This is a genomic window from Enterobacter sp. BIDMC 29 (assembly GCF_019378755.1).
GTDB classification, from domain to species: Bacteria; Pseudomonadota; Gammaproteobacteria; order Enterobacterales; family Enterobacteriaceae; genus Enterobacter; species Enterobacter ludwigii.
The window spans coordinates 3,276,889-3,389,854 of record NZ_CP080000.1 but is presented as its reverse complement, the minus strand read 5'-3'; the positions used below and the strand labels follow the sequence as shown (position 1 = coordinate 3,389,854).

The window sequence follows — 112,966 nt, the reverse complement described above, 5'->3', positions numbered from 1 at the left end:
ACGTAGGATCTCCCCCGAAACGGGCGATAAGATCGCCTTTCAGTTCGCCACCCTCGATGTTGCCTTTAGTCTCGAGCGTGGTGGTAAAACGGAAGTCAGGTCCAAGCTGAAGCAGGGCGGCGAGTGCGGTGATCACCTTCTGGGTACTGGCAGGCAGCGCCATCTGTTGACTGTGATAGTCAATCTCTGGCGACTGCGCCCCGACCTTCTGCACCATCAAGGCAAGGTTGGCACCTGCGGGTAGCTGATTAATGTACTCATCAACATTCGCGGCCTGAACGCTGAACGCTAAACTGGTAGTCAATCCGATGATAAATCTGGAAAATCGCATAATCTCGCGCTAACAACCCGAAAACAAACCGTCATACTACGGTGCATAGCACTGCAAAGTAAACGATGACCCATAGTGAACTTCGCGGTAAAATGCGTATCAAATTGAAAATTGTTGCTGACCTGGGGCTTCGCTCCCGGGTCGGTTTTCTTTTTGCTTCTGGCCCGCTCATGGGGGCCGGGGCAGGGAACACTGCTCCCAACAGGAATGTTTAAGAGGTATAACAAATGCAAGCTATTCCGATGACCTTACGTGGTGCCGAAAAACTGCGCGAAGAGCTGGATTTTCTGAAATCCGTTCGTCGCCCTGAAATCATCGCCGCTATCGCGGATGCGCGTGAGCATGGCGACCTGAAAGAGAATGCTGAATACCACGCGGCGCGTGAGCAGCAGGGCTTCTGTGAAGGGCGTATTAAAGATATCGAAGCAAAACTGTCCAATGCGCAGGTTATCGATATCACCAAAATGCCTAACAATGGCCGCGTCATTTTTGGTTCAACGGTTACCGTGCTGAACCTGGACAATGACGAAGAGCAGACTTATCGCATTGTGGGTGATGATGAAGCGGACTTTAAACAGAATCTGATTTCGGTGAACTCCCCGATTGCTCGCGGCCTGATTGGCAAAGAGCAGGATGATGTTGTCACTATCCGCACCCCGGGTGGCGAAGTGGAATACGAAATTATTAAGGTTGAATACCTGTAATTCGCATCTCGACTAAGATGTTGATACATTGTAAAGAAAAGAAAAAGGCCGCATAGCGGCCTTTTATCAACTCAAGGAGCGTGGCATTTTGCTCACCTGCTGACAGAAATCCCTCGTTTTACACAGAAAATGTGTTCGATTCAGGATATCCTTAGCGTGGCAGCGAGATTTTACGCTCTTTAGATGGGCGATAGAGCACCAGCGTTTTACCGATGACCTGTACATTACAGGCACCCGTTTCACGCACGATGGCTTCCACGATCAGGTTTTTAGTGTCTCGGTCTTCAGAGGCGATTTTCACCTTGATCAGCTCGTGGTGTTCCAGCGCTTGTTCAATCTCGGCAAGCACCCCTTCGGTCAAACCATTGTTGCCAAGCATGACTACAGGCTTGAGCGGATGTGCCAGACCTTTAAGGTGCTGTTTTTGTTTAGTACTCAGATTCATCGTATATTTTTGCTTACGTTGGGATTGAAAACGGTTCATTCTACCGCCATCTCCCTTATATCGCCAAATAGCTGCGTAGAAATTTACGTCACAGGCAAGTAACGATGAACCAGGACGGAAATGTTAAATGACAGGTAAAAAGCGTTCTGCCAGCTCCAGCCGCTGGCTTCAGGAACACTTTAGCGATAAATATGTTCAACAGGCACAGAAAAAGGGGTTGCGTTCCCGTGCCTGGTTTAAACTTGATGAAATACAGCAAAGTGACAAACTTTTTAAGCCGGGAATGACGGTTGTCGATCTCGGTGCAGCACCTGGCGGATGGTCCCAGTATGCGGTTACGCAGATCGGCGGAACGGGCCGAATCATCGCATGCGACCTTTTACCAATGGATCCCATCGTCGGTGTCGACTTCCTTCAGGGCGACTTTCGTGATGAATTAGTGCTGAAAGCGCTACTTGAGCGTGTAGGTGATAGTAAGGTCCAGGTTGTCATGTCAGATATGGCACCAAATATGTGTGGAACACCGGCGGTGGATATCCCCCGCGCCATGTATTTGGTGGAGCTAGCGTTAGAAATGTGTCGTGATGTACTAGCGCCTGGTGGTAGTTTTGTTGTGAAGGTGTTTCAGGGCGAAGGTTTCGAGGAGTATCTTAAGGAAATTCGCTCCCTGTTTGCGAAGGTTAAAGTTCGTAAGCCGGACTCTTCCCGGGCCCGTTCCCGAGAAGTGTATATTGTAGCGACCGGGCGAAAATGATAACCCGCGTCTTTCAGACGAAAGTTTGAATGACACGGGATATAGAGTATCCTGACGCTGTTTTTAACACAGTTGTAATATGAGGTTAATCCCTTGAGTGACATGGCGAAAAACCTAATACTCTGGCTGGTCATTGCCGTTGTGCTGATGTCAGTATTCCAGAGCTTTGGGCCCAGCGAGTCGAATGGCCGCAAGGTGGATTATTCTACCTTCCTGCAGGAGGTCAATCAGGACCAGGTTCGCGAAGCGCGTATCAACGGACGTGAGATCAACGTTACCAAGAAAGATAGTAACCGTTACACGACTTACATCCCGGTGAACGATCCTAAGCTGCTTGATAACCTTCTGACCAAAAACGTCAAGGTGGTAGGCGAGCCGCCAGAAGAACCAAGCCTGCTGGCTTCTATCTTCATCTCCTGGTTCCCGATGCTGCTTCTTATTGGCGTCTGGATCTTCTTTATGCGCCAGATGCAGGGCGGCGGTGGCAAAGGTGCCATGTCGTTCGGTAAGAGCAAGGCGCGTATGCTAACGGAAGATCAGATCAAGACCACATTTGCCGACGTTGCAGGTTGCGACGAAGCAAAAGAAGAAGTGGGCGAACTGGTTGAATACCTGCGCGAGCCGAGCCGTTTCCAGAAACTGGGCGGTAAGATCCCGAAAGGCGTTCTGATGGTGGGGCCTCCGGGTACCGGTAAAACCCTGCTGGCGAAAGCCATCGCGGGTGAAGCGAAGGTGCCGTTCTTTACTATTTCAGGTTCTGACTTCGTTGAAATGTTCGTGGGTGTTGGTGCATCTCGTGTGCGTGACATGTTCGAGCAGGCCAAGAAGGCAGCACCGTGCATTATCTTCATCGATGAAATCGACGCCGTAGGCCGCCAGCGTGGCGCAGGCCTGGGCGGTGGTCACGATGAACGTGAACAGACGCTGAACCAGATGCTGGTTGAGATGGATGGCTTCGAAGGTAACGAAGGTATTATTGTTATCGCGGCGACTAACCGTCCGGACGTTCTTGACCCTGCGCTGCTGCGTCCAGGCCGTTTCGACCGTCAGGTTGTGGTTGGTCTTCCGGATGTACGTGGTCGTGAACAGATTCTGAAAGTTCACATGCGTCGCGTACCGCTGGCACCTGATGTCGACGCGGCAATCATCGCGCGTGGTACGCCGGGCTTCTCCGGTGCTGACCTGGCAAACCTGGTCAACGAAGCTGCACTGTTCGCTGCTCGCGGTAACAAACGCGTTGTGTCGATGGTGGAGTTCGAAAAAGCGAAAGACAAAATCATGATGGGTGCGGAACGTCGCTCCATGGTGATGACGGAAGCGCAAAAAGAGTCCACGGCTTACCACGAAGCCGGTCACGCGATTATCGGTCGCCTGGTGCCGGAACACGATCCGGTGCATAAAGTGACGATTATTCCGCGCGGTCGTGCGCTGGGTGTGACGTTCTTCCTGCCGGAAGGCGATGCCATCAGCGCCAGTCGTCAGAAGCTGGAAAGTCAGATTTCAACCCTTTACGGCGGTCGTCTGGCAGAAGAGATTATTTACGGCGCGGAACATGTTTCGACCGGTGCGTCCAACGACATTAAAGTCGCGACCAACCTGGCACGTAACATGGTGACCCAATGGGGCTTCTCCGAGAAGCTGGGTCCCCTGCTGTATGCGGAAGAAGAAGGTGAAGTGTTCCTGGGCCGCTCCGTGGCGAAAGCGAAACACATGTCCGATGAAACCGCACGTATCATTGACCAGGAAGTGAAGCTGCTGATCGAGCGTAACTACAATCGCGCCCGTCAGATCCTGAACGATAACCTGGACATTCTGCATTCGATGAAAGATGCGCTCATGAAATATGAGACCATCGATGCTCCGCAGATTGACGACTTGATGGCTCGCCGCGAAGTGCGTCCGCCAGCGGGTTGGGAAGACCCAGGCGCTTCCAACAATTCTGACAACAATGGCACACCGCGTGCGCCGCGTCCGGTCGATGAACCGCGTACGCCGAACCCGGGCAACACCATGTCAGAACAGTTGGGCGACAAGTAAGTCACTGCTGTTGAAGTCTATGTTTGCACCTCAAACCCTGGAGCTTGCTCCGGGGTTTTTCTTTTCTGTAAAACCATATTGATACCAGGGATTTGACCATGAAACTATTCGCCCAGGACTCGCATCTCGATCTCTCACATCCGCATGTGATGGGTATCCTGAATGTCACGCCTGACTCCTTCTCTGACGGCGGCACGCATAACACGCTTATCGAGGCTGTGAAGCACGCAAATTTGATGATTAACGCGGGCGCCACCATCATTGACGTAGGCGGGGAATCGACGCGCCCTGGGGCGGCAGACGTTTCGGTGGAAGAAGAACTGGCGCGCGTGGTGCCTGTGGTTGAAGCTATCGCACAGCGGTTCGAGGTGTGGATCTCCGTCGATACGTCTAAACCTGAAGTGATCCGTGAAGTCGCGAGAGTGGGTGCTCACATCATCAATGATATTCGCTCGCTGACGGAGCCTGGCGCACTGGAGGCGGCCGCGGAGACCGGGCTACCGGTTTGCCTGATGCACATGCAAGGACAGCCGAAAACCATGCAGGAAGCGCCAAAGTATGACGATGTTTATGCCGACGTAAATCGATTCTTTATTGAGCATATTGCACGTTGTGAACGTGCGGGTATCGCAAAAGAGAAATTGCTGCTCGACCCGGGGTTCGGTTTCGGTAAAAATCTCTCTCACAATTATGAGCTGCTTGCGCGCTTATCGGAATTCCATCATTTCGACCTGCCATTGCTGGTTGGTATGTCGAGAAAGTCGATGATTGGTCAGTTACTGAATGTAGGGCCGAGCGAACGTCTGAGCGGAAGCCTGGCCTGCGCTGTAATTGCGGCGATGCAGGGCGCGCACATTATTCGTGTCCATGACGTTAAAGAAACAGTAGAAGCCATGCGTGTAGTGGAAGCTACACTGGCAGCGAAGGAAAACAAACGCTATGAGTAATCGTAAATATTTTGGTACCGATGGTATTCGTGGGCGCGTGGGTGATGCGCCAATCACCCCTGATTTTGTACTGAAACTGGGCTGGGCAGCGGGTAAAGTCCTTGCGCGTCATGGCTCCCGTAAAATCATCATTGGTAAAGATACCCGTATCTCCGGGTATATGCTGGAGTCAGCGCTGGAGGCCGGTCTGGCTGCCGCGGGGCTTTCCGCTTCCTTCACTGGCCCAATGCCAACGCCTGCTGTGGCATATCTGACGCGTACTTTCCGTGCTGAAGCAGGGATTGTGATTTCGGCGTCGCATAACCCGTTTTACGACAACGGCATTAAATTCTTCTCCATCGACGGCACTAAGCTGCCGGATGAAGTGGAAGAGGCGATCGAAGCGGAGATGGAAAAAGAGATCACCTGTGTCGACTCCGCCGAGCTGGGTAAAGCGAATCGCATTGTCGATGCTGCGGGTCGTTACATCGAATTCTGCAAAGGTACTTTCCCGAACGAACTGAGCCTGGCCCATCTTAAAATTGTGGTGGACTGCGCCAACGGTGCGACCTATCACATTGCGCCGAATGTTTTCCGCGAACTGGGTGCGAACGTGATTACCATCGGCTGTGAGCCTGATGGCCTGAATATTAACGAACAGGTGGGTGCGACTGACGTTCGTGCTCTGCAGGCGCGCGTTCTGGCAGAAAAAGCCGATCTGGGCATCGCACTGGATGGCGACGGCGATCGCGTGATCATGGTCGATCACGAAGGTAATAAGGTCGACGGCGACCAGATCCTCTATATCATTGCGCGTGAAGGTCTGCGTCAGGGCCAGTTGCGCGGTGGTGCAGTAGGCACGCTGATGAGCAACATGGGTCTGGAGCTGGCGCTGAAACAGCTGGGTATTCCGTTTGTCCGTGCAAAAGTGGGCGACCGCTATGTGCTGGAAAAACTGCAGGAAAAAGGCTGGCGCATCGGGGCTGAAAACTCAGGCCACGTGATCCTGCTGGATAAAACCACCACCGGAGACGGTATCGTCGCTGCGCTGCAGGTTGTTGCCGCCATGGCGCGCAACCATATGAGCCTGCACGATCTCTGCAGCGGCATGAAAATGTTCCCGCAGATCCTGGTGAATGTGCGTTTCACCGCCGGTAAAGGCGATCCGCTGGAAAATGAAAATGTGAAAGCGGTGATGGCTGACGTTGAAGCCGCCCTGGGCAACCGTGGGCGTGTTCTGCTGCGTAAATCTGGAACCGAACCGCTGATCCGCGTAATGGTGGAAGGCGAAGACGAGGCGCAGGTGAATGAATTTGCACACCGTATTGCGGATGCCGTAAAAGCTGCATAGTTTTTCACGTTAAGTGATTAAAAAGGCGGCGCTTGCCGCCTTTGTTTTGAGCAATTGATGGCTTTTTGCTGTTTTTTTCCGCAGTTGATACAATGCGTCAAAATTGCCCTTGCGAAGCACATTCGCTTTGGTTAGTATTCACACCCGCTTCAGTGGGAAACAAAAATCCTGCTAATTGGTCGAAGCATTGGTATGCGGCAAATCCGCAAGGAACAGGTTGATTATGTACGAAGCTCTTTTAGTTATTTTCCTTATTGTAGCCATCGCTCTCGTAGCGCTGATCATGCTGCAGCAAGGTAAAGGCGCTGATATGGGAGCCTCCTTCGGAGCAGGCGCTTCCGGTACGCTGTTTGGTTCAAGTGGTTCTGCGAACTTCATGACCCGCACAACGGCGATTCTGGCTACGCTGTTCTTCATCATCAGTCTGGCGCTTGGCAATATCAACAGCAACAAGACCAGCAAAGGAAGCGAGTGGGAAAATCTGAGCGCGCCAGCGAAAACTGAGCAGACTCAGCCAGCTGCACCGGCTAAGCCGACCAGCGATATCCCGCACTAAGTATTCAGTACCGAGGTGGTGGAATTGGTAGACACGCTACCTTGAGGTGGTAGTGCCCTAACGGGCTTGTGGGTTCGAGTCCCATCCTCGGTACCAATATTCCAAAAGAAAGACGTCGAAAGACGTCTTTTTTTTCGTCTGTAGATTTCGTCTGTAGAAGGGGCGTTTTCGTCGGCGGGTACGTTCGTGCCAGCGGGACCGGTTCTGTAGCGGTCGTAAAAAAGGCGCCCAGTGGGCGCCTTTTGCATTTCTGCGTAAGCCTTACTTCTTAACGCTGTGCTCCAGGTTTTCAACCTGCGGCAGGCCATTACCGGCGCTTGCGGAGAGCAGGCCATTCTCAACGTAGTTGAACAGCTTCTCACGGGTATCGGTGATGTCCAGGTTACGCATGGTCAGCTGGCCAATACGATCGTCCGGAGAGAACACGGATTCACCTTTCTCCATGGTCAGACGCTCTGCTTTATAAGTCAGGTTGTCGGACACGGTGTTCAGAATCGAGTAGTCATTCCCGCGACGCAGCTCCAGCGTCACTTCGCCGGTGATCGCGCTTGCCACCCAACGTTGCAGTGCATCACGCAGCATCAGGGCCTGTGGGTCGAACCAACGGCCCTGGTACAGCAGTTTACCGAGCTGACGACCATGAGAGTGATACTGCTCGATGGTGTCTTCGTTGTGAATACCGGTCAGGAGACGTTCATAAGCGATGTGCAGCAGCGCCATCCCAGGGGCTTCATAGATGCCACGGCTTTTTGCTTCAATAATACGGTTTTCAATTTGGTCGCTCATGCCCAGACCGTGACGGCCACCGATACGGTTAGCTTCCAGCATCAGTTCCACATCGTCAGAGAAGGTCTTGCCGTTCAGGGCAACCGGATGGCCGCGCTCGAAACGCACGGTAACTTCTTCCGCCTGGATTTTGACGTTTTCGTCCCAGAACTTCACACCCATGATCGGGTTAACGATCTTCACGCTGGAGTTCAGGAATTCCAGGTCCTTCGCTTCGTGCGTCGCACCCAGCATATTGGAATCGGTAGAGTAGGCTTTCTCAACGGACATCTTATAGTCGAAGCCACAGGCGATCATAAACTCGGACATTTCATGACGGCCGCCCAGCTCGTCGATAAAGTCGGTATCGAGCCACGGTTTATAAATCTGCAGCTCGGCGTTGGTCAGCAGGCCATAACGATAGAAACGTTCGATATCGTTTCCTTTATACGTACTGCCATCACCCCAGATGTTTACGCCATCTTCTTTCATGGCGGCAACCAGCATGGTACCGGTCACTGCACGGCCCAGCGGGGTGGTATTGAAATAGGTCAGGCCGCCGGTGGTATTATGGAAAGCACCACACTGAATAGCAGCAATACCTTCAGCGACCAGTTGCTTACGGCAGTCAATCAGGCGCGCGTTCTCTGCGCCATACTCTTTAGCGCGACGAGGGATTGCATCATAATCGTCCTCATCCGGCTGACCCAGGTTCGCAGTATATGCATACGGAACCGCTCCCTTCTGGCGCATCCACAGCAGTGCAGCGCTGGTATCCAGGCCGCCTGAAAAAGCGATGCCAATACGTTGTCCTACCGGAAGATGCTTGAGAATCGTCGTCATAAAATAAAACCCTGCTTGATTGACTGATTAAGAGACCGCTTTCGCTCTCGATGCATGTTTATGCAAAATAAGTGAGTATTCATTTAATCATCTTTTGTCGATGACCGGAAGAGACTCGTGCGTTTTTTGTAAAATTTTCCCTTTGTTTGACCTGGCGGAAACTGGCTTGACAGGTGGGGTTCACTATCAATATACTAAACGCCGATTTTACGTCCCGTCTTCGGTACCAAATCCCAGCATTATTTGCAAATTCTCTCCAAAACGCGTAGAATTTGCCACGTTTCAGGCGCGGGGTGGAGCAGCCTGGTAGCTCGTCGGGCTCATAACCCGAAGGTCGTCGGTTCAAATCCGGCCCCCGCAACCACTTTCCCATAAAGTTCTTTTTCAAATATACTGTGAAGACTTAGAGCCTTCGTAGCTGGATTTGAAAAAATTCTTTCGGAGAGTGCTCCAGGCCGCAGTTGCGGCTATAGGGTTCAGTTATCTAAAGCCCCGATTTATCGGGGTTTTTTGTTATCTGACTACAGAATAACTGGGCTTTACGCCCTTTTTTTATGTCTTGGGGGTGGGCTTGTCCACATTAGAGCAAAAATTAACAGAGATGATTACTGCACCGGTCGAAGCACTGGGCTACGAACTGGTCGGCATCGAATTCGTTCGCGGCCGTACATCGACGCTGCGCATCTATATTGATAGTGAAGATGGCATCAATGTTGATGATTGTGCTGATGTTAGCCACCAGGTGAGTGCGGTTCTTGATGTTGAAGACCCGATTACCGTTGCGTACAACCTGGAAGTTTCCTCACCCGGCCTCGATCGCCCGATGTTCACGGCCGAGCACTATGTGCGCTTTACCGGTGAAGAAGTGGCTCTCGTTCTGCGTATGGCCGTACAGAACCGCCGTAAATGGCAGGGAATTATCAAAGCCGTTGATGGTGAAATGATCACGGTTACAGTCGAAGGCAAAGATGAAGTGTTCGCGCTGAGTAATATCCAGAAGGCGAACCTGGTTCCCCACTTTTAACAGTCTGGATTGAGGTGAAAAGCCCGCGATGAACAAAGAAATTTTGGCTGTTGTTGAAGCCGTCTCCAACGAGAAATCACTGCCGCGTGAGAAGATTTTCGAAGCGCTGGAAAGTGCACTGGCTACAGCAACCAAGAAAAAATACGAACAAGAGATCGATGTTCGCGTAGAAATCGATCGTAAAAGCGGTGACTTCGATACATTCCGTCGTTGGGTAATCGTTGAAGAGGTGACCCAGCCGACGAAAGAGATCACCCTGGAAGCGGCGCGTTTTGAAGACGAAAGCCTGAACGTGGGTGACTATGTTGAAGATCAGATTGAATCTGTCACCTTCGACCGTATCACCACGCAAACCGCAAAACAGGTTATCGTCCAGAAAGTCCGTGAAGCTGAGCGTGCGCTGGTTGTCGATCAGTTCCGCGATCAGGAAGGTGAGATCATTACCGGCGTGGTGAAGAAAGTAAACCGCGACAACATCTCTCTGGAAATCAAATCTGAAGGGCTGCCAGGTAACGCTGAAGCCGTTATCCTGCGTGAAGACATGCTGCCGCGTGAAAACTTCCGCCCGGGTGACCGTATTCGTGGCGTTCTGTATGCCGTACGCCCTGAAGCGCGTGGTGCACAGCTGTTTGTGACCCGTTCCAAGCCAGAGATGCTGATTGAACTGTTCCGTATCGAAGTACCGGAAATCGGCGAAGAAGTTATCGAGATTAAAGCGGCTGCCCGCGATCCGGGTTCACGCGCGAAAATCGCAGTGAAAACCAACGACAAACGTATCGACCCGGTCGGTGCTTGCGTAGGTATGCGCGGTGCGCGTGTTCAGGCGGTTTCTACCGAACTGGGCGGCGAGCGTATCGATATCGTCCTGTGGGACGACAACCCGGCGCAATTCGTGATTAACGCAATGGCTCCGGCGGATGTGGCGTCTATCGTTGTTGACGAAGACAAACACACCATGGATATCGCTGTTGAAGCGGGCAACTTGGCGCAGGCAATCGGCCGTAACGGTCAGAACGTACGCCTGGCGTCACAGCTGAGCGGCTGGGAACTCAACGTAATGACCGTTGATGACCTGCAGGCTAAGCATCAGGCTGAAGCCCATGCGGCGATCGATACCTTCACGAAATACCTGGATATTGACGAAGATTTCGCCACTGTTCTGGTTGAAGAAGGTTTCTCTACCCTTGAAGAACTGGCCTATGTGCCAATGAAAGAGCTGCTGGAAATCGACGGTCTTGATGAAGCCACCGTTGAAGCCCTGCGTGAACGCGCTAAAAACGCACTGACCACCCTGGCACTGGCTCAGGAAGAAAGCCTTGGCGATAAGAAGCCGGCTGATGACCTGCTGAATCTGGAAGGTCTTGATCGTGCGATTGCGTTCAAGCTGGCTGCCCGTGGTGTTTGTACGCTGGAAGATCTCGCTGAGCAAGGCGTTGATGACCTGGCCGATATCGAAGGTTTAACCGACGAGAAAGCCGGCGAACTCATCATGGCCGCACGTAATATTTGCTGGTTCGGCGACGAAGCGTAATAAACTGTAGCAGGAAGGAACAGCATGACTGATGTAACTGTAAAATCGCTGGCTGCCGAGATTCAGACCTCCGTGGACCGCCTGGTACAGCAATTTGCTGATGCAGGGATCCCGAAGTCCGCTGATGACTCGGTGAACGCGCAAGAAAAACAAACCTTGTTAGCGCACCTGAACCGTGAACACGGTTCGACGCCTGACAAGCTGACGCTGCAGCGCAAAACGCGTAGCACGTTGAATATCCCTGGTACCGGTGGTAAAAGCAAATCGGTACAAATTGAAGTCCGCAAGACACGCACCTTTGTAAAACGTGATCCGCAAGAGGCAGAACGCCTTGCTGCGGAAGAGCAGGCACAGCGTGAAGCGGAAGAACAAGCTCAGCGTGAGGCAGAAGCGACTGCCAAACGTGAAGCAGAATTAAAAGCTGAACGTGAGGCCGCAGAAAAAGCGAAACGCGACGCAAGTGATAAAGTGAAGCGTGAAGCTGCGGAAAAAGACAAAGTGAGCAATCAACAGACCGACGAAATGACAAAAACCGCCCAGGCTGAAAAAGCCCGCCGTGAAAATGAAGCTGCCGAGCTGAAGCGTAAAGCGGAAGAAGAAGCCCGCCGCAAGCTTGAAGAAGAAGCTCGCCGTGTAGCTGAAGAAGCGCGCCGTATGGCTGAAGAAAACGAGAAGAACGGTGTGAACCCTGCTGAAGCGTCTGAAGACACCAGCGATTATCACGTCACCACTTCTCAGCATGCGCGCCAGGCAGAAGACGATAACGACCGTGAAGTTGAAGGTGGTCGTGGCCGTACTCGCAGCACCAAAGCTGCTCGCCCAGCCAAAAAAGGCAACAAGCACGCTGAATCTAAAGCTGACCGTGAAGAAGCACGTGCAGCGATCCGCGGTGGTAAAGGCGGCAAGCGTAAAGGTTCCGCACTGCAGCAGGGCTTCCAGAAGCCAGCTCAGGCTGTTAACCGTGACGTAGTGATTGGTGAAACCATCACCGTTGGCGATCTGGCCAACAAAATGGCGGTTAAAGGCTCTCAGGTCATCAAAGCGATGATGAAACTGGGCGCAATGGCCACCATCAACCAGGTTATCGACCAGGAAACTGCGCAACTGGTAGCCGAAGAGATGGGCCACAAAGTTATCCTGCGTCGTGAAAACGAGCTGGAAGAAGCAGTAATGAGCGACCGTGACACCGGCGCAGCGGCAGAACCGCGCGCGCCTGTAGTGACCATCATGGGTCACGTTGACCACGGTAAAACCTCTCTGCTCGACTACATTCGTTCGACGAAAGTGGCCTCCGGTGAAGCGGGTGGTATTACCCAGCACATCGGTGCGTACCACGTAGAAACCGACAACGGCATGATCACCTTCCTGGATACCCCGGGCCACGCAGCGTTTACCTCTATGCGTGCTCGTGGTGCTCAGGCAACGGATATCGTTGTACTGGTTGTTGCTGCAGATGACGGCGTGATGCCACAGACCATTGAAGCTATCCAGCACGCGAAAGCGGCGCAGGTGCCTCTGGTGGTTGCAGTGAACAAGATCGATAAGCCAGAAGCTGACATGGATCGCGTTAAAAACGAACTCTCCCAGTACGGTGTTATGCCGGAAGAGTGGGGCGGTGAAGCGCAGTTCATCCCTGTATCTGCGAAAGCCGGTACCGGTATCGACGACCTGCTGAACGCTATCCTGCTGCAGGCTGAAGTTCTGGAGCTGAAAGCGGTTCGTAAAGGTATGGCGAGCGGCGCGGTTATCGAATCCTTCCTGGATAAAGGTCGTGGTCCGGTTGCAACCGTTCTGGTTCGTGAAGGTACGCTGCATAAAGGCGATATCGTTCTGTGTGGTTTCGAATACGGTCGTGTTCGTGCGATGCGTAACGAACTGGGTCAGGAAGTTCTGGAAGCAGGTCCGTCCATTCCAGTGGAAATCCTGGGCCTGTCCGGTGTGCCGGCTGCGGGCGATGAAGTGACCGTCGTACGTGACGAGAAGAAAGCGCGTGAAGTTGCACTGTATCGTCAGGGCAAATTCCGTGAAGTTAAACTGGCTCGTCAGCAGAAATCTAAACTCGAGAACATGTTTGCGAACATGACCGAAGGCGAAGTTCACGAAGTGAACATCGTTCTGAAAGCCGACGTTCAGGGTTCTGTGGAAGCGATCTCCGACTCCTTGCTGAAACTGTCTACTGACGAAGTGAAAGTGAAGATCATCGGTTCTGGCGTAGGGGGTATCACCGAAACCGACGCCACCCTGGCTGCTGCATCCAATGCAATCCTGGTCGGCTTCAACGTACGTGCTGACGCGTCTGCACGTAAAGTGATTGATGCTGAAAGTCTGGATCTGCGTTACTACTCCGTCATCTATAACCTGATCGACGAAGTGAAAGCTGCGATGAGCGGCATGCTGTCTCCAGAGCTGAAACAGCAGATCATCGGTCTGGCTGAAGTGCGTGACGTGTTCAAATCACCGAAATTTGGTGCCATCGCGGGCTGTATGGTTACCGAAGGTATCATCAAACGTCACAACCCGATCCGCGTACTGCGTGACAACGTGGTTATCTACGAAGGCGAGCTGGAATCCCTGCGCCGCTTCAAAGATGACGTTAACGAAGTCCGTAACGGCATGGAATGTGGTATCGGCGTGAAGAACTACAACGACGTTCGCGTTGGCGACATGATCGAAGTGTTCGAGATCATCGAAATTCAGCGTACGATTGCTTAATCATTGATGCAGGCCGGGTAAGCAAAGCGCCACCCGGTAATAATTTTAAAAGGGGCTTTTTGCCCCTTTTTTGTCTGGAGAATTTATTATGGCGAAAGAATTTGGTCGCCCGCAGCGCGTAGCGCAAGAAATGCAGAAAGAGATCGCCCTCATCCTGCAACGTGAAATTAAAGATCCACGCGTGGGTGTGATGACCACCGTGTCCGGCGTGGAAATGTCCCGCGACCTGGCGTATGCCAAAGTGTTCGTGACCTTCCTGAACGATCAGGACGAAGCCGCGGTTAAAAACGGCATTAAAGCGCTGCAGGAAGCCTCTGGCTACATCCGCTCTCTGCTCGGCAAAGCGATGCGTCTGCGTATCGTGCCTGAGCTGACCTTCTTCTACGACAACTCTCTGGTTGAAGGTATGCGCATGTCTAACCTGGTGACCAGCGTGGTGAAACATGACGACGAACGTCGTGTTAACCCAACGGACGACAGCAAGGAGGACTAATGAGTCGTCCTCGTCGTCGCGGTCGCGACGTGCATGGTGTGCTGCTGCTGGATAAACCCCAGGGCGCTTCCAGCAACGACGTGCTGCAAAAAGTTAAGCGTATATTTAACGCCAACCGTGCGGGCCACACGGGCGCGCTCGATCCGCTGGCGACCGGCATGCTGCCGATCTGCCTGGGGGAAGCGACAAAGTTTTCCCAGTACCTGCTGGACTCCGATAAGCGCTATCGGGTCATCGCCCGATTAGGCCAGCGCACAGACACCTCCGATGCCGATGGTCAGGTGGTAGAAGAGCGTCCGGTGACCTTCAGCGCGGAGCAACTTGATGCTGCGCTGGAAAGTTTCCGTGGCGACACGCTGCAGGTACCGTCAATGTATTCGGCGCTGAAGTACCAGGGTAAAAAACTGTACGAATATGCACGCCAGGGCATTGACGTTCCTCGCGAACCCCGTCCGATTACCGTGTACGAACTGCTCTTTATTCGTCACGAAGGCGATGAGCTGGAGCTGGAAGTTCACTGTTCGAAAGGCACCTATATTCGTACCATCATTGACGACCTGGGTGAAAAGCTGGGTTGCGGTGCGCACGTGATTTACCTGCGTCGCCTGGCTGTCAGCACGTACCCGGTTGAGCGAATGGTGACCCTTGAACATCTGCGCGAGTTGGTTGAGCAGGCGGAAGCGCAGGAGATTGCGCCGGCCGATTTGCTCGATCCGCTGCTGATGCCAATGGACAGCCCGGCGGCCGATTTCCCGGTTGTTAATCTTCCTTTAACATCCTCCGTTTACTTTAAGAACGGAAACCCGGTTCGTACCACCAGTGCTCCTTCTGAAGGTCTGGTACGCGTGACCGAGGGGGATGAAGGTAAGTTTATCGGCATGGGTGAAATGGATGGCGAAGGGCGCGTCGCGCCGCGTCGCCTGGTCGTTGAGTATCCGGTTGAAGCCTGATAGCGATAACGGCTCGCCTTGCGATAAGCAGGGGAGACGAGTAGAATATCGCGGCTTAACGTTCGGCAAATTGTTTAACATATTGCGGGACGTATACTGGGATTGCTGAATTAGAGATCGGCATCCTTACATTCTTTATATTCTGGAGTTTGAAAATGTCTCTAAGCGTTGAAGCTAAAGCTAAAATCGTTTCTGAGTTTGGTCGTGGTACTAACGACAGCGGTTCTACCGAAGTTCAGGTTGCACTGCTGACTGCACAGATTAACCACCTGCAGGGTCACTTTGCAGAGCACAAAAAAGATCACCACAGCCGTCGTGGTCTGCTGCGTATGGTTTCTCAGCGTCGTAAACTGCTCGACTACCTGAAACGTAAAGATGTTGCACGTTACTCCGCGCTGATCGAGCGTCTGGGTCTGCGTCGCTAAGTCTTGCGAGTTTCAGAAAAGGGGGCCTGATGGCCCCTTTTTTCAACCAGACGGCAGCAATTCACTGGAAACTATTGTATTGTTGCTATAAATGATCTTCATTGCAGAGGTTCGCGCGGCTAATGAGAGGCTTCACCCATGGGGGTGTTGGTTGTCATTAGTCGCGAGGATGCGAAGAAGGTCGGGTTAAATCGTCAGCACACCGGTGGTGTGCTGTCATACATTTAAGAAAGGACAGAACTTTGCTGAATCCGATCGTTCGTAAATTCCAGTATGGTCAACACACCGTCACGCTGGAAACCGGCATGATGGCACGTCAGGCTACTGCTGCCGTTATGGTAAGCATGGATGACACTGCGGTATTCGTAACCGTAGTTGGCCAGAAAAAAGCAAAACCAGGTCAGGACTTCTTCCCACTGACCGTTAACTACCAGGAGCGTACCTACGCTGCCGGTAAAATCCCGGGTGGCTTCTTCCGTCGTGAAGGCCGTCCAAGCGAAGGCGAAACCCTGATTGCGCGTCTGATTGACCGCCCGGTTCGTCCGCTGTTCCCGGAAGGCTTCGTGAACGAAGTGCAGGTTATCGCGACCGTTGTTTCCGTTAACCCACAGGTTAACCCGGATATCGTTGCGATGATCGGTGCTTCCGCGGCCCTGTCACTGTCTGGTATTCCATTCAATGGCCCAATTGGTGCTGCACGCGTTGGTTACATCAACGACCAGTACGTGCTGAACCCAACGCAGGAAGAGCTGAAAGAAAGTAAGCTGGACCTGGTTGTTGCTGGTACTGAAGCGGCTGTGCTGATGGTTGAATCCGAAGCGGAACTGCTGAGCGAAGACCAGATGCTGGGCGCGGTGGTCTTTGGCCACGATCAGCAGCAGATCGTTATTCAGAACATCAACGATCTGGTTAAAGAAGCGGGCAAACCACGTTGGGACTGGCAGCCTGAAGCCGTCAACGACGCGCTGAATGCACGCGTTGCTGCGCTGGCTGAATCTCGTCTGAGCGATGCTTATCGCATCACCGACAAACAGGAGCGTTATGCTCAGGTTGACGTGATCAAAGACGAAACTATCGCAACGCTGATTGCTGAAGACGAAACGCTGGATGCTAACGAGCTGAGCGAAATTCTGCACGCTATCGAGAAAAACGTGGTTCGTAGCCGCGTCCTGGCGGGTGAGCCGCGTATCGATGGCCGCGAAAAAGACATGATCCGTGGTCTGGACGTGCGTACTGGCGTTCTGCCACGTACTCACGGTTCTGCACTGTTCACCCGTGGCGAAACGCAGGCGCTGGTTACCGCGACCCTGGGGACAGCACGTGACGCGCAGAACATCGACGAACTGATGGGCGAGCGTACTGACAGCTTCCTGTTCCACTACAACTTCCCTCCATACTCTGTAGGTGAAACCGGTATGGTGGGTTCGCCTAAGCGTCGTGAAATTGGTCACGGTCGTCTGGCGAAGCGTGGTGTGCTGGCAGTGATGCCGGATGCTGACAAATTCCCGTACACCGTTCGTGTGGTTTCTGAAATCACCGAATCTAACGGTTCTTCTTCCATGGCTTCCGTGTGTGGTGCATCTCTGGCGCTGATGGATGCAGGCGTGCCAATCAAAGCCGCCGTTGCGGGTATCGCAATGGGCCTGGTGAAAGAAGGCGAGAACTTTGTTGTTCTGTCTGACATTCTGGGCGACGAAGACCACCTGGGCGATATGGACTTCAAAGTTGCGGGTTCCCGCGACGGTATCTCTGCGCTGCAGATGGATATCAAAATTGAAGGTATCACCAAAGAGATCATGCAGGTTGCGCTGAACCAGGCTAAAGGTGCTCGTCTGCACATCCTGGGCGTGATGGAACAGGCGATCAACGCGCCACGTGGCGACATTTCTCAGTTCGCTCCGCGTATCCACACCATCAAGATCAATCCAGACAAGATCAAAGATGTTATCGGTAAGGGCGGTTCCGTTATCCGTGCTCTGACCGAAGAGACTGGCACCACTATCGAAATCGAAGATGACGGTACGGTGAAAATTGCAGCGACCGACGGCGAGAAAGCGAAATTCGCTATTCGTCGCATCGAAGAAATTACTGCAGAAATCGAAGTGGGCCGTATCTACAATGGTAAAGTGACCCGTATCGTTGACTTTGGCGCGTTCGTTGCCATCGGTGGCGGTAAAGAAGGTCTGGTTCACATCTCTCAAATCGCTGACAAGCGCGTTGAGAAAGTGACCGATTACCTGCAGATGGGTCAGGAAGTCCCGGTTAAAGTTCTGGAAGTTGACCGCCAGGGCCGTATCCGTCTGAGCATTAAAGAAGCAACCGAGCAGTCTCAGCCGGCTGCTGCGCCAGAAGCATCGGCAGCAGAACAGCAAGGCGAGTAAGTTGCATTTGCCCTCCGCTTCGGCGGGGGGCCTATTATCAGGCAGGACGCCTTGTTAAGCCGCCGGGGGACAGGACGTTCATCCAATAGTTGTCTTCGGGAGTGGGAAATGAAGCCTTTTTTGCGCTGGTGTTTCGTTGCGACAGCTTTAACGCTGGCAGGATGCAGCAACTCTGCCTGGCGTAAGAGCGAAGTCCTCGCAGTGCCATTGCAACCGACTTTGCAGCAGGAAGTGATTCTGGCACGCATGGAACAAATTCTTGCCAGTCGGGCTTTAACCGATGACGAACGCGCACAGCTTTTATATGAGCGCGGAGTGTTGTATGATAGTCTCGGTCTGAGGGCATTAGCGCGGAATGATTTCTCACAAGCGCTGGCAATCCGACCTGATATGCCTGAAGTATTCAATTACTTAGGCATTTATTTAACGCAGGCAGGCAATTTTGATGCTGCCTATGAAGCGTTTGATTCTGTACTTGAGCTTGATCCAACTTACAACTACGCGCACTTGAATCGCGGTATCGCCCTGTATTACGGCGGTCGTGATAAGTTAGCGCAAGATGATCTGCTGGCGTTTTATCAAGACGATCCTAATGATCCTTTCCGCAGTCTGTGGTTATACATCGTTGAGCAGAAGCTCGATGAGAAGCAGGCAAAAGAAGCACTGAAACAGCGCTTCGATAAATCGGACAAGGAACAGTGGGGATGGAACATTGTCGAGTTCTACCTGGGCAACATTAGCGAAGCAACGCTGATGGAACGCCTCAAGGCGGACGCAACGGATAACACCTCGCTCGCTGAGCATCTCAGTGAAACCAACTTCTATTTAGGTAAGTACTACCTAAGTCTGGGGGATAAGGACAGCGCTACGGCACTGTTCAAATTAGCGGTTGCTAACAACGTACACAACTTCGTTGAGCACCGTTATGCATTGTTGGAATTATCGCTCTTGGGCCAGGAGCAAGACGACCTGGCAGAATCGGACCAGCAATAGCTGACGACATAAACATCAGCCCGTAATCTTTTGATTGCCATCACCTTAACTGGTGAGGGCGTTGTTGTTCGTCAATACATCTACTTTGAGCCGGTTCACACTTTTCAATGAAAATTGCTAATCATTTTCACGATGAGCTAAGTAGACTGGCCGCCATTGACATTGAGGCACTCGTACTACATGGCTGAATTCGAAACCACTTTTGCAGATCTGGGCCTGAAGGCTCCTATCCTTGAAGCCCTTACCGATCTGGGTTACGAAAAACCATCTCCGATCCAGGCAGAATGTATCCCACATCTGTTGTCTGGTCGTGACGTGCTGGGCATGGCCCAGACTGGTAGCGGCAAAACCGCAGCGTTCTCGCTGCCGCTGCTGCACAACATCGATCCGGAACTGCGTGCACCGCAGATCCTCGTCCTGGCTCCAACCCGTGAACTGGCTGTTCAGGTTGCAGAAGCTATGACTGATTTCTCTAAACATATGCGCGGCGTAAACGTGGTGGCCCTTTACGGTGGCCAGCGTTATGACGTGCAGTTACGTGCCCTGCGCCAGGGTCCACAGATTGTTGTCGGTACGCCGGGCCGTCTGTTGGATCACCTGAAGCGCGGTACTCTTGACCTCTCTAAACTGAGCGGTCTGGTACTGGATGAAGCAGATGAAATGCTGCGTATGGGCTTCATCGAAGACGTAGAAACGATTATGGCGCAGATCCCGGAAGGTCATCAGACCGCTCTGTTCTCTGCAACCATGCCAGAAGCGATTCGTCGCATTACCCGCCGCTTCATGAAAGAGCCGCAGGAAGTGCGCATTCAGTCCAGCGTGACCACTCGCCCGGACATCAGCCAGAGCTACTGGTCTGTATACGGTATGCGTAAAAACGAAGCGCTGGTTCGTTTCCTGGAAGCGGAAGATTTTGATGCGGCGATTATCTTCGTTCGTACCAAAAACGCGACCCTGGAAGTGGCTGAAGCGCTGGAGCGTAGCGGCTACAACAGCGCAGCGCTGAACGGTGACATGAACCAGGCTCTGCGTGAGCAGACGCTGGAGCGCCTGAAAGACGGTCGTCTGGATATCCTGATTGCAACCGACGTGGCAGCACGTGGTCTGGACGTTGAGCGTATCAGCCTGGTTGTTAACTACGATATTCCAATGGACTCCGAGTCCTACGTTCACCGTATCGGTCGTACCGGTCGTGCGGGTCGTGCAGGTCGTGCGCTGCTGTTCGTTGAGAACCGCGAGCGTCGTCTGCTGCGTAACATTGAACGCACCATGAAGCTGACCATTCCAGAAGCGGAACTGCCAAATGCAGAACTGCTGGGCAAACGCCGTCTGGAAAAATTCGCCGCGAAAGTACAGCAGCAGCTGGAAAGCAGCGACCTGGACCAGTATCGTGCACTGCTGGCACAGATTCAGCCTACCGCTGAAGGCGAAGAGCTGGATATGGAAACGCTGGCCGCAGCACTGCTGAAAATGGCACAGGGCGAACGTACCCTGATCGTGCCACCAGATGCACCGATGCGTCCTAAGCGTGAGTTCCGTGACCGTGACGAGCGTTTCGAACGTCGTGGCGACCGTAACGATCGTGGTCCACGTGCTGACCGTCCAGAGCGCAGTGGCGAAGAGCGTCCACGTCGTGAGCGTCGTGACGCTGGCGAAATGGAACTGTACCGCATTGAAGTGGGCCGTGATGATGGTGTTGAAGTTCGTCATATCGTTGGCGCGATCGCTAACGAAGGCGACATCAGCAGCCGTTACATCGGTAACATCAAGCTGTTCGCATCTCACTCTACCATCGAGCTGCCAAAAGGCATGCCGGGCGAAGTACTGCAGCACTTTACTCGCACCCGCATCCTGAACAAGCCGATGAACATGCAGCTGATGGGCGATGCCCAGCCACGTACTGACCGTGGTGGCGAACGTCGTGGCGGTGGTCGTGGTTTCGGTGGCGAACGTCGTGAAGGCGGTCGTAGCGAAGGCAACCGCGCTGGCGCAGGCGAAGGTCGTCGTTTCTCTGGCGAGCGTCGCGAAAGCCGTGGCCCACGTCGTGAAGAAGGTACCGCTCGTCGTCGTTTCGGTGACGCGTAAGCCTTTCGTTTCTGACGTAAAGTAATCTATACAGCCCCGATAAACACTGTCGGGGCTTTTTTTATTCCTTTTGTACTCTTGTACTGGTACAGTGCTGCACATTAACATGCATAACCGCATTATTGACTGGAGAAAAGGCTGTATGGCGACACTTACCACCACCCAAACGTCACCTTCGCTGCTTGGCGGCGTGGTGATCATCGGCGGAACCATCATTGGTGCCGGGATGTTCTCCCTGCCTGTGGTTATGTCCGGTGCGTGGTTCTTCTGGTCGCTGGCGGCACTGGTGTTTACCTGGTTCTGTATGCTTCATTCCGGGCTGATGATCCTCGAAGCCAACCTGAACTACCGCATTGGCTCCAGCTTCGACACCATCACTAAAGACCTGTTAGGCAAAGGCTGGAACCTGATAAACGGCCTCTCCATTGCCTTTGTGCTCTACATCCTGACTTACGCGTACATCTCAGCGAGCGGCTCCATTCTGCATCACACATTCTCGGAGTTGTCGCTGAACGTGCCGGCAAGAGTGGCGGGCTTGTGCTTCGCGCTGGGCGTCGCGTTTATCGTCTGGATGAGCACCAAAGCGGTGAGCCGCATGACGGCGATTGTGCTGGGCGCGAAGGTGATCACCTTCTTTCTGACCTTCGGCAGCCTGCTTGGGCACGTTACGCCGGCCACGCTGTTCAACGTGGCGGAGGCGAATACCACTTACACGCCGTACCTGCTGATGACCCTGCCGTTCTGTCTGGCATCGTTTGGTTACCACGGTAATGTGCCGAGCCTGATGAAGTATTACGGTAAAGATCCCCGCACGATTGTGAAGTGCCTGATCTACGGCACGCTGCTGGCGCTGGCGCTGTACGTGATTTGGCTGCTGGGGACGATGGGCAATATCCCGCGTCCTGAATTTATCGGCATTGCGCAGAAGGGCGGTAACATTGATGTGCTGGTACAGGCGCTGAGCGGCGTACTGAACAGCCGCAGTCTGGATCTGCTGCTGGTGGTGTTCTCTAACTTTGCCGTCGCGAGCTCTTTCCTCGGCGTGACGCTGGGCCTGTTTGACTACCTGGCCGATCTGTTTGGTTTTGATGATTCTGCTATGGGGCGCTTTAAAACCGCGCTGCTGACTTTCCTGCCACCGATTGTTGGCGGTCTGCTGTGGCCGAATGGTTTCCTCTATGCCATCGGCTATGCCGGGCTGGCGGCGACCATCTGGGCGGCGATTGTGCCTGCGCTGCTGGCACGCAAATCACGTAAACGCTTCGGCAGCCCGAAATTCCGCGTCTGGGGCGGAAAGCCGATGATTGCGCTGATTCTGGTGTTCGGTATTGGCAACGCGCTGGTGCATGTTCTGTCGAGTTTTAACCTGCTGCCGGTGTATCAGTAACACCACCTGTCACCCTCTCCCGACGGGAGAGGGTGACAAACCGCGCTAACCTGACACTTCCTCTTTCACCTGCATCGCCAGGTCAAACGAATGCAAGCGTGCCTGATGATCGAAAATCTGGCCGTTAACCATAATTTCATCCGCCTGCGTCTCACGCAGCACCGCCTCCAGCCCGTGACGCACTTTTGCCTTATCCCCCACCAGCGACATGCTCAGCGCCTGTTGAACGCCATACTGTTCGGATGCCGACCACAGCTGATGCATATTCTCCACCGGCGGCGGCAGCTGGCCGGTCTCACCGCGACGCAGCTTCACAAAAGCCTGTTGCATGGAGGTGAACAGGAATTCCGCATCGCGATTGCTGTCGGCGGCAACGATGTTAATGCACACCATCGCATACGGTTTTTCCAGTCGCTCGGAAGGTTTGAAGTTTGTGCGATAGAGATGAAGCGCCTGGTGGAGCATATCTGGCGCGAAGTGTGAGGCAAAGGCGAACGGCAGCCCCAGCTGCGCGGCAAGCTGCGCGCTGTACAGGCTTGAGCCCAGCAGCCACACCGGGATCTTCTCACCGTAGCCTGGCACCGGGCGCACGTGCGGGTTAGGGTCACGCGCGTCAAACCAGTCCACCAGTTCAGCCACATCGCGCGGGAAGTTATCGATGTCGCCGCTCATATGGCGACGCAGGGCGCGCATGGTCGGCTGGTCACTGCCCGGCGCACGGCCAAGACCCAGGTCGATACGGCCAGGATAGAGAGTGTTCAGCGTGCCAAACTGCTCGGCAATCACCAGCGGAGCGTGGTTCGGCAGCATCACGCCACCGGAGCCAAGATGCAGTGTGGTGGTGTTCGCCGCCAGGTAACCAATCAGCACGGAGGTCGCGGCACTGGCGATACCAACCATATTGTGGTGCTCAGCCAGCCAGTAACGGTGATAACCGCGTTTTTCTGCCAGGCGAGCGAGATCGAGAGAGTGGGTAAAGGCTTCTCGTGCTGAGGACCCTTGAGGGATCGGCGCCAGATCCAGCACCGAAAACGGAATGGTTTTATCAGTCATAACAGCTCACTTTGTCGACGGTGAATCTTTTAATAGTGCATTAAAATTTAATAACCGTTGTTAACAAAGTGAGCTTTTACATTTCTTCTTCAGCCCTGTAGCACCAGCCCGGGGAGGCGTTTCCAGTAGCCGTTACAGTCGCTGTTAGCGGTTAACGGCAGCGGAGCGTCACCGTTTTCATTGGCGCGGAAGGCATCCAGCATGGCGAATACGCCCGTATCCATCGGTGACAGGCGCACCATGTCGACCAGACCGTTCATCGACGCCAGTTCATTGCCGAGGTTATACACATAGCCGCTCATGGTCTGGATACCGTTCAGGACGAACACCTGCTGATTTTCCTGCGACAGCATGCTGCGCCCGTTCGGGTACTTGATGCAGCAGGTTTCACACTCGTCTTTCGGGCGGTCTTCAGAGCGTGCGGTGAAGCAGCGGGCAGAATAGGCCAGCGGGAGATGACCATAGCTCAGTACTTCCACCTCAAACTGATTGCGAATGCCCAGCGTTTCGCACTGGTTGAGCAGGTTAGCCAGCCAGTCGCGCGAGAGTTCGACCGGCATGCACCAGCGCGTCATCCCCTGTTTAAGCAGCAGGCGCAGCGTCACGGCGTTATAGCAGTTCAGCGCATGGCCTGCGACAAACGGCAGTCTGCGTTCGGCGCACATGTTCACTACGCCCAGATCGCTGGCTTCCAGCAGGAATTCACCGTTCTCTACGTAGCGTTTGAGTTCACCCAGTTCGGAGGAGGCCTGGACGAGGGCGAGCGTTGAGAGCACCACCTGTTTACCGCTTCCGGCGAGGCTTTTCGCCATATCCAGCCAGTCGCCCACTTTGGTGGCGCGGCGCTTGCTGCATACCGCTTCACCGAGGTAAATCACATCTGCGCTGCTGGTCGCGGCCTGGTGGTAAAAATCTTCCAGCGTCTCTTTTGGCCAGTAGTAGAGCACCGGCCCTAATGAATATTTCATGATTATCTCACTGCCATTTACGGTGATACGCGCCAAGCGTGGTTTGTGTACCCTCGGACATCGCACCGAGTGTCTCCATCCACGCCGGTTGCGGTGCGTAGTTCTGCGGGTCTGCCATGCAGCGATCGATAGCCTGGCGCCAGACTTTCGCCACCTGGCTTACGTACGCCGGGCTGCGCTGGCGGCCCTCAATTTTCACCGAGGCGATATTGGCGGCCAGCAGTTCTGGCAGCAGTTCCAGCGTATTAAGGCTGGTTGGCTCTTCCAGCGCGTGGTAACGCTCGCCGTCTACCAGATAGCGGCCTTTGCACAGCGTCGGGTAACCGGCATTTTCGCCGTCCTGATAGCGGTCAATCAGCACGTCGTTCAGGCGCGATTCCAGCCCCTGCGGCGTCTGTTGCCAGCGAACAAAGCGGGCGGGTGAGCAGGCCCCAACGGTATTGGGGGACTCGCCGGTTAAATAGGAGGAGAGATAGCAACGGCCTTCGGCCATGATACACAGGCTGCCAAAGGCAAAAACTTCCAGTGGTACTGGCGTGACGCGCGCGAGTTGCTTAACCTGATGAATAGAGAGCACGCGTGGCAGCACCACGCGGGCAACATCAAAGTGACGATGATAAAAACGCACCGCCTCTTCGTTAGTGGCAGATGCCTGAACGGAGACGTGACGCTCAATATGGGGATAGCGTTCTGCCGCATACTCAAGCATAGCGAGGTCGGCGAGGATCAGCGCATCGGCGCCCAGCTGTGCTGCCATATCCACCGCGCGTTGCCAGCGGGCGTAGCCATCAGGATGGGCGAAGGTATTGATGGCGATATGCAGTTTGCGGCGGTGCTGGTGGACGAAGGTAACGGCTTCCTGAAGCTTTTTCTCCGTAAAGTTGAGGCCAGCAAAATGGCGGGCGTTGGTATCATCTTTCAGCCCGATATAGACCGCATCGGCCCCATTTTCGATGGCCGCCTTAAGCGCCGGAAGATTTCCGGCTGGGCAGAGCAGCTCCATAATTTATCCTGATGTAGTCGATCGCAAATTTGTTAACGAGCTGGGATTTTAATTAACCCATACGCGACAATTTTTGATTTAAGGCAGCTAATGGCGTATTGATGGCACCAATAATGAGGTACACCTGACGACAGTTTGTTGATTTACGCCGCTATGTTGTGCTTCGGATATGGCAAAATAGCAGGACTATAGCTATCAGGGAGTAAAGCTCGTGCTGGATAAACTGCGTTCACGTCTCGTACAATTTGGTCCATCAATGCTGAGCGTGCCGGTAAAACTGGCCCCGTTCGCGCTTAAACGCCAGGTGCTGGAGCAGGTGCTGAGCTGGCAATTCCGCCAGGCACTGCAGGACGGTGAGCTGGCGTTCCTGGAAGGGCGCTGGTTAAGCATTGACGTCCACGATATCGGGCTGCGCTGGTTTACCTCTGTTGAGAATGACCAACTGATCGTCCGTGAGTCCGCCGAGGCGGATGTGAGCTTTAGCGCCAGCGCCAGCGATCTGCTGATGATCGCCGCGCGTAAGCAGGATCCGGACACACTCTTCTTCCAGCGCCGACTGGTTATCGAAGGCGATACGGAACTTGGTCTGTACGTGAAGAATTTAATGGATGCCATTGAGCTGGAGCAGATGCCGAAAGCGCTGCGTGTGATGTTGATGCAAATGGCAGATTTCGTTGAGGCGGGGCTGAAAACCCCGCCGGAAAGTAAACACACTTCAGTAGGTGAGCCATGCTGATTCGAGTCGAAATTGGGATTGATGCACCGGGAATCGATGCGTTGTTACGCCGCTCTTTTGCGCGGGATGACGAAGCGCAACTGGTCCACGATCTCCGCGAAGACGGCCTGATTACGCTGGGGCTGGTTGCCACCGATGACGAAGGTCAGGTGGTGGGCTACGTTGCCTTCAGCCCGGTTACCGTTCAGGGCGAAGAGCTACAGTGGGTAGGAATGGCACCGCTGGCGGTTGATGAACACTACCGCGGCCAGGGGCTGGCGCGCCAGCTGGTTTACGAAGGGCTGGACTCGCTCAACGAATTTGGCTATGCCGCCGTGGTGACGTTGGGGGATGCTACGTTCTATGGCCGTTTAGGCTTCGAACCGGCAGCGCATTACGATCTCCGCTGCCGCTGGCCGGGAACGGAATCCGCCTTCCAGGTGCACCGTCTGGCTGATGACGCGTTTAAAGGCGTGAACGGTCTGGTTGAGTACCACGACCATTTCAATCGCTTTTAATCAGGCTGTCGCGAAGCGCCTCAAAGGAGCCGTCTCCGGTGACGAGGCGCTCTTTCTGACGCTTCGTCAGTTGCTTAATGCGGTATTCCATTCTGAGCGCCAGCGATCTGTCGCCAACGGGCGCTGAAAAGGCGAGCTGTAATTCTCCTTTCCCCCGCAGCGCTTTGGCACCTTTCCCCGTTTGATGTTGCAGAAAACGCCGCGCCACATCGGTAGTGATCCCGGTGTACAGGGCGTTATCGGCGGTACGAACAAGATAGAGAAACCAGCACACGGTAAACAGATTCAGTATGTTAAGGTGAACGCACCTTAGCATGAGAGAGAGCGAAAATGGAAACTCTGACCACCATTAACCGCTGGCTGGCAAAACAGCATGTCGTCACCTGGTGCGTGTATGACGAAGGTGAAATGTGGTGTGCAAACGCGTTTTATTACTACGATCCCGAGCGTGTCGCCTTTTATGTCCTGAGCGAGGATAAAACCCGTCATGCGCAAATGTCGGGTCCGCAGGCGAAGGTAGCGGGCACGGTGAACGGCCAGCCTAAAACGGTTGCGCTGATTCGTGGCCTGCAGTTTAAAGGGGAGATCCGCCGCCTGGACGGAGAAGAGAGCGACGCGCAGCGAAAACGCTACACGCGCCGCTTTCCGGTTGCCATTGCGCTAAAAGCTCCGGTGTGGGAAATCCGCCTTGATGAGCTGAAATTTACCGACAACACCCTGGGCTTTGGCACAAAGCTTCACTGGCTACGCGCCGAGCAGGCGTAGCGCTTCACGGTTAAACGCGGGCAGATCGTCCGGGGTCCTGCTGGTGATCAGCTGATCTTTGTCGTTCACAACTTCCTGATCGTAAAACTCAGCCCCCGCATTTTTCAGATCGATAACGATCGGTTTCACGGCCGTGAGTTTACGCCCGCGCACGACATTTGCGCTGATGAGCAGCTGCGGACCGTGGCAGATGGCAAAGACCGGTTTGCCCGTCGAGACAAAGTCTCGTGTGAAGGTCACGAATCGTTCATCCCCACGCAGGGAATCCGGTGAATGACCGCCGGGTAACAGCAGGGCATCGAAATCTGACGGGCTGACGTTATCGATGGTTTCATCGATGGTCACGCTGGCTTCGCCCTTATGACCTTTCACCGTTTTACCCGCCTCTTTCTCAATGGTGATGACCTCATGTCCTGCCTTGCGAAATGCCTCGGCTGGCGAGGTGAATTCTGAATCTTCAAACTCGTCGGTGATCAAGACTGCGATTTTCTTGCCCATGCTTCCTCCGTTGTTTTGGCTTCAGACAGATTTTTCTCCGCTTGTGGTAAATACTTACCTGTAACAGACTTCTAAGTGTGGTCGACGACGCTGAGTTCGCAAACGGACAATTCTGTAAAGGGGAGATGAGATGAGTCAGGTACTGATTACCGGCGCGACCGGGCTGGTGGGCGGACATCTGCTGCGGCTGCTGCTTCAGGAGCACCGGGTTAACTATATTGCCGCCCCGACGCGTCGGCCTCTCGCGGATATCTCCGGCGTCTTTAACCCCCACGACCCGCAGCTTACCGATGCACTGGCGCAGGTACAGGATCCTGTTGATATCGCCTTTTGCTGCCTCGGTACAACGCTGCGTGAAGCGGGCAGTAAAGAGGCCTTTGTGCATGCGGACTACACGCTGGTGGTCGATACGGCGCTGACGGCTAAAAAGCTGGGGGCAACACATTTTGTGGTAATCAGTTCGCTCGGTGCCAATGCCGGGTCACCTTTTTTCTACAACAAGGTGAAGGGCAAAATGGAAGAGGCGCTGATTGCCCAGAAGTGGGAGCAACTGACCATTGTTCGCCCCTCCATGCTGCTCGGGCATCGGGATGAACGCCGTTTTAACGAATCGTTTTTCGCGCCTCTGTTCCGCATCCTGCCGGGTAACTGGAAATCCATTGAGGCAGCGGACGTGGCGCGTGCGATGCTAAAAGAAGGGCTCTCGCCATCGCAGGAGGGCGTGAATATCATCCCGTCGGCAAAACTGCGTGAAATCGCACAGGGCGAGGCGTAAACTCCCACGGCTAATAACCTACTACTCTCCGGGGAATGCTATGACTGGTCAGTCTTCATCTCAGGCGGCTTCACCTGTTCAATGGTGGAAGCCCGCGCTCTTCTTTCTCGTGGTCATCATCGGCCTCTGGTATGTGAAATGGCAGCCGTACTACGGTAAAGCCTTCACGGCCGCCGAAACGCACAGTATCGGAAAATCTATTCTCGCTCAGGCTGATTCCAGCCCGCTTCAGGCGGCGTGGGATTACGCCATGGTCTATTTCCTTGCCGTCTGGAAAGCCGCGGTACTGGGCGTCCTGCTGGGCTCGCTGATTCAGGTGCTTATCCCGCGTCACTGGCTGGTGAAAACCCTCGGTCAGCCCCGCTTTCAGGGTACGCTGCTGGGGACGATTTTCTCCCTGCCGGGCATGATGTGCTCGTGCTGTGCGGCGCCTGTGGCCGCCGGGATGCGTCGTCAGCGCGTCTCAATGGGCGGTGCGCTTGCTTTCTGGATGGGGAACCCGTTGTTAAACCCGGCGACGCTGGTGTTTATGGGCTTTGTGCTGGGCTGGCATTTCGCCTTTATTCGTCTGGTGGCCGGGCTGCTGACGGTGCTGGTCGTGGCGACCCTGGTGCAACATCTGGTGAAAGACAAAACCGTAGCGCCTGCGTCAGTTGACGTGGATATCAGCGAACCGCAGGGCGGCTTCTTCGCGCGCTGGGGCAGGGCGCTGTGGCAACTTTTCTGGAGCACCATCCCGGTCTATATCCTGGCGGTTCTGGTGCTGGGCGCGGCGCGCGTCTGGCTGTTCCCGCATGCGGACGGGGCTATCGACAACACGCTGCTGTGGGTCGTTGCAATGGCCGTTGCCGGTTGCCTGTTCGTGATCCCAACGGCCGCTGAAATTCCCATTGTTCAGACCATGATGCTGGCCGGGATGGGCACCGCGCCTGCACTGGCGCTGCTGATTACCCTGCCTGCAATCAGCCTGCCGTCGCTTGTCATGTTGCGTAAGTCATTCCCGGCGAAAGCGCTGTGGCTGACCGCGGGGCTGGTGGCGCTGAGCGGGGTGATGGTAGGAAGTATTGCACTGGTATAAAAAAAGCCCGGTAGCGTTACCGCTTACCGGGCTTTTTGTCAGACGTTCTGGTTACTTGATGTAGGTAAAGGCGGTGGTGACGTGTTTCACGCCGCTCACCCGGCTGGCGATATCGGCCGCCGCTTTCCCTTCACGGTCGGTGACCAGACCCAGCAGGAACACTTCGCCGTTTTCCGTTGTCACTTTCACGTTTGAGGATTTCACCTGGTCCGAGCCCAGCAGCTGGGAGCGTACTTTGGTGGTGATCCAGGTATCAGACGACGCGGTACCCAGGCTGATTGGCTGCCCCTGACGGATTTCATTGAAGACTTCCGTGGTGCCCTCAACGCCCATTGCGATCTGTTTTGCGCGGCTGGAGAGTTCGGTGTTCGGCGACTGGCCCGTCAGCAACACTTTGCCCTGATAGGCCGTGACGTTGATACGCGCTTCTTTCTTGATTTGTTCGTCTTTCGACAGCGCACTGTTGACGCGCAGCTCCAGCGTACCGTCATCGACCTGTGTCCCTACGGAACGCGGGTCGGTTGCCGCTTTAGTACCAACCGCGGCGGTACCCACGACAGCCGCAGCGATACATCCCTGAAGCAGTAATGCAGACATAAGGACTGCGAGGGTCGATAAAGCCTTCATAAGAACTCCTTAATCATCCTGGTGAGGGAAAAGCGTGTTATCGATCAAATCGCATAAGCAGTTCACCGTGAGCATATGCATCTCCTGAATGCGCGCGCTACGGTGAGAGGGAATGCGGATTTCCACATCCTGCGGCCCAAGCAAACCCGCCAGCTCACCACCGTCATAGCCTGTTAAGGCAACGATAGTCATGTCGCGGGTGACGGCGGCTTCAACGGCTTTGACAATGTCCCGGCTGTTGCCGCGCGTGGAGATTGCCAGCAGAACATCTCCGGCATGACCCAGGGCTCGCACCTGCTTTGCGTAAATCTCATCATGCAGACGATCGTTAGCAATCGCTGTTAAGACCACATTATCGGTATTAAGTGCAATGGCGGGTAAACTCGGTCGTTCTGTTTCAAAACGATTGATCATGCTGGCAGCAAAATGCTGTGCGTTGGCGGCTGAAGTGCCATTGCCACAACAGAGTATTTTGTTGCCGTTGAGCAGGGATTGCACCAGCGTCATGGCGGCACGAGAGATAGCGTCCGGAAGGGCTTCCGCCGCTGCAATCTGAGTCTGGATGCTTTCAGTGAAGCACACTTTAATTCTTTCGAGCACGTTATCCCTTTTAAATCTTAATTATGCGTCTTCGCCAAAAGCGTTTTTCAGCCATTCGATCGCATTGCCGGTGAAGGCTACCACATCGAACCGGCAATCCACAGTATCAAAACTCCCATTATGGTGGGCAAGCCACAAGTGGGCAGTCTGTAATAATTTATGTTGTTTGGCGAGCGTCACGCTGGCGGCAGCGCCGCCAAAACGGGAAGACTGTCGGTAGCGAACTTCTACAAACACGATGACCTCACCGTCTTTCATGATGAGGTCGATTTCGCCGCCACGTCCGCGAACGTTAGCGGCGATAAAGTGCAGTCCTTTGCCTTCAAGCCAGCGACGTGCTTTTAATTCCCACGCGTCACCGGTCTCTTTACGGCTTAACTGGCCGGGACGATTTGCCCCTGCTGGTATTTGAGCCATGATAACTTCCTGTTAATCACACAATCCTGAGTGGCCGTCAGATCGCCGGTATTGCCGTTAAGCTCAAAGCCCGGCACCTGACGCATCTGGGTAAAGTGGTTCGCCAGCGCCCAGGCATCGACACCCATGGCATACAGACGTGCCAGAGAGTAGTCGTTGCGGACGGTGCTCAGCGCCTGCTGCATCAGTGCCGGGTTGCTGCCTGCGAGCATGGGAATTTCGCTGTACTGCAGGCCGTCCATCTCCAGACGGAAATCCGGGCCGGCGGTACCTTGCGCGCTGCGTGAACTGGCGTACAGCGTTGCGCCGCTCTGGCTACCGTTACGCATTGCAATCATCGGTTTGATGAAGGCGATTTCCTGCGGGGTGGCAACGATATACGCTGCATCCACTTTACCGCCACCGCTGATCTGCGCGTCGGTAGGTGGCGCAGGGATCGACAGACCGCCAATGGTCACACTCTGCTGCTGCGGCAGGCTTGCGCTGACCGGGCTGCCGTTGAGGGCAATGCCCGCTCCGCCATTGACGCCCGCGCGCAGTTCAGACGCGGAGCCGAATTTCTGCTGCAGCACAATGCCGCCGCCCAACTTCTGCCACTCATCGGCAAAAGCATTAGCAACGCGATCCCCCAGCGTACTGCGTGGGATGAGCAACAGCGGAGCCTGTTTACCCTGCTCGTGAATATGACGCGCCGCATCGCGGGCTTCATCTTCCGGCGACAGCGCGAAGTAGCAAATATTGGCACGGTTCTGAACCTGCTCTGGCTGGTTGAGTGCCAGCACGTTCAGCGTGGTATTGCTCTTCATCAACTCTTCGACATTGTTTTTCAGCAGCGGGCCGACAACGATGCTCGCACCATCCTGTTGAACCTGCGCCAGTACCTGGTCAAGCGGTTTCGAACTGGTGTCGTAGATTTTCAGCTCAGCACCCGGGTTTGCGCTGGTGGTGGCCACCGGCGGTGTTTGCGCGGCAGGTTGTGCCGTTTGTTCTGCGGGCGGTGCAGGCTGAACGTTCTGCGGTTGAGGTTGTTCAGACGCGGTGTCAGTCGCCGGGGCTGCTTGAGTCTCAGCCGGCGTGGCGGGCGGTGCAGGCTGAACGTTCTGCGGTTGAGGTTGTTCAGACGCGGTGTCAGTCGCCGGAGCTGCTTGAGTTTCAGCCGGCGCTGGCGTTGCCGTCGTAGGGGCCGTTACCGGGTTCTGCATCGTCCCCTGTGCCGGCGTCTGGGCGGTGGTCAGGTCACTGGTTTCAGCGGCGGACGGGCTGACCACGTCGTTCACGTTTGCCGCCTGTGCCGCCTGGGTCGGCACTGCGCTGCCCGTCACTGGCGTCGTGCCGTTTTTCGCGGCTTCAAAACCCTGTTGAATAGTGCGACCGAATACCGCCGCCTGACCGTTTAAAGGCAGAAGGAGTGCAATCTTGCTGGTCGAGGCCGGCTTAAAGTTCTGCACGTTTACCAGCTGCGTCGGCAGCATTTTCGCGCCCGGATTCTGCGGGTAGCGGGTCTGCCAGTCAGTGATACCGGCTTTCAGCATCTTCGGATCGTTGCGGTTGTTAAACCACATCTGCTGCAGATCCAGCCAGCCCTGCAGGACGTTTTCATCTGCATTGATCACCAGTGCACGCGCCTGTTCCTGCGTCATAGAGGCCAGCGCCTGCCACGTGGCATCGATATTTTTCTGCTTATCAGCTCCGCCGAGCAGAGGCTCCTGGGCGATCAGCGCACGGAGCAGCGTCAGGGAAGGGCGGCCCTGTTCAGCGGTAATGCCCGCCTGCCAGAAGCGAGCCTGCTGATTTTTGTCCAGCGCGCTCACGTCGATATCCCCGAGGATCTTTTTCGCGGCATCGTAATCTTTCAGCGCGACTTTCAGCTCGGCAGAGAGCAGGCGCTGCTCACGACGCTGAACATCATTCAGATCTTTTGGCAACTGGTTGAACAATTCGGCAGCCTGCTGGGTTTTACCCTCTTTCAGCAGTGCACGAATGGCGAGTAATTGCCAGTTGGTCTTGGTATCATTTGAGCTCTGCGACATTTGTTGCAGATAAAAGCCAGAGTCAGCCTGAGCAGAACCCTGCAAATGGGCGGTGCTCTGGTCGGGTGCCTGGGTGCCACAGCCTGCAAAGATCAGGGCTGCCAGCAGGAGCGGCACGCTGCGCGTGGCTTTTTTTCGAAGAAACGTTAACGGTACCATACTGTATCCAGTGATTTTTTTTACGCAATGCTCAATATTAAATCGGCAATACGGACGAAACAATGAAACAACACGAAACGGCAGATAATTCTCAAGGCCAGCTCTATATTGTACCTACTCCTATCGGGAATTTATCTGATATTACCCAACGTGCGCTTACCGTATTGCAGGCTGTTGATTTAATTGCCGCTGAAGATACCCGACATACTGGCTTACTGCTCCAGCACTTCGCCATTAGCGCGCGTTTGTTCGCGTTACACGATCACAATGAGCAACAAAAAGCCGAAACGCTGGTGGCGAAGCTGAAAGAGGGGCAGAACATTGCCCTGGTCTCCGATGCGGGTACGCCGCTGATTAACGACCCCGGCTACCATCTGGTGCGTACCTGCCGTGAAGCCGGGATCCGCGTGGTGCCGCTGCCTGGCCCATGTGCGGCTATCGCGGCGCTGAGCGCTGCGGGTCTGCCTTCCGACCGCTTCTGCTATGAAGGTTTCCTGCCTGCCAAATCCAAAGGCCGACGCGACGTGTTAAAAGCGCTGGAAGCTGAACCGCGCACCCTGATTTTCTACGAATCTACGCATCGCCTGCTGGAAAGCCTGGAAGATATGGTGACCGTCTGGGGGGAAGCCCGCTACGTGGTGCTGGCACGCGAGCTGACCAAAACCTGGGAAACCATTCACGGCGCACCGGTAGGAGAACTGCTGGCGTGGGTGAAGGAAGACGAAAACCGCCGCAAGGGCGAGATGGTGCTGATTGTCGAAGGACATAAGGCGCAGGAGGACGCATTGCCTGCCGATGCGCTTCGTACACTTGCGCTGCTGCAGGCTGAACTGCCGCTCAAGAAAGCGGCTGCGCTGGCGGCAGAGATCCACGGCGTGAAGAAAAACGCACTGTATAAATATGCGCTGGAGCAGCAGGGGTAATATATCGGCCCGGCAATCACGCCGGGCCAGTTTATTTTACTTCGCGGGAATGGCCTCGTACACCAGCGTTTCCAGCGGCTGCAGCGTAATCACCACGGCCTTTTGATACTCTCCTGGTACGGTTGTGTTACTGCCGTACACGGCGTTCAGACTGAACTGCGCCATGCCCCCTGTCGGGATTTCAAAGTCTTTTGCCAAATCCAGATAATAGCTTTGCGGTTTATCCGACGGGTTTCGCAAGCCCAGAATGGCTTTGTCTTTGCTCCAGGAGGCCCAGCCGTAAACCTCAAGCGCCGTCGGGTCGCCACCGATCCAATGCGTATCCACCAGCACGCTGGCGTTATTTCGCGCCCATTTTGCTGCCTGCGCCAGGGTGTCCCATTTCGTCTTATTCAGCATTGATGGCGTGATATATAACTCCTGCAGTTGCGTCCCTGTGGCGAAGTAGCTCCAGACCTGATCGGCAAAATCGCTGTCCGTTTGCACCTTCTCCAGTCCGTAATAGGCATTTTCCGCGCTGACTATCCCGTGGTACATCAGCGAGTTCAGCGGGAACAGTGGGCCTTTACGCACAATAGAGCGGTATGTTTCAGCATCGCGGTAGGTCATCCACTGCTGTACCGGCGTGCCGGGGCCGTAAAGGTTGATGTCATCCCCCTGACGCCAGATGGAGTCGGCATAGAACAGCCAGGACGGGCTGGCGTCGGTACCGGTTGTCAGGTTGATAAACAGATTGGGGTTTGCGCTGCGCATGTTATGCAGCAGGGCGATAGACGCATCAAAATCGGACGCGAACTGGCTACCAGTAATATGTGAGTTGGCGTTGCCCATCCCGTCGAGCTTAAACGAGGTGATATGTTCGTTTTTAATCAGCTTGATGATCTGCTCATTGAAGTTTTTGAAGTAGCGCGGGCCCGAGAGAGCCAGCTTCCCGTCTACCGTTTCGAAGCCGTACTCTTTGGCGTGGGAGACGCGAATATCGCGCGGCTTATTATAACCTCCCCACGGTGAGAGCCACAGCCCGACGGAGCTGTGCAGACTGTCCGCTTTTTCCCTGACCTTACCAAAGCCGTGGCTGAAGGCCGGGCCAAACAGCCAGCGTCCGGTACGATCGTCCCAGCCATCGTCCAGCAGGAATGCATCCAGCGCCACGCCGCGTCCGGTGATAAATTCTTTATTCCACTCATCCATCCGCCCCAGCACATCCTGTTCGGTGTAGGGGTTAAAGAAGCCGATATCCATCCAGCTGTTGTAGTGCAGATAGGGTTTGTACGCCCGTGGGCGCACGGCGTCGATAAACTGGTTTACGCTACGGCGCAGCTGGCTGGTTTCCGGGAACGTGCCAAAGTAGGTGGTAAAGCTGACCGGTGCGTCAGGCTGAACCGGCGTTTTCAGCTCCACGTTCAGATTGGTCGTCGCTTCATAGGCATACGTATTAACGATTGGCTTATCCGGCAGGATAAAGAACGAATCAGCAATAATGGGCGAGCTGTTGATGGCGCCATCAACGTACGGTGCCTGAGACTGTTTTTTCGTCGGGAAGAAGGTGATTTTCGCCACCTCTCGCGGCTGGCCGACGGCCGCAATGGTGTAATCAATACTGGCATATTTTCCCTTCACCAGATTCAGCTTCACCGTCACGTTAAAATCCGGACGGGTGAAATCAATGACAATCGCGTTGTCCTGTTTTTCTACATGCTTAATTGTAAAGTCTGCAGTATGAATTTTGGTTTCATCCGGCAGGGTCAGAAAGAACAGCTCCTGCGGCGTAAGCGGATGGTTAGCCGTTTTGTCTTTCACTACCACCGTTGAACTGGCGTCATCAAACGAGAGGGCAATGGAGTCGTTATCGAGCGCGTATTGCGCTGCCGCCGCGCCATGAGAAACACACAAGGCAAGCATCGAGAGTGTGAGCACTTTTTTCATCAGGGTAAGATCCTTATTAGTAATGCTTCAGCATTCGGGTGATGGACTGCTCCAGCCAGTAGCGCTGGGTGCCGAAATTAATGCGCAGGTAGTGTTCGCCGTTTTGAACGTAGTGGCTGCCATCTTCGAGGACGACGCCAGCCTGATGGGCGAAATGTCGGGTCAATTCAGTGGCGCTACGTTCATCTGCGCTGACGTCAACCCAGGCCAGATACGATGATTCCGGGTTCATCATTTTCCAGGCCGGGAAGTGGGTCTGGATGGCCTCTGCCAGATAGCCAGCGTTACGGCGCAGATAACCATTCAACGCGTCGAGCCACGGCAAACCATGCTGGTAGGCAAGAATAATTCCCCATATCCCGAATATATTGGGTGAGGTGATGGCGTTCTTCTCAAGCTGGTGGCGAAAGCGCTGGCGCAGGGTGGCATCCGGAATGATGGCGTAGGAGGTTTTCAGCCCGCCAAGGTTGAACGCTTTATTCGGGGAGGTCAGCAGGATCAGATTGTCCTGCGCCGCGCAGCCGGATGCCAGACAGCTGACGAAATGACCGTCCAGAATATGTTCGGCGTGGACCTCATCAACCATCAGAAGGGTGCCGTAGCGTTGACAGAGGTCTGAAACCTGGCGTATCTCATCGGCGTGCCAGATCCTGCCGGAAGGGTTATGCGGCGAGCAGAAGAACCACAGTTTTGGACGGTACGTTCTGAGCTGTTCTTCCACCAGATTAAAATCAAGCTGGTAGCGATTTTCTTTCACGCACAGTGGGTTTGCCAGTATCGCTACCCCCTGACGCTGGGCGGCCATGGCAAACGGATCGTACACCGGTGTGTTCATCATCACCGTGTCGCCAGGTTTACAAAACGCCTGAACCGTATAATGCAGCGTGGAGACGGTACCGTACGTCAGCGTGATCCACGATTTATCGACGTCAACCTGATGTCGTTCGCGCTGAAAGGCGATAACCGCATCGTAAAATTCGTCAAAGCACCAGGTGTAGCCGAAGGTGCCATGCTCCACGATGCGCTGGAAACCTTCTGTCACGGCAGGTGGGGAGGTGAAATCCATATCGGCAATCCACAGCGGGATAAAACCTTCAGGCACATCACCAAAGCGCGAGCGGACAAAGGCGTGATCCCATTTTCGACACCGGTCGCTTTTACGCTCAATGATTTCGTCAAAATTAAACACCACCACCCCCTGTTAAATTAAGGCTTCAATGCCGGTTTTTACGCTTTGCACCTGCGGGCCGATGATCACCTGGACGCTGTGGGCATCCAGCACCACAACCGACAATGCACCCGCCTCTTTTAACGCCTGCTGGTCGATCAGACTCATGTCTTTCACCACCAGACGCAGCCGGGTAATGCAATTATCAAGCGACTCGATGTTCTCTTTACCGCCGAGCGCACGCAGGATAAGCCCATGATCGTATTTCGATTTTCCGCGTGCCCGGGTATTGGCCTCGACGGCCTGCTGTGCGCCCTGGGTGTCCACTTCACGGCCCGGCGTTTTAATATCGTGTTTGAGGATGTACCAGCGGAAGACGAAGAAGTAGAGGGCAAACCAGGCAATGCCTACCGGGAATACCAGATACCATTTGGTCGACATCCCTTGCATGACCCCGAAGATAAGCAGATCCAGAATGCCGCCGTCGGTGTTGCCGATGGTCACCCCCAGCAGAGCCATGACCATCAGGGCCAGGCCCGACATCACAATATGGAAGGCGTAAAGGGCAGGGGCGATAAACAAGAACAGGAATTCAATTGGCTCGGAGATCCCGGTGACGACGGAGACCAGCACGCCGGAGAGCAGCAGGCCTTTAATCACCGGGCGGTTTTCCGGGCGTGCTGTGCGATAGATGGCGTATGCCACTGCCGGTAAGCCGAAGATAAAGGTCGGCATAAAGCCCTGCGACAGGAACGCGGTAACGTGCGGGCTGAACGGCAGACCCGCTTTCAGTTCGGCGTAGAAAATGTTCAGCGCCCCGGCGACTTCATGACCATTGACCATCTCAATACCGCCCGCGGGCGTGAAGCGCACCATCGCCAGCAAAATATGGTGCAGGCCAAAGGGTTTGAGCAGTAGTACCCCCACGCCGTAGAGGAACGGGCCGAACACGCTGGTGCTCTGGATAATATGGCCAATCCCGGTAATGCCCAGCGCAACGTACTCCCACAGCAGGGGAATAAACAGCCCCACCAGTGAGAGGGTGAGGGCGGTGATAATCGGCACAAAACGAATGCCGCTAAAGAAGGCGAACGCGTCGTGTAAAACGGTGTCCTGAAAACGTTCGTGCAGGAAAAAGGTAATGACCCCAACCACGATACCGCCCAGCACACCCATCTCCAGGGTTTGAATGCCCAGCACCATCGATTGCCCGACTTGTCTCATGGAGGCGGCATCGGCAAGCTGGTGGGTCGCAATCAGGTAATAATTGATGCTCATGTTCATCAGCATATAGCCAACAAACCCGGCAAAAGCGCCCACTGCTTTGTTGCGTCTGGCCAGCCCCATTGGGATCGCCATGGCAAACATGAGGGGAAGATAGGCAAAGGCGAAGCCGCCGACCATGGCAATAAAGCCAAAGGTGAGCTGAGTTAATTCGCCGCCCAGAAAGGGGAAACTTTTGAGGGTGGAGGGGCTGGTAACAGAACTACCGATACCCAGCAATAACCCCATAAAGGCCAGAAGGGAGACCGGGAACATAAAGGTCTTTCCCAGGCTCTGAAAAAACTCCCACGCTTTCGATTTAAACGACTTTTCCTGTGTCATGTAGGGACTCCTCGGAATTATTTATCGTAATGGAAGGCGCTGTCTGGCTTAAGGACGCGCCTTCATATTTGCGAGGCTTATAGTTATTTTTGAGTTATTGATGTTCTATGCGATGAGATCAGGCTTCCGCCGGGAGCAGCAATCGGTTCGCCGAGCCGCACACGGTGATTTTGCTTCTGACCACGTCTTTCATGGCATCCATGCCAACCCGCATGTAGAAACGCGGATCGTTGCCCTGCGGGTTCTCAGCAAACCAGGCCTTAACGGCGCCAGAGAACGCAATTTTTAGCTCGGTTGCCACGTTCACTTTGCAAACGCCCAGCTCTATGGTGCGGCGAACATCGTCATCCGGCACATCACTCGCCCCGTGCAGCACCAGCGGTACGCTCACCACGTCGCGGATTTCAGCCAGCCGCCGGAAGTCGATTTTTGGCCGTTTGGTATAAAGACCGTGAGCGGTTCCGATGGCCACGGCCAGGCTGTCGACGCCGGTCAATGCAACGAAGCGTTTCGCTTCCTGCGGGTCGGTCAGAAACGCGCTTTCAGCGTCCACGCTCATGTCATCTTCCACGCCGCCCAGGCGGCCCAGTTCGGCTTCAACGCTGCAATCGTTGAGGTGGCAGAAGTCGACCACTGATTTCACCAGCTTTACGTTTTGCTCAAACGGATAGTGGCTGCCGTCGATCATCGCGCTGCGCACGCCCGCGTGAACTTTGCGACGAATGTCGTCGAGCGATTCGTGATGATCGAGGTGCAGCGCCAGCGGCATGTCGTAAGTGGTGGAGTACGCGCTACACAGGGCGTAGATCTCTTCCAGGGCAATGTGCTTAAAGGTGCCCGGCGTGCCCGCGAGGATCACCGGCGATCGCATTTCACTACACACTTCGAGGATCGCCTGGATCGTCTCCGCGTTATGGATGTTGAACGCCGGTACGGCGTAGCCTTTCGCCTGGGCGTCCAGCAGAAGATATTTTGTCGAAATAATACTCATGATCGGATCCTCTTAAGCCTGCCACGGATGAATAACGACGCCCTGCACGACACGGTTAACCGTGCCGCTGGCGGACGGCGTATCCGGGGTATTGCCCACACGAAGTGACTGAGACAGGGCAAAGACCTGGGCGTACATCAGGAAGCAGAAGGCCTGCTCCATATCGATAAACGTGCGGGCAGGGGGCAGCAGGATATGCGGGCCTGCCTCAATGACCGGATCGGTTTCGGCGGCAATGGCCACCACGCGCATGGCCTGACGATCGCGGCGCAGCTCAGCAAGCAGATCCAGATCGTACTGCCGCGTATAGGGGTGGCTGGAGACAAACACCACCACCAGCGTTTCGCGATCCACCAGCGATTTAGGGCCATGACGGAAACCGGTTGGGGAATCGTAGAACGCCGCCAGCTTGCCTGCCGTCAGCTCCAGCACCTTCAGCGCCGATTCACGAGCGGCCCCCTGCAGACCCCCGCTTCCCAGATAGACGATCCTTTTCCACGGATCGTTGCCAAAGACGCTCTGGCTGAAATCGCCCAGTGACGTGAGGATCGTCTGGCAGCGATCGGCCACATCGCGGAAGGTGTGGCTGTTGATCGTCTCCGGGGCGAAGACTGCCAGGCAGCTTGCCATCATGGTGGTAATGCTGCTGGTCATCGCGAACCCGCGATCGTGTGTTTCGGCAGGCATCAGCAGCGCATACGCGTTATCGCTGTTTACCGCGGTCTGATAAAGGCTTCCCGCCTCATTACAGGTGATCGACAGGTGGTAGCACTCCGGCACACACTGGTTTGCCAGTTCAACGGCGGCTACGCTTTCCGGACTATTGCCGGAACGGGCAAACGACACCAGCAGCAGCGGGTGTGCGGCGCTCAGGTAGTCCATCGGATTCGTGACCAGATCGGTCGTCGGTACGGCGGTAATGTTTTTCCCGGTGTGGCTGGCGAGCCAGGGCGAAATGATGTCGCCGATAAAGGCCGAGGTGCCTGCCCCCGTCAACACGATCCGCAGCTCGCGCTTGCGCAGCAGCGGCGTCAGGAAGTTATCGATCGACGCGCGCAGGTTATCGATATTGTTGAGTGAGCGGATCCAGCTGGCAGGTTGCTGGCGGATCTCTTCTTCGGTCCATGTGCCGGTGGTGGCGGTAGTGTTGGTTTCTGACATAACTCAGTCCTTAGTCGTGTGAATTCCACATCAGACGCTGGCAAACGTGTCGCTATCTTTCGTTTCGTTTCACTTGTTCACTTAAGCAGTTAAATAAAATCTATAGAAAAGAAATCGAAAGTTCAATGGGAGAAAAGAAATAAAACGAAAAGTGTGATCGGCAAAGAAAAGGCAATGATTAAGGAAAGGAAAAGAAAGACCTTGCGATCGCTTGCCGCAAGGCCCAATAACGGGACAATGAAAGGTCTAAAGGGGGAGAGCCAAACCCTGGATCCAGAGCTGCTGAAGGTGGAAACCTTCATCCAGCGCAATAATATTGGCACGCTTGCCCGGTTTTAAGGAACCGAGCTGGTGATCAATACCCAGCAAGCGGGCAGGGTGCAGCGAGGCCATATGGATCGCATCCGCTGGCGTTATTCCCGCTTGCGCCACCATATTGCGCACGGCGGCATCGAGAGACAGCGTACTGCCTGCAAGCCCACCGGAAGCGGTGCGTACCACCCCACCGTGCATGTTGACCTCGTCGCCACACAGCCTGTAACGTCCGTCGGGCATCCCTGCGGCCTGCATGGCATCGGTAATCAGAACGATCCGCTCTTTGGCGCAGCAGGCGCACAGCCGCAAAGCGCCCGGGTGAACGTGATGCCCGTCGGCAATCAGTTCCAGCCATGCCCGCGGGTCCGTCAAACCTGCACCGACCATACCGGGTTCACGATGATGGAGCCCGGTCATGCCGTTATAACAGTGCACCAGCCCATCAGCGCCCGCCTCGAAAGCGGCAAGCGTTTGATCGTACGTCGCGGCGCTGTGGCCGAGCATGACCCGTATCCCACGCTGCTTAAGGTGGCGAATGGCCTGCAACGCACCGGGTTTCTCCGGTGCCAGAGCGACAACCCGGAGGGTGTGTTGCGATACTTCAATCAGCGAGTCCAGTTCGCTGACATCCAGCTCACGAAACAGCGCCGGCGGATGTGCCCCTTTGTTCTGTGGCGTAAAGTAGGGACCTTCAAGATAGCTGCCCAGTATCTGCGCGCCGGGACCCCCGGACATACAGCGCCGGGCGATGCGTGCGAGCGCCCGGTGAACAGTCTCCAGCGGTGCGGTGACGGTCGTCGGTAAAAAGGCCCCTGCGCCTTCACGCGCTTTATGCATCGCCAGCGTGTCCAGCACCTCTGGGGCATCATCCATCACGTCCACACCCGCGCCACCGTGAACGTGGGTATCGATATACGCCGGGCAAAGCTGGTCGGCATCCCGGGCATGCACGCCAGCTGGGATCGGCTCGATGGCGGTGATAATTCCGCTCTCAATGCGTAGCTGGTGATCGTCCAGCCAGCCCTGCTCGGTCAGCAGACGACGCGCGCGCAGTACCTGGCTCATATCCCTTCCTCAGCGGGGGCTTCCTCACGACAGCGCCCCAGCTCATCCACCAGGCTGGTCAGGCCGCGATGCCCGCATTCCAGGGCCTGCAGACGAAAGGCTTCGCTGCTTAGCCCGTCGCGCTCCAGTACCATCTCAAGCAACAGCTGCAGGTTTGTACCGGTAATCACTTCGCTGCCGGGTCTTTTCATGGCGAGTGTTGATGCCACCCGGAACGGCGTCCCCCCGAGCAGATCGGTGAGAAACACAATATCGTGCTGCCCGTCCAGTTCACTGACTGCCTGTTCAAGCTGCGCGGTCAGCCGCGCGGTGGTGGAGCTTTCAGGAAAATCGATGGCGATAAACTGCGGCTGCTCGCCGAGGATTTGTTTCATCGCCTGTTCAAGCCCGCTGGCAAACCCGCCGTGACCCGTCAAAATAATGCCTAACATTGCGACCTCTTTGCTTTACAGGAAGTGACAGAACTTACCGACAACCCCCAGCACAACGGTGATACCGATCAGGCGCAGTGGGGTCCAGCCGCGACGAACCAGCCAGAACATGGTCAGGGTATAGACCAGCGGCAGGAAAGCGGGCATCAGTTTGTCGATAACGTCGGCTTGCAGCTTGACCACCGCATCCCCGGCCTTGATTTCAAGCGTGGTGTTGAGACGTACGTAGGTTGCCACCAGCGCGCCAATGACCGTCATCCCCACGATGGAAGCCGCGTGGCCGACCTTTTTGGTATTGGCTTTAATCAGCGGGATGGCTGCCACACCCATCCGGTAGGCGTAATGTGCCAGGCCAAAACGCAGGCCAAGATGCACTACGTTAAACAGCACAATAAAGACCACCGCACCCAGTATGGAGCCTTGCAGGGCAAGGCTTGCGCCGATCCCGCCGCAAATTGGCAATAGCGTAAGCCAGAACATGGCATCGCCAATGCCGCCAAGCGGTGCCCCCACAGCGATCTTGGTGCTCTGGATACTGTTGACATCCTGCTTGGAGCGCTCCATCGCCAGGATGATGCCAATGACAAATGTCACCAGAAACGGATGCGTATTGAAGAAGCCCATATGGCCTTTCATGGCGCGGGCCAGATCCCGCTTGTTGGTATGGATCTTTTTCAGCGCGGGCAGCAGGCCATACAGCCAGCCGGAAGCCTGCATACGTTCATAGTTAAACGAGGCCTGCAGCAGCATCGAACGCCAGGCGACACGGTTAATATCCTTTTTCGTCAGCTCGGCACCAATATGTTGATCTTCATAGACGTTTTCATTCATGCCCGTGAGCAGCGTCTCTTCGTGGTCAGAAACGCCAGGCAGCGTAGTTTGATTAGATGCCATCTTCGAATTCCTCTTTCTGGGCTGCAGGTGTCGCCGGTTCAGGCGATTTACGCATCAGGTCAATCAGCGCCATTGCCAGCGCAGCCGCGGCAATCGCCAGCACCGGCAGTTTCAACCAGGCTGCGGCAACAAAGCCGATGATAAAGTAAGGGATATAGACGTTTTTCATCATGATTTTCAGCAATACGGCGAAGCCAATCGCGGGCATGATGCCGCCGGCGACGCCGAGGCCGTCAATCAGACGTTCCGGCAGCACATCAATGGCGGTTTTTGCGTGTTCAGCGCCAAAGTAGATCGGCAGGAAGGCACACAGAAAATAGAAGATACCGAGCGCCAGCAGTGCCAGATAGTTGACCCTTTCGATGCCGTTCGTGTCCGCATTGGCTGCCATGCGGTCACAGCGGGACATCACTCCGGACATGACGGAGAACAGGAAAGTGATCCCCATCTGTACCGCAACCGCAAACGGGACGGCGACCCCAACGGCGACATCCGGCTTCACACCGGTGCTGATCGCAAACGTGGTGCCGACAATCGTGCCGATAATGACGTTTGGCGGTTGCGCGCCGGCCAGCGGAGCCAGCCCCATCCAGACCAGCTCCAGCGTACCGCCCGTTAAAATACCGGTGTGCAGATCGCCCAGAATGAGGCCAACCAGCGGGCCGAGCACCACCGGGCGGTGCATGTGTGTTAACCCGTTAAACATATCCAGGCCCGCGATAAAGGCGAGAATGCCCAGCGCGAATGCCTGCAAGAGACTAATTTCCATTGTGAATCCCTCAGAGCAGTTTAAAGAGATCCAAAGCAGTCTCAGTCGGAACACCCTGAACGAAGCATTCCACTCCGGCGGCTTTCAGGCCGTTAAATGCGGCGATATCGTTCGCATCGACAGAGACCGTTTTGGCAATTTGTTTTTTGCCACTGGCGTAATGCAGGTTTCCTACGTTGATACGGGTGATGGGCACGCCGCCTTCGACCAGCGTCAGAAAATCCGCGGGTGATTTGCAGACCAGCAGAATTTTCTGGCGCTCGGCAGCGCGATGAATGTTGTCGATCACTTTTTTCAGCGACCAGAAACGCACGGCGATCCCTTCTGCGAGCACCATCTCCATCAGGTTTTGTTGAACCGGATCCTCAGCGACTTCATCATTAGCGACCAGCACCAGGTTGGCCCCCGCAAACCCAACCCATTGCACACCTACCTGACCGTGGATCAGGCGTTCATCGATGCGGCATAAGACAATGTTTGGCATAGCGCTTTCCTCTTTTTAATTATGCGTTTTGAGTCGTTACGCCTTCGCAGGCGGCATGGTACTGCTGGAGTATGTCCTGAATGTGGTCGAGGATGAGGTCCCGTGGTGTCGACTTGAGAGCACCCTCGCGAACTTTGCTGTACTGCAACGGCAGGTACTGGCTGATCAGCGGCAGCGGGATCGGTTCGTCTGCCAGGTTGCGTACCAGTCGCGCAAAGGCTTCGTCGATCTGGCTGTCCGGCCAGTAATAGCGCACCCGATCGGAGTAGCTATACCCGCGTGCCAGGCGTCGCGCATTGCCATCACCGTGATAATGGCTTTGCCAGTATTCGGGGCGATCGAGCATCACGTTTTCCAGGACATGACGCAGGCCCGAACAGGCTTTTGCAGGCAGCAACTCTTCTTCAATGGCGGCCAGCGAGAACAACGCTTCACGCAGGGCAAAGGTCAGTGCCGGGCCAACTTTGAGGATGGCGAAGTGATCTTTCACCAGCTGGCGCAGCGCCTGCGGTGTCTGGTAGTCGGTAGAGTGCGCTTCAAATATCAGCGTGTCGTAAGCTTCAACCATATGACTCAGGGCGACGGCGTTTTGCGGTTGATAGTCACACACATGTGCGTGGTCAAACTCAACGCCAGGCTGAACCACCAGGCCAATAATGCGTGGCCAGATGTCGCTTAACCCTTCTTTCTCGAACGCGTGGCGGTGAGCTTCAAGGGTGGCACGCGCGGCTTCTGGGGTCGTGACGGCAAGCTCGGTGAGCGTTTCATGCGCGCCGCCCGGAACCGGCACTTCCGTACCGATGACATAGACCAGGTCAGCGACGTCAGCGTGCGCCAGGCTGGTTTTCTCCGCAATTTTCGCCAGGCGCGCCGCGCGCTCGGCAACGATGGCGTCGGTTAACGGTACTGGATCGTCTTCGCAGGACATGCTGCAGTCGAGGTGGATCTTTTTAAACCCGGCAGCGACGTAGCTTCTGATCAGATCCTCGGCATTCGCCATCGCCTGCCGGGCAGGCAGGTTTTGCCAGCGGTTTGGCCCTAAATGATCGCCGCCGAGGATCAGTTGCGATGTCGGGAAACCAAGGGATTCCGCCAGCTTACAGACGAACCCGTGAAAATCGGCGGGTGTCATACCGGTGTAACCGCCAAATTGATCCACCTGATTAGAGGTGGCTTCAATCAGCAGCGGCGTGTGATGCAGTTGGGCGTAACGAATTGCGGCTTCAAGTACCAGTGGATGTGCGGAACAAACGGCATAAATCCCGTTCGCATTCCCCCGTTTATGTTGTTCCACCATTTCTGTCAGATGTTTCACTTTCCTCTCCATTTCGGATGGTGATGGTTTTCATCTTTCGTTTTGTTTCATTTAATCCTGCATCATGGTGGTATAAAAATAAAACGAAAGATAATAGTTTTCCGATCTGTTTCACAAAAGAAACATAATGAAAGGTTTCAGCGACGAGAGAGTGCGCTGACTGGAAGCAGGCAGGGCTTGCATTCCCATAAAAGAAAGGCGTTAATAGACAAAACGAAATGAAACGAAAGACCATTTATTAAGGAGCTCGCATGAGCAGCACCGATTCATCCGCGGAGAAGCGCGTCACCGGCACCAGTGAAAGGCGAGAGCAGATCATTCAGCGGTTGCGGGCACAGGGAAGCGTGCAGGTTAACGATCTTTCTCATTTATATGGCGTTTCCACGGTGACGATCCGTAACGACCTGGCGTTTCTTGAGAAGCAGGGCATTGCCGTTCGTGCTTATGGCGGAGCGCTGATTTGTGAAGGCAATGCGCCTGGCACTGAACCCTCCGTGGAGGACAAAAGTTCGCTCAATACTGCAGTTAAGCGCAGTATCGCGCAGGCGGCCGCCGCGCTGGTGAAGCCGGGTCATCGCATCATTCTGGATTCCGGAACCACGACGTTTGAAATCGCCCGTATGCTGCGTCAGCACACGGATGTGATTGCCATGACCAACGGAATGAACGTGGCGAATGCATTACTGGAAGCGGAAGGGGTGGAACTGCTGATGACCGGTGGGCACTTGCGCCGCCAGTCGCAATCCTTTTACGGCGACCAGGCAGAGCAGTCCTTACAGAATTACCACTTTGATCTGCTTTTTCTGGGGGTCGATGCCATCGACCTCGATCGCGGCGTCAGTACCCACAATGAAGATGAAGCCCGACTGAACCGGCGGATGTGCGAGGTGGCAGAGCGTATTATCGTGGTCACTGACTCCAGCAAATTTAACCGTTCGAGCCTGCATAAAATCATCGATACCCAGAGAATCGACATGATTATCGTCGATGAAGGGATTCCGCCTGAGAGCCTGGAAGGGCTGCGTAAGAGCGGGATAGATGTGGTGTTGGTGAAGGGATAAGTTGCCCCCTCTCTTTGGGAGAGGGGGAAAACGATCACGTCACCGGTGCCGGGTTAAACACCGCCAGCTGGTTATGTAACCCCCATTGATCGGAGAATGTCTTCTTACGGCCGCTTGCCACGTCCAGAATGAAGTGGAACAGCTTCCAGCCGACATCCTCGATACTCTCTTCGCCAGTGGCAATGGTGCCCGCGTTGATGTCCATTAGGTCATACCAGCGGTTTGCCAGCTCGGTACGGGTGGCCATTTTAATCACCGGTACCGCCATCAGCCCGTACGGCGTGCCGCGCCCGGTGGTAAAGACCTGCACCGTAATGCCGGATGCCACCTGCTGTGTGCCACAGACGAAGTCGCTGGCAGGGGTCGCGGCGTAAATCAGGCCGCGTCTGGTGGGGCGCTGGCCCGGGGAGAGCACTTCAACAATGGCGCTCTGGCCGGATTTGGCAATCGAGCCGAGGGCTTTTTCCACCACGTTCGCCAGACCGCCTTTTTTATTGCCCGGAGAGGGGTTGGCGCTGCGATCGGTTTGTCCCATGTCGAGATAGTTATCGTACCAGGCCATCTCCTCAAGCAGGCGTTTGCCCACCTCTTCATTGATGGCGCGTGGGGTGAGCAGATGGATGGCATCACGCACTTCTGTCACTTCGGAGAACATCACCGTGGCGCCACAGCGGACAAACAGATCCGAAGCATAGCCCACCGCCGGGTTCGCCGTGACGCCTGAAAACGCATCGCTGCCGCCGCACTGGGTGCCTATCACCAGCTCTGACGCCGGGCAGGTCTCGCGCTGGCGCTGGTTCAGTTTTTCCAGATGGCGCTCCGCCACCTGAAGGATATCGTCAACCATTGAACGGAATCCGACGTGATGCGCATCCTGTAAACGAACAATGCTGGCCTCGTCGACCGGAATGGCATTCACATCTTCGGTGCCCTGCAACAGACGCTCTGGCTGCAGCTTTTCGCAACCCAGACCAATGACCATCACTTCGCCACCGAAATTCGGGTTCAGCGCGATGTTATGGATGGTACGAATCGGTACCACGGCCGCCGGAGCATTGATGGCCACACCGCAGCCGTACAGATGGTTCAGACCTACCACGCCGTCGACATTCGGGTATTTCGGCAGCAGGTCGCGCTCAATGATTTTCACCACGTAATCCACCACGCCTGCCACACAGTGCACGCTGGTGGTGATACCGAGCAGATTCTTGGTACCTACGCTGCCGTCCGCATTCCTGTACCCTTCGAATGTGTACCCTTCCAGCGGGGGCAGTGGCTCAGGAACCCGGGTGGCCAGGGGGAGCGTGTTCAGCGGCGGCGCTTCGGGTAGCTCAACCAGCGACTCCTCAATCCAGCTCCCCTGAGGAATAGCGCGAACCGCATACCCGATAACTTCGCCATACCGCACGATTTCACCGTGGGCCGGGATATCCACCAGAGCGACTTTATGCCCCTGCGGAATATGTTCAGTCAGCTCCAGCCCATCCGGGAAACGGGTGCCCGCTTTTAGACCGTTGTCGTTAACAATTATCGCCACATTATCCGTGTCGTGAACTTTGATATAGAACGCCGTCGGCGACGCTTGTCGAATTTCAATGTCGGCCATTGTTCAATATTCTCCAGCAAAATGTCTGATAGTAAATGCAGCCAGGGGATGTTTATTTTCTTATCGCAGAAATAAAGATGCGGCTTGAGTCAATAAAGAATGTCAGGAGACGAGATATCAAAATGTGATCCCGATCGCTCCTTAAACCCGGCGCAGATGCCACCCGGCCAGCAATGCCTGATTCTGTGCATCAGCGCCCATCGCGTTGTGCATATGCTCAAAATATTATCAAAACACGCCGCAATGCTTGAGCATTAAAACAATGTGCTGTCATGACGTGAGGATTATACTGAATGACGATTTTATAACGCCTAAATTAAGTCAGGAAATAAATATAACGCTGACGCTGCGTCTGAAAATATAAATATGAACCTGAATAAGACTGCGGAATTAAAAAGGTAAACGTGATGAATAATGATATCTTCCCGAATAAGTTTAAAGCGGCCCTCGCGGCGCACCAGATCCAGATTGGCTGCTGGTCCGCGCTGGCAAGCCCCATCAGCACCGAAGTACTGGGCCTGGCCGGTTTCGACTGGCTGGTGCTGGACGGCGAACATGCGCCGAACGATATCAGCACCTTTATTCCGCAGTTAATGGCGCTCAAAGGGAGCCATAGCGCGCTGGTGGTTCGCGTCCCGACCAACGAGCCGGTAATCATCAAACGTCTGCTGGATATTGGGTTCTACAACTTCCTGATCCCGTTTGTGGAAACGGAAGAGGAGGCGGTGCAGGCCGTGGCGTCAACACGTTATCCGCCGGAAGGGATCCGCGGGGTCTCCGTTTCCCATCGCGCTAACATGTTTGGCACCGTCCCGGACTACTTCGCACAGTCCAACAGCAACATCACCATCCTGGTACAGATTGAGAGCCAGCAGGGGGTCGATAACGTCGACGCTATCGCTGCCACCGACGGTGTGGATGGCATCTTCGTTGGCCCAAGCGATCTTGCTGCGGCATTCGGCCATCTGGGCAATGCGGGTCATCCGGAGGTGCAGCGCGCTATTCAGCACATCTTTGCCCGTGCCAACGCACACGGCAAACCGTGCGGCATTCTGGCGCCGGTTGAGGCGGATGCCCGCCGCTATCTGGAGTGGGGCGCGACCTTCGTTGCCGTCGGTAGCGACCTCGGCGTATTCCGCTCGGCCACGCAGAAGTTAGCGGACGCCTTTAAAAAATAACCATCATTGAGGAAACGAATTATGACGCTGAAAGTGGGTTTTATTGGCCTTGGGATCATGGGTAAACCCATGAGTAAAAACCTCATCAAAGCAGGTTACTCCCTGGTGGTTGCAGACCATAATCCGCAAGCCGTGGCCGAGGTGATTGCCGCAGGCGCAGAAACCGCAGCACACGCCAAAGCGATTGCTGAGCAGTGCGATGTCATTATCACCATGCTGCCAAACTCCCCGCATGTGAAAGAGGTGGCCCTGGGGGAGAACGGCATCATTGACGGTGCCAAACCCGGCCTGGTGGTGATTGACATGAGTTCTATCGCGCCGCTGGCAAGCCGTGAAATCAGTGAGGCGCTAAACGCGAAGGGCGTCGATATGCTGGATGCCCCGGTCAGCGGCGGAGAGCCCAAAGCCATCGACGGCACCCTGTCGGTGATGGTTGGCGGCGACAAAGCTGTTTTTGATAAATACTACGACCTGATGAAAGCCATGGCGGGCTCCGTGGTGCATACCGGCGATATCGGGGCGGGTAACGTCACCAAGCTGGCAAACCAGGTGATTGTGGCGCTGAACATTGCCGCAATGTCGGAAGCGCTGACGCTGGCCACCAAAGCGGGTGTTAACCCTGATCTGGTGTATCAGGCGATCCGTGGCGGCCTGGCGGGCAGCACCGTGCTGGATGCCAAAGCGCCCATGGTGATGGATCGTAACTTCAAGCCCGGCTTTAGAATCGACCTGCACATTAAAGATCTGGCGAATGCCCTGGATACCTCCCACGGCGTGGGCGCGCAGCTGCCGCTGACCGCCGCCGTCATGGAGATGATGCAGGCCCTGCGCGCGGATGGTCTGGGCACTGCCGACCACAGCGCGATTGCGTGCTACTACGAAAAACTGGCGAAGGTGGAAGTCTCTCGCTAATAAAAACGGACGCGGGAACGCGTCCGCTATTTTTGCCGAGTGCGGTAACAGGCGACAACTATGAAAATCGTAATCGCGCCAGATTCCTGGAAAGAAAGCCTTTCTGCCTCCGGGGTTGCTCAGGCGATTGAAAAAGGATTTCGGGAAATTTTCCCCGACGCACTTTATGTTTCGGTGCCGGTTGCTGACGGCGGGGAAGGTACGGTTGACGCGATGATCGCCGCCACCCAGGGCACAGAACAGTATGCTCGGGTCACGGGCCCGTTGGGTGAACAGGTAAACGCCCGCTGGGGTATGTCCGGCGATGGCCGCACGGCATTTATTGAGATGGCCGCCGCCAGCGGTCTGGCACTGGTCCCGGCCCCCCAACGTAACCCGCTCGTCACCACGTCCCGAGGTACCGGGGAGCTTATTCTCAGCGCGCTGGATAAAGGTGCCCGACATATCATTATCGGCATTGGCGGCAGTGCCACCAACGACGGCGGCGCCGGAATGATGCAGGCGCTGGGGGCCACGCTCCGCGATGCCAACGGTACTGAAATGGGTTATGGCGGCGGCAGCCTGATGGCGCTCAACAGCGTCGATCTCTCCGGCCTCGATGCCAGGCTAAAAGATTGCACAATCCACGTCGCATGCGACGTTACGAATCCGCTGGTTGGCGAGAGAGGCGCTTCCCGTATCTTTGGCCCGCAAAAAGGGGCGACAGAGGAGATGATCCTCACTCTCGACGCTAACCTCAGCCATTATGCCGATGTGATAAAAAAATCTCTGCGAATTGACGTGAAACAGGTTCCCGGTGCGGGTGCCGCGGGGGGCATGGGGGCGGCGCTGATGGCCTTCCTCGGCGCGGAACTGAAGAGCGGTATTGAGATTGTCACCCAGGCACTTAACCTCGAAGAACATATTCACGACTGCACGCTGGTACTGACGGGCGAAGGGCGCATTGACAGCCAGAGCATTCAGGGCAAAGTGCCCGTCGGTATCGCCCGTATCGCCAAAAAATACCATAAGCCGGTGATCGGCATTGCCGGCAGTCTGACCCGGGATGTGGGGGTCGTGCATCAGTATGGCATCGACGCGGTATTCAGCGTGCTGAGCCGCGTCGAGTCGCTGGAAGAGGCTTACCGTGGGGCGTTTGACAATATTTACCGCGCCTCGCGCAATATCGCCACCACTTTGCAGATAGGGATGCACGCCCAAGGGTGACAGCGGGGCACAAACCCTCTATACTGCGCGCCGAAGCTGACCAGACAGTCGCCGCTTCGTCGTCGTCCCCTTTCGGGGGGAGACGGGCGGAGGGGAGGAAAGTCCGGGCTCCATAGGGCAGGGTGCCAGGTAACGCCTGGGGGGGAAACCCACGACCAGTGCAACAGAGAGCAAACCGCCGATGGCCCGCGCAAGCGGGATCAGGTAAGGGTGAAAGGGTGCGGTAAGAGCGCACCGCGCGGCTGGCAACAGTCCGTGGCACGGTAAACTCCACCCGGAGCAAGGCCAAATAGGGGTTCACATGGTACGGCCCGTACTGAACCCGGGTAGGCTGCTTGAGCCAGTGAGCGATTGCTGGCCTAGATGAATGACTGTCCACGACAGAACSCGGCTTATCGGYCAGCTTCAACTTYTTAYAMAACCCCGCTTCGGCGGGGTTTTYTTTTATCGGCCTTAGAAATTGCAAGCAAGGGCCACCCGATGCATCGCTCACACGACATCAATTATCACATTTGCGACATTAAGCACATTTCACTGCTTTCATCCCTTCAGTGTCTTTTTCGCATCTGCTGGCGATCGTAATCACAAAATTTCGCGCTAAATAATCCTGGTTCTGCAGTATTGTTAATTTGTTATGAATGTTGCTTTTATGATCGTGAATGTTTTCTTATTTGATATATGTATATTGAATTCAAAAACATTTAGCTCATGAATGTGTGATGCATTCCACTGTTTCCCGAAAGTCAGCAAAATCACCCCTGACAAATTTGATAAATTGAAAGAATGTTTTAAACGAATTACGGTTATTTATTAATCTTTAATTGCCTGAAAGATAGTCTTTATCGATTTTTTTAACGCCGAAAAATTTACCTGTGTTATCGCCATAAAATAAATTTATTACTGCTCTTTTTGTTGATCAATATCAGCGTTATGGCGTATTTATTTTAATGTAACTCATTGATAATAAGGTGTTTTAAAGGGTTGTCGTTATGCTGATTAAGGGTGTGAAAAAGCAAATTGTGAGTAACAGCACATACCCCCGTCAGCCATATTGAGTAGAATCCACCCCGTCATAGGGAAATAAGCGCAGAATATTATGAACACTATTATTCTACCGAAAACACAGCACCTCGTGGTATTTCAGGAAGTCATTAAAAGTGGCTCCATTGGTTCTGCTGCAAGACAACTGGGCCTGACGCAACCTGCTGTCAGCAAAATTATCAGCGATATCGAATCTTACTTTGGCGTTGAAGTCATGGTGCGCAAAAACACCGGCGTTAAACTGACTGCGGCAGGCCAGGTATTACTCTCGTATTCTGAGTCGATCACCCGTGAGATGAAAAACATGGTGAGCGAGATTAACAGCCTCAGTTTCAGTACCGTCATGGATGTCTCATTTGGTTACCCGTCGCTCATTGGCTTCACCTTCCTGTCCGAAATGATCAAAAAATTCAAGGAAGTGTTCCCGAAAGCGCGCGTCTCGATGTACGAAGCTCAGCTGTCCTCTTTCCTGCCGGCCATTCGCGACGGTCGGCTGGATTTTGCCATCGGCACATTAAGTGATGAAATGCTGCTGCAGGATCTTCATGTCGAGCCGCTGTTTGAGTCTGAGTTTGTCCTGGTAGCCAACAAATCACGAACGTGCACCGGCTCGACTACCCTGGCATCACTCACGGATGAACAGTGGGTGATGCCGCAAACCGATATGGGCTACTACAAAGAACTTCTGACCACCCTGCAAGACAATCACATCAGCATTGAAAACATCGTCCAGACCGATTCCGTCGTGACCATTTATAACCTTGTCCTGAATGCCGATTACCTGACGGTTATTCCCCGCGACATGATTGCGCCATTCGGTTCCGACCAGTTTATTGTACTGCCGGTGGAAGATGAATTACCCATAGCGCGTTATGCCGCGGTGTGGTCAAAAAATTACAGAATTAAGAAATCGGCGTCAGTATTAGTCGAACTGGCAAAACAATACGCGTCACTGACCAGTGAAAGACGACGATGATTAAATAACCCTCTGATAACGCGTTAACCTTTTTAAAAACACCCAGAGCTTATTTTATCCGTGCTCTGATACCCTGACTTTGCCTGAAGAAAATGAATTATTATAACGAGGATATTATGCATATTACCTACGATCTCCCGGTGACCATTGAAGATATTCAGGACGCCAGAAAACGACTGGCAGGCAAAATATATAAAACCGGCATGCCGCGCTCAAATTATCTCAGCGAACGCTGTAAAGGTGAGATATTCCTGAAGTTTGAAAATATGCAGCGTACTGGCTCCTTCAAGATCCGCGGTGCGTTTAATAAATTAAGTTCGCTGACCGAAGCTGAAAAACGTAAAGGCGTGGTCGCCTGTTCTGCAGGCAACCACGCGCAGGGCGTGTCGCTCTCCTGCGCAATGCTCGGTATCGACGGCAAAGTGGTCATGCCGATGGGCGCGCCGAAATCTAAAGTCGCCGCCACCCGTGACTACTCGGCTGAAGTGGTGCTGCACGGCGAAAACTTCAACGACACCATCGCCAAAGTCAGCGAAATCGTGGAGCTGGAAGGGCGCATTTTTATCCCACCGTATGACGATCCGAAAGTGATTGCCGGCCAGGGCACCATTGGTCTGGAAATTCTCGAAGATTTGTATGATGTGGATAACGTGATTGTACCCATCGGCGGTGGCGGTTTAATTGCCGGAATTGCAACGGCCATTAAATCCATCAACCCGACCATTAATATTATCGGCGTGCAGTCTGAAAACGTACATGGAATGGCCGCATCGTATCAGGCAGGAGAAATCATTAACCACCGCGTTACCGGTACATTAGCCGACGGATGTGATGTGTCTCGCCCGGGTAAATTAACCTTCGAGATTGTTCGTGAATTAGTCGATGACATTGTGCTGGTCAGCGAAGACGAAATTCGTAACAGCATGATTGCCCTCATTCAGCGAAATAAAGTGGTTACAGAAGGTGCTGGCGCACTGGCCTGTGCGGCGTTATTAAGCGGCAAGCTTGATCACTATATTCAGGGTCGTAAAACCGTCTGCATTATTTCCGGCGGCAATATCGATCTCTCCCGCGTATCCCAAATTACCGGCTTCGTTGACGCATAAAGGATGACCTATGAGCAACACAGAAAGCATTATCGTTGGCCAGACAAAAACGTCCTCCTGGCGTAAGTCTGATACCACCTGGACGCTTGGCCTGTTTGGAACCGCCATTGGCGCAGGTGTGCTGTTCTTCCCGATTCGCGCAGGCTTCGGCGGCTTGATTCCTATCCTGCTGATGCTGGTTCTCGCTTTCCCGATTGCGTTTTATTGCCACCGGGCGCTGGCGCGCCTGTGTCTGTCCGGCAGTAACGTGTCTGGCAACATCACCGAAACGGTGGAAGAGCATTTTGGTAAGACCGGTGGGGTGGTGATCACGTTCCTCTACTTCTTCGCCATTTGCCCGCTGCTGTGGATTTACGGCGTCACCATTACGAACACCTTTATGACCTTCTGGGAAAACCAGCTCCAGCTGCCCGCGCTTAACCGCGGCGTGGTGGCGCTGTTCCTGCTGCTGCTGATGGCCTTTGTTATCTGGTTTGGTAAAGACCTGATGGTGAAGGTGATGAGCTTCCTGGTGTTCCCGTTTATCGCCAGCCTGGTGCTGATTTCCCTGTCGCTGATCCCTTACTGGAACTCGTCGGTGATTGACCAGGTCAATCTGAGCGATATCGCATTTACCGGGCATGACGGCATTCTGGTGACGGTCTGGCTGGGGATCTCCATCATGGTCTTCTCCTTCAACTTCTCGCCCATCGTCTCCTCGTTTGTGGTCTCTAAACGTGAAGAGTACGAACCCGAGTTCGGTAAAGCGTTTACCGAGCAGAAATGTTCCAAAATCATCGGTCGCGCCAGCTTGCTGATGGTTGCGGTGGTGATGTTCTTCGCCTTTAGCTGCCTGTTCACGCTCTCGCCGCAGAACATGGCCGATGCCAAAGCGCAGAATATTCCCGTGCTCTCTTACCTGGCGAACCACTTTGCGACCATGTCAGGCACTAAATCAACGTTTGCCACGGTGCTGGAATACGGTGCCTCCATCATTGCGCTGGTCGCTATCTTCAAATCCTTCTTCGGCCACTATCTGGGCACGCTGGAAGGGCTGAACGGCCTGATCCTGAAGTTCGGTTATAAGGGCGATAAGAAGAAAGTCTCCGTAGGCAAACTGAACACCATCAGCATGGTATTCATCATGGGGTCGACCTGGGTCGTTGCCTATGCCAACCCGAACATTCTCGACCTTATCGAAGCCATGGGGGCGCCAATCATCGCCTCTCTGCTGTGCCTGTTGCCGATGTATGCCATTCGTAAAGCGCCGGCAATGGCGAAATATAAGGGCAGACCCGAGAACATCTTCGTCACGGTTGTGGGCCTGCTGACCATCCTGAACATCGTCTACAAACTGTTCTAAACCCTGGCTCAGGAAGAGCGGAGTAACACCATGATTGAGTTTCCGGTTGTATTGGTTATTAACTGCGGATCGTCCTCTGTTAAGTTTTCAGTACTCGATGCCAGCAGTTGTGATGCCCTGATGACGGGCATTGCAGACGGGATTAACACTGAAAAAGCCTTTATTTCCGTGAACGGGGGTGAGCCAGCCAGACTGGCTCACCATGACTACGAAGGGGCGCTGGCAGCCATCGCCCTGGAGCTGGAGAAGCGTGATCTGATGAGCAGCGTGGCCCTGATTGGCCATCGTATTGCGCACGGCGGTGACCTCTTCAGCGAGTCGACCCTTATCACGGAACAGGTTATTGAGCAGATCCGTCAGGTTTCCTCGCTGGCGCCGCTGCATAATTACGCCAACTTAAGCGGCGTCGAGGCAGCCGAACGCCTGTTTCCGGGCATACAGCAGGTGGCAGTGTTTGACACCAGCTTCCACCAGACGCTGGCCCCGCAGGCCTATCTGTACGGGCTGCCGTACCGCTATTTTGAAGAGCTTGGCGTGCGGCGCTATGGCTTCCACGGGACGTCCCACCGCTACGTTGCCGGGCAGGCGCATGCCTTGCTCGGGATTTCGCCTGAGGACAGCGGGCTGGTGATTGCCCATCTCGGCAACGGGGCATCCATCTGCGCGGTACGCAATGGTGAGAGCGTGGATACCTCCATGGGCATGACGCCGCTGGAAGGGCTGATCATGGGGACCCGCTGTGGCGACGTTGATTTCGGTGCCATGGCCTGGATAGCCCAACAGACCGGACAGTCATTTGAGGATCTGGAACGCGTCGTCAATAAAGAGTCCGGCCTGCTGGGGATCTCGGGAATATCCTCCGATCTGCGAGCCCTCGAAAAGGCCTGGCATGAGGGACATCAGCGGGCACAGCTGGCGATCCAGACCTTTGTTCACCGTATCGCACGGCATATTGCCGGGCACGCGGCGTCGTTACACCGCCTGGACGGTGTGGTGTTCACAGGCGGGATTGGTGAGAACTCCAGACTGATCCGCACGCTGGTGGCGGAACACCTGGCCGTCTTTGGCATCACCCTCGATGAAGCCAAAAATGCCCTGCCGGGCAGCGCAGGTGAGCGTGTGATCACCACCGATTCGTCCCGCGTGGCCTGCGCGGTGATCCCAACCAACGAAGAAAAAATGATCGCGCTGGATGCCCTCCGTCTTGGGAAGGTCACTCCGGCTGCGGCTTATGCCTGACAGAGCGAGAAATTCATGAAAGTAGCAATCGATACGCGCGTTGCCCCTTACAGCGACGCATGGGCCGGGTTTCGCGGTGAAGAATGGAAAGACACCGTCAACGTGCGCGATTTTATTCAGCATAACTATACCCCTTATGAAGGCGACGAAACTTTCCTCGCGCAGGCGACGCCAGCAACGACGGCGCTCTGGGAGAAGGTAATGGTGGGCATTCGGCAGGAGAATGCCACCCATGCGCCGGTGGATTTTGACACCAACATTGCCACCACCATCACGGCCCACGGACCGGGCTATATTGACCAGCAGCTGGAGACGATCGTCGGCCTGCAAACCGATAAGCCGCTCAAACGCGCGCTGCATCCGTACGGCGGGATCAATATGATCCGCAGTTCATTCGAAGCCTATGGCCGCGAGATGGATCCGCAGTTCGAATATCTCTTTACCGAACTGCGCAAAACCCATAATCAGGGGGTCTTTGACGTTTACTCCCCCGAGATGATGCGCTGTCGTAAATCAGGCGTGCTGACCGGGCTACCGGACGGCTACGGACGCGGGCGCATCATCGGCGATTACCGCCGCGTGGCGCTGTACGGCATCCGCTATCTGGTGCACGAGCGTGAGCGCCAGTTCGCGGATCTGCAGGGCAAACTCGAACGGGGTGAAGATCTGGAGGCGACGATCCGCCTGCGTGAAGAGTTGGCGGAACACAAACGCGCACTGCTGCAGATCCAGCAGATGGCAGCGAACTATGGCTTCGATATTTCTCGCCCGGCGATGAATGCGCAGGAAGCGGTACAGTGGGTTTACTTTGCCTACCTGGCCGCAGTGAAATCCCAGAACGGCGGGGCGATGTCGCTGGGTCGCACGGCCTCGTTCCTGGATATTTATCTCGAACGCGATATGCAGGCGGGTCGCCTGAGTGAGATCCAGGCGCAGGAACTGATCGATCATTTCATCATGAAGATCCGCATGGTGCGCTTCCTGCGTACTCCGGAGTTCGACACGCTCTTCTCCGGCGATCCTGTCTGGGCCACCGAAGTGATTGGCGGAATGGGGCTGGATGGTCGCACGCTGGTCACCAAAAACAGCTTCCGTTACCTGCATACCCTGCACACGATGGGACCTGCACCGGAGCCAAACCTGACGATCCTGTGGTCCGAACAACTGCCCGTCGCATTCAAGAAATACGCTGCACAGATGTCGATCGACACCTCGTCGCTGCAGTATGAGAACGACGACCTGATGCGCGTGGATTTCAACAGCGACGACTACGCCATTGCCTGCTGCGTCAGCCCGATGGTGATCGGCAAGCAAATGCAGTTCTTTGGCGCCCGTGCTAACCTGGCGAAAACGCTGCTGTATGCGATCAACGGCGGGGTGGATGAGAAGCTGAAGATCCAGGTCGGGCCGAAAACCGCGCCGCTGCTGGATGAGGTGCTGGATTACGACACCGTGATGGCGAGCCTGGATCACTTTATGGACTGGCTGGCGGTGCAGTACATTAGCGCGCTGAATCTCATTCATTACATGCACGATAAGTACAGCTACGAAGCCTCGCTGATGGCGCTGCACGACCGGGACGTTTACCGCACCATGGCCTGCGGTATCGCCGGGCTGTCGGTGGCGGCGGACTCGCTGTCCGCCATCAAATACGCCACGGTAAAACCCGTACGCGACCATACCGGCCTGGCGGTCGATTTTGTGATTGAAGGGGATTACCCGCAGTACGGTAACAATGATGACCGCGTGGACAGCATTGCCTGTGACCTGGTGGAACGCTTTATGAAGAAAATTCAGACGCTGCCGACCTACCGCAACGCGGTGCCGACCCAGTCGATCCTGACCATTACGTCGAATGTGGTCTACGGCCAGAAGACCGGCAATACGCCGGATGGACGCCGCGGCGGTACGCCATTCGCACCGGGCGCGAACCCGATGCACGGACGAGACAGGAAAGGGGCGGTGGCCTCGTTAACCTCCGTCGCTAAGCTGCCGTTTACCTATGCGAAAGACGGGATCTCTTACACCTTCTCCATCGTGCCTCAGGCGCTGGGCAAGGATGAGAGGGTGCGCAAAACCAACCTTGTAGGGCTGCTGGACGGGTATTTCCACCACGAAGCGGCCATTGAGGGGGGACAGCACCTCAACGTTAACGTCATGAACCGGGAGATGCTGATGGAGGCGATTGAGCACCCGGAGAACTATCCCAACCTGACCATTCGTGTCTCAGGGTATGCGGTGCGCTTTAATGCGCTGACGCGCGAGCAGCAGCAGGACGTGATCTCAAGGACGTTTACCCAGGCACTGTGATCGTCGTCTGAAACAGGCCCCCTTTGGTTAAGGGGGCTTTTTTGTCCGCGGAACATACAAAAATGTTTATATAATTACTCACACATCTTCATCCGCTTCTGAAAAACAATGCGCCTGCTTTTCCCCTGAAACAGTATGTAAGGACAGTAAGATGATGAAAATGACCCGTATCACCCTGGTTGCTGCCTCGCTGGTGGCGTGCAGTTTTGCCGCACAGGCCGCTGACGTTGAAGCTGCCCCCTCTCCGGCGCAGGATCCGCTGGTGCAACACCTCAAGCTGAGCAACGATCAGATTAAGAAGATCGACGCGCTGCATCAGACGCTGGAACAAAATGTCAGCAAGATCCCGATGACCGGCGTGAAAGACGGTGCGCTGATCGAGATGTTCCAGACCGGAAAATGGGATGAAAGCACGGTGAAAAACCAGCTTGCCGCGTTCAGTAAAATTGAAGAGCAGACCCGCTATTACCGCGTCAAATACTACTTTGATGTCAGCCAGGTTCTGACAGCGGAGCAGCGTAAACAGGTGAAAACCGATATGGCGAACGCGCTGGCTAACTGATGACACACCCGCGCATGTCGCGGGTTTTTTATTTCTTGATCGGCGTCACTTTTAGAAAATCACCTCCATTATTCCTCATCTAAGAGTATTTTTTTCTCTCGCTTGCGAAAAGCCTTATAAATATTGTGACTTTTTTCTCCCGCTCTCCACGTATGATTTGTCCATTCCAATAACACACACCTGCAGCAGTCTGGCTCATTATCGCTGGTGGTCAGAATCCCATAAAAACAACTGGTTACCCTACAAAATAAGCGAGTGCCTTATGGATACGGCAACAAACAGCAGTGTGATTGTGAACGATTCACCCGCGGCAAAGCGGGCAGGGATGAGTGAAAGCGAGTGGCAGGAGGCCATTAAATTCGACAGCACCGATACGGGTTGGGTCATCATGAGTATCGGAATGGCCATCGGCGCGGGGATTGTTTTTCTCCCGGTACAGGTGGGGCTGATGGGACTGTGGGTGTTTCTGCTTTCGTCAGTGATTGGCTATCCGGCCATGTACCTGTTTCAGCGGCTGTTTATTAACACGCTGGCAGAATCGCCGGAGTGCAAAGATTATCCAAGCGTCATCAGCGGCTACCTCGGTAAGAACTGGGGCATTTTATTAGGTGCGCTCTATTTCGTGATGCTGGTTATCTGGATGTTCGTCTACTCCACCGCCATCACCAACGACAGCGCTTCCTATTTACACACCTTCGGCGTGACGGAGGGGCTGCTCTCTGAAAATCCGTTCTACGGTCTGTTCCTGATCTGCATCCTGGTGGCGATCTCCTCCCGTGGCGAGAAACTGCTGTTTAAAGTCTCTAGCCTGATGGTGCTGACCAAGTTATTTGTGGTGGCGGCGCTCGGGTTGTCGATGATTGGCCTCTGGCATTTAGCCAACGTGGGCATGCTGCCACCCGTGGGGCTACTCATTAAAAACGCGATTATCACGTTGCCGTTTACCTTAACGTCGATTCTGTTTATTCAGACATTAAGCCCGATGGTGATCTCCTATCGTTCACGTGAAAAATCGGTTGAAGTGGCGCGCCATAAAGCGCTGCGGGCGATGAACATCGCCTTCGCGATCCTCTTCGTGACGGTCTTTTTCTACGCGGTCTCGTTCACCCTGGCAATGGGGCATGATGAGGCGGTCAAAGCCTACGAACAGAATATTTCCGCACTGGCAATTGCCGCGCAGTTTATCAGTGGCGACGGTGCCGGCTGGGTCAAAATTGTCAGCGTTATCCTGAATATTTTTGCCGTCATGACCGCGTTCTTCGGCGTGTACCTGGGCTTTCGTGAAGCGACGCAGGGCATTGTGATGAACATTCTGCGCCGCAAAATGCCGACAGAGAAAATCAACGAAAACACCGTACAGCGCGGCATCATGCTGTTTGCCATTCTGCTGGCATGGAGCGCGATTGTGTTAAACGCGCCGGTACTGAGCTTCACCTCTATTTGCAGCCCCATCTTCGGCATGGTGGGGTGTTTGATTCCGGCGTGGCTGGTCTACAAAGTGCCGGCGCTGCACAAATATAAAGGCGTGTCGCTGGTGATCATTATCATCACCGGTCTGCTGCTGTGTGTTTCTCCTTTCCTCGCGTTTTCTTAAGGGCAAACAAGGTCGTAACGATGTCAGAGCAAACTCAATCTTTATGGAATCAATTTATTCGGGCGGTGCAGGAGGAAGTTAAACCTGCACTGGGGTGTACCGAGCCGATCTCTCTGGCGCTGGCTTGTGCGATGGCCGCGGAGCTTCTGCCGGGTGACGTCACACAGATTGAGGCGTGGGTTTCACCGAATCTGATGAAAAATGGCCTTGGCGTGACGGTACCTGGCACCGGGATGGTCGGGTTGCCGATTGCGGCGGCACTGGGGGCCATTGGCGGCAACGCGCACGCCGGGCTGGAGGTACTGAAGGATGCCACTGCCGATGCGCTGGTGCGTGCCAAAGCGCTGCTGGACGCCGGACAGGTGCAGGTCAAGCTGCAGGAGCCGTGCGATGACATCCTCTACTCCCGCGCCTGCGTTCACGCCGGACAGGCCTCGGCGATGGTGACCATCGCCGGTGGGCATACGCGGGTGGTGGAGATTGTCTGTCAGGGCGAAACCCGCTTTACGCTTGATTCTCAACCCGACGAGAAGAATGACGACCCGCTGGCGGTACTTTCAAACGCCACGCTATCGCAGATCCTTGAGTTTGTGGAGCAGGTGCCGTTTGACGCGATCCGCTTTATCCTGGCTGCCGGACAATTAAATGATGCGCTCTCCCGTGAAGGTTTAAGCGGAAAATGGGGGCTGCACATTGGCGCGACGCTCAATAAGCAGCGCGCTCGCGGATGGATAGCGCAGGACCTGGGCTCGGATATTGTCATTCGCACCAGCGCGGCCTCGGACGCCCGAATGGGCGGGGCGACGCTGCCAGCAATGAGCAATTCCGGATCGGGCAACCAGGGGATCACGGCCACCATGCCGGTTGTGGTGGTGGCGGAACATGTCCAGGCGGATGATGAACGCCTTGCCCGGGCGCTGATGCTTTCACACCTTTCGGCTATTTATATCCACGCCCAGCTTCCGCGCCTGTCGGCGCTGTGTGCGGCTACCACGGCGGCGATGGGGGCGGCGGCAGGCATGGCCTGGCTGATGGGCGGAAGCTATCAGACGCTCTCAATGGCAATCAGCAGCATGATTGGCGATGTCAGCGGGATGATCTGCGATGGCGCGTCCAACAGCTGCGCCATGAAGGTCTCAACCAGCGTCGGCAGTGCCTGGAAAGCGGTGATGATGGCGCTGGATGATTCGGCTGTAACGGGCAATGAAGGGATTGTGGCGCACGATGTGGAGCAGTCGATCGCGAACCTGTGTTCGCTGGCGTGCCGCGCCATGCAGGCGACGGACCGGCAGATTATTGAGATTATGGCACGTAAAGTGTAACGGTTTCCTCTCTCCCCGCCGGGGAGAGAGGATTATCGGGTGTTAAACCGGTAAATCAATTAACAGCGCGCGCAGCGGCGAATCAGCAACCAGCGTGATATTCGCTTCGTCGCGAATAAACGCCCCGTCACCGCAGGTGAGCGCTTCTTTCTCTTCCGTATGCGTCACCGCATGCACCGTACCGTGAATCGATTGCAGATAGGCGCGCGGACCATGAAGCTGGAAGCTCGCCTGTTCCCCTTTCTTCAGTTCGATATGGTGCAACCACACCTGCTGGCGCAACTGCAGGCTGCCTTGACTGCCGTCCGGGGAGGCTATCAGCTGCTGCCTGTCGCCCGTCAAATCTAACTTCTGTACCAGCGGGTTTTCCCGCTCAGGGCAGGCATCCAGCCACAGCTGCATACGGGTCAGCGTTTTATCTTTGCTGAGGTTATGCTCGCTGTAACTGATGCCCGGCTGCGTGGAGATTAATAATGCTTCGCCGGCCTTCGCCTGGACATGATTGCCCTCGCTGTCGCGGTATTCTGCTTCGCCTTCCAGGATCAGGTTCAGGATATCGACTTTCGGGTACGTACGCGGCTGGAAGGACGCGCCTGGGGCGAGCACTTCCTGATTCAATACGCGCAATGAAGCGTAACCGAGCAGTTTAGGGTCAAAGTAGTGTCCAAAGGAAAAGGTGTAGCGGGCCTGCAGCCAACCGAAATCGGCTTGTCCGCACTGTTTAGCTGTTCTTGTCGTAATCATAAACTTGACCTCTCTTTACACTAAACAATGGTAAAGGTATGGACGCTTCATTGTTAGCCAGATATTCTGCCCGGTATGTTCAAATTTCCTGAATGAGAACGAGATGGCTAAAGAGAGAGCATTGACGCTTGAGGCGCTTCGCGTCATGGACGCAATTGATCGGCGTGGCAGTTTTGCCGCGGCGGCAGATGAACTGGGGCGCGTTCCGTCTGCGCTCAGCTATACCATGCAGAAGCTGGAGGAAGAGCTGGACGTGGTGCTCTTTGACCGCTCCGGTCATCGAACAAAATTCACTAACGTCGGACGGATGCTGCTGGAGCGTGGTCGCGTCCTGCTGGAAGCGGCGGACAAGCTGACGACGGACGCCGAAGCGCTGGCGCGCGGCTGGGAAACCCATCTGACGCTGGTGACGGAAGCGCTGGTGCCCACCGAGGCGCTGTTCCCGCTGGTGAACCGGCTGGCCGACAAAGCAAACACCCAGTTATCGATCATCACCGAGGTGCTGGCCGGGGCCTGGGAGCGACTGGAGACGGGCAGGGCGGATATCGTCATTGCCCCGGATATGCACTTCCGTTCCTCATCTGAAATCAACTCCCGCAAGCTCTACAGCGTGATGAACGTCTATGTCGCCGCACCGGATCATCCGATTCACCAGGAGCCGGAGCCGCTCTCGGAAGTGACGCGGGTGAAATACCGCGGGGTTGCGGTCGCAGATACCGCACGCGAGCGTCCGGTGTTAACGGTGCAGTTGCTGGATAAACAACCGCGTCTGACCGTCACGTCGCTTGAAGACAAACGTCAGGCGTTGCTGGCAGGCCTGGGCGTGGCAACGATGCCGTATCCGTTTGTCGAAAAAGATATTGCAGAAGGGCGGCTACGCGTGGTCAGCCCGGAGTACACCAGCGAAGTGGACATCATTATGGCGTGGCGGCGCGACAGCATGGGTGAGGCTAAATCGTGGTGCCTGCGCGAAATACCCAAGCTCTTTGCCCATCACAACAAATAAAAAATCGAGCCCGGTACGCGAAACGCCACCGGGCTTTGTTTTATGCGTTGAGTTTTGGATCGGGCCCGAAGCGGTTTTCGCCCGGCGTGCCGGCCTGACAGTTGAAGACCAGAATGACCAGCCAGCCCACAATCGGGATCAGCAGCAGCAGTAACCACCAGGCTGAACGATCGGTATCGTGTAGCCGTCGGAACAGTACGGCCCATGAGGGAAGCAGGACCAGCAGGCCGTAAATCGTGGTGAGAACACCTTCACCGCCGGCTCGTTCCCAGCCAAGAATTTTATCGATAATGCCCAGCACCATGATGAGGATGAAGTTCACCAGAACGAACATCCAGTACTCTTTACGGCGAGCGCGGCCACCAAATCCAATGTAGTTGCGCAGTACTTTTAAATACCAGTCCATTTTCCTTGCCTCATTAGTCAGTCAATCACTTGTTTTTTAAGCGATCGAGGTAAGGATAGATGGAGATTGTGAATTAAAAAAGGGCATCAATTGATGCCCTTGATATTTATCCGAAACGCACGTCGCGACCATGCGGTTCATCCAGGTCCTGCCACGGACCCACCGAGATAATACCCGTCGGGTTGATGGTCTTATGGCTGCGGAAATAGTGGGTGCGGATATGGTTGAAATCGACCGTTTCAGCAATGCCCGGCATCTGATAAATATCGCGCAGGAAACCGTACAGGTTCAGGTAATCGCTGATGCGGTGTTTATCACACTTGAAGTGGGTGACATACACAGGATCAAAGCGAACCAGCGTTGTCCACAGACGAATGTCTGCTTCCGTCAGGCGGTCGCCCGTCAGGTAGCGATGCTGGCCGAGGATCTGCTCAAGACGCTCCAGCGATTCAAATACTTTTCCCACTGCGTCGTCATACGCTTCCTGGCTGGTGGCAAAGCCGGCCTTGTAGACACCGTTATTCACGTTGTCGTAAATCCAGCTGTTCAGCTCATCAATCTTATCGCGCAGCTCAACCGGATAGTAATCCCCGGCGCGGGCCCCGTGGGCATCAAACGCGGTGTTGAACATGCGGATGATCTCTGCGGACTCATTGCTGACAATGGTCTGGTTTTTCTTGTCCCACAGCACGGGTACGGTCACGCGTCCGGTGTAGTGCGGATCGGCGCGCAGATAGAGCTGGTAGAGAAAATCGTGGTGGTAGAGGTCATCACCGGTGGCGGCCGGGAAATCACTGTCAAACGTCCAGCCGTTTTCCAGCATCAGGGGGTTGACCACCGAAACCGGAATTAAGGATTCGAGTCCTTTCAGCTTGCGCACAATCAGCGTGCGGTGCGCCCACGGGCAGGCCAGAGAAACATAGAGATGATAACGGTCTTTCTCAGCCGCAAAGCCGCCTTCGCCGCTTGGGCCCGGTGCGCCATCGGCGGTTAGCCAGTTACGGAAGGCCGAAACAGAGCGCTTGAAGCGTCCCCCGGTGGATTTGGTGTCATACCAGACATCCTGCCAGACGCCGTCTACGAGTTGTCCCATTTTTTTCTCCTCCGTCAATAAGCAAAAGCGAGGAGATATCTCCTCGCTTTGTGTTCATTCAGTATAGCGTGCTTACCACTTCTTATTCAGAACGCGGTCGATGCTGTATGCGCCTGGGCCAGTGATGGCCAGCAGCAGGAAGCCACCCGCGATGGTCAGGTTTTTCATGAACATCAGGGAGTTCACGCCTTCCGCAAAGTTGCTGTGGAAGATGAACGCCGTCAGCAGTGTGAAGCCTGCGGTAAACAGTGCCGTGGTGCGGGTCAGGAAGCCGAACAGTACCGCCAGGCCGCCGCCGAACTCAAGGAGAATAGTCAGTGGCAGCAGGAACCCTGGAACACCCATGGCTTCCATGTATTGCTGCGTGCCCGCATAACCGGTGATTTTGCCCCAGCCTGCGGTGATAAACAGAACCGGCATCAGAATACGCGCTACCAGAACACCAACATCTTCTAATTTTTTCATTTTACTCTCCAGGAAACCACATCAGCGGCTGAACTTTATTTGTGTGCAAATTCGGGTAGATACCGCGTCTTTGCTGTCGATGGAGAGGAGTGTAAACGGGGCAGATGGGAATTGTTAGCAAGGAAAACTGTCAATCTTCTTCAAAGATATTGAGTAACGGGGGAGGGGGAAAGTGTGCCGGGTAAGCGAAACGCTACCCGGCATAAGAACTAACGCAGCTGTTGTTGACGAATCGTCGCTTTCACCAGACGCCAGGCGCTCCAGGCACCAAAGCCGCGGCGGGCCCAGCGGATCAGCATATTTGGATGACGAACTGTCCAGATAGCCATCACGCTGCTTCCGACCAGCGCCCACGAGCGCAGGCTCAGGAAGGTATTCCAGCCCCGGTCAAAACGACGCGTCGCGTCAACCCAGTCGCGACGACTGGCAGACAAATCCAGCCGTTGCTGCTGGATCTGACTGAGCAGGAATGCTTTTCGCTTCTGACGTTCGGCTTTATCGCTCACGGCTTGTCATCCTCCAGCAGGGCGCGATCGTTGGCCAGTTCCTGGCGCGTATGGCGCAGGAAAGTGGATTTGCGTGCTTTACGCATCGTCCATATGCCGCCAATCAATGCCGCAACCAGCAGAACAACGGTGGTGGCAATCATCGCGTTGAGTCGATATTGCGGGTCAATGGCCCAGATGATTAACACCATCAGGCTCATCAGACCAAACGCGGCGAAGAGCATGGTAAGCCCGAGCATCAGCAGCATCTGGAAAAGGTTCGCTTTCTCCTCTTCCAGTTCAACCACTGCCAGTCGGACGCGCGTTTCGGCAATCCCGACCAGCGTCGTCAGAATACGCTGGCCGATGCCGAGGACGTTATTAGCAGGCCCTTGTGCGTGACGAGGATCTTCCATATTAACGACGCGTCAGGAGGACACCCAGTACCACACCTACCGCGGCACCAATCCCTACACCCGTCCACGGATTATCGCGAACATATTCGTCCGCGCGAGCTGCCGCTTCGCGGGTCTGTTTCGCCAGTGCATCACCGGTTTCACCCAGGCGATAACGGCTCTCTTTCAGCGCCTGCTCAGCTTTGCTGCGCAGTTTGCTGACCTCTTCTTTTGACTTATCTGCAGAGGAGTTCAGCACCTCTTCCAGGGTATCGGCCAGGGATTTCAGTTCAGCGCGCAGATTTTCAGACGTCGTATCTTTTGACATGATTCTCTCCTGTTGAGATTTCCGTTAACTCAATAATCGCGAGCTTCCAGCGCTTTCAGGTCGTCCTGCGCTTCTTTCAACTTCTTCTCGCGCTTAGCAATTTTTTCCGCATCCCCTTTCTCTTTCGCTTCCTGCAGGTCGTGACGGCGCTCGGCTATCTCGTCCTTCTGTTCAGCGATTTTTTTCTGGTGATCGGCACGTAGCTTGCTGTCAGAACAGTTCGCTTTCACTTCGCTCAGCGCTTTTTTGAGACCCTCAACACGATGCTGATTGTTATGCTTTTCGGCATAACTGATCTCACGCTGAATATCCTGTTCTTTCTCCTGACAGAGAGAGTTGGCGAAGGACGCTGTGCTTAAAGAAAAAAGGGCCAGAGCCAGAGTAATGCGGAATTTCATTATCGAAACCTTCCATTGTGTTGCGGCGTGAGCCGCTATCCAGAGTCAAGCGGAGTACATACATGGGGTGCTCCGCGTACTTAAGCATAGTAAGTAAACGGGGGATTCACCAAAGTGAGTGAAAAGATTCGGAATCCTGGTAATTATCCAAATCTATGCGACGAATCGCGAATCAGTGACAGCCAGGCTGCAGGCTGGTTGTCATCTTCCTGCTGGGCAATGATATAACCGTGCGGCAGCGTACGGTCGAGCACCACTTTCGCGGCGGCACTCTGCGCGCGGGAATCAAACTTAATCAGTAAAACATCGTCCTGCGGGGTGATGCTCTTAAAGCGGATGCCGTTGGCATCAAGATGATGCCACACCGAAAAACCGTCAGGCACGCTGACACCCTGACTCACCGGGCGAATGGCCAGCGTCGATTCCTGATGCGAAAGCGTCGTCCAGGCCAGGAACATGAGGCTGAGCAAGCCCAGGGCAATCATGGCCACGGCAAAACGGCGCACGGCAAGCGGTGAGATAACCATCGTTAACCTCTGGCCCCGTATTTCTTCTTCCACAGCACCACCAGCGAACCGACCAGACCAAAGACCAGCAGAACCACCGGTAACAGCATCAGGCAGGACATGAGCTGATCTTCATATTTCATGAAGACCGGCGTTTTGCCCAGTGCATAGCCCAGCGTGGTCAGGATCAGAACCCACAGCAGGCCGCTCATCCAGTTGAAGAACTGGAAGCGGGTGCTGCTTAATCCGGAAAGACCCGCAATGGTAGGCAGCAGGGTGCGTACAAAGGCGATAAAGCGGCCGATCAGGAGCGCGGAAAGCCCGTGCTTATGGAAAAGATGGTGCGCCCGCTGGTGATAATGCGCAGGAAGGTGGGAGAGCCAGTTCTGCACCAGACGCGTATTGCCCAGCCATCGTCCCTGGATATAGCTCACCCAGCAGCCAAGGCTGGCGGCGATGGTCAGTAATAAAATGGTTTGCGGAAAGGCCATTGCCCCTTTGGCACATAGCACGCCGACGAGCACCAGTAAGCTGTCGCCAGGTAAAAAGGCGGCAGGCAGTAAACCGTTCTCAAGGAACAGAATCATAAATAAGACGAAGTAGAGCATGCCAATCATGGAAGGGTTGGCCAGCGTTTCAAAATCCTGCGCCCAGAGGGCATGCAGTAGTTGGGTCAAAAGTTCCATTCAGTGTTCCTGGAAATCGGTTAACGTCACGCCTGTTATCCGGGACAAACAGCACGGCGACATTGTTGTGATTTCATTATGGTCGCTCGCGGACACATTGAGGTGTGGCCAACACTGTTCCCTGTTAATTGGCTGGTTAGCAAGCACTAACTTACAAAATAACGAATTGAATCCAATTGTAACAAAGCCCAAGGTTCTGCGTCACAGAATTTGCAGGGGTGAGATGATTTTGGCGTAAGCCATGGAGGGGAGCGAGGGGATTTACAAAGGCTGACACTATATATGTTTTGCTTACCCACCTCTGCCAGAAGGCGCAGCGAAGCGCCTGCCAGCGAAAAGGTAAACTATTTTGCCGCACTGGCTGCCGTATCGAGATGAACGACAGGATTATCGGCAAAAAGATAGCGGTCAGCGTTAAATTCGAAGTCATCGCTGGTTTCATTGAACAGCATCTGCTTGGTGTTTTCCAGGTGCTGCCACATGGCCAGTTTTGCCGCATGGGGATCTTTGCGAATCAGCGCTTTAAGGATCTGATCGTGATCGTCGCACCAGTTATCCACGGTGCGGGAATCGATATGATCGTGCAGTTTTTTCCAGTACGGGTTGTGAACGCGCTGAGTCCACATTTTTTCCACGATTGCCGCCAGCGCCGTGTTTTGCGTTGCCAGCGCGACCTGAACGTGGAACTGCAGGTCCCACTCTGAATCACGGAAACATTTTTCCTTGCGCGCGTTTTCCTGGATTTCCATCAGCTTCATGATGTCCTGCTTGGTCACCTGAGTCGCTGCAAATTCCGCAATATTGCTTTCGATAAGCTGGCGCGCCTGGAGCAGTTCAAACGGACCGTAGCTGGCGAATTCGAGACTTTCGTCGGCGACCGGGGAGTGTTTCGGCTGATTAGAAATCACGTGAATGCCGGAGCCTTTGCGAACTTCAACGTAGCCTTCCACTTCCAGCATGATAATCGCTTCACGCACCACGGTGCGGCTTACGCTTTTTTCATCAGCGATAAAGCGCTCAGCGGGGAGTTTATCACCGACAAGGTAGACACCTTGCTCGATGCGATCTTTCAGCTCGGCAGCAAGTTGTTGATATAAACGACGTGGTTCGGTGATTTCCATATGCGCTCCAGGCAGGGTACGGCGGATTATTTGTTATACCACTTTTGCGTGCCAGTCTCCAGATTTTGCCATGAAAAAAGCCGCCCGGAGGCGGCTTCTGTGACATCAGGAGGGGCGCTAACTTTGCGTTGCCGGTCCCCCCAGGGACTCTTTTAGCACCTCTTCTGCCGACTTACTTTTCAGCACCGTCCAGATAACCACTGCACCCATCAGGTCGAAGATAGCCAGTACGGCAAACAGCGGGCTGAAGCCAATGGTGTCCGCCAGCGCACCCACCACCAGAGCAAACAGGGTGCTCGCCGTCCAGGCAGCCATACCGGTCAGGCCGTTAGCGGTAGCCACTTCGTTACGCCCGAAGACGTCAGAAGAGAGTGTAATCAGCGCACCGGACAGTGACTGGTGAGCAAAACCACCGACGCACAGCAGGGCGATTGCCACATACGGGCTGGTGAAGAGGCCGATCATGCCCGGGCCAATCATCAGCACTGCGCCCATCGTCACGACCATTTTACGGGAAACGATCAGGTTCACGCCAAACCAGCGCTGGAACAGCGGTGGCAGATAACCGCCCACGATACAGCCCAGATCGGCAAACAGCATTGGCATCCACGCGAACATCGCAATCTCTTTCAGGTTAAAGCCATAGACCTTAAACATGAACAGCGGGATCCAGGCGTTGAAGGTCCCCCAGGCGGGTTCGGCGAGGAAGCGCGGCAGGGCGATACCCCAGAACTGACGGGTACCCAGAATCTGCCAGACCGTCATTTTTTTGCCGTTGTTGGTCTGATGCTGAGCTTCCTGACCCCCAATGATGTATTCGCGTTCGTCTTCAGACAGTTTTTTCTGATCGCGCGGGTGTTTATAGAAAATCAGCCACGCCATGGCCCACGCAAAGCTCAGTACACCAGAGATAATGAACGCCATCTGCCAGCTGTGCATCACGATTGCCCACACCACCAGCGGTGGTGCAATCATCGCACCGATGGAAGAACCGACGTTGAAATAGCCGACGGCAATAGAACGCTCTTTCGCCGGGAACCACTCAGAGCTGGCTTTCAGCCCGGCCGGGATCATTGCCGCTTCCGCTGCACCTACCGCACCACGTGCCAGCGCCAGACCGCCCCAGCTGCCTGCCAGCGCCGTGGCGCCGCAGAAAATAGCCCAGGCGATGGCGAAGAAGGCGTAGCCGATTTTGGTCCCGAGAATGTCCAGAACATAGCCTGCGACAGGCTGCATGATGGTGTAAGCCGCGGAATAAGCAGCAATGATGTAGGAATATTGCTGAGTGGAGATATGCAGCTCTTCCATCAACGTCGGGGCTGCGGCTGCCACGGTGTTACGTGTCAGGTAGCCCAGCACGGTGCCTAACGTCACCAGTGCGATCATATACCAACGTAACCCTTTAATTTTACGCATCTAAAACCTCATCGTTATGTTAATTCCGTGCCTTGCACGGCAACCTCTCGACCGTGTCCGGGAGCGGTTGTGTAACGGGAGGGGCTTAACCGGGAGATGTCCCGGAACGGCCCGAACCTTGCCATAAGTAAGCGTGCATAAGTCGGTATCCGTACCGTTAAAACCGGTGTTTTCACACCGGGAATGCATTCCGTCGGCTTAGTGTTTGCGACGGCGAAAAGATAACTTGTCATACAACTTTAAAAGGTGAGTGACATCACAAATGCATGATTATTTGTAGGGACATTATGTGTTACGGATAAAGCCAGTTCTGGCGCGGCCTGGCGAAGGGTTTACCTCATTTGAGGTAATTAATTTGTCTGCGTTTATTGATCTAACTCACGAAAAAATGTTCTGTCTCTGGAAATTGGTGTGATAACTTTGCAGCATCTGAGCATAAGCTTTCTGACGCTCTCGTTACGAGGAAGACGATAATGACACCGTTTATGACCGAAGATTTTCTGTTAGATACCGAATTTGCTCGCCGCCTGTACCACGACTACGCCAAAGACCAGCCAATTTTCGACTACCACTGCCATTTACCGCCGCAGCAGGTTGCCGAAAATTACCGTTTCAAAAACCTGTATGACATCTGGCTGAAAGGTGACCACTACAAATGGCGTGCGATGCGCACCAACGGCGTGGCGGAGCGCCTGTGTACCGGTGATGCAAGCGACCGCGAGAAGTTTGACGCCTGGGCGGCGACCGTTCCGCACACCATCGGCAACCCGTTATATCACTGGACGCACCTTGAGCTGCGCCGTCCGTTCGGCATCACCGGAAAGCTGCTCTCCCCGGCTACCGCCGATGAAATCTGGGATCGGTGCAATGAATTACTGGCGCAGGATACCTTCTCCGCCCGCGGTATCATGAAGCAGATGAACGTGAAGATGGTGGGGACCACTGACGATCCGATTGACTCCCTGGAACATCACGCGGTGGTCGCCCGCGATACCTCGTTTGATATTAAAGTGCTGCCAAGCTGGCGTCCGGATAAAGCCTTTAATATCGAACAGGCGACGTTCAATGATTACATGGCGAAGCTGGCGGAAGTGTCTGACACCGACATTCGTCGTTTTGCAGACCTGCAGAGCGCGCTGACCAAACGTCTGGACCACTTCGCGGCACACGGCTGTAAAGTCTCTGACCACGCGCTGGATGTGGTGATGTTTGCGGAATCAAATGAAGCTGAGCTTGATAGCATTCTGGCACGTCGCCTGTCCGGTGAATCCCTGAGCGAGCACGAAGTGGCACAGTTCAAAACGGCGGTGCTGGTCTTCCTCGGTGCGGAATATGCTCGCCGCGGTTGGGTGCAGCAATACCACATTGGTGCCCTGCGCAATAACAACCAGCGTCAGTTTAAACTGCTGGGCGCGGACGTGGGCTTCGACTCCATCAACGATCGCCCGCTTGCTGAAGAACTCTCTAAGCTGCTGAGCAAACAGAACGAGCAAAATCTGCTGCCAAAAACCATCCTCTACTGCCTGAACCCGCGCGATAACGAAGTGCTGGGTACCATGATCGGTAACTTCCAGGGTGAAGGTATGCCAGGCAAGATGCAGTTCGGTTCCGGCTGGTGGTTCAATGACCAGAAAGACGGGATGGAGCGTCAAATGACGCAGCTGGCGCAGCTGGGTCTGTTAAGCCGCTTTGTGGGCATGCTGACCGACAGCCGTAGCTTCCTTTCTTACACGCGCCACGAATATTTCCGCCGCATTCTGTGCCAGATGATTGGCCGCTGGGTAACCGCGGGTGAGGCCCCTGCCGATATTCAGCTGCTGGGCGAAATGGTGAGAAACATCTGCTTTAACAATGCGCGCGACTACTTCGCCATTGAACTGAACTAAGGCCGTTTGAGGTTGATATGCAATACATCAAAATCCATTCGCTGGATAACGTTGCCGTCGCGCTGGCGGATCTGGCCGAAGGTGAAGTTGTCACCGTTGATAACCAGGCGGTAACCCTGCGTCAGGCGGTGACTCGCGGGCATAAGTTTGCCGTGAAGCCGATCGCCCAAGGAGACAACGTTGTTAAATACGGTCTCCCGATTGGTCATGCGCTGGCGGATATTGCGCCGGGTGAGCATATTCATTCCCACAACACCCGCACCAATCTGAGCGATCTGGACGAGTACAGCTATCAACCTGATTTAGCGGCAGAAGAAGCGCAGGCGGCGGATCGCGAGGTACAGATCTACCGCCGGGCGAACGGTGAGGTGGGGATCCGCAACGAGCTGTGGATCCTTCCCACCGTCGGCTGCGTGAATGGGATCGCGCGTCAAATCCAGACACGTTTCCTGAAAGAGACCCACGACGCCGAAGGTACGGACGGTGTGCACCTGTTCAGCCACACCTACGGCTGTTCTCAGCTTGGCGACGACCACATCAACACCCGCACCATGCTGCAAAACATGGTCCGCCACCCGAACGCGGGCGCGGTGCTGGTGATTGGTCTGGGCTGCGAGAACAATCAGGTGGATGCGTTTCGCGACACGCTGGGTGAGTTTGACCCCGAGCGCGTGCACTTTATGGTGTGTCAGCACCAGGATGATGAAGTGGAAGCGGGCATTGAGCACCTTCACCAGCTGTATGAGGTGATGCGTCACGACAGGCGTGAGCCGGGCAAGCTGAGTGAGCTGAAGTTCGGCCTGGAGTGCGGCGGGTCTGATGGCCTGTCCGGGATCACCGCGAACCCGATGCTGGGCCGCTTCTCAGATTATGTGATCGCCAACGGCGGTACGACGGTGCTGACAGAAGTGCCGGAAATGTTCGGCGCTGAACGTATTCTGATGAGCCACTGTCGCGACGAAGAGACGTTTGAGAAGACCGTCACGATGGTGAACGACTTCAAACAGTACTTTATCGCCCACAACCAGCCGATTTATGAAAACCCGTCTCCGGGTAACAAAGCGGGCGGGATCACCACGCTTGAAGAGAAGTCTCTCGGTTGCACGCAAAAAGCGGGTGCCAGCCCGGTGGTTGATGTCCTGCGCTACGGTGAACGTCTGAAAACGCACGGTCTGAATTTGCTCAGCGCACCGGGTAACGATGCGGTTGCGACCAGCGCGCTGGCCGGCGCCGGCTGTCACATGGTGCTGTTCAGCACCGGGCGCGGGACACCGTACGGTGGCTTTGTGCCGACGGTCAAAATCGCGACCAACAGCGAGCTGGCAGCGAAGAAAAAACACTGGATCGACTTTGATGCAGGCCAGTTAATCCACGGCAAAGGGATGCCGCAGTTACTGACGGAATTCGTGGATACCATTGTAGAGTTTGCCAACGGCAGACAGACCTGTAACGAGAAGAATGACTTCCGCGAACTGGCGATCTTCAAGAGTGGCGTGACGCTGTAAGTGTGGTGCGGGTGATGCCCTCAACCCTGTGGAGAGGGTCAAACACTAAAACGGCAACCTTCGGTTGCCGTTTTGCTTTACGTTTTGTCACCGGGCTTTTGTTTACCCGCGTAACGCGTTCTTCGCTAAACGCGCGTCTTCCGCCTGGCATGCCGCTGCGGTGAACAGCACGTCCGTTGAGGAGTTCAGCGCGGTTTCGCAGGAGTCCTGCAATACACCGATGATAAAGCCGACGGCCACTACCTGCATGGCAATCTCATTCGGGATACCGAACATATTGCACGCCAGTGGGATCAGCAGCAGCGAACCACCCGCCACACCCGATGCACCACACGCACACAGCGACGCCACCACGCTCAACAACAGCGCCGTGGGCAGATCGACCGGAATGCCCAGCGTATGCACAGCCGCCAGCGTCAGCACGGTAATGGTAATTGCCGCACCCGCCATATTCACGGTCGCACCCAGCGGGATGGAAACCGAGTAGGTGTCGCGATCCAGATTCAGCTTCTCCGCCAGCGCCATGTTAACCGGAATGTTTGCCGCAGAGCTGCGGGTGAAGAATGCATACACACCGCTCTCGCGCAGGCAGGTTAACACCAGCGGATACGGGTTACGGCGGATCTGCCAGAACACCAGCAGCGGGTTAATCACCAGCGCAACCAGCAGCATGCAACCAATCAGTACCACCAGCAACTGCGCATAGCCCAGCAGTGCGCCAAAGCCAGTGGTCGCCAGTGTGGAAGAGACCAGACCGAAGATGCCGATTGGCGCAAAGCGAATCACAATTTTGACCATAAAGGTCACGGCGTTCGACACGTCGTTGACCAGGTTTTTCGTTGTTTCGTTGCCGTGACGCAGGGCAAAACCAAGACCGATCGCCCAGACCAGGATGCCGATGTAGTTAGCGTTCATCAGTGCCGTAATCGGGTTAGAGACCATGCTCATCAGCAGGCTGCGCAGCACTTCCACAATACCGGATGGCGGGGTGATATCACCCGCAGCGCTGGTCAGGTGCAGCGAGGACGGGAACAGGAAGCTGAAAACGACGGCTGTTAAGGCTGCAGAGAAGGTACCCAGCAGATACAGGAACAAGATAGGGCGAATGTTGGTTTTTTGTCCGTGTTGATGATTGGCAATTGACGCCATGACCAGCATCAGCACCAGCACCGGTGCCACGGCTTTCAGCGCGCCAACGAAAATGGTGCCAAGCAGCCCCGTCGCTTCCGCAGCCGGTTTTGACACCATTGCCAGTAGAATCCCCAGTACCAGCCCTACCAGAATTTGTTTAACGAGACTGCCTTGCGCCAGGCGCGCAAAGAGACCAGTTGATTGTGTGCTCATAAAAATTCCTAAGTGAAATTGCGTTCCATCCTTTATGTGCTCTAAGTCACATTTATGTCCGGATGTAAGAAAATGTTTGCCTGGTTGAGTATAGGGAAACCGGATGCGGAGGGAAGCGTAAAATGCTGCATTTTACGTGTTGCGTCATAGTTTTTAACTATTCATTTACAAAAGTGTGCTGGCCCTCTCCCTGGGGGGAAGAGGGCCAACGTAAAGGCAGCAGGAAGGACCGTAATTACTCCACCTGTTGCTTCTTATCGTGCTGACGATTAACCCAGGTATTGATAAGCAACGTCACGATCAGAATGCCAAACACCACACCGAGCGAGATAGCGATAGGGATGTGGTAGAAATCGACAATCAGCATCTTGATACCGATAAACACCAGAATCACCGACAGACCATATTTCAGCATTGAGAAGCGCTCAGCCGCGCCTGCCAGCAGGAAGTACATGGCACGCAGACCGAGGATGGCGAACAGGTTAGATGTCAGCACAATGAACGGGTCAGTGGTGACCGCGAAGATAGCCGGAATGCTGTCTACCGCGAAAATCACATCGCTCAGCTCAACCAAAATCAGCACCAGCAGCAGCGGCGTGGCAAAAAGCAGGCCGTTCTTACGCACGAAGAAGTGCTCGCTCTCGATCTTGTCGGTCATGCGCAGATGACCACGGATCCACTTCACCAGCGGACGGTCGCCAATGGCGGAGCCATCTTCTTTTGCCAGCGCCATTTTGATCCCGGTGAACAGCAGGAATGCGCCGAAGACATACAGCAGCCATTCGAACTGCGTAATCAGCCAGCTTCCGGCGAAGATCATAATCGTACGCAGGATAATCGCACCCAGCACGCCGTACACCAGCACGCGACGCTGCAGGGCCGCAGGCACGGCAAAGTAGCTGAACAGCATCAGCCAGACGAAGACGTTATCGACCGCCAGGGCTTTTTCAATCAGATAGCCGGTGAGGAACGCGAGCGCCTGAGGATCGGCAACCGCGCGGCCTTCCGTTGAGGCCAGGTACCACCAGAAGGCAGCACAGAAGAGCAGGGAGAGGGTGACCCACACCAGTGACCAGGCCGCAGCCTGTTTCATGGTCATGCCATGTGCGCCGCGACGCCCCTGCAAAAAGAGGTCGATCGCCAGCATGATGAGCACGACAACCGCGAATCCGCCCCACAACATGGGAGTGCCGACAGAATGCATACTATTTTCCTTACACATAAAAAACAAAAACGGCCATGGTCAGAAGACGATAGCCGTTAGCTTTTTATGCATAGACCTCGCCTTCCGGCAAGGTCTCACTTACAACCAAAAAGACGGGCTTTTTGGTTGCCCGGCGACCGGATGCGGTTTTGCACGCATCGTAATGACGATCCACCGGCAAGGAAGTTACTCCCCTTTGCAGGTAACAAAATATGTCAGACCAGTGATTTCGTCAATGGTCTGCACCGTTTCATTACACAGCTTTACGCGATAGCTTCTGCGCCCACGCCATCTGCAGGGAAGACTACGCCGGTTTGACGGCGGATCTCGGTTTGCAGTTTCGCCGTGGTGCGGCTGACCGCCAGCCCAGGGTGATTCACTTCATTGTCTTCTACCAGACGGGCGAAGACCTCTGCCTCATAGAGCATAGTGTTAATATGCTGAGGCTGCGTCAGCTCCTGCGCTTTGCCGCCACGTGGGACAATGCTCAGCTTCTGACACTCGGAAATCTTCTCGATAACCAGTGAGCCCGCTTCGCCCTGAATTTCGCTGGGCAGAACGGAATCGCTCACCTTGGAGTGCTGCAGCGTAACGCTGAAATCACCGTAATCCAGCACCACAATACCGTGCGCATCCACACCGCTTTCCAGCAGGCTGGCCGTGGCGGTGACGCCGTGCGGCTCGCCCCACAGCGCCACGGCAGAGGCCAGACAGTAAAAACCGATGTCCATAATCGAGCCGTTAGAGAAGGCCGGGTTAAAGGTGTTCGGGTTTTCACCGTCCAGATAACGCTGATAGCGCGACGAGTACTGGCAGTAATTAATAAACGCTTTACGCACTTTGCCAATCTTCGGTAGAGACTGCTGTAACAGAAGGAAGTTTGGCAGGCTGGCGGTTTTGAACGCTTCGAACAGCACCACCTGATTGTCGCGGGCAAGCTGAATCGCGGCTTCCACTTCCTGAATGTTCGAGGCCAGCGGCTTCTCGCAAATCACATGTTTTTTATGGCTAAGAAACAGCGACGTTTGCGGAAAGTGCAGGGAGTTTGGGCTGGCGATGTAGACCGCGTCAATGGCGTCACTTTGCGCCATCTCATCGAGCGACGTGAACAGATGTTCAACCAGATAGTCGTTCGCGAAACTCTGCGCCTGCTCCAGGCTGCGGGAATAGACTGCGGTGAGCTTAAATTTGCCGGTTTCATGGGCGGCGTCGACGAACTGGCGGGTGATCCAGTTCGTGCCAATAACTGCGAAACGTATCATAAACGTTTACGTACTCCGTAGCAGGGAACCTTTAGCCACTGTAGCACGTGATTATTGCAAAACCAGTGCGCTACTGCGCATTACTCTTTAACGATAAATGCGTAAGCCATAAACGGGTATCGAACTCCAGCTGGTGGTACTGCGGCTCCATATGGCAGCACAGAGAATAGAAGGCCTTGTCGTGCTCTTTTTCCTTCAGGTGTGCCAGCTCATGCACCACGATCATCCGCAAGAACGCTTCCGGCGCGTGACGAAACACGGTAGCAACGCGGATCTCCGCTTTCGCTTTGAGCTTGCCGCCCTGAACACGGGAAACGGCAGTGTGCAGGCCGAGCGCGTTTTTCAGCACATGGATCTTGTTGTCGTACATCACCTTATTGATGGGTGGCGCGCTCTTCAGATAGGTGTTTTTCAGATCCTGGGTATACTGCCAGAGCGCCTTATCGGTCGCGAAGTCATGCGTACCCGGATAGCGTTTTTCCAGCACCGCGCCCAGCTTTTGCTCGGCAATTAAGCTGCGAACCTGAGAAAGTAAGTTCTCCGGGTAGCCCTGGAGATAAGTTAGTTGGTTCATCAACGCCCCAATTTGACAATAAAACGGGTATACTCACGCACCCTTTTCAGGGATAACGCCGAAATTTTACCATTCAGGAGGGCCGATGAGCCACTTAGACAACGGTTTCCGTTCACTCAACCTTAAACGTTTCCCGGAAACGGACGACGTTAACCCGCTTCAGGCGTGGGAAGCGGCGGATGAATATCTGCTGCAACAGTTGGATGACACTGAAATCAGCGGCCCGGTTTTGATCCTGAATGACGCGTTTGGCGCGCTGGGCTGTGCTCTGGCAGAACACACGCCTTACAGCATCGGTGATTCCTACCTGAGCGAGCTGGCGACGCGGGAAAACCTGCGCCACAACGACATCGACGAATCCAGCGTTAAGTTCCTCGACAGCACCGCGGACTACCCGCAGGAGCCGGGCGTGGTGCTGATCAAAGTGCCGAAAACAATGGCGCTGCTGGAACAACAATTGCGCGCACTGCGCAACGTCGTAACCCCACAAACGCGTATTATCGCGGGGGCCAAGGCGCGTGATATCCATACCTCAACGCTGGAACTGTTCGAGAAAGTGCTCGGCCCAACCACCACGACGCTGGCCTGGAAAAAAGCGCGTCTCATTAACTGTACTTTCAGTGCCCCCGAACTGGCCGACGCGCCAGAAACCCTGAGCTGGACGCTGGAAGGCACTGACTGGACAATCCACAACCACGCGAACGTCTTCTCCCGCACCGGCCTTGATATCGGGGCGCGTTTCTTTATTGAAAATCTGCCGGATAACCTGGAAGGCGAAATCGTCGATCTGGGCTGTGGTAACGGTGTGATTGGCCTGACGCTGCTGGCGAAGAACCCTGACGCGAGCGTTGTATTTAGTGATGAGTCGCCGATGGCGGTGGCCTCCAGTCGTCTGAACGTTGAAACCAACATGCCGGACGCGCTGGATCGCTGCGAGTTTATGATTAACAACGCGCTGTCGGGCGTTGAGCCGTTCCGCTTTAATGCCGTGTTCTGTAATCCCCCGTTCCACCAGAAACACGCCCTGACGGATAACGTCGCCTGGGAGATGTTCCACCATGCACGCCGCTGCCTGAAAATTAACGGCGAGCTGTATATCGTGGCGAACCGTCACCTGGACTACTTCCACAAGCTGAAGAAGATCTTCGGTAACTGCACCACGGTTGCCACCAACAACAAGTTCGTGGTGCTGAAATCCGTCAAGCTGGGTCGCCGCCGCTAACACGGGGCGCTGAGTTTACACCGGCCTGCCTCGCGTGCAGGCCCGGTGAGCGTTGCGTCACTCAGAGACTCAATGCCAGCGTTGTGCCCTGCGCAATGGCGCGTCGCGCATCCAGCTCCATCGCCACGTCGCATCCGCCGATCAGGTGTACCGTTTTTCCCGCCTCACGCAGCGGATCCACCAGATCGCGCTTCGGCTCCTGACCCGCACACAAAATCACATGATCCACCTGCAGCAGCTGCGGCTCACCGCCGATCAGCACGTGCAGCCCCGCATCATCGATCTTCTGATAGCTCACCGACGGTATCATCTTCACCCCGCGAGAGAGCAGGGTTGCGCGATGGATCCAGCCCGTGGTTTTGCCCAGGCCTTCACCGGGTTTGCTGGCTTTACGCTGCAGCATGACGATCTGACGCGGGCTTTTCGGCAGCTGGGGTCCTTCCGGTCGCAAACCGCCGGACTGGTTAAGGCTGGTGTCGATACCCCATTCCACGCAGAAGTCGGCAATGTTCTGGCTGGTGGGTTCGCCGGGCTGACTTAAGTACATCGCGGTATCGAACCCGATCCCGCCGCAGCCGATGATCGCCACTTTTGCCCCCACCGGCGCTTTGTCACGCAAAACGTCCAGATAGCTCAGGACTTTCGGATGATCGATGCCCTCGATCGCAGGCCTGCGTGGTGCGATCCCGCTTGCCAGGATCACCTCATCGTACTCCATTACATCCACCGGGTTTACAAACTGGTTGAGGCGCAGATCCACGCCCGTCAGGTCGATCATTCGGCGGTAATAGCGCAGGGTTTCGTAAAATTCTTCTTTGCCCGGGATCTGTTTGGCGATATTGAACTGCCCGCCAATCTCAGCGGCGGCATCGAACAACGTCACGCTGTGGCCGCGCGAGGCGGCATTCACCGCAAACGCCAGACCCGCCGGGCCGGCACCGACCACGGCCAGGCGTTTTTTATTCACCGCCGGGAAAATCGGCATTTTGGTTTCGTGGCAGGCGCGGGGGTTGACCAGACACGAAGTGACCTTGCCAACAAAAATCTGATCCAGACAGGCCTGATTACAGCCGATACAGGTGTTAATCTCATCTGCACGCCCGCTCTGCGCTTTGGAAAGCAGCTCGGCATCCGCAAGGAACGGACGTGCCATGGAGACCATGTCGGCATCCCCGGCGGCGATCACATTTTCCGCCACTTGCGGGTCGTTAATGCGGTTAGTGGTCACCAGCGGGGCAGACACTTTCCCTTTCAGCTTGCGCGTGACCCAGCTGAACGCCGCGCGTGGTACCGGTGTGGCGATGGTCGGAATACGCGCCTCGTGCCAGCCGATGCCGGTATTGATGATGGTCGCACCGGCGGCTTCAATCGCCTGCGCCAGCTGTACGGTTTCGTCGAACGTCCCGCCGCCCTCCACCAGATCGAGCATCGACAGGCGGTAGATAATAATAAAATCCGCCCCGGCACGTTCACGCACGGCGCGCACCACTTCCACTGCAAAGCGCATGCGGCGCGCGTAATCGCCACCCCACTCATCGTCGCGCTGGTTTGTGCGGGCCGCGAGGAATTCGTTGATCAGGTAGCCTTCCGAGCCCATCACCTCAACACCGTCATAGCCCGCTTCACGCGCCAGCGCTGCACAGCGGGCGAAGTCGTCAATCAGCGTCAGGATCTCATCGTGGCTGAGGGCATGGGGCGTAAAGCGGTTAATCGGGGCCTGAATGGCCGACGGTGCGACCAGATTCGGTTGATAGCTGTAACGCCCGGTGTGCAGGATCTGCAGGGCAATTTTCCCGCCCTCCCGGTGAACGGCGTCAGTGACCACGCGATGATGCGGCAACTGGCTGGCGTCGTTCAGCACCGCACCGCCTTCCATCCCCACGCCAGAAGGCGCAGGGGCCACCCCGCCGGTAACAATCAGCGCCACCCCGTGACGTGCGCGCTCGGCATAGAAGGCCGCCAGACGTTCGGCCCCGTCCGGATGTTCTTCAAGCCCGGTATGCATTGAGCCCATCAGCACGCGGTTTTTAAGGGTGGTGAACCCCAGATCGAGGGGGGCAAATAACGACGGGTAGTGGCTCATAGTCTCTTCCAGTGTAAAATTATTGTTATGTGGTCGGATGAGTTACTAATTTAGCCAGCGATGAGTAAAAGGGAAAAGGGGAATGCGGCGATTGTGATGGGATTCAAATATTGGTGTGGCCTGACGCCCTCTCCCGGAGGGAGAGGGGGCGTTATAGCTCTCAGGGAGAGGGGGCACGCACTAAACCCGGTGCCTGCCACATCGATGTCGTCAGTCCGCTGTCCACCAGCCCAAGCTGGTCGGCATAAACGGCCTGCCACTTCTGCATCATACCGTCGTACAACTCCCGGTGCGCCGGGTTTGGCGTGAACTCGCGGCTCCATTTCACCAGCCGTTCGCCTGTCGCCGCCATATCCGAAAACAGCCCGGCTCCCGTTCCGGCAGCAATCGCACAGCCCAGCGCTGTCGCCTCTTTCACTTGCGGAACGCGCACCGGCAGACCGGTCACGTCGCTTAAAATCTGGCTCCACAACGCGCCTTTCGAGCCACCGCCTGCAAACACCAGACCGTCGAACGTTACCCCTGAGAACCGTGAAATCTGCGTCAGGTTACACGCCGAGACAATCGCCGCGTTCTCTTCCAGCGCACGGAACAGCGTGGCTTTGTTGCATTTTTCCGGGTCGATGGAGAGGTTAATAAACGACGGCGCGGCGTGGTACCACTGCTTGAAGTGCATAGCATCTGAGAAGATCGGCATAACACCGTGTGAACCGGCAGGCACGCGGCTGGCCATCTCCTCAAGCAGGGAGTAAGTGTCCATTCCCATCCGCTCCGCGATGAGTTTCTCTTCCGCGCAGAAGGCGTCACGGAACCAGCGCATGGTCAGGCCGGTAAAGAAGCTGATCGATTCCGCCTGCGCCATGCCGGGGATCACATGCGGATTCACGCGGATGTTCATCTCCGGGTCGGTGCGTACCTGCGGCAGGTTGACCACCTGCTGCCAGAAGGTACCGCCCAGCACGGCCGTTTGCCCGGCCCGCACGACGCCTAACCCAAGACAGCCAAGCTGCACGTCGCCACCGCCCATCACCACCGGCGTGCCTTCGCGCAGGCCGCTCTGCTGTGCGGCATCTTTGGTGATCGCACCGAGCACGGTGCCGGTCTCCTTCACCGGAGAGAGGATATCGGCACGCAGCCCGGCCATGTCGAGCAGCGCCGGACGCCAGTCGCGGGAGAAGAGATCCAGCATACCGGTAGTCCCGGCATTGGACGGATCAACGGCCAGCTCGCCGGACAGTTTTGCCGCCAGCCAGTCGCTTATCATGGTGATCGTGGCGGCTTTGCGGTAGATGTCCGGACGATGGTGCGCCAGCCACAGCAGGCGCGGCATGGCGCTCAGGGCCAGGGTCTGGCCGGAGACGTCATACACTTCGGATTCAAAACGGTAGTCGTGGATCTCTTTGAGTTCGGCTACCTCGCGGCTGGCGCGGGCATCGACGTTGGCGCACGCCCAGATGGCGTCGCCATTGCGGTCATACAGCACGATCCCCTCGCGCATTGAGCAGCAGGCCACGGACTGGATATCCGCTGCGCTCAGGCGGGCGCGCTCCAGCGCCTGATGAATACACTGGCAGGTGAGCCGCCAGTTAATGTCGAGATCAAACTCCATCGAGCCCGGCACATTCTCCACGCTCAGGTGTTTCCACTCGGCCTGGCCAACGGCAACCTGATTTCCCTGCAAATCGAAAATTACGGCGCGAACGCTGCCTGTCCCTGCATCTAACGCTAAAAGGTAACTCATGAGCATGCCTCGTGTCAGGCGCAGGACAGGCTCTTAGCTCGCCAGAGCCAGCACCGCGCGGGCTGTCGTCTCCTCCGTCACCAGGCCATTAATACGGCGGCCTTTGAGTGCGGCATAAATCGCATCGGCTTTCTCATCACCTCCGGCCACGCCAACGATGGTGGGCAACTGCGCCAGTTCATCGAGCGTGACGCCCAGCAATTCCCGGTGGATCTCCAGCTCGTGCACGCATTCCCCTTCGGCGTTCAGGAAATAGCCGAGGATATCGCCCACCGCCCCTTTGCGGGCGTACATCAGCTGTTCACCTTCGCTGATATAGCCGGAGCGCAATATGGTGGCGTCCCGGCGCTGGTTTACTGAACCAATGCCTACCACCGCCACATCGGCCGCGGCGGCGGCGAGGATCACGTCCCGCACGCTGGATTCGCGTTTTAAGATCCCGGCCACTTCGGCGGAGGAAACGCGAAGCGGGGCGGGGATCATGCTGACGCTGCAGGCGGCATCAAGCTGACCGATGCCCGTCATATACGGCCCAACGCCGCCGGAGAGCGTCACCAGGCGGATCTGCTGCGAGCTGATAAAACCGCTTAAGTGCTGCAGGCTGCTCATGGTGGTTTCACCAAATCCCACCGCCAGCAGCTGGCCGGGCTCCAGCACACCCATCAGCGATTGCGCTGCGCCAATGCCCAGCCGGACATTCATGGGCGGGGTATTCAGGGCCGGCAACACGCGAACCAGCTTGAGCCCGAAGCGCTGCTGCAGCTCGGTTTCCAGCGCCAGACACCCCTCATAGCGGGAGTTGATCTGCACGCGGATCACCCCGGACTGGCGTCCTTTCTCCAGCAGACGCGAGATCTTCAGGCGCGGCAGTCCGAGCCGCTCGCCGATGTCGTTCTGAGTTAATCCGTCGTGGTAGTAGCACCAGGCGACGCGGGCAACCAGCTCTTCTTCCGCCAGTGCCAGCCCGGCAAAACGACCTTCTTCCGCAGTGCGTTTATCGCTCATAATTGAACTCTTATAAAAATTTAGATCATATGTTCGTGATCGCGCAGAAAGAAAGTGTGAACCACGCGACAAAACAGATCTTTTAGATTGATTTGTGTCTGTGTGGATCTTAATCGATAAATTTGTGATCCCTGCACGGTTCTAAATATAGTTCACCGTCTACGCTTTTGAACATTATTAAATCTAAAAATCATTTGTTCAATAGCGGAGCGATAATGACGCCACTTATCGAAGCACGTGATATCAGCAAGCAGTTCTCCGGTATACCGGTCCTGAAAGGTATTCATTTCACGCTGCTTGCGGGTCAGGTGCATGCGCTGATGGGCGGTAACGGCGCGGGAAAATCAACGCTGATGAAAATCATCGCCGGGGTGGAAACGCCGGACAGCGGTGAACTTTCGGTTGACGGCCACGCGTTTGCGCGGCTTTCGCCCGCGCAGGCCCACAGGCTGGGGATTTATCTGGTGCCGCAGGAACCCCTGCTTTTCCCCAACCTGACGGTGCGGGAAAACATCCTTTTCCGCCTGCCGCGTGAGGCCGGTATGGGGGAACGGCTGGCGGAGAAACTCCAGCAGCTGCAGTGCCAGCTCAATCTTGATGCCACCGCCAGCACCCTGGAAGTGGCGGATCAACAGATGGTGGAGATCCTGCGCGGCCTGATGCGAAACGCGAAGATCCTGATCCTTGATGAACCCACGGCGTCGCTCACCCCGGGGGAAACCGAACGGCTGTTTCGCCAGATCCGCGCGTTGCAGGCGCTGGGCGTCGGCATTGTTTTTATCTCGCACAAATTACCGGAGATCCGCCAGCTGGCGAGCCACGTCTCGGTAATGCGCGACGGCGCGATCGTGCTCAGCGGTGAAACTGCACAGTTCGACGATAACGCCCTGATTGCGGCCATGACGCCGGTGAGCCGCGAAAAAGGATTAAGTGATGCGCAAAAACTGTGGCTGGCGCTGCCGGGCAATCGCCGCACGCAGCCGCAGGATTTCCCGGTGCTGCGGGTGGAAGAGCTTACCGGTGAGGGGTTTATCGATCTCAGCATGGAAATCTATGCCGGGGAAATAGTTGGCCTCGCCGGGCTGGTCGGCTCCGGGCGCACCGAGTTTGCGGAAACGCTGTATGGGCTGCGCCCGGTGCGCGGTGGGCGAGTCTGGCTGGAAAATCAGGAAATAACCGGCGAACCCGTGGCGGCACGGCTGGAGAAAGGGCTGGTCTACCTGCCTGAGGACCGACAGGTTTCCGGCTTGTTCCTGGATGCGCCGATTCGCTGGAACACCGTGGCACTGAATGAGCCCTCGGTCTGGCAGCAGCGCAAACGGGAGTCGGCGGTGGTGGAGCGCTATCACCGGGCGCTGGGGATCAAGCTTAACCATGCGGATCAAACCGTGCGCACGCTCTCCGGCGGCAACCAGCAGAAGGTGTTGCTGGCGCGCTGTCTGGAGGCGAACCCGCTGCTGTTGATCGTCGATGAACCGACACGCGGAGTGGATGTGTCGGCGCGGGCCGATATCTATCAGCTCATCAAAAGCGTGGCGGCGCAGAACGTGGCGGTGCTGATGATCTCAAGCGATCTGGATGAGTTCCCCGGGCTTGCCGATCGCGTGCTGGTGATGCACCAGGGCGTGCTCAGCGGCGAGCTGTCCCGGCACGCGGTCAGTCTTGACAGAATGATGGCGCTGGCATTCGGAGGGCAGTCATGAAGACCTTACTGAAAAATCGCGAACTGAGCGCGTTCATCGCCATTCTGGCGTTGTTCGCGGTGCTGGTGGGGCTCAATCCGGCCTATTTCAGCCTGCAAACGCTGGGGATGATCTTCGCCAGTTCGCAAATCCTGATCCTGCTGGCGCTCGGCGCCGCGCTGGTGATGTTGACCCGCAATATTGATGTTTCCGTCGGCTCTACCGTCGGGCTGTCTGCCATTGCCGTGGGGGTGGCCCTGAACAGCGGCTACACCCTGCCGGTATCGATCCTCTTTGCGCTGTCGATTGGCGCACTGGCGGGAGCATTTAACGGTTTTCTGGTGGTGGGGCTGCGTATTCCGGCAATCGTGGCCACCCTCGGCACGCTGGGCCTCTATCGCGGGGCGATGCTGCTGTGGACGGGAGGAAAGTGGATTGAAGGGCTACCGCCGAGCCTGAAATCGCTCTCTGAACCTGCCGCTATGGGGATTTCACCGCTCGGAATGGGCGTGGTGTTTTTAGCCGCAGTCGGCGCATGGACGTTGTCGCGCACCGCCTTCGGACGCGATTTCTACGCCGTGGGCGACAACCTTACCGCCGCACGCCAGCTGGGCGTGGCGGTGAACCGGACGCGAATGATCGCTTTTACGCTGAACGGCATGCTGGCCGCGTGTGCGGGGATTGTCTTCGCTTCGCAGATTGGCTTTGTACCTAACCAGACCGGCAGCGGGCTGGAGATGAAAGCCATTGCCGCCTGCGTACTCGGGGGGATCTCTCTGCTGGGCGGTACCGGGACGCTTATTGGCGCCTTACTGGGGGCTTTTTTCCTGACTCAAATCGACACCGTGCTGGTGCTGTTCAGGCTGCCCGCGTGGTGGAATGACTTTATCGCCGGGCTGGTGTTGCTCGGTGTGCTGGTGCTCGACGGGCGTTTGCGCCAGGCGCTGGCCCGGCATCAACGGGCACTCAAGTACAGCCGCTTCCAGCCCGGTAACAAAGGGGGGAAGCATGTCACCCCGTTTACGAAACACAAAAAAGAGGTGGCGTAAATGAAGCTTAACTGGGAAAGCGCGCTGCTGATATTACTGGTGCTGGAAATCCTGCTCTTTGGGGCCATCAATCCGCGCATGCTCGATATCAACATGCTGCTGTTCAGCACCAGTGATTTTATCTGTATTGGCATTGTGGCGCTGCCGCTCACCCTGGTGATCATCAGCGGCGGCATTGATATTTCCCTCGGTTCGACCATCGGCCTGTGTGCCATCGCGCTGGGGGTGATGATGCAGGCGGGCTGGCCGATGGCGCTGGCGATACCGTTGACGCTGCTGCTCGGCCTGCTGTGCGGTCTGGTCAACGCTGCGCTGATCCACTACACCGGCATCAGCCCACTGGTTATCACCCTCGGCACGCTCTATCTCTACGGCGGTGGCGCACTGCTGCTCTCCGGCATGGCGGGGGCGACCGGTTACGAAGGCATCGGGGGCTTCCCGGACAGCTTTACCGCGTTCGCTAACCTCACGTTCCTGGGGTTGCCAATCCCGCTGGTGCTGTTCGCCGTGATTACCGTCTTCTTCTGGCTGATTACCCATCGCGGACGCTTTGGCCGCCATCTGTTTTTGATTGGGCAGAACCCGCGCGCGGCGCGCTATGCGGCGCTCTCGGTCAACGGGATGCCCTACGCCCTGTATGGCCTGGTGGGCGTCGCTTCGGCCATTGCTGCGCTGGTGATGGTCTCCTATTTCGGTTCGGCGCGTTCGGATTTGGGACGCGATTTACTGATGCCTGCACTGACCGCAGCGGTCCTCGGCGGCGCCAATATCTATGGCGGTTCGGGGTCGGTAATCGGTACGGCCCTGGCGGCGTTGCTGGTGGGGTATCTGCAGCAGGGTTTACAGATGGTCGGCATCCCCAACCAGGTGTCGAGCGCGCTGTCAGGGGCGCTGTTGGTTGTGGTGGTGATGGGACGTTCACTGAGTTTGCACCGTGAATGGGTGCGCTCTCTCCTCACAAAACATACCCGGAGCGTAAGATGAAAACAAAACTGATAGTCCTGGCGATGGCACTCAGCTTCGCGTCGGCACAGGCCGCGGACCGCATCGCCTTTATCCCCAAGCTGGTGGGCGTTGGCTTCTTTACCAGCGGCGGCAATGGCGCGAAAGAGGCGGGTAAAGATCTCGGCGTGGACGTCACCTACGACGGCCCGACCGAGCCCAGCGTCTCAGGCCAGGTGCAGCTTATCAATAACTTCGTTAACCAGGGCTATAACGCCATTATCGTTTCGGCGGTGTCGCCGGATGGCCTCTGCCCGGCGCTGAAGCGTGCGATGCAGCGTGGCGTCAAAGTACTGACCTGGGACTCCGACACCAAACCGGAATGCCGCAGCATCTACATCAACCAGGGCACCCCGGCGCAGCTCGGCGGCCTGCTGGTCGACATGGCCGGTAAACAGGTCACCAAACCGAATGCCAAAGTGGCGTTCTTTTACTCCAGCCCGACCGTTACCGACCAGAACCAGTGGGTGAAAGAGGCGAAGGCCAAAATCGAGAAAGATCATCCGCAGTGGCAGGTCGTGACCACGCAGTTTGGCTATAACGATGCCACCAAATCGCTACAAACCGCCGAGGGGATCTTAAAAGCGTATCCGGATCTGGATGCGATCATCGCCCCGGATGCCAACGCCCTGCCGGCGGCGGCGCAGGCGGCGGAAAACCTGAAGCGAGAAGGGGTGGCGATTGTCGGCTTCAGCACGCCTAACGTGATGCGTCCGTACGTAGAGCGCGGCACGGTGAAAGCCTTCGGCCTGTGGGATGTGGTGCAACAGGGCAAAATTGCGGTCAATGTCGCCGATCGGTTGTTGAAAAAAGGCGATCTTAACGTTGGCGACAGCGTGGACGTGAAAGATATCGGTACGCTGAAGGTCGAGCCGAACAGCGTGCAGGGCTACCAGTATGAAGCGAAGGGCAACGGCATTGTGCTGCTGCCGGAGCGGGTGGTGTTTACCAAAGAGAACATCAACAAATACGATTTCTGACGGGGGAGCAAATGGCTGATTTAGACGACATCAAAGACGGCAAAGATTTTGGCATCGGCACACCGCAGCGGAACGTGCCGTTTACCCTGAAGGGGTGCGGCTCGCTGGACTGGGGAATGCAGTCCAGGCTGGCGCGCATCTTCAACCCAAAAAGCAACCGCACGGTGATGCTGGCCTTTGACCACGGCTATTTCCAGGGACCGACGACCGGCCTTGAGCGTATCGATCTCTCTATCGCCCCGCTGTTTGGGGAAACCGACGTGCTGATGTGCACCCGCGGTATTTTGCGCAGCCAGGTGCCTGTCGCCACCAATAAACCCGTCGTGTTGCGCGCCTCCGGCGGCAATTCGATTTTAGGGGAACTTTCCAACGAGTGCGTGGCGGTGGCGATGGAAGATGCGCTGCGCCTGAACGTCTGCGCGGTGGCGGCGCAGGTGTACATCGGCAGTGAGTTTGAACATCAGTCGATCAACAACATCATCAAACTGGTGGATGCCGGTGCGCGCTATGGCATGCCGACCCTGGCGGTGACGGGCGTTGGCAAAGAGATGGCGCGCGACGCGCGGTATTTCTCGCTTGCCAGCCGTATCGCGGCCGAGATGGGGGCGCAGTTCGTCAAAACCTATTATGTCGACGAAGGGTTTGAAAAAGTAACCGCCAGCTGCCCGGTGCCGATCGTGATTGCCGGAGGCAAAAAGCTGCCGGAGCACGACGCGCTGGAGATGTGCTGGCGGGCGATTGACCAGGGGGCGTCCGGCGTGGACATGGGCCGCAATATCTTCCAGTCCAGCGCCCCGCTGGCCATGCTGAAAGCGGTGAAAAAAGTGGTACATGAGAACATGAGCGCGCGGGACGCGTTCCAGTTCTGGCAGGAAGAGAAACAGGGAGAAGCAAAATGAACGTGACATTAGTGGAAATCAACATCAAACCCGAGCGGGTCGATGAGTTTCTGGAGGTGTTTCGCGCTAACCACGAAGGGGCGATTCAGGAGCCGGGCAATCTGCGCTTTGATGTGTTACAGGATCCGCGCGTGAAAACCCGGTTCTTTATCTACGAGGCCTACAAGGATGAAGAGGCGGTGCTGGCGCACAAGAAAACCCCGCACTATCTGGCCTGCGTAGATAAGCTTGAGGACCTGATGTCAGAGCCGCGCAAAAAACGCAGTTTTGTCGGGTTGTTGCCGGCGTAACAGACCGCCGGGTAGCGCTTACGCTAGCCCGGCGATGCTCAGGCGAGGGCCAGTTCCGCCAGGATCGCCGCCAGCGTTTCGCGCGGTTTCCCGCTCAGCGACGCAAGCGGGAACGGCAGTGCAGGCGCGGCCACTTTCCCTGACATTTCTGCTGCTGCGGCCATCACCCGCAAACTGCCGTACTGGCGGAACAGCGCCCACAGCGGTGCCAGCCGGTCAGAGGCTGCGGTGTCTTTGGCTCGTGCAATCGCCAGTGCCGTCTGCGGATACAGCCCTGCAATAACCGAATACCAGACATCAAACCCGGCCTGCAGGGCTGACGCCGCCCGCCAGTCGCCGCTGATGCCCAGGGTGACGTTTTCAGGAAGACGGGCACGCATGTGGGCGATATCGTCCGGTATGCGCCCGAGCTTGACGGATTTGACGTTCGGTAGCGCCGCCACGGCATACAGCAATTCGTCGTTAAACTCGAACCCGGTGGTGGCCGGGTTGTCGTAAATACACAGCGGAACAGAGATCCGGTGGGTCACCGTCTCATACAGGGTAAACACTTCCTCTGCCGTCAGGCGCTGGTACGACACGGGGGCCAGTAACACCCCGCGGGCGCCGGCACTTTGCGCCTCATCCGCCAGACGGAGAATATCGTCGAGGCGAAGCGCGCCAATACTTACGCTCACCGGAATGTTGTCGGCATGCGCCACGGCACAGCGGGTGATATGCGTGCGCTCTTCAGGCGTCAGATACGCGTAACTGCCCGTCGAACCGAGGATCCCCAGCGAATCGACACCGGCATCCACCAGCGGGCGCAGCAACTGCACAAACGCCTGCTCATCAAATTTCCCCTCTCGCAATGGCGTCAGAGGGAATGCGCTTAACCCGTGAAACATCCGCTTATCCTTTTAGAGTTCAATCAGTTGAAGGTGAGCAGTGGAGCCCGGCATCAGCCGCTGCAGGTTGCTGACTAACTCATCGCCAGCCTCCTGCAACGCCGATAACGGCATCGACGGCAGACTTTCGAGAATAAACCACATGTGTTGCGCCTGGCTATCGAGACGTGTACGCACGCCCTGGCGCCAGTTCCAGCGACGGCAGGTGACGCCGACATCATCGCGCCAGATAACTTCGCCCGCATCCGGGTATTCGATAACCGGCTGGCCCTCTTTCAGGGTATCAAACGGTTCATTACCTTCGGCAAGCGTCAGACGCGGTGCGCCTGCATAAGCGGCAAGGTTCTCACCCCCGACGGGAATGGCGTAACGAATGCTGATGGCATTGTAAATATCGACCACTGGATCGAGCGGGGGCAGTGCGCCCTCTTTCAGCACTCGCTTACGCAGGGCCGATGCCGAGCAGGGCGTGCGTTTCGGTTTCGCACCAAACGCTCTGAATACGTCATCCCAGGCGCTGAGGTGCGCTTCCGCCCAGGCGACATCATCAGAGAGGACCTGCTGGCAGGCCTGTGCCAGCGCGGCAGAGGCCACGTCCGGCTGGGTTATCGGGGCGGCTTCAACCAGAATGCTCAGCGCCCGAAAGCCGGGGGCAATCCCGGTAAGACGCGGGTCTATTGACGGCGTAACGAGAGACATAAATAATCCTGTATTGACTGTTTTATACTATGGTAGTGACCAATGACTGATAAAGTCAATATAATGACCGATTCGGGTGCCGATATCGCCCAAGTAAGCCTGGCCGTCGCCACCCGCATTCGCAACTGGCGCAAAGAGAAAAAACTGTCGCTGGATGAGCTTTCACGCCGCGCCAGCGTCAGCAAAGGCATGCTGGTGGAGATTGAAAAAGGGGCGGCGAATCCCAGCATTGCCATTCTCTGCAAGCTGGCTGCCGCGCTGGGCGTTTCGGTGGCGGATATCGTTAACGTCTCCAGCGAGCCGCGGGTGCACGTCATAGAAGCAGCGGCGATCCCGGTTTTGTGGCAGGGCCCACAGGGCGGATATGCCCGGCTGCTCGCGGGCACGTCTGGCCCGGATATGATTGAACTCTGGCAGTGGGTGATGCATCCGGGGGAGCGTTTTACCTCGCCGGGGCATCCGGCGGGAACGTTTGAGCTGCTGCATGTCACTGAGGGAGGATTGACCCTGACGGTGGAAGAGACGGTGACGCAGGTGGCGGCAGGCGCTTCGGCGGTGGCGAAAACGGAAGCGGCACACGGCTACGCGAATGAGGGCGAAAATGTGTTGCGGTTTACCATGACGGTGGCGGAGTTTCACCGCTAAAAACGCCCCCTCCGTCAGGAGGGGGAGGGGATATCACGCTTCTTCCACGCTTACCCGCAGGGCTGCCAGCGCTTTACGCGCCGCTTTCAGCACCTGCTCACACTGTTCAACCGTCAGCGTCAGCGGCGGTTCAATGCGAATGGTCTTCGAGTTGTTGAGCGTTCCGGCAACCAGGACCCGCTGGCGGAACATCTCGCTCGCGAAGCTGTAGCCGATTTCGTTGTCGACAAACTCAATGGCCATCAGCAACCCTTTACCCCGCGCATCCTGCACCAGATCCGGATATTCCCGGCCCAGCTGGCGGAAACCGTCCAGCAGCATATCGCCTTTCTGTTCCGCCTGTGCAGGCAGGTTTTGATCCAGCAGCACGTTGATGGTCGCCAGCGCGGCCGCGCAGGCCAGCGGGTTACCGCCAAACGTAGTGGTGTGCAGGAACGGGTTGTCGAACAGCACCGAGAAGACCTCTTCGGTCGCCACCGTCGCGCCAATCGGCATCACGCCGCCGCCCAGCGCTTTTGCCAGACAGAGAATGTCCGGCTGGACGTTCTCATGCTCGCAGGCAAACATCTTGCCCGTACGCCCCATCCCGGTTTGGACTTCGTCGAGGATCAGCAGTGCGCCAAACTCATCGCACAACTGACGCACGGCAGGCAGATAGCCCTGCGGGGGCAGGATCACGCCGCCCTCACCCTGAATAGGCTCCAGGATCACCGCTGCCACGTCGTCGCCGGTTTTACGGCATTCGCTCAGCATGGTGCGCATAGCGCTAATGTCACCAAACGGCACGTGGCGGAAGCCCGGCAGCAGCGGCATAAACGGTTTGCGGAAGGTGGATTTGGCGGTAGCCGACAGTGCGCCCAGGGATTTTCCGTGGAACGCGCCGCTGGTGGCGATAAACGTGAATTTGCCGCGCGGCGACTGGTACGCTTTGGCGAGTTTAATCGCCGCTTCGACCGATTCCGTGCCGCTGTTGCTAAAGAAGCTGTACTTCAGTTTGCCGGGCGTTAAGGCCGCGAGCGTTTTCGCGAGCATAGCGCGAAGCGGATCGAGCAGTTCCTGGCTATGGAGAGGTTGTTTCGCAAGTTGATTCTGTACGGCGGAAACCACAACTGGATTACGGTGCCCCACGTTGAAAATGCCAAAACCACCCAGGCAATCTATAAACTCCTGTCCCTGGGTGTCGACAAGCGTATTAAGACTTCCCGCTTGCCACTCTACGGCTCCGTAATCCCCGCCGGCGGTAACAGATTTGCGATACTCCAAAAACCCTGGATTGACATGCTCTTTAAAGTAATCGATGACCTCTCGGTTAAGTTGTTTCATCTCCTCATGATCAAGCGTTCGCTTCTCAATGAGATTCAGTGCGTGCGCGGTACAGGCAAGAGCCGAGGCGCTGGAAGGTAACCTGTTCAAAATGTGCTCCCGGGGATCGCGTATCACATGATACTGGATTAAGTATTGCAGGGATTACGCCACTTCAGATGCCTTAACGAAAATCAGGATAAACACCAGGTTAACATTATGTTGCGCAAAATTTAATCATGCCGATATAACCGATACGAGATTTAGCGGTACGGCGGAAAAGGCCTGGGGAGGTGCGATTAAAAGGCCATTGCACTTATAGAGTGCAGACGCTGCGACTTAAGTGGGCGTTAACGCGTCATACTCTGCAGGTAATTTCTCTACGAAAGTATTTGAAATCAATGAATTATAAAATCTCACAAAAAGTGCGGTTTAAGTGAAATCTGCGATCTCTATCAACTTTAACAACTAAAGATAAATTCTTTACCGCCGAAAAAACATTAATCCACAAAATTAACATTCAAATAACCTGCAAGGGATGCTCACGATGTCCGCTCCAACCTTTGTCACCCAGAATGAATATCCTCTGGACGATGACACCACCTTAATGTCGACCACCGATATCCACAGTTACCTGACCCACGCCAACGACACCTTTGTGCAGGTGAGTGGCTATCAGCTTGATGAGCTGATGGGCCAGCCGCACAATCTGGTGCGCCACCCCGATATGCCAAAAGCGGCGTTTGCCGATATGTGGTACACCCTGCAAAAGGGCGAGCCGTGGAGCGGCATTGTCAAAAACCGACGTAAAAATGGCGACCACTACTGGGTGCGCGCCAACGCGGTGCCGATGGTGCGTCACGGGCAGGTGACGGGCTATATGTCGATTCGCACCAAAGCCACGGCAGAAGAGATTGCTGGCGTGGAGCCGCTCTATCGGGATCTGAATGACGGGCGCTGCAAGAAACGTATTCATAAAGGACTGGTGGTAAGGAAAGGCTGGCTGGGGAAACTTCCGGCAATGCCGCTGCGCTGGCGTGTGCGCAGCGTGATGGCGGGGCTGTTTGCGGTGCTGGCTGCCACGCTGGTGGCCACCTCCGCGGGTGCGTACCCGCTGGCTGCCGCCGCGGTAGTCATGCTGCTGGGCACGCTGCTGTTTGAGCAGCAGATTGTTCGTCCGATCGAAAACGTGGCGCGTCAGGCGCTGAAAGTCGCCACCGGCGAGCGCAACAGCGTGCTGCACCTGAACCGCAGCGACGAGCTGGGGTTGACCCTGCGTGCGGTAGGGCAGCTGGGGCTGATGTGCCGCTGGTTGATTAACGATGTGTCAAGCCAGGTGGTGAGCGTGCGTGATGGCAGCGACAGGCTGGCAAAGGGGAATGAAGATCTGAACGATCGGACGCGTCAGACCGTGGCCAATGTGCAGCAGACCGTGGCGACAATGAACCAGATGGCCGCCTCCGTGCAGAGTAATTCAGAAACCGCCGCCGAAGTGGACAAGCTGTCAGTGGCCGCCAGCAGCGCGGCAACCAAAGGCGGAAACGCGATGCAGACGGTGGTGAAAACCATGGATGACATCGCGGATAGCACGCAGCGGATTGGCTCGATTACCTCCCTTATTAACGACATCGCGTTTCAGACCAATATTCTGGCGCTGAATGCGGCGGTGGAGGCGGCAAGAGCCGGTGAGCAGGGGAAAGGCTTTGCGGTTGTCGCCGGCGAAGTGCGCCATCTCGCCAGCCGTAGCGCCAGTGCAGCCAACGATATTCGCAAGCTGATTGATGCCAGCGCCAGCAAGGTGCAGTCCGGCTCTGATCAGGTTCATGCCGCCGGTCGTACAATGGATGATATCGTCGAGCAGGTGAAAAACGTGACGCAGCTTATCGCGCAGATCAGCCATTCGACCTCTGAACAGGCTACCGGCTTGTCAGAGCTCACCCGTGCGGTGGCCGAGCTGGACAGCATCACGCAGAAAAATGCCGATCTGGTTGAGGAAAGTGCCCACATATCCGCAATGGTGAAGCATCGCGCCGGGCGTCTTAAGGATGCGGTAACCGTGCTCCATTGAGCCAGTAAGGTTCCAGAAAGCCGTTTATTTCATCAGGAATAAGCGGCTTTATTTTTTCTGAATGTAATTATTAATGTCTTTTATTGTTAACTTTATATTAAGTAACTAAAGAAAGCACATCAGATATTTACCCCAGCCTAAGTCCGTTTTCCCCGATGCTATTTTGAAAATGCCTCATCAGAGGGTGACGTAACGATCGATTTTCGGATATTAATAGTCTACACCTATCCATTGTCGTGGTTATGAAATAAAAAAACGATCAAAGTCATAAAGTTAGCGGTTTCGTTACCGATAACGGTGATCGTCTGAGAAATAATCACATCGATGGAGAAAATATGTTCTTACATGACGTAAAGATCGGCACGAAATTATTTCTGGCGTTTGGATTCTTTATTGTCCTGATGGTGGTCAGTGCGAGTTTATCCTTGCTAAGCCTGAACCGGGCGAACAACGGAATGCAATCCATCATTACCCGTGATTATCCGACCACGGTAAAAGCGAACCAGTTAACCGACAACTTCCAGGAATTTATTGGCACTCAGCAGCTGATGTTACTGGATGAACAGGGAACGTATACAGCGCAGTCACAGCAGCGTCTTAAAGCGATCAGCGAACAGATTACGGTGATCCTCGGCGAGCTGAATACTGCGCTGCAGGATCCAGAATCACAGCGGGTTCTTGCTGAGATACGCGGCGTGCGTCAGCAGTATCTGGACTCGCGTTATCGCATTTTGCAGGCGGTGCAGAATAACGATCGGGCGGGCGCTATTCAGGAGATGATGACCAACACCCTGAAGCTACAGCAGGCCTATAAAGCCAACGTGCAGGCGTTGATCGCGATTCAGAACCAGGAAATGCAAAGCGCAGGAGTGCAGGTCGAGGGCGATTTCAAATCGAACCGCCTGCTGCTGATCCTGATCACGCTCTTTAGCGTCGCGACCGGCAGCCTGATTGGCTGGTTTATCGTGCGCTCAATCACGCGTCCGCTGGGCCAGGCGGTGGATTTTGCAAAAGCCATTGCTGAAGGCGATCTGACCGGCAGCATCACGCCGCACGGTAAAGACGAAACCGGCCTGCTGCTGCATGCGCTGATGGAGATGAAAACGCGTCTGCTGGACATTGTGCAGCAGGTCCAGACCGGTTCGGAGAATATCTCGAGTGCCGCCGCGCAGATTGTCGCGGGGAACCAGGATCTTGCCGCGCGCACCGAAGAGCAGGCCAGCTCTGTTGAACAGACCGCTGCCTCGATGGAGCAGATCACGGCGACGGTAAAAAACACCGCCTCACACACCGGAGAAGCAACTCACCTCTCGGCGGACGCTGCCATGGTGGTCAAAAACAACGGCGAGATGATGAAGCAGGTCACCAGCAAAATGCGCCTGATTAACGAGACTTCTAACCGGATGTCCGACATCATCGACCTGATCGACGCCATCGCTTTCCAGACCAACATTCTGGCGCTGAACGCGGCGGTGGAAGCAGCACGTGCGGGCGAGCACGGTCGTGGTTTTGCGGTGGTGGCAGGCGAAGTGCGTCAGCTTGCGCAGAAGAGTGCGTCATCCGCCAGTGAAATTCGTCAGCTGATCGAAAGTTCTACCAGCCAGACGCAGGACGGGATGAACCTGGTCGAGAAAGCGAGCGAGTTGATTAACGGTATGGTCGGCAACGTGGAAGAGATGGACGTCATTCTGCGTGAGATCCGCCAGGCCAGCCATGAGCAGACGGAAGGGGTCTCGCAGATTAACAGCGCGATCGGCCTGATTGATGCCACCACGCAGCAGAACTCCGCCCTGGTGGAGGAGTCTGTCGCGGCAGCAGCGTCCTTGAACGAACAGGCGATGCACCTGAAAGATCTTGTCCGCGTCTTCCGCGTGAGCGATCGCGTATTGGCTTAATCCAGCTGGGAGATCTCCAGCGCTGCGCGGTCGATCACGCCGATGATCTGCTTAAGCTGCGCATCGCTGAGTTCGCCCTGGTTCACCTTCAGGTCTAGTACCGCTTTGAAGTTATCCAGAGCCCGCTTCATTTGCGGGTTTTTTCTCAGCTGGAAGCCGACGGATCGCGCTTTGATACGCGCCTGAATTTGCGCCAGCTGCTCCTGATTTTCATCCAGCCACTGCTGACCGGCCACGGTAATCGCAATTCTCTTGCGGCCATTCTCTTCTTCGGTGATGGTGATATAGGTCTGATCCTGAAGGTAATCGAGGGTCGGGTAGATAACGCCAGGGCTTGGGGTGTAGTTCCCCTGCGTCATGTTCTCGATCGCCTTGATCAACTTGTAGCCATGGCTCGCGTTGCGGGTCAGGATATCCAGTATCACCAGACGCAGATCGCCGTGACCAAAAAAGCGTGGTCGGCGTCCGCCGCCGTCGTGTTCGTTTCGCATACTCATCCCCTTCAAATTGATATATCTAAACTATATCTTAGATATATTCAGATGCAATCTAAAAGATCTTGCATTCTTGCTGATTAGCAATCATTATCATTTAAAATTGATTTAGATATATCGTATTCACCTGAGAAGGGTCTCACCATGACATCCACCCGTTACCCACAACGTGTTCGTAATGATCTCCGTTTTCGCAAGCTGGACGTGCTTCGCGTTGAGCGTGTCAGCGCAGGTTTCCAGCGCATTGTTTTAGGAGGCGAAGCGCTGGAGGGCTTTAGCTCTCGCGGTTTCGACGACCATACAAAAGTGTTTTTCCCGGCCCCGGGGGCGACCTTTGTACCACCGGTTGTTACCGATGAAGGTATCGACTGGGGCGACGGTGTGCGTCCGCAGGCGCGAGACTATACGCCCCTGTACGATGCCGAACGGCATGAGCTGGTGCTCGATTTCTTCATACATGATGGCGGCGTTGCCAGCTACTGGGCGACAGAGGCAAAAGTGGGTGACACGCTCACGATTGGCGGCCCGCGCGGTTCGCTGGTTGTGCCGGAAGATTATGCCTGGCAACTGTACGTGTGTGATGAATCCGGCATGCCCGCGCTGCGCCGTCGCCTGGAAAGCATCGCAACACTGCCGGTTCGCCCGGACATTCATACGGTGGTGACGGTCGGTGATGCGTCGTATCAGGACTATCTGGCCCATCTGAGCGCGTTCAACATCACCTGGGTTGTCGGCCACAGCGAACAGGCGGTGGCCGAGCGTCTGGCGGCGTTGACGGTGCCTGCGGAAGATTATTTTATCTGGCTGACCGGGGAAGGAAAGGTGGTGAAAAACCTGAGCCGTCAGTTTGAAACCGACGCAATCGACCAGCAGCTGGTGCGTGCCAGTGCATACTGGCACGCTAAATAATCAGGCTGCGGACTCCAGCTGCGCTTCGCTCACCTGATGTTCGAGCGAGGCGCGAACGTCGTGCAGCGCCTTCTCCTGCTGGGCAAAGTAGGCTTCCATATTGCTTAGCGACGAGACCAGCAGCCAGGACTCCTCTTTCTCCAGCTCCGCCAGCTCGTTCACTAACGTGTCAATCTGCTCGCGAACCTGCGCCATTTTTTTGCGGATACGTTCCAGATCGTTCAGCCTGTCGCTGGCCATCAGCGGCTCAAAGCCCTGCTGCAGACGTGCCACCAGCGAACGAATGGCTTTAACGTCACCACGCTGTTTGGCCTGGTTGAGTTGCACCATCATCGCGTTGGCTTCTTCTTTCAGATCGTCAGCGACCAGGTCCGGATGGCAGAGCTTGCTCGCCTGACGCCAGAGACGCTTCAGTTCGTTCTGATCTTCCTCGGAGAGGTTCTTGCCTTTACGCAGACGCATTTCGGCATCGTGATGCTGCTCGCGATATTTCTCGTACTCTTCATTGGCCTCGTCGCGCGCCTGACGTGCAGGCTCTTCTTCGCGCGTTAAGCCACTCTCCAGCTCCAGCGCTTCGGCCAGCAGGTTAGCAATCAGATTGCTTTGCTGCTGCAGTTGCTTACGCGCCTCGGCGGCCTGTACGGAATCCGCAGGCAGATCGCGCCAGCGCTGGGTCAGCATCGCCAGCACCTCCACCGCCTGCGCCATATAGCGCTGGCAGCGACGGTAGTCTTCCTCACGTCGACGCGCCTCCGCCTGCTGACGTCGCAGGTTCAGCTCCGCCAGCGTTTTACGCAGGGCGAGGATCTGCTGCATCAGAGGTCCGAGGCGTGAGAAATAGAGATCGTTGAATTCATCGAGCTGTTGCACGCGGGCATTGCGACGGTCAATCAAATCCCTGAGGCGCTCTTCCAGCGCTTTCAGCTCCATCTTGCTGGCCGCCACCTGCGGGTCACGCCATTGCGTCATGGCGCGCTGGCCCTGTAGCCAGGCAGCGATCGCCGCCATGGCAACGGTATAGTTTTTCTGCTCAAGCGCCGCGACGATTGCCTGTAGCTCATCGTCAAACGCTTCATTTTTCAGCCGTGTCAGCTGGCTCTGGATGATGTCGTCGTCTTCCAGCTCAATCGCATTTTTTATGATTTCTAGCCGTTTGATCGGTGTGCTCATGATGCCTTTCGCTTTGGCGCTTAAGTATTTGAGTTAAGGTTAATTGTTGTAAACGCTACAGGAAATAATACACACGGATGATGATCGGCGCGATGGGGGATTTCTTTAGTTTTTAGGGTTTGTGAAGAAGAGTGGCACGAACAGGAAGCCGAAAGGCTGGCGGGGGAGCGTTGGCCCCGGTTCTTGTTCTGCCAGTCCTGAAGGAATACCTAAGGCTGAATGCCCTGCATAGCGAAATCGAATGATGCTATACGTACCATACGACCCGCCATCAGTTCACCTCGCTGTAGATGCCCACCACACGGCCCAGTGTTTTTATCTCATCGATACCGCATTCAAAGGGGACTTTGCCGCCCGCGACGTGGAGTTTTTTCCCCGGCAGCAGGGTTAAATCACGAAGACTGATAGTGCCTTCAATCTCAACCAGCCATAGCCCGTCGGTTAATGGCGCCCCTTTTTCAACAAAGTGGAGCTTTGCCTCAGACCGGACTGCGATACCGCGAGTGAGCGGTTTGCTAAAGAGATGTGAATCGATACTCAAAGTGGAATTTTCTTCCAGCTGACCATCACTGAGAGTGAATGTAACAACAGCAACGGGATCGCCAGGTGCAGGGTTACCTTCAAACTGGGCACCTTGTCCGGTCATCAACCAGCGCAGGCTGGCCCCTGTGTCCAGTGCACATTGTACCGCGAAGTCGTAGGAGATGGTGCCGCGCGCGTAGCGGTTCTGAAGGGAACTGGCGGCAATATTGAAGTGCCGGGCCAGCTGGATTTTTTGGGTAAAACCATATACCTGACAGATTCTATCGAGTAACTCTTCATTATTCACTTGAGAATCTAAAATCAAAATATATTCCTTTGGGTATTTACTAATGCTCAATTGAGTATTAGTATCAATGCGAATTCGGGCAATCAGCGGCAGACGTTGGCAAACAGAGGCTAATGATTGCAGACATTATCAAAATGGGAATCATGCAACATGGCTTCTGAAATCGCAATCATCAAAGTGCCAGCCCTGTCGTTAGGCTGGCGCAGTTCGCTGCGCTGGAAAGCGGCGTAACGCGTAGGCCAATCCCGTTTTCAACCCGTTACGGGTGAGTAATTCACACAGTGTGAATCAACGCGAGGGACGTTATGGCAATAGAAGCGACACGTGCAACGGTCCCACTCAAGGTGGGGGCACGTCTTTCCGGGCTTAATCACGTGGCCGAACTGCGTGCCAGGTACTGGGGCGATAACGAGAAAGCGCTGGCGTGGTTTTTGGCCGAGATGCGCGATAAGCGCGATCCCTGTTTTGAAGAGAATAACAGGGCGCTGGCGGCCATCTTTTTCCTGGCTAAATTACCCGCCGCCCGTCACGAATGCGGTATCAATGAGCTGACGACTGAGGAGAAAAGAGCGCTTATCGGAGCCATGAATCATTTCCGTGCAGTCGTGAGTTTATTTCCTGAACGGCTGACCATGCCGCTTTAATCCACCCCAAAACGTAATGGCGTAAACCCGCCGGGCATTTTATTGCCTGAATTAAGGAGAATGAGTGATGCGAAATAGCGAAAACCGCACTTTTCTGAACGGGCGCGAGGAACTCCAGCACCTGCTGGTGCAGGCGAAGATGGAGGAGCGCAGGGCACTCGCACTCGCCGTCTCCCTGCGGCTGGAGGCTTTAGCCAGTCACATCTATAAAACCGGAATGTGTGGCGAAGACGCAGCGGAACTGCTGTGTCACGAGGCTGCCCGTTACGAACGCGAATCCCAGGAGCTGCACTGATGGCCGATTTTATCGATCTGGCGCAGGAGCGTGAGCTTGAAGATCGCGAACGTCATATTAATAGCGCCCGCCAGCGATGCGCATCGCCCTCGCGTTTTACCTGCGAGGAGTGCGACATCCCCATCCCCGAGGCGCGGCGAAAGGCGTTACCTGGAGTGGCCTTATGCGTCACTTGCCAGGAGATAACGGAGCTGAAAAACAAACATTTCCGGGGAGGATAAATTGGTGATGTCATTTGCTTATCCGTGGAATGAACCCCGATCGGCTATTGCCAGCCCCTACCTGACTCACCCCCAATTACAGCGTCGCGACCGTCTGTTCGCGGCGCTGCTGCAAGCCAGAAAAGCGCTCGCTCTGCAGCCTGACTGCGTGCGTTTTGACGTCTGGCGCACGGTTGATGCTCTTGAACTCCATCAGGGCAGCCTGCGAGCCAATGCCTTTTTGATTCGGTTCTGCAACAGGGTATTACCACGTCTGCAGCAGGTCTCTGCACGGTATGCCTGTTCAGGTGTTGACCGTAACGTCTCCACCGCCGTTTTTGGTGGGCACTTCGACACGCCGCTTTCGCAATATCTTGCATCGCGGATGGTTACGCTGATTGCCCGCTTCAACCGTCTCCCGGATATGTCCCGCGCCGATATTGATTTGCTGGCCGCTGACATCGCTGGCTTTATTCGTTCCGAGCTGGCGAATATCAATGACGCTGGCCTCGGCGAATTTCAAACCCTTCATGTCTGGTATCAGCGCGCTGGATTAATCACCCGCCAGTTCAATGTACTGCCTCCTCACTGGGAGCGCGTGTCGAAGATACTCTTTAACAAAGAGGACATTGCGCCAGCGGTGATCCGCATGTTTTCCGAAGACTGGTGGCGTGGACGACTGCGTCGCATGGCGGCCGCCTGGCGTGAGCATGTGCAGATTGCACTTGGAAACGTCAGCAAAAAGAAGTCTGCCTATGCGAGTAAACGCTGCATCACTGACTGGCGTGAACAGAAGCGGCGCACGCGTGAATTTCTTAAAGGTCTGGAACTGGAGGATGAAGAGGGCAACCGTATAAGCCTGATTGCCAGGCACGATGGCTCGGTGGCCAATCCCGCGATACGTCGCTGCGAACTGATGACCCGCATCCGCGGGTTTGAAAATATCTGCCATGAGCTTGGCTATGTGGGCGAGTTCTATACCTTAACCGCGCCGTCGAAATATCACGCCACCCTGAACACCGGCTATCGTAACGGTAAATGGAACGGGGCGAGCCCTGCGGATACACAAAGCTACCTGACAAAACTGTGGGCGCGGATCCGGGCAAAACTCCACCGGCAGGCGATTCGTCTGTTTGGCATCCGCGTTGCTGAACCCCACCATGACGGTACGCCTCACTGGCACATGCTGATGTTCATGCTGCCCGAAAACGTTGAGCGCGTTCGCCGCATTATGGAGGAATACACACAGGAGGAAGACGCTTTTGAACTGCAAAGCGATAACGCCAGAAAAGCTCGCTTTCACGCTGAAGCTATAGACCCGCAAAAGGGCAGTGCCACCGGTTATATCGCTAAATACATTTCCAAGAATATCGACGGCTATGCCCTTGATGGCGAGACAGATAACGAAAGCGGCGAGTTGCTTAAAGTGACTGCATCTGCCGTTTCGGCCTGGGCGGCGCGATGGCATATCCGTCAGTTTCAGTTTATCGGCGGTGCACCGGTGACCGTCTACCGTGAGCTGCGCCGTTTGACTGATACGCAGGCCGCGCACGGTCTGAGCGTAGAATTTGCGGCAGCGCATGACGCCGCGGACGCCGGAGACTGGGCAGGATACGTCAATGCACAGGGAGGACCGTTTGTCCGTCGGGACGCGTTGCAGGTGCGCACGCTGTATGAGCCCCGTGCCGAATACAATCAGTACGGCGAAGAACGAGTCTGTATTCGCGGCGTTTACGACGCCGCACTCGGCCCGGGCTCGCCGATTTTGACCCGGCTCACGCAGTGGAAAATTGTGCCGAAGCGTGCCGTTGATTTGGCCGTTGACCTTAACGGCACCGCTGCGCGCTCTTGGAGTTCTGTCAATAACTGTACGGTGAGCGACGTCTCTCAACCCCTCAGCCGGCGTGCGAGACGCGCGTTAGCCGCACGCATAACCCTCCCCAGACCGGTTGCAAAGACTCCCTTTGTCTATGACAAGGATCCGCAGAACGGAGTGGCAGAGAGAGTGATTGATGAGATACGGCTCGCCACCGGAATAACGATCAGCCGGGGGGAAGCCCTGCATCTTATGGCGGGGGGCATTAGCCGTTTTAACGACAAATGGTGCCGGGGATCTGCTGACGGATCGCTATTTCCTGCGGCACCGTCTTATCAGCAAAAGGCCCGGAAAATCCTTGAACGTATGAGGTATTTAACGCATCTGATAAGCAAAGGGATTCGCTAATCTTCATCGATATCATGTACATACCTCGCATGGTTCTGATTTTTTGCTTCACTCTTTTTATGAATACATGATACTGTATGTTTATACAGTATCTCGTGGTGGAGGTTGTGTGGACAGAGAGTTGAACGAGCAAGTCATGATTGAACGCGTCGAGATGATTGCGCGGCTGACGACAGAAGGAACGTGTCAGGAAAGAGATCGTGAAATTGCCCTGAATTTGATCGCTGAGATTGCGAGAGGAAATTTAATCAGGAACAACGCGTTTACCGTGGTTTTCTCGGCATCACCCGTTCCGGACAGAATCAAAAAAGAGGCCAGCGTGCGGGTGAACATTACCCTGGATAAGGATCAGCTTATTGGTCCGTCCGTCGTGGAGGCGTTTCAGGACGAATTAACCCGCAGGATAAGATCCGTGTTTCCGTCAACGCTGGTTACCGTCAAAAAAGGATCCATGACCGGCGTGGAGTTGCAGGGGATTGAAAGAGAGGCCGATCGCGAAGCGCTGGACAATATCCTCCGGGAAGTCTGGGAAGACGAGAGCTGGCGCTAGGCCCTCTGCCATCTCGCGGGCAGTCTGTTGTGTCCGCGATTGTCCATCCTGCAGCGATAGCAAAAAGGGCGCCAGCGCTGGAAACTCAACGGTACCTGGAAATCCGGATGTTGGGAGCGTCTGATGAAAATCTATGCAATGCAGGGGGACACGCTTGATGCCATCTGTGCCCGTTATTATGGGCGCACGGCAGGGGTGGTTGAAACCGTTCTGAACGCCAATTCTGGCCTCGCGGAGTTGGGGGTCATCTTACCTCATGGCACGCCGATAGACATGCCAGAGGTTGATAGCGCACCGACTAAAGAATCAGTGAACCTATGGGACTGAGTCTTGAGAAAATCACCACGTTTATCGCCTACTGGCTGGCCGTAGCGCTGGCCTGGTTCGGGGCGATGTCTCCTGAAAAAGTCGCGCTATACGTGGGAAGCCTCTGCGCCATTTTTACCGCGCTGACGAATTACTGGTTTAAGCGGAAAACCTATCGCTATCTGACCTCTCTTGGACTCGATAAGAAGAGTATTCGTGAACTCAATCATTAAGCGTTGCAGCGCCGCGGGCGTACTGGCCCTGGCGGTACTGATGCCTGACTTCCGGTTACTGAACACCTCACCGGAGGGGTTGGCGCTCATTGCTGATCTCGAAGGGTGTCGCCTGTCGCCTTATCGTTGCAGTGCGGGCGTATGGACATCAGGCATTGGCCATACGTCAGGCGTCGTGCCGGGACGGGAAATTACAGAGCGTGAGGCGGCAGCGAACCTTGTTGCCGACGTGATGAACGTTGAAAGACGGCTGGCGGTATGCGCACCGGTGGAGATGCCACCCCGTGTCTATGATGCGCTGGTGAGTTTTGCCTTTAACGTTGGAACAGGGGCTGCCTGCCGTTCCACGCTGGTGTCATTCATTAAGCGTAAACAGTGGCCGCAGGCGTGCAATCAGCTTACCCGCTGGGTGTACGTCAATGGGGTCAAAAATGCCGGACTGGAAAACCGTCGAGCTCGTGAGAAGGCCTGGTGCCTGAAGGGGATGCCATGAAACCTCTTCTGCTGGTACTGGCCGTTCTGCTGGCCATCATGCTGTGGTTTCGTCATGACAACGTGAACCTGTCCCGCTCTCTTGCTAAAGCCAATCAGATCGCCCGCGATCAAAAAAACACAATCAACACGCTGCTTCAGCAGTTATCCGAAGCACAGCGGATTGCCAGGTCGAACGAAGATGCGCAGGTCAGGCTCCGCGAGGATCTTGTTGCCGTCGGCGAGGAGATGGCACGACGCGAAGCGGCTATCGGGAAATGGGTAAATGAAAATGAAGAGTTACGCCGCTGGTATAACGCTCAGCTGCCTGATGCTGTGCGCAGGTTGCACACCCGCGCCGCCTGCGCCTCCGCAGCACATTGTTTACAACGCCTGCCCGAAGGTGAGCGCCTGTCCGATGCCGGGAAGTGAGCCCATCACCAACGGCGATCTCAGTGCTGATATTCGTCGGCTTGAGCATGCCCTTATCGCCTGCGCGCTGCAGGTCGAAACCATAAAAGACTGTCAGGATAAACTCGATGCACAAACTCAACAGCCTGCGTCAGGCATTAATTGACGCCGTTCCGCAACTGAACGATCACCCTGATCATCTGCAGATGTCGGTGGGGAGCGGAAATATTGACGCCCGCCTCGCGTCCTCGCTCTCCTTTGAAAAAAAGTATGAACTGAAAGCGAATATCAGTAGCTTCGCCGGCGACAGCGAGGGGGTCTTCGTCCCGGTACTGGCCTGGCTGCGTGAAAACCAGCCAGATATTTTTACCCTCGATGACGGGCGAAAAAACGGGTTTCTCTTTGGCGTCACCTTCAACGACGATGGTACGGTGAATATCAGCTTTAGCCTGCAGCTCACCGAGCGCATTCTTGTTTCGCAGGAGCAGGGAACGTTGCATGCCACCTATTCCCCGGAGCCGCCGTTGCCAGAGCCCGTCACACGTCCGCTGGAGCTGTATATCAACGGTGAACTGGTCAGCCAGTGGAAAGCGTAAGTTCACCACGCTGATGGCTGTCCAGCCATCAGTGTGAACGATTGTTGTTTCATCCCGCATAAAACCCCGTCTCGTTGCTGCCGATCCCCCTGAAGGGCATTCTCTTCTCATGAATACACTCACTTCCATGCACGGTATCGCTCGCGCGATCCGTAACCTGATTCGTATCGGTGTTGTCACCGATGTTGACCTCAACAGAGGGCTCTGCCGCGTCCAGTCCGGAGGGATGAAAACCACCTGGCTGAACTGGCTGACCTGTCGCGCCGGCCGTTCGCGCGTGTGGTGGGCACCGTCCGAGGGAGAACAAGTGCTGCTGCTGGCCATCGGCGGTGAGCTTGATACCGCCTTCGTGCTGCCAGGTATCTTTTCCGATGACCACCCGGCGCCGTCAGGTTCCCCTGACGCACTCCACGTCTCGTTCCCTGATGGGGCAGTTATCGAGTACGAGCCCGGGAGCGGAGCACTCATGGCTGCAGGCATTAAAACGGCTGACATCACAGCCTCTGAATCACTCACCGCCACCGTACCGGTGGTCCTGGTGAAGTCTGAGACGCGCATCACCCTGGATACACCTGAGGTGGTGTGTACCAACAAACTAATTACCGCCTCTCTTGAAGTGCAGAAGGGCGGGGTAATGGCCGGCAATATTGAGCATTCCGGCGGTAAATTCACCTCCAATGGGGTGCAGGTGGACAACCATGCTCACGGCAGTGTGCAAAGCGGCGGAAGCTGGACTAAGGGGACGCAATGACGGTGCGCTACAGGGGAATGAACAGTCAGACCGGGCTCAGCATTTCAGAGGCTGAACATATCAGACAAAGCGTGCGGGATATTCTGGTCACGCCGATTGGCTCGCGGGTGATGCGCCGCGAGTACGGTTCACTGCTGGCGGCAATGATCGACAGGCCGCAGAGTCCGGCGTTGCGCCTGCAAATCATGGCCGCATGTTACTCCGCTATCCAGAAATGGGAGCCGCGGATCAGCCTGACGGCCATCACTTTCGAACGTTCGGAGAATGACGGGACGCTGTATGTCGATCTCACCGGCACCCGCCAGACCTCCGGACATTCCTTTTCAATCACTATTTCATTGAGTTAAACGCTATGGCTATTGTTGATCTGAGCCAGCTCGCCGCGCCGGATGTCGTGGAGGAGGTGGATTACGAAACGCTGCTGACAGAACGAAAGGCCACTTTTGTCTCGCTCTATCCCGAAGAAGAGCAGGAGGCAATTGCACGAACGCTGACGCTTGAGTCGGAACCGATTGTGAAACTGCTGCAGGAAAATGCGTATCGGGAAGTTATCTGGCGCCAGCGCGTTAACGAGGCCGCGCGTGCGGTCATGCTGGCCTACGCCACCGGTAGCGATCTCGACCAGCTTGGTGCTAACGCTAACCTTGCGCGTCTGGTGATAACACCTGCCGACGACACGACGTTTCCGCCCACGCCGGCAGTGATGGAGTCTGACACCGACTTTCGTTTGCGCATCCAGCAAGCCCCGGAAGGGCTGAGCGTGGCGGGATCGACGGGGGCTTATCAGTTCCATGGCCGCAGCGCGGATGGCCGGGTGGCGGATATCTCTGTCATCAGTCCTCAGCCTGCGAACGTTACCGTCTCCGTGCTGTCCCGGGAGAATAACGGCGTGGCGTCTGAAGAGCTGCTGGCCATTGTGCGCAACGCGCTGAACGATGAGGACGTCAGGCCCGTTGCCGATCGTGTGACCGTTCAGTCCGCCAGCATTGTCGACTACAACATTGCGGCTTCTCTTTTTCTCTTCCCAGGTCCCGAAAGCGAGCCAGTGCTCAATGCGGCAAGGGCCCGGCTGCAGGCCTATATAACGGCACAGCACCGGCTCGGGCGGGATATTCGTAAGTCCGCCATTTACGCTGCACTGCATGTTGAGGGTGTACAACGCGTCGAACTGACCGCGCCTGCGGCCGATATTGTGCTTGATGAAACCCAGGCCTCATGGTGCAGCCAGTACAGCGTAACCGTTGGGGGAAACGATGAGTAATGCCCGATTGTTACCGGTGGGGTCGTCGCCGCTTGAGGTCGCGGCGGCGCGCGCCTGTGCCGACATTGAGAATACCCCCGTCCCGCTTCGTCACCTCTGGAATGCCGACACCTGTCCGGCAAATCTGTTGCCCTGGCTGGCGTGGGCGTTTTCGGTTGACCGCTGGGATGAAAACTGGCCGGAGGCTACCAAGCGCGATGTTATCCGCAATGCATGGTTTATCCATGCACACAAAGGAACGATTGGCGCAGTACGCCGCGTGGTGGAGCCACTTGGCTATCTGATCAACGTGACGGAGTGGTGGCAAACCAACGACCCGGCAGGCACGTTTCGCCTGGACATTGGCGTGCTGGAAACCGGCATCACCGAAGAAATGTATTACGAAATGGAGCGGCTTATTGCTGATGCAAAGCCTGCCAGCCGACATCTTATCGGCCTCAATATCATTCAGGACGTTCCGGGCTATCTCTAYACCGGTGCCCTGASCTATGACGGCGACATCATCACGGTTTACCCCGGATAAGTGAGARCAMAATGRCAGTGAARTWTAAAACRGTTATCACCAAAGCCGGYGCYGAAAAACTSGCKGCMGCAACCGTYCCGAACGGGAAGAAAGTGAAYTTTACGGCGATGGCGGTGGGTGATGGCGGCGGGCAACTCCCGACGCCAAATGCCAGCCAGACGAAACTCATCAATGAGGTCTGGCGTCAYGCGCTGAAYAAAATCAGCCAGGACAARAAGAATAAAAATTATGTCGTGGCGGAGCTGSTKATCCCKCCAGAGAYYGGCGGGTTCTGGATGCGTGAAATGGGGCTYTATGATGAYGCCGGSACGCTGATTGCKGTCGGCAATATGGCTGAAAGTTACAAACCTGCACTCGCTGAAGGATCGGGACGTGCGCAGACTGTGCGTATGGTCATCATGGTGAGTGATATCGCTTCGGTTGAG

At 55.6% G+C, this 112,966-nt stretch carries 114 protein-coding genes, 2 tRNA genes and 1 other RNA gene (1 of these 117 cut by a window edge); 68 read left to right on the top strand and 49 right to left on the bottom strand.

The genetic code is table 11. The features are described 5' to 3' along the window. Nucleotides 1–331, bottom strand: partial view of a serine-type D-Ala-D-Ala carboxypeptidase gene (gene dacB, locus JTA15_RS14940; RefSeq protein ID WP_219372457.1) — the 5' end (the start) only. The gene continues 1,103 nt to the left of window position 1, outside the view; the window shows 331 of its 1,434 coding nt (coding positions 1–331); it begins with the start codon at nt 329–331; its stop codon lies beyond the left edge, outside the window. Nucleotides 332–558: 227 nt separating this feature from the next. On the opposite strand from dacB, the gene greA reads away from it, so the two are divergent. Continuing rightward, nucleotides 559–1,035 (top strand): transcription elongation factor GreA, encoded by a 477-nt coding sequence (gene greA / locus JTA15_RS14935; RefSeq protein WP_014171793.1) that lies wholly within the window; start codon nt 559–561, stop codon nt 1,033–1,035. A 151-nt stretch (nt 1,036–1,186) separates the two neighbouring features. Here greA and yhbY read toward each other — a convergent pair whose 3' ends face one another. After that, the gene (yhbY, locus tag JTA15_RS14930) at nt 1,187–1,480 is read right to left on the bottom strand and encodes a ribosome assembly RNA-binding protein YhbY (protein ID WP_003861814.1); all 294 of its coding nucleotides are present in this window, start codon (nt 1,478–1,480) and stop codon (nt 1,187–1,189) included. A 127-nt stretch (nt 1,481–1,607) separates the two neighbouring features. Between yhbY and rlmE the strand changes: the two genes are divergently transcribed. The 6 genes from rlmE (at nt 1,608) to JTA15_RS14900 (ending at nt 7,200) form a co-directional block, all read left to right on the top strand. Further along, entirely contained in the window at nt 1,608–2,234 is a 627-nt protein-coding gene (gene rlmE, locus JTA15_RS14925; RefSeq protein WP_014171792.1) for a 23S rRNA (uridine(2552)-2'-O)-methyltransferase RlmE, read from the top strand. A 102-nt stretch (nt 2,235–2,336) separates the two neighbouring features. Then, a complete protein-coding gene (ftsH, locus tag JTA15_RS14920) occupies nt 2,337–4,271 on the top strand; it encodes an ATP-dependent zinc metalloprotease FtsH (protein ID WP_025202925.1) in 1,935 nt (644 codons plus the stop codon). A 98-nt stretch (nt 4,272–4,369) separates the two neighbouring features. Beyond that, nucleotides 4,370–5,218: a dihydropteroate synthase gene (folP, locus tag JTA15_RS14915; RefSeq protein ID WP_020883535.1), complete on the top strand. Its 849-nt coding sequence runs from the start codon at nt 4,370–4,372 to the stop codon at nt 5,216–5,218. Further along, the gene (gene glmM / locus JTA15_RS14910; protein WP_014171789.1) at nt 5,211–6,548 is read left to right on the top strand and encodes a phosphoglucosamine mutase; all 1,338 of its coding nucleotides are present in this window, start codon (nt 5,211–5,213) and stop codon (nt 6,546–6,548) included. Before folP ends, glmM begins: the two co-directional genes overlap by 8 nt. A gap of 223 nt (nt 6,549–6,771) precedes the next feature. Further along, nucleotides 6,772–7,104 (top strand): preprotein translocase subunit SecG, encoded by a 333-nt coding sequence (gene secG / locus JTA15_RS14905; RefSeq protein WP_020883537.1) that lies wholly within the window; start codon nt 6,772–6,774, stop codon nt 7,102–7,104. 9 nt (nt 7,105–7,113) lie between these two features. Beyond that, nucleotides 7,114–7,200 (top strand) — tRNA-Leu (locus JTA15_RS14900). Between the two features lie 165 nt (nt 7,201–7,365). On the opposite strand, the gene argG is transcribed toward JTA15_RS14900, so the two are convergent. Next, nucleotides 7,366–8,712, bottom strand: a complete 1,347-nt coding sequence (argG, locus tag JTA15_RS14895; RefSeq protein WP_020883538.1) for an argininosuccinate synthase — start codon at nt 8,710–8,712, stop codon at nt 7,366–7,368. A 287-nt stretch (nt 8,713–8,999) separates the two neighbouring features. Here argG and JTA15_RS14890 point away from each other — a divergent pair. The 12 genes from JTA15_RS14890 (at nt 9,000) to mtr (ending at nt 22,693) form a co-directional block, all read left to right on the top strand. Beyond that, a tRNA-Met gene (locus JTA15_RS14890) sits at nt 9,000–9,076 on the top strand. 207 nt (nt 9,077–9,283) lie between these two features. Then, nucleotides 9,284–9,736 carry a ribosome maturation factor RimP gene (gene rimP, locus JTA15_RS14885; protein WP_014833432.1) on the top strand — a complete coding sequence of 151 codons (453 nt, stop codon included), beginning with the start codon at nt 9,284–9,286 and terminating at the stop codon, nt 9,734–9,736. A 28-nt stretch (nt 9,737–9,764) separates the two neighbouring features. Beyond that, entirely contained in the window at nt 9,765–11,267 is a 1,503-nt protein-coding gene (nusA, locus tag JTA15_RS14880) for a transcription termination factor NusA (protein WP_014171785.1), read from the top strand. A 24-nt stretch (nt 11,268–11,291) separates the two neighbouring features. Further along, nucleotides 11,292–13,979 (top strand): translation initiation factor IF-2, encoded by a 2,688-nt coding sequence (gene infB, locus JTA15_RS14875; RefSeq protein ID WP_014171784.1) that lies wholly within the window; start codon nt 11,292–11,294, stop codon nt 13,977–13,979. 88 nt (nt 13,980–14,067) lie between these two features. Next, nucleotides 14,068–14,472, top strand: coding sequence for a 30S ribosome-binding factor RbfA (rbfA, locus tag JTA15_RS14870; RefSeq protein ID WP_014171783.1), 405 nt, complete (start codon nt 14,068–14,070; stop codon nt 14,470–14,472). Continuing rightward, nucleotides 14,472–15,422 (top strand): tRNA pseudouridine(55) synthase TruB, encoded by a 951-nt coding sequence (gene truB, locus JTA15_RS14865; protein ID WP_014171782.1) that lies wholly within the window; start codon nt 14,472–14,474, stop codon nt 15,420–15,422. Before rbfA ends, truB begins: the two co-directional genes overlap by 1 nt. Before the next feature lie 155 nt (nt 15,423–15,577). Further along, nucleotides 15,578–15,847 carry a 30S ribosomal protein S15 gene (gene rpsO / locus JTA15_RS14860; RefSeq protein ID WP_013098914.1) on the top strand — a complete coding sequence of 90 codons (270 nt, stop codon included), beginning with the start codon at nt 15,578–15,580 and terminating at the stop codon, nt 15,845–15,847. 242 nt (nt 15,848–16,089) lie between these two features. Continuing rightward, entirely contained in the window at nt 16,090–18,228 is a 2,139-nt protein-coding gene (gene pnp, locus JTA15_RS14855; RefSeq protein WP_014171780.1) for a polyribonucleotide nucleotidyltransferase, read from the top strand. Nucleotides 18,229–18,336: 108 nt separating this feature from the next. Next, nucleotides 18,337–19,221: a lipoprotein NlpI gene (nlpI, locus tag JTA15_RS14850; RefSeq protein ID WP_013098912.1), complete on the top strand. Its 885-nt coding sequence runs from the start codon at nt 18,337–18,339 to the stop codon at nt 19,219–19,221. 107 nt (nt 19,222–19,328) lie between these two features. Beyond that, nucleotides 19,329–19,409 carry a protein YrbN gene (yrbN, locus tag JTA15_RS21955; RefSeq protein WP_100122156.1) on the top strand — a complete coding sequence of 27 codons (81 nt, stop codon included), beginning with the start codon at nt 19,329–19,331 and terminating at the stop codon, nt 19,407–19,409. After that, a complete protein-coding gene (locus JTA15_RS14840; RefSeq protein ID WP_020883539.1) occupies nt 19,402–21,306 on the top strand; it encodes a DEAD/DEAH family ATP-dependent RNA helicase in 1,905 nt (634 codons plus the stop codon). The genes yrbN and JTA15_RS14840 overlap by 8 nt, the downstream gene beginning before the upstream one ends. A gap of 142 nt (nt 21,307–21,448) precedes the next feature. Then, a complete protein-coding gene (mtr, locus tag JTA15_RS14835; protein ID WP_219372456.1) occupies nt 21,449–22,693 on the top strand; it encodes a tryptophan permease in 1,245 nt (414 codons plus the stop codon). Between the two features lie 45 nt (nt 22,694–22,738). On the opposite strand, the gene JTA15_RS14830 is transcribed toward mtr, so the two are convergent. The 3 genes from JTA15_RS14830 to JTA15_RS14820 form a co-directional block, all read right to left on the bottom strand. Then, on the bottom strand, nt 22,739–23,746 hold the full coding sequence (locus JTA15_RS14830) for an LLM class flavin-dependent oxidoreductase (protein ID WP_032679044.1): 1,008 nt from the start codon (nt 23,744–23,746) through the stop codon (nt 22,739–22,741). 89 nt (nt 23,747–23,835) lie between these two features. Next, complete coding sequence (locus JTA15_RS14825) at nt 23,836–24,714, bottom strand: U32 family peptidase (protein WP_032680199.1); 879 nt, start codon at nt 24,712–24,714, stop codon at nt 23,836–23,838. Between the two features lie 7 nt (nt 24,715–24,721). Next, entirely contained in the window at nt 24,722–25,717 is a 996-nt protein-coding gene (locus JTA15_RS14820; RefSeq protein WP_020883543.1) for a peptidase U32 family protein, read from the bottom strand. A 211-nt stretch (nt 25,718–25,928) separates the two neighbouring features. Between JTA15_RS14820 and JTA15_RS14815 the strand changes: the two genes are divergently transcribed. Both JTA15_RS14815 and JTA15_RS14810 read left to right on the top strand, forming a co-directional pair. Further along, on the top strand, nt 25,929–26,453 hold the full coding sequence (locus tag JTA15_RS14815) for an SCP2 domain-containing protein (RefSeq protein ID WP_032679042.1): 525 nt from the start codon (nt 25,929–25,931) through the stop codon (nt 26,451–26,453). Next, nucleotides 26,447–26,950: a GNAT family N-acetyltransferase gene (locus tag JTA15_RS14810; protein WP_219372455.1), complete on the top strand. Its 504-nt coding sequence runs from the start codon at nt 26,447–26,449 to the stop codon at nt 26,948–26,950. Before JTA15_RS14815 ends, JTA15_RS14810 begins: the two co-directional genes overlap by 7 nt. Here JTA15_RS14810 and JTA15_RS14805 read toward each other — a convergent pair. Then, on the bottom strand, nt 26,937–27,266 hold the full coding sequence (locus JTA15_RS14805) for a GIY-YIG nuclease family protein (protein WP_138014186.1): 330 nt from the start codon (nt 27,264–27,266) through the stop codon (nt 26,937–26,939). The genes JTA15_RS14810 and JTA15_RS14805 overlap by 14 nt on opposite strands. 14 nt (nt 27,267–27,280) lie before the next feature. Between JTA15_RS14805 and JTA15_RS14800 the strand changes: the two genes are divergently transcribed. Next, a complete protein-coding gene (locus JTA15_RS14800) occupies nt 27,281–27,715 on the top strand; it encodes a YhbP family protein (RefSeq protein WP_020883546.1) in 435 nt (144 codons plus the stop codon). On the opposite strand, the gene JTA15_RS14795 is transcribed toward JTA15_RS14800, so the two are convergent. Beyond that, nucleotides 27,695–28,213, bottom strand: a complete 519-nt coding sequence (locus JTA15_RS14795; protein WP_219372454.1) for a type 1 glutamine amidotransferase domain-containing protein — start codon at nt 28,211–28,213, stop codon at nt 27,695–27,697. The two genes, JTA15_RS14800 and JTA15_RS14795, sit on opposite strands and share 21 nt — an antisense overlap. A gap of 130 nt (nt 28,214–28,343) precedes the next feature. On the opposite strand from JTA15_RS14795, the gene JTA15_RS14790 reads away from it, so the two are divergent. Both JTA15_RS14790 and JTA15_RS14785 read left to right on the top strand, forming a co-directional pair. Next, nucleotides 28,344–28,988: an NAD(P)H-binding protein gene (locus JTA15_RS14790; RefSeq protein ID WP_020883547.1), complete on the top strand. Its 645-nt coding sequence runs from the start codon at nt 28,344–28,346 to the stop codon at nt 28,986–28,988. Between the two features lie 40 nt (nt 28,989–29,028). After that, nucleotides 29,029–30,066, top strand: coding sequence for a permease (locus JTA15_RS14785; protein ID WP_032680201.1), 1,038 nt, complete (start codon nt 29,029–29,031; stop codon nt 30,064–30,066). Between the two features lie 51 nt (nt 30,067–30,117). Here JTA15_RS14785 and dolP read toward each other — a convergent pair whose 3' ends face one another. From dolP to JTA15_RS14765, 4 genes are read right to left on the bottom strand one after another with little or no spacing between them, the layout of a single operon-like run. Beyond that, nucleotides 30,118–30,693, bottom strand: coding sequence for a division/outer membrane stress-associated lipid-binding lipoprotein (gene dolP / locus JTA15_RS14780; RefSeq protein WP_014171764.1), 576 nt, complete (start codon nt 30,691–30,693; stop codon nt 30,118–30,120). Between the two features lie 9 nt (nt 30,694–30,702). Next, nucleotides 30,703–31,293, bottom strand: coding sequence for a DnaA initiator-associating protein DiaA (gene diaA / locus JTA15_RS14775; protein WP_003861754.1), 591 nt, complete (start codon nt 31,291–31,293; stop codon nt 30,703–30,705). A 21-nt stretch (nt 31,294–31,314) separates the two neighbouring features. Further along, the gene (locus JTA15_RS14770; protein ID WP_121339873.1) at nt 31,315–31,710 is read right to left on the bottom strand and encodes a YraN family protein; all 396 of its coding nucleotides are present in this window, start codon (nt 31,708–31,710) and stop codon (nt 31,315–31,317) included. Continuing rightward, nucleotides 31,668–33,899 (bottom strand): penicillin-binding protein activator, encoded by a 2,232-nt coding sequence (locus JTA15_RS14765; RefSeq protein WP_219372453.1) that lies wholly within the window; start codon nt 33,897–33,899, stop codon nt 31,668–31,670. The genes JTA15_RS14770 and JTA15_RS14765 overlap by 43 nt, the downstream gene beginning before the upstream one ends. A gap of 62 nt (nt 33,900–33,961) precedes the next feature. Between JTA15_RS14765 and rsmI the strand changes: the two genes are divergently transcribed. Next, on the top strand, nt 33,962–34,822 hold the full coding sequence (rsmI, locus tag JTA15_RS14760; RefSeq protein WP_014171761.1) for a 16S rRNA (cytidine(1402)-2'-O)-methyltransferase: 861 nt from the start codon (nt 33,962–33,964) through the stop codon (nt 34,820–34,822). Nucleotides 34,823–34,858: 36 nt separating this feature from the next. Here rsmI and JTA15_RS14755 read toward each other — a convergent pair whose 3' ends face one another. The 11 genes from JTA15_RS14755 to kbaZ form a co-directional block, all read right to left on the bottom strand. Continuing rightward, on the bottom strand, nt 34,859–36,748 hold the full coding sequence (locus JTA15_RS14755) for an enterotoxin (protein ID WP_219372452.1): 1,890 nt from the start codon (nt 36,746–36,748) through the stop codon (nt 34,859–34,861). A gap of 16 nt (nt 36,749–36,764) precedes the next feature. Then, nucleotides 36,765–37,937 carry a MalY/PatB family protein gene (locus tag JTA15_RS14750; RefSeq protein WP_219372451.1) on the bottom strand — a complete coding sequence of 391 codons (1,173 nt, stop codon included), beginning with the start codon at nt 37,935–37,937 and terminating at the stop codon, nt 36,765–36,767. A 12-nt stretch (nt 37,938–37,949) separates the two neighbouring features. Next, nucleotides 37,950–39,521, bottom strand: a complete 1,572-nt coding sequence (malX, locus tag JTA15_RS14745; RefSeq protein WP_163304536.1) for a maltose/glucose-specific PTS transporter subunit IIBC — start codon at nt 39,519–39,521, stop codon at nt 37,950–37,952. Between the two features lie 118 nt (nt 39,522–39,639). Continuing rightward, entirely contained in the window at nt 39,640–40,512 is an 873-nt protein-coding gene (kbaY, locus tag JTA15_RS14740; protein WP_104440397.1) for a tagatose-bisphosphate aldolase subunit KbaY, read from the bottom strand. Nucleotides 40,513–40,524: 12 nt separating this feature from the next. Beyond that, on the bottom strand, nt 40,525–41,673 hold the full coding sequence (locus JTA15_RS14735) for an SIS domain-containing protein (RefSeq protein WP_032680208.1): 1,149 nt from the start codon (nt 41,671–41,673) through the stop codon (nt 40,525–40,527). A 246-nt stretch (nt 41,674–41,919) separates the two neighbouring features. After that, complete coding sequence (gene nagA / locus JTA15_RS14730) at nt 41,920–43,053, bottom strand: N-acetylglucosamine-6-phosphate deacetylase (RefSeq protein WP_219372450.1); 1,134 nt, start codon at nt 43,051–43,053, stop codon at nt 41,920–41,922. Then, entirely contained in the window at nt 43,050–43,484 is a 435-nt protein-coding gene (gene agaF / locus JTA15_RS14725; RefSeq protein ID WP_020883557.1) for a PTS galactosamine/N-acetylgalactosamine transporter subunit IIA, read from the bottom strand. The genes nagA and agaF overlap by 4 nt, the downstream gene beginning before the upstream one ends. A gap of 15 nt (nt 43,485–43,499) precedes the next feature. After that, nucleotides 43,500–44,378, bottom strand: coding sequence for a PTS N-acetylgalactosamine transporter subunit IID (gene agaE / locus JTA15_RS14720; protein ID WP_059306050.1), 879 nt, complete (start codon nt 44,376–44,378; stop codon nt 43,500–43,502). Further along, nucleotides 44,368–45,147, bottom strand: a complete 780-nt coding sequence (gene agaW, locus JTA15_RS14715; RefSeq protein ID WP_020883559.1) for a PTS N-acetylgalactosamine transporter subunit IIC — start codon at nt 45,145–45,147, stop codon at nt 44,368–44,370. Before agaW ends, agaE begins: the two co-directional genes overlap by 11 nt. Nucleotides 45,148–45,157: 10 nt before the next feature. Then, entirely contained in the window at nt 45,158–45,631 is a 474-nt protein-coding gene (agaV, locus tag JTA15_RS14710) for a PTS N-acetylgalactosamine transporter subunit IIB (protein WP_193163948.1), read from the bottom strand. A 19-nt stretch (nt 45,632–45,650) separates the two neighbouring features. After that, complete coding sequence (gene kbaZ / locus JTA15_RS14705; protein ID WP_020883560.1) at nt 45,651–46,946, bottom strand: tagatose-bisphosphate aldolase subunit KbaZ; 1,296 nt, start codon at nt 46,944–46,946, stop codon at nt 45,651–45,653. 251 nt (nt 46,947–47,197) lie between these two features. Here kbaZ and JTA15_RS14700 point away from each other — a divergent pair, with 251 nt between their 5' ends. Continuing rightward, nucleotides 47,198–48,007, top strand: a complete 810-nt coding sequence (locus tag JTA15_RS14700; protein ID WP_020883561.1) for a DeoR family transcriptional regulator — start codon at nt 47,198–47,200, stop codon at nt 48,005–48,007. A gap of 34 nt (nt 48,008–48,041) precedes the next feature. On the opposite strand, the gene garD is transcribed toward JTA15_RS14700, so the two are convergent. Beyond that, entirely contained in the window at nt 48,042–49,613 is a 1,572-nt protein-coding gene (gene garD / locus JTA15_RS14695) for a galactarate dehydratase (RefSeq protein WP_014171748.1), read from the bottom strand. 407 nt (nt 49,614–50,020) lie between these two features. Between garD and garL the strand changes: the two genes are divergently transcribed. The 12 genes from garL (at nt 50,021) to JTA15_RS14635 (ending at nt 64,401) form a co-directional block, all read left to right on the top strand. Then, nucleotides 50,021–50,791 (top strand): 2-dehydro-3-deoxyglucarate aldolase, encoded by a 771-nt coding sequence (garL, locus tag JTA15_RS14690; protein WP_219372449.1) that lies wholly within the window; start codon nt 50,021–50,023, stop codon nt 50,789–50,791. A 21-nt stretch (nt 50,792–50,812) separates the two neighbouring features. Continuing rightward, the gene (garR, locus tag JTA15_RS14685) at nt 50,813–51,703 is read left to right on the top strand and encodes a 2-hydroxy-3-oxopropionate reductase (RefSeq protein ID WP_040018768.1); all 891 of its coding nucleotides are present in this window, start codon (nt 50,813–50,815) and stop codon (nt 51,701–51,703) included. Nucleotides 51,704–51,763: 60 nt separating this feature from the next. Next, nucleotides 51,764–52,909, top strand: coding sequence for a glycerate 2-kinase (gene garK / locus JTA15_RS14680; protein WP_219372448.1), 1,146 nt, complete (start codon nt 51,764–51,766; stop codon nt 52,907–52,909). 32 nt (nt 52,910–52,941) lie between these two features. Beyond that, nucleotides 52,942–53,320: RNase P RNA component class A (gene rnpB / locus JTA15_RS14675), an RNA gene on the top strand. Between the two features lie 685 nt (nt 53,321–54,005). After that, nucleotides 54,006–54,926 (top strand): transcriptional regulator TdcA, encoded by a 921-nt coding sequence (tdcA, locus tag JTA15_RS14670; RefSeq protein WP_014171743.1) that lies wholly within the window; start codon nt 54,006–54,008, stop codon nt 54,924–54,926. A 116-nt stretch (nt 54,927–55,042) separates the two neighbouring features. Next, nucleotides 55,043–56,032: a bifunctional threonine ammonia-lyase/L-serine ammonia-lyase TdcB gene (tdcB, locus tag JTA15_RS14665; protein ID WP_020883567.1), complete on the top strand. Its 990-nt coding sequence runs from the start codon at nt 55,043–55,045 to the stop codon at nt 56,030–56,032. Nucleotides 56,033–56,042: 10 nt separating this feature from the next. Further along, the gene (tdcC, locus tag JTA15_RS14660; RefSeq protein WP_014171741.1) at nt 56,043–57,374 is read left to right on the top strand and encodes a threonine/serine transporter TdcC; all 1,332 of its coding nucleotides are present in this window, start codon (nt 56,043–56,045) and stop codon (nt 57,372–57,374) included. Between the two features lie 30 nt (nt 57,375–57,404). Further along, a complete protein-coding gene (gene tdcD, locus JTA15_RS14655; protein ID WP_032679027.1) occupies nt 57,405–58,613 on the top strand; it encodes a propionate kinase in 1,209 nt (402 codons plus the stop codon). 15 nt (nt 58,614–58,628) lie between these two features. Continuing rightward, a complete protein-coding gene (gene pflB, locus JTA15_RS14650; protein ID WP_219372447.1) occupies nt 58,629–60,923 on the top strand; it encodes a formate C-acetyltransferase in 2,295 nt (764 codons plus the stop codon). Nucleotides 60,924–61,074: 151 nt separating this feature from the next. Continuing rightward, complete coding sequence (locus JTA15_RS14645) at nt 61,075–61,485, top strand: Spy/CpxP family protein refolding chaperone (RefSeq protein WP_014171738.1); 411 nt, start codon at nt 61,075–61,077, stop codon at nt 61,483–61,485. A gap of 262 nt (nt 61,486–61,747) precedes the next feature. Then, nucleotides 61,748–63,079, top strand: coding sequence for an amino acid permease (locus tag JTA15_RS14640; RefSeq protein WP_219372446.1), 1,332 nt, complete (start codon nt 61,748–61,750; stop codon nt 63,077–63,079). A gap of 20 nt (nt 63,080–63,099) precedes the next feature. Continuing rightward, on the top strand, nt 63,100–64,401 hold the full coding sequence (locus JTA15_RS14635; protein WP_219372445.1) for a serine dehydratase subunit alpha family protein: 1,302 nt from the start codon (nt 63,100–63,102) through the stop codon (nt 64,399–64,401). A 42-nt stretch (nt 64,402–64,443) separates the two neighbouring features. On the opposite strand, the gene JTA15_RS14630 is transcribed toward JTA15_RS14635, so the two are convergent. Continuing rightward, on the bottom strand, nt 64,444–65,145 hold the full coding sequence (locus JTA15_RS14630; protein ID WP_014171735.1) for a pirin family protein: 702 nt from the start codon (nt 65,143–65,145) through the stop codon (nt 64,444–64,446). 103 nt (nt 65,146–65,248) lie between these two features. Between JTA15_RS14630 and JTA15_RS14625 the strand changes: the two genes are divergently transcribed. Then, the gene (locus JTA15_RS14625) at nt 65,249–66,151 is read left to right on the top strand and encodes a LysR family transcriptional regulator (RefSeq protein WP_014171734.1); all 903 of its coding nucleotides are present in this window, start codon (nt 65,249–65,251) and stop codon (nt 66,149–66,151) included. 40 nt (nt 66,152–66,191) lie between these two features. Here JTA15_RS14625 and JTA15_RS14620 read toward each other — a convergent pair whose 3' ends face one another. The 11 genes from JTA15_RS14620 to JTA15_RS14570 all read right to left on the bottom strand — a co-directional run bounded on the left by JTA15_RS14620 (nt 66,192) and on the right by JTA15_RS14570 (nt 73,450). Continuing rightward, entirely contained in the window at nt 66,192–66,557 is a 366-nt protein-coding gene (locus JTA15_RS14620; RefSeq protein WP_014171733.1) for a DUF805 domain-containing protein, read from the bottom strand. 106 nt (nt 66,558–66,663) lie between these two features. Continuing rightward, nucleotides 66,664–67,650 carry a glutathione S-transferase family protein gene (locus JTA15_RS14615; protein WP_020883573.1) on the bottom strand — a complete coding sequence of 329 codons (987 nt, stop codon included), beginning with the start codon at nt 67,648–67,650 and terminating at the stop codon, nt 66,664–66,666. A 72-nt stretch (nt 67,651–67,722) separates the two neighbouring features. Beyond that, nucleotides 67,723–68,115, bottom strand: a complete 393-nt coding sequence (locus JTA15_RS14610) for a DoxX family protein (protein ID WP_006178691.1) — start codon at nt 68,113–68,115, stop codon at nt 67,723–67,725. A 209-nt stretch (nt 68,116–68,324) separates the two neighbouring features. Then, nucleotides 68,325–68,621 carry a YqjK-like family protein gene (locus tag JTA15_RS14605; RefSeq protein WP_020883574.1) on the bottom strand — a complete coding sequence of 99 codons (297 nt, stop codon included), beginning with the start codon at nt 68,619–68,621 and terminating at the stop codon, nt 68,325–68,327. Next, nucleotides 68,618–69,016 (bottom strand): phage holin family protein, encoded by a 399-nt coding sequence (locus tag JTA15_RS14600; RefSeq protein WP_013098867.1) that lies wholly within the window; start codon nt 69,014–69,016, stop codon nt 68,618–68,620. The genes JTA15_RS14605 and JTA15_RS14600 overlap by 4 nt, the downstream gene beginning before the upstream one ends. Nucleotide 69,017: 1 nt before the next feature. Then, nucleotides 69,018–69,323 (bottom strand): YqjD family protein, encoded by a 306-nt coding sequence (locus JTA15_RS14595; RefSeq protein ID WP_003862645.1) that lies wholly within the window; start codon nt 69,321–69,323, stop codon nt 69,018–69,020. A 29-nt stretch (nt 69,324–69,352) separates the two neighbouring features. Continuing rightward, nucleotides 69,353–69,721 carry a DUF1090 domain-containing protein gene (locus JTA15_RS14590; RefSeq protein WP_014171729.1) on the bottom strand — a complete coding sequence of 123 codons (369 nt, stop codon included), beginning with the start codon at nt 69,719–69,721 and terminating at the stop codon, nt 69,353–69,355. Nucleotides 69,722–69,864: 143 nt separating this feature from the next. Further along, nucleotides 69,865–70,248, bottom strand: coding sequence for an EnvZ/OmpR regulon moderator MzrA (gene mzrA / locus JTA15_RS14585; RefSeq protein ID WP_020883575.1), 384 nt, complete (start codon nt 70,246–70,248; stop codon nt 69,865–69,867). Nucleotides 70,249–70,250: 2 nt separating this feature from the next. Beyond that, nucleotides 70,251–70,913 (bottom strand): DedA family general envelope maintenance protein YqjA, encoded by a 663-nt coding sequence (yqjA, locus tag JTA15_RS14580; protein WP_014171727.1) that lies wholly within the window; start codon nt 70,911–70,913, stop codon nt 70,251–70,253. A gap of 344 nt (nt 70,914–71,257) precedes the next feature. Then, complete coding sequence (exuR, locus tag JTA15_RS14575) at nt 71,258–72,034, bottom strand: transcriptional regulator ExuR (protein ID WP_014171726.1); 777 nt, start codon at nt 72,032–72,034, stop codon at nt 71,258–71,260. 117 nt (nt 72,035–72,151) lie between these two features. Further along, the gene (locus JTA15_RS14570) at nt 72,152–73,450 is read right to left on the bottom strand and encodes an MFS transporter (protein WP_014171725.1); all 1,299 of its coding nucleotides are present in this window, start codon (nt 73,448–73,450) and stop codon (nt 72,152–72,154) included. Between the two features lie 473 nt (nt 73,451–73,923). Between JTA15_RS14570 and uxaC the strand changes: the two genes are divergently transcribed. Then, on the top strand, nt 73,924–75,336 hold the full coding sequence (gene uxaC / locus JTA15_RS14565; RefSeq protein WP_040018780.1) for a glucuronate isomerase: 1,413 nt from the start codon (nt 73,924–73,926) through the stop codon (nt 75,334–75,336). Nucleotides 75,337–75,353: 17 nt separating this feature from the next. Beyond that, on the top strand, nt 75,354–76,841 hold the full coding sequence (locus JTA15_RS14560; RefSeq protein WP_121339858.1) for a UxaA family hydrolase: 1,488 nt from the start codon (nt 75,354–75,356) through the stop codon (nt 76,839–76,841). Nucleotides 76,842–76,943: 102 nt separating this feature from the next. Here the strand turns inward: JTA15_RS14560 and sstT are convergent, their stop codons facing one another. The 4 genes from sstT to JTA15_RS14540 all read right to left on the bottom strand — a co-directional run bounded on the left by sstT (nt 76,944) and on the right by JTA15_RS14540 (nt 81,225). Next, a complete protein-coding gene (gene sstT, locus JTA15_RS14555) occupies nt 76,944–78,185 on the bottom strand; it encodes a serine/threonine transporter SstT (RefSeq protein WP_040018783.1) in 1,242 nt (413 codons plus the stop codon). A gap of 235 nt (nt 78,186–78,420) precedes the next feature. Continuing rightward, nucleotides 78,421–79,389 (bottom strand): TerC family protein, encoded by a 969-nt coding sequence (locus JTA15_RS14550; protein ID WP_025202952.1) that lies wholly within the window; start codon nt 79,387–79,389, stop codon nt 78,421–78,423. A 263-nt stretch (nt 79,390–79,652) separates the two neighbouring features. Next, nucleotides 79,653–80,651, bottom strand: a complete 999-nt coding sequence (locus JTA15_RS14545; protein ID WP_014171720.1) for a Gfo/Idh/MocA family protein — start codon at nt 80,649–80,651, stop codon at nt 79,653–79,655. 70 nt (nt 80,652–80,721) lie between these two features. Next, nucleotides 80,722–81,225 (bottom strand): YgjP-like metallopeptidase domain-containing protein, encoded by a 504-nt coding sequence (locus JTA15_RS14540; RefSeq protein WP_025202954.1) that lies wholly within the window; start codon nt 81,223–81,225, stop codon nt 80,722–80,724. A gap of 85 nt (nt 81,226–81,310) precedes the next feature. Between JTA15_RS14540 and rlmG the strand changes: the two genes are divergently transcribed. Then, nucleotides 81,311–82,447: a 23S rRNA (guanine(1835)-N(2))-methyltransferase RlmG gene (rlmG, locus tag JTA15_RS14535; protein ID WP_182268772.1), complete on the top strand. Its 1,137-nt coding sequence runs from the start codon at nt 81,311–81,313 to the stop codon at nt 82,445–82,447. A gap of 61 nt (nt 82,448–82,508) precedes the next feature. On the opposite strand, the gene JTA15_RS14530 is transcribed toward rlmG, so the two are convergent. The 3 genes from JTA15_RS14530 to lsrR all read right to left on the bottom strand — a co-directional run bounded on the left by JTA15_RS14530 (nt 82,509) and on the right by lsrR (nt 87,276). Beyond that, entirely contained in the window at nt 82,509–84,530 is a 2,022-nt protein-coding gene (locus tag JTA15_RS14530) for an NADPH-dependent 2,4-dienoyl-CoA reductase (protein ID WP_219372444.1), read from the bottom strand. 160 nt (nt 84,531–84,690) lie between these two features. Further along, entirely contained in the window at nt 84,691–86,271 is a 1,581-nt protein-coding gene (gene lsrK / locus JTA15_RS14525; RefSeq protein WP_020883580.1) for an autoinducer-2 kinase, read from the bottom strand. 33 nt (nt 86,272–86,304) lie between these two features. Further along, nucleotides 86,305–87,276 (bottom strand): transcriptional regulator LsrR, encoded by a 972-nt coding sequence (gene lsrR, locus JTA15_RS14520; protein ID WP_219372443.1) that lies wholly within the window; start codon nt 87,274–87,276, stop codon nt 86,305–86,307. Nucleotides 87,277–87,491: 215 nt separating this feature from the next. On the opposite strand from lsrR, the gene lsrA reads away from it, so the two are divergent. Genes lsrA through lsrG form a run of 6 tightly spaced genes read left to right on the top strand, consistent with a single transcriptional unit; the run spans nt 87,492 to nt 93,178 of the window. After that, nucleotides 87,492–88,979, top strand: coding sequence for an autoinducer 2 ABC transporter ATP-binding protein LsrA (gene lsrA / locus JTA15_RS14515; protein WP_148576798.1), 1,488 nt, complete (start codon nt 87,492–87,494; stop codon nt 88,977–88,979). Further along, on the top strand, nt 88,976–90,007 hold the full coding sequence (gene lsrC / locus JTA15_RS14510; RefSeq protein WP_014171713.1) for an autoinducer 2 ABC transporter permease LsrC: 1,032 nt from the start codon (nt 88,976–88,978) through the stop codon (nt 90,005–90,007). Before lsrA ends, lsrC begins: the two co-directional genes overlap by 4 nt. After that, on the top strand, nt 90,008–90,991 hold the full coding sequence (lsrD, locus tag JTA15_RS14505) for an autoinducer 2 ABC transporter permease LsrD (protein WP_014171712.1): 984 nt from the start codon (nt 90,008–90,010) through the stop codon (nt 90,989–90,991). After that, nucleotides 90,988–91,989: an autoinducer 2 ABC transporter substrate-binding protein LsrB gene (lsrB, locus tag JTA15_RS14500; RefSeq protein ID WP_025202959.1), complete on the top strand. Its 1,002-nt coding sequence runs from the start codon at nt 90,988–90,990 to the stop codon at nt 91,987–91,989. Before lsrD ends, lsrB begins: the two co-directional genes overlap by 4 nt. Before the next feature lie 11 nt (nt 91,990–92,000). Beyond that, nucleotides 92,001–92,888, top strand: a complete 888-nt coding sequence (lsrF, locus tag JTA15_RS14495; protein ID WP_219372442.1) for a 3-hydroxy-5-phosphonooxypentane-2,4-dione thiolase — start codon at nt 92,001–92,003, stop codon at nt 92,886–92,888. Next, entirely contained in the window at nt 92,885–93,178 is a 294-nt protein-coding gene (lsrG, locus tag JTA15_RS14490) for a (4S)-4-hydroxy-5-phosphonooxypentane-2,3-dione isomerase (RefSeq protein WP_020883586.1), read from the top strand. The genes lsrF and lsrG overlap by 4 nt, the downstream gene beginning before the upstream one ends. A gap of 38 nt (nt 93,179–93,216) precedes the next feature. Here the strand turns inward: lsrG and JTA15_RS14485 are convergent, their stop codons facing one another. Together JTA15_RS14485 and JTA15_RS14480 are read right to left on the bottom strand one after the other, a co-directional pair. Next, on the bottom strand, nt 93,217–94,065 hold the full coding sequence (locus tag JTA15_RS14485; protein ID WP_219372441.1) for a dihydrodipicolinate synthase family protein: 849 nt from the start codon (nt 94,063–94,065) through the stop codon (nt 93,217–93,219). 12 nt (nt 94,066–94,077) lie between these two features. Further along, nucleotides 94,078–94,764 (bottom strand): B3/4 domain-containing protein, encoded by a 687-nt coding sequence (locus JTA15_RS14480; protein WP_020883588.1) that lies wholly within the window; start codon nt 94,762–94,764, stop codon nt 94,078–94,080. Between the two features lie 42 nt (nt 94,765–94,806). Between JTA15_RS14480 and JTA15_RS14475 the strand changes: the two genes are divergently transcribed. Further along, nucleotides 94,807–95,409, top strand: a complete 603-nt coding sequence (locus tag JTA15_RS14475) for a helix-turn-helix domain-containing protein (protein ID WP_032679008.1) — start codon at nt 94,807–94,809, stop codon at nt 95,407–95,409. Nucleotides 95,410–95,442: 33 nt separating this feature from the next. Here JTA15_RS14475 and ygjG read toward each other — a convergent pair whose 3' ends face one another. Further along, nucleotides 95,443–96,822 carry a putrescine aminotransferase gene (ygjG, locus tag JTA15_RS14470; RefSeq protein ID WP_020883590.1) on the bottom strand — a complete coding sequence of 460 codons (1,380 nt, stop codon included), beginning with the start codon at nt 96,820–96,822 and terminating at the stop codon, nt 95,443–95,445. Nucleotides 96,823–97,258: 436 nt separating this feature from the next. On the opposite strand from ygjG, the gene JTA15_RS14465 reads away from it, so the two are divergent. Continuing rightward, nucleotides 97,259–98,779, top strand: a complete 1,521-nt coding sequence (locus tag JTA15_RS14465) for a PAS domain-containing methyl-accepting chemotaxis protein (protein ID WP_113656378.1) — start codon at nt 97,259–97,261, stop codon at nt 98,777–98,779. A 335-nt stretch (nt 98,780–99,114) separates the two neighbouring features. Then, nucleotides 99,115–100,674 (top strand): methyl-accepting chemotaxis protein, encoded by a 1,560-nt coding sequence (locus JTA15_RS14460; RefSeq protein WP_219372440.1) that lies wholly within the window; start codon nt 99,115–99,117, stop codon nt 100,672–100,674. Here the strand turns inward: JTA15_RS14460 and JTA15_RS14455 are convergent. Beyond that, complete coding sequence (locus JTA15_RS14455) at nt 100,671–101,165, bottom strand: PadR family transcriptional regulator (RefSeq protein WP_219372439.1); 495 nt, start codon at nt 101,163–101,165, stop codon at nt 100,671–100,673. The genes JTA15_RS14460 and JTA15_RS14455 overlap by 4 nt on opposite strands. Nucleotides 101,166–101,312: 147 nt before the next feature. Between JTA15_RS14455 and JTA15_RS14450 the strand changes: the two genes are divergently transcribed. Next, the gene (locus JTA15_RS14450; protein ID WP_219372438.1) at nt 101,313–102,077 is read left to right on the top strand and encodes a siderophore-interacting protein; all 765 of its coding nucleotides are present in this window, start codon (nt 101,313–101,315) and stop codon (nt 102,075–102,077) included. Here the strand turns inward: JTA15_RS14450 and JTA15_RS14445 are convergent, their stop codons facing one another. Next, complete coding sequence (locus JTA15_RS14445) at nt 102,078–103,247, bottom strand: DNA repair protein (RefSeq protein WP_047956131.1); 1,170 nt, start codon at nt 103,245–103,247, stop codon at nt 102,078–102,080. It abuts the gene before it with no gap. A 271-nt stretch (nt 103,248–103,518) separates the two neighbouring features. After that, complete coding sequence (locus tag JTA15_RS14440) at nt 103,519–104,094, bottom strand: phage repressor protein CI (RefSeq protein ID WP_047956130.1); 576 nt, start codon at nt 104,092–104,094, stop codon at nt 103,519–103,521. Nucleotides 104,095–104,381: 287 nt separating this feature from the next. On the opposite strand from JTA15_RS14440, the gene JTA15_RS14435 reads away from it, so the two are divergent. The 16 genes from JTA15_RS14435 to JTA15_RS21950 form a co-directional block, all read left to right on the top strand. Beyond that, nucleotides 104,382–104,720 carry a DUF5347 domain-containing protein gene (locus JTA15_RS14435; protein ID WP_044866162.1) on the top strand — a complete coding sequence of 113 codons (339 nt, stop codon included), beginning with the start codon at nt 104,382–104,384 and terminating at the stop codon, nt 104,718–104,720. Nucleotides 104,721–104,787: 67 nt separating this feature from the next. Further along, nucleotides 104,788–105,015 (top strand): DUF2732 family protein, encoded by a 228-nt coding sequence (locus JTA15_RS14430; protein ID WP_040018794.1) that lies wholly within the window; start codon nt 104,788–104,790, stop codon nt 105,013–105,015. Next, complete coding sequence (locus JTA15_RS14425) at nt 105,015–105,236, top strand: TraR/DksA family transcriptional regulator (protein ID WP_020883597.1); 222 nt, start codon at nt 105,015–105,017, stop codon at nt 105,234–105,236. Before JTA15_RS14430 ends, JTA15_RS14425 begins: the two co-directional genes overlap by 1 nt. Before the next feature lie 7 nt (nt 105,237–105,243). Then, complete coding sequence (locus tag JTA15_RS14420) at nt 105,244–107,439, top strand: replication endonuclease (RefSeq protein WP_219373260.1); 2,196 nt, start codon at nt 105,244–105,246, stop codon at nt 107,437–107,439. Between the two features lie 109 nt (nt 107,440–107,548). After that, nucleotides 107,549–107,989, top strand: a complete 441-nt coding sequence (locus tag JTA15_RS14415) for a DinI-like family protein (RefSeq protein WP_020883599.1) — start codon at nt 107,549–107,551, stop codon at nt 107,987–107,989. A 123-nt stretch (nt 107,990–108,112) separates the two neighbouring features. Beyond that, on the top strand, nt 108,113–108,316 hold the full coding sequence (locus JTA15_RS14410) for a tail protein X (RefSeq protein ID WP_020883600.1): 204 nt from the start codon (nt 108,113–108,115) through the stop codon (nt 108,314–108,316). Continuing rightward, the gene (locus JTA15_RS14405; RefSeq protein ID WP_014171693.1) at nt 108,307–108,528 is read left to right on the top strand and encodes an HP1 family phage holin; all 222 of its coding nucleotides are present in this window, start codon (nt 108,307–108,309) and stop codon (nt 108,526–108,528) included. The genes JTA15_RS14410 and JTA15_RS14405 overlap by 10 nt, the downstream gene beginning before the upstream one ends. Further along, nucleotides 108,512–109,021: a lysozyme gene (locus JTA15_RS14400; RefSeq protein ID WP_020883601.1), complete on the top strand. Its 510-nt coding sequence runs from the start codon at nt 108,512–108,514 to the stop codon at nt 109,019–109,021. Before JTA15_RS14405 ends, JTA15_RS14400 begins: the two co-directional genes overlap by 17 nt. Continuing rightward, nucleotides 109,018–109,431 (top strand): Rz-like lysis system protein LysB, encoded by a 414-nt coding sequence (lysB, locus tag JTA15_RS21850; protein WP_255580115.1) that lies wholly within the window; start codon nt 109,018–109,020, stop codon nt 109,429–109,431. Before JTA15_RS14400 ends, lysB begins: the two co-directional genes overlap by 4 nt. Next, nucleotides 109,331–109,576 carry an Rz1-like lysis system protein LysC gene (gene lysC, locus JTA15_RS14395; protein WP_072126476.1) on the top strand — a complete coding sequence of 82 codons (246 nt, stop codon included), beginning with the start codon at nt 109,331–109,333 and terminating at the stop codon, nt 109,574–109,576. Before lysB ends, lysC begins: the two co-directional genes overlap by 101 nt. Next, nucleotides 109,539–110,006 carry a phage tail protein gene (locus JTA15_RS14390; RefSeq protein ID WP_063156869.1) on the top strand — a complete coding sequence of 156 codons (468 nt, stop codon included), beginning with the start codon at nt 109,539–109,541 and terminating at the stop codon, nt 110,004–110,006. Before lysC ends, JTA15_RS14390 begins: the two co-directional genes overlap by 38 nt. 109 nt (nt 110,007–110,115) lie before the next feature. After that, complete coding sequence (locus JTA15_RS14385; RefSeq protein ID WP_032678996.1) at nt 110,116–110,757, top strand: phage baseplate assembly protein V; 642 nt, start codon at nt 110,116–110,118, stop codon at nt 110,755–110,757. Then, nucleotides 110,754–111,104, top strand: coding sequence for a GPW/gp25 family protein (locus JTA15_RS14380; RefSeq protein ID WP_014171687.1), 351 nt, complete (start codon nt 110,754–110,756; stop codon nt 111,102–111,104). Before JTA15_RS14385 ends, JTA15_RS14380 begins: the two co-directional genes overlap by 4 nt. 5 nt (nt 111,105–111,109) lie before the next feature. After that, a complete protein-coding gene (locus JTA15_RS14375; RefSeq protein ID WP_219372437.1) occupies nt 111,110–112,018 on the top strand; it encodes a baseplate assembly protein in 909 nt (302 codons plus the stop codon). Continuing rightward, nucleotides 112,011–112,541 (top strand): phage tail protein I, encoded by a 531-nt coding sequence (locus tag JTA15_RS14370; RefSeq protein WP_219372436.1) that lies wholly within the window; start codon nt 112,011–112,013, stop codon nt 112,539–112,541. The genes JTA15_RS14375 and JTA15_RS14370 overlap by 8 nt, the downstream gene beginning before the upstream one ends. 11 nt (nt 112,542–112,552) lie before the next feature. Continuing rightward, on the top strand, nt 112,553–112,966 hold a 414-nt coding region (locus tag JTA15_RS21950), incomplete at its 3' end, for a phage tail protein (RefSeq protein WP_219373259.1).

Excerpts from the sequence above, each read along its gene's own strand:
- JTA15_RS14455 (WP_219372439.1), bottom strand. The coding sequence starts at position 101,165 with ATGCGAAACGAACACGACGGCGGCGGACGCCGACCACGCTTTTTTGGT.
- ftsH (WP_025202925.1), top strand. The coding sequence starts at position 2,337 with ATGGCGAAAAACCTAATACTCTGGCTGGTCATTGCCGTTGTGCTGATG.
- lsrG (WP_020883586.1), top strand. The coding sequence starts at position 92,885 with ATGAACGTGACATTAGTGGAAATCAACATCAAACCCGAGCGGGTCGAT.
- JTA15_RS14385 (WP_032678996.1), top strand. The coding sequence starts at position 110,116 with ATGAATACACTCACTTCCATGCACGGTATCGCTCGCGCGATCCGTAAC.
- JTA15_RS14590 (WP_014171729.1), bottom strand. The coding sequence starts at position 69,721 with ATGAAATTCCGCATTACTCTGGCTCTGGCCCTTTTTTCTTTAAGCACA.
- JTA15_RS14785 (WP_032680201.1), top strand. The coding sequence starts at position 29,029 with ATGACTGGTCAGTCTTCATCTCAGGCGGCTTCACCTGTTCAATGGTGG.
- JTA15_RS14840 (WP_020883539.1), top strand. The coding sequence starts at position 19,402 with ATGGCTGAATTCGAAACCACTTTTGCAGATCTGGGCCTGAAGGCTCCT.
- sstT (WP_040018783.1), bottom strand. The coding sequence starts at position 78,185 with ATGAGCACACAATCAACTGGTCTCTTTGCGCGCCTGGCGCAAGGCAGT.
- nlpI (WP_013098912.1), top strand. The coding sequence starts at position 18,337 with ATGAAGCCTTTTTTGCGCTGGTGTTTCGTTGCGACAGCTTTAACGCTG.
- truB (WP_014171782.1), top strand. The coding sequence starts at position 14,472 with ATGAGTCGTCCTCGTCGTCGCGGTCGCGACGTGCATGGTGTGCTGCTG.
- tdcD (WP_032679027.1), top strand. The coding sequence starts at position 57,405 with ATGATTGAGTTTCCGGTTGTATTGGTTATTAACTGCGGATCGTCCTCT.
- JTA15_RS14560 (WP_121339858.1), top strand. The coding sequence starts at position 75,354 with ATGCAATACATCAAAATCCATTCGCTGGATAACGTTGCCGTCGCGCTG.
- JTA15_RS14410 (WP_020883600.1), top strand. The coding sequence starts at position 108,113 with ATGAAAATCTATGCAATGCAGGGGGACACGCTTGATGCCATCTGTGCC.
- lysC (WP_072126476.1), top strand. The coding sequence starts at position 109,331 with ATGCTGTGCGCAGGTTGCACACCCGCGCCGCCTGCGCCTCCGCAGCAC.
- rlmE (WP_014171792.1), top strand. The coding sequence starts at position 1,608 with ATGACAGGTAAAAAGCGTTCTGCCAGCTCCAGCCGCTGGCTTCAGGAA.
- JTA15_RS14595 (WP_003862645.1), bottom strand. The coding sequence starts at position 69,323 with ATGTCAAAAGATACGACGTCTGAAAATCTGCGCGCTGAACTGAAATCC.
- JTA15_RS14435 (WP_044866162.1), top strand. The coding sequence starts at position 104,382 with ATGGCAATAGAAGCGACACGTGCAACGGTCCCACTCAAGGTGGGGGCA.
- JTA15_RS14475 (WP_032679008.1), top strand. The coding sequence starts at position 94,807 with ATGACTGATAAAGTCAATATAATGACCGATTCGGGTGCCGATATCGCC.
- dolP (WP_014171764.1), bottom strand. The coding sequence starts at position 30,693 with ATGAAGGCTTTATCGACCCTCGCAGTCCTTATGTCTGCATTACTGCTT.
- tdcB (WP_020883567.1), top strand. The coding sequence starts at position 55,043 with ATGCATATTACCTACGATCTCCCGGTGACCATTGAAGATATTCAGGAC.
- agaF (WP_020883557.1), bottom strand. The coding sequence starts at position 43,484 with ATGTTAGGCATTATTTTGACGGGTCACGGCGGGTTTGCCAGCGGGCTT.
- JTA15_RS14830 (WP_032679044.1), bottom strand. The coding sequence starts at position 23,746 with ATGACTGATAAAACCATTCCGTTTTCGGTGCTGGATCTGGCGCCGATC.
- lysB (WP_255580115.1), top strand. The coding sequence starts at position 109,018 with ATGAAACCTCTTCTGCTGGTACTGGCCGTTCTGCTGGCCATCATGCTG.
- malX (WP_163304536.1), bottom strand. The coding sequence starts at position 39,521 with ATGACACAGGAAAAGTCGTTTAAATCGAAAGCGTGGGAGTTTTTTCAG.
- yqjA (WP_014171727.1), bottom strand. The coding sequence starts at position 70,913 with ATGGAACTTTTGACCCAACTACTGCATGCCCTCTGGGCGCAGGATTTT.
- JTA15_RS14625 (WP_014171734.1), top strand. The coding sequence starts at position 65,249 with ATGGCTAAAGAGAGAGCATTGACGCTTGAGGCGCTTCGCGTCATGGAC.
- rsmI (WP_014171761.1), top strand. The coding sequence starts at position 33,962 with ATGAAACAACACGAAACGGCAGATAATTCTCAAGGCCAGCTCTATATT.
- agaW (WP_020883559.1), bottom strand. The coding sequence starts at position 45,147 with ATGGAAATTAGTCTCTTGCAGGCATTCGCGCTGGGCATTCTCGCCTTT.
- JTA15_RS14480 (WP_020883588.1), bottom strand. The coding sequence starts at position 94,764 with ATGTCTCTCGTTACGCCGTCAATAGACCCGCGTCTTACCGGGATTGCC.
- lsrA (WP_148576798.1), top strand. The coding sequence starts at position 87,492 with ATGACGCCACTTATCGAAGCACGTGATATCAGCAAGCAGTTCTCCGGT.
- JTA15_RS14550 (WP_025202952.1), bottom strand. The coding sequence starts at position 79,389 with ATGCATTCTGTCGGCACTCCCATGTTGTGGGGCGGATTCGCGGTTGTC.
- JTA15_RS14465 (WP_113656378.1), top strand. The coding sequence starts at position 97,259 with ATGTCCGCTCCAACCTTTGTCACCCAGAATGAATATCCTCTGGACGAT.
- lsrC (WP_014171713.1), top strand. The coding sequence starts at position 88,976 with ATGAAGACCTTACTGAAAAATCGCGAACTGAGCGCGTTCATCGCCATT.
- JTA15_RS14530 (WP_219372444.1), bottom strand. The coding sequence starts at position 84,530 with ATGAGCCACTACCCGTCGTTATTTGCCCCCCTCGATCTGGGGTTCACC.
- rpsO (WP_013098914.1), top strand. The coding sequence starts at position 15,578 with ATGTCTCTAAGCGTTGAAGCTAAAGCTAAAATCGTTTCTGAGTTTGGT.
- JTA15_RS14645 (WP_014171738.1), top strand. The coding sequence starts at position 61,075 with ATGATGAAAATGACCCGTATCACCCTGGTTGCTGCCTCGCTGGTGGCG.
- JTA15_RS14765 (WP_219372453.1), bottom strand. The coding sequence starts at position 33,899 with ATGGTACCGTTAACGTTTCTTCGAAAAAAAGCCACGCGCAGCGTGCCG.
- JTA15_RS14755 (WP_219372452.1), bottom strand. The coding sequence starts at position 36,748 with ATGAAAAAAGTGCTCACACTCTCGATGCTTGCCTTGTGTGTTTCTCAT.
- infB (WP_014171784.1), top strand. The coding sequence starts at position 11,292 with ATGACTGATGTAACTGTAAAATCGCTGGCTGCCGAGATTCAGACCTCC.
- JTA15_RS14610 (WP_006178691.1), bottom strand. The coding sequence starts at position 68,115 with ATGAAAAAATTAGAAGATGTTGGTGTTCTGGTAGCGCGTATTCTGATG.
- JTA15_RS14540 (WP_025202954.1), bottom strand. The coding sequence starts at position 81,225 with ATGAACCAACTAACTTATCTCCAGGGCTACCCGGAGAACTTACTTTCT.
- JTA15_RS14800 (WP_020883546.1), top strand. The coding sequence starts at position 27,281 with ATGGAAACTCTGACCACCATTAACCGCTGGCTGGCAAAACAGCATGTC.
- JTA15_RS14485 (WP_219372441.1), bottom strand. The coding sequence starts at position 94,065 with ATGTTTCACGGGTTAAGCGCATTCCCTCTGACGCCATTGCGAGAGGGG.
- JTA15_RS14825 (WP_032680199.1), bottom strand. The coding sequence starts at position 24,714 with ATGAAATATTCATTAGGGCCGGTGCTCTACTACTGGCCAAAAGAGACG.
- JTA15_RS14805 (WP_138014186.1), bottom strand. The coding sequence starts at position 27,266 with ATGCTAAGGTGCGTTCACCTTAACATACTGAATCTGTTTACCGTGTGC.
- JTA15_RS14445 (WP_047956131.1), bottom strand. The coding sequence starts at position 103,247 with ATGAGCACACCGATCAAACGGCTAGAAATCATAAAAAATGCGATTGAG.
- nagA (WP_219372450.1), bottom strand. The coding sequence starts at position 43,053 with ATGAGCCAGGTACTGCGCGCGCGTCGTCTGCTGACCGAGCAGGGCTGG.
- folP (WP_020883535.1), top strand. The coding sequence starts at position 4,370 with ATGAAACTATTCGCCCAGGACTCGCATCTCGATCTCTCACATCCGCAT.
- JTA15_RS14810 (WP_219372455.1), top strand. The coding sequence starts at position 26,447 with ATGCTGATTCGAGTCGAAATTGGGATTGATGCACCGGGAATCGATGCG.
- JTA15_RS14450 (WP_219372438.1), top strand. The coding sequence starts at position 101,313 with ATGACATCCACCCGTTACCCACAACGTGTTCGTAATGATCTCCGTTTT.
- mzrA (WP_020883575.1), bottom strand. The coding sequence starts at position 70,248 with ATGGTTATCTCACCGCTTGCCGTGCGCCGTTTTGCCGTGGCCATGATT.
- exuR (WP_014171726.1), bottom strand. The coding sequence starts at position 72,034 with ATGGAAATCACCGAACCACGTCGTTTATATCAACAACTTGCTGCCGAG.
- JTA15_RS14420 (WP_219373260.1), top strand. The coding sequence starts at position 105,244 with ATGTCATTTGCTTATCCGTGGAATGAACCCCGATCGGCTATTGCCAGC.
- JTA15_RS14630 (WP_014171735.1), bottom strand. The coding sequence starts at position 65,145 with ATGATTACGACAAGAACAGCTAAACAGTGCGGACAAGCCGATTTCGGT.
- yrbN (WP_100122156.1), top strand. The coding sequence starts at position 19,329 with ATGAAAATTGCTAATCATTTTCACGATGAGCTAAGTAGACTGGCCGCC.
- JTA15_RS14460 (WP_219372440.1), top strand. The coding sequence starts at position 99,115 with ATGTTCTTACATGACGTAAAGATCGGCACGAAATTATTTCTGGCGTTT.
- argG (WP_020883538.1), bottom strand. The coding sequence starts at position 8,712 with ATGACGACGATTCTCAAGCATCTTCCGGTAGGACAACGTATTGGCATC.
- lsrR (WP_219372443.1), bottom strand. The coding sequence starts at position 87,276 with ATGAGCGATAAACGCACTGCGGAAGAAGGTCGTTTTGCCGGGCTGGCA.
- JTA15_RS14545 (WP_014171720.1), bottom strand. The coding sequence starts at position 80,651 with ATGATACGTTTCGCAGTTATTGGCACGAACTGGATCACCCGCCAGTTC.
- JTA15_RS14615 (WP_020883573.1), bottom strand. The coding sequence starts at position 67,650 with ATGGGACAACTCGTAGACGGCGTCTGGCAGGATGTCTGGTATGACACC.
- tdcA (WP_014171743.1), top strand. The coding sequence starts at position 54,006 with ATGAACACTATTATTCTACCGAAAACACAGCACCTCGTGGTATTTCAG.
- secG (WP_020883537.1), top strand. The coding sequence starts at position 6,772 with ATGTACGAAGCTCTTTTAGTTATTTTCCTTATTGTAGCCATCGCTCTC.
- tdcC (WP_014171741.1), top strand. The coding sequence starts at position 56,043 with ATGAGCAACACAGAAAGCATTATCGTTGGCCAGACAAAAACGTCCTCC.
- JTA15_RS14390 (WP_063156869.1), top strand. The coding sequence starts at position 109,539 with ATGCACAAACTCAACAGCCTGCGTCAGGCATTAATTGACGCCGTTCCG.
- JTA15_RS14570 (WP_014171725.1), bottom strand. The coding sequence starts at position 73,450 with ATGCGTAAAATTAAAGGGTTACGTTGGTATATGATCGCACTGGTGACG.
- garK (WP_219372448.1), top strand. The coding sequence starts at position 51,764 with ATGAAAATCGTAATCGCGCCAGATTCCTGGAAAGAAAGCCTTTCTGCC.
- JTA15_RS14635 (WP_219372445.1), top strand. The coding sequence starts at position 63,100 with ATGTCAGAGCAAACTCAATCTTTATGGAATCAATTTATTCGGGCGGTG.
- nusA (WP_014171785.1), top strand. The coding sequence starts at position 9,765 with ATGAACAAAGAAATTTTGGCTGTTGTTGAAGCCGTCTCCAACGAGAAA.
- garR (WP_040018768.1), top strand. The coding sequence starts at position 50,813 with ATGACGCTGAAAGTGGGTTTTATTGGCCTTGGGATCATGGGTAAACCC.
- agaV (WP_193163948.1), bottom strand. The coding sequence starts at position 45,631 with ATGCCAAACATTGTCTTATGCCGCATCGATGAACGCCTGATCCACGGT.
- mtr (WP_219372456.1), top strand. The coding sequence starts at position 21,449 with ATGGCGACACTTACCACCACCCAAACGTCACCTTCGCTGCTTGGCGGC.
- JTA15_RS14790 (WP_020883547.1), top strand. The coding sequence starts at position 28,344 with ATGAGTCAGGTACTGATTACCGGCGCGACCGGGCTGGTGGGCGGACAT.
- lsrK (WP_020883580.1), bottom strand. The coding sequence starts at position 86,271 with ATGAGTTACCTTTTAGCGTTAGATGCAGGGACAGGCAGCGTTCGCGCC.
- JTA15_RS14375 (WP_219372437.1), top strand. The coding sequence starts at position 111,110 with ATGGCTATTGTTGATCTGAGCCAGCTCGCCGCGCCGGATGTCGTGGAG.
- JTA15_RS14600 (WP_013098867.1), bottom strand. The coding sequence starts at position 69,016 with ATGGAAGATCCTCGTCACGCACAAGGGCCTGCTAATAACGTCCTCGGC.
- uxaC (WP_040018780.1), top strand. The coding sequence starts at position 73,924 with ATGACACCGTTTATGACCGAAGATTTTCTGTTAGATACCGAATTTGCT.
- JTA15_RS14700 (WP_020883561.1), top strand. The coding sequence starts at position 47,198 with ATGAGCAGCACCGATTCATCCGCGGAGAAGCGCGTCACCGGCACCAGT.
- rlmG (WP_182268772.1), top strand. The coding sequence starts at position 81,311 with ATGAGCCACTTAGACAACGGTTTCCGTTCACTCAACCTTAAACGTTTC.
- JTA15_RS14795 (WP_219372454.1), bottom strand. The coding sequence starts at position 28,213 with ATGGGCAAGAAAATCGCAGTCTTGATCACCGACGAGTTTGAAGATTCA.
- JTA15_RS14640 (WP_219372446.1), top strand. The coding sequence starts at position 61,748 with ATGGATACGGCAACAAACAGCAGTGTGATTGTGAACGATTCACCCGCG.
- glmM (WP_014171789.1), top strand. The coding sequence starts at position 5,211 with ATGAGTAATCGTAAATATTTTGGTACCGATGGTATTCGTGGGCGCGTG.
- JTA15_RS14735 (WP_032680208.1), bottom strand. The coding sequence starts at position 41,673 with ATGTCAGAAACCAACACTACCGCCACCACCGGCACATGGACCGAAGAA.
- lsrD (WP_014171712.1), top strand. The coding sequence starts at position 90,008 with ATGAAGCTTAACTGGGAAAGCGCGCTGCTGATATTACTGGTGCTGGAA.
- JTA15_RS14430 (WP_040018794.1), top strand. The coding sequence starts at position 104,788 with ATGCGAAATAGCGAAAACCGCACTTTTCTGAACGGGCGCGAGGAACTC.
- lsrF (WP_219372442.1), top strand. The coding sequence starts at position 92,001 with ATGGCTGATTTAGACGACATCAAAGACGGCAAAGATTTTGGCATCGGC.
- garD (WP_014171748.1), bottom strand. The coding sequence starts at position 49,613 with ATGGCCGACATTGAAATTCGACAAGCGTCGCCGACGGCGTTCTATATC.
- JTA15_RS14620 (WP_014171733.1), bottom strand. The coding sequence starts at position 66,557 with ATGGACTGGTATTTAAAAGTACTGCGCAACTACATTGGATTTGGTGGC.
- lsrB (WP_025202959.1), top strand. The coding sequence starts at position 90,988 with ATGAAAACAAAACTGATAGTCCTGGCGATGGCACTCAGCTTCGCGTCG.
- JTA15_RS14770 (WP_121339873.1), bottom strand. The coding sequence starts at position 31,710 with ATGGCTCAAATACCAGCAGGGGCAAATCGTCCCGGCCAGTTAAGCCGT.
- kbaY (WP_104440397.1), bottom strand. The coding sequence starts at position 40,512 with ATGAGTATTATTTCGACAAAATATCTTCTGCTGGACGCCCAGGCGAAA.
- garL (WP_219372449.1), top strand. The coding sequence starts at position 50,021 with ATGAATAATGATATCTTCCCGAATAAGTTTAAAGCGGCCCTCGCGGCG.
- JTA15_RS14425 (WP_020883597.1), top strand. The coding sequence starts at position 105,015 with ATGGCCGATTTTATCGATCTGGCGCAGGAGCGTGAGCTTGAAGATCGC.
- JTA15_RS14380 (WP_014171687.1), top strand. The coding sequence starts at position 110,754 with ATGACGGTGCGCTACAGGGGAATGAACAGTCAGACCGGGCTCAGCATT.
- JTA15_RS14405 (WP_014171693.1), top strand. The coding sequence starts at position 108,307 with ATGGGACTGAGTCTTGAGAAAATCACCACGTTTATCGCCTACTGGCTG.
- pflB (WP_219372447.1), top strand. The coding sequence starts at position 58,629 with ATGAAAGTAGCAATCGATACGCGCGTTGCCCCTTACAGCGACGCATGG.
- rbfA (WP_014171783.1), top strand. The coding sequence starts at position 14,068 with ATGGCGAAAGAATTTGGTCGCCCGCAGCGCGTAGCGCAAGAAATGCAG.
- agaE (WP_059306050.1), bottom strand. The coding sequence starts at position 44,378 with ATGGCATCTAATCAAACTACGCTGCCTGGCGTTTCTGACCACGAAGAG.
- yhbY (WP_003861814.1), bottom strand. The coding sequence starts at position 1,480 with ATGAATCTGAGTACTAAACAAAAACAGCACCTTAAAGGTCTGGCACAT.
- JTA15_RS14820 (WP_020883543.1), bottom strand. The coding sequence starts at position 25,717 with ATGGAGCTGCTCTGCCCAGCCGGAAATCTTCCGGCGCTTAAGGCGGCC.
- greA (WP_014171793.1), top strand. The coding sequence starts at position 559 with ATGCAAGCTATTCCGATGACCTTACGTGGTGCCGAAAAACTGCGCGAA.